Source organism: Marinobacter sp. (assembly GCF_044799475.1).
In the GTDB taxonomy this organism is placed as follows: Bacteria; Pseudomonadota; Gammaproteobacteria; order Pseudomonadales; family Oleiphilaceae; genus Marinobacter.
The window spans coordinates 4,021,429-4,135,407 of record NZ_CP085217.1 but is presented as its reverse complement, the minus strand read 5'-3'; the positions used below and the strand labels follow the sequence as shown (position 1 = coordinate 4,135,407).

The window sequence follows — 113,979 nt, the reverse complement described above, 5'->3', positions numbered from 1 at the left end:
GCATCTGGGCACGGCCCACCGCAAATGCGGGCATCAGGACGATACCGCCGCGGGCTGCGGTTCTGGTTATGATTTCCGTCAGTTCCCCGTCAGGGTCGCTGGCCTCATGGAGACGGTCCCCGTAGGTGGACTCACACACGAGTACATCGGCTTTCTGGATAGGCTCGGGCGGCCGCATGATGACGTCGTTCTGGCGCCCCACATCTCCCGAGAACACCACGGTACGGTCGCTACCTTTATGGCGCACATGCACGCAGGAGGATCCAAGGATGTGCCCTGCCGGGGTGAAGGTGACTCCGAAGCCTTTTACCGGCTCGATGGCCTCATGGTAATGCACGGACTCAAACTGCCTGAGGGCCTCATGGGCGTCTTTCTCCGTGAACAGTGGCTCCGGATGGTCGTGTCGTGAGAAACCTTTTCGAAAAGCGTACCTGGCGTCTTCCTCCTGAAGATAGCCGGCGTCCGGCAATAGCACGCGGCAGAGCTCGTGGGTGGCTTTGCTGCAGTAAATCTTTCCCTTAAAGCCGTTTTTAACCAGGGCTGGAAGGTACCCGCTGTGGTCGATATGGGCGTGGGTCAGCACCACTGCATTGATGGTTTCCGGCTCTACGGGGAAGGGCGCCCAGTTGCGCCGGCGAAGGTTCTTCACACCCTGGTACATGCCGCAGTCTACCAGCAGCCGACTGCCGGCATCGGACAGCAAATGCCTGGATCCGGTTACTGTTCCCACACCACCCAGAAAACGTAGTTTCATTGGTATATCTGCCCCGTTGAGCCTGTCTGTACATGGTCAACTATGGTCATTCAGGTCGCTCGCTGCCTTGATTCAGGACAGGTTTTTGATGGATTGTCCGGGCCTGACGTGGGTCAAAGTCGCTCTCATCGAACTCCCGTACACTTTTGGTGATAGACGGCAAGCGCTCAAGGAGCGGACCCCATGACAAGCCCTACCCCAAATAAAGATACCCTCGATGAGCAGGCAAACCTGCACCCGGATTTTGCTGACTGGCGACGAGGTTACGGGGTTATCAGCCATAACCCGGAGATCCAGCAACAGGTGCTGATGCTGGCAGACAGGCTGGTAGAGCAGGGCTGCCAGCCGGATCGGGCCAGGGTATTCCAGCAGCTTTGTGCCCTGGATCGACTGGCCAGTGCGGGTATGTGGCTGGTGGTTCACATGACCTATGCCAACCGGGTCAGCCCCGCCGGGGGACACCTGTCGGCCCGGGATTTCAAGGCTCACCCGGAGGGCCATACCGGTGGGGCGCTGAATATGGTTCCCGCTTATGCTGCCTATCTGGCACTTAATAACCTGACCGGAACGACTCGAAGCTGGCTGATGGGTCAGGGACACTGTGTGGCTGCCATTGAGGCCCTGAACGTGTTGACGGGCAATCTCCACCCGGAACAGAAAGCCCGCTACCGGAACGACGCGGAAGGCCTGACCAACCTGGTTTCAGATTTCTACAGCTACCGCCAGAGCCCGGATGGCGGCACAGCCGCACCGCTGGGAAGCCACGTAAACCCCCACACTGCCGGTGGCATTATCGAGGGTGGTTACCTGGGGTTTGCAGAACTGCAGTATGCCCACATGCCCCTCCCCGGAGAATCCCTGGTTGCCTTCCTGTCTGATGGTGCCGCAGAGGAGCAGCGTGGGGGCGACTGGGTACCCCGCTGGTGGCGGGCCGAGGATTGTGGCCTTGTTATGCCTGTCATGATTGCTAACGGTCGTCGCATTGAACAGCGCACGGAGCTGGGCACCCGGGAAGGCCTGGAGAGGTTTGCCGAGCGGCTGTCTGCCCAGGGTTTTCAGCCCAGGCGCTTCGATGGCTGCGATCCTGCAGCCTTTGTCTGCATGCTATACGAGATGGAGCAGGCGCTCGGGGAGCAGGGCCGGCGGGCCAGTCGGGGTGAGCTGACCTACCCGGCCAGGATTCCCTACGGGATTGCAGAGTCGATCAAGGGTTTTGGCTTTTATGGCGCCGGCAGCAACGCTGCCCATAACCTGCCATTGCCCGGCACACCCCGCACGAATTCCCACTCCCGGGAGCTTTTTAACCAGCATGCAGACAGAATCTGGGTGCCGCCAGACGATCTGGCCCGCTCCATCCGGCTGCTCTGTCAGCACTCGCAACAAAAGCGCCCGCTGGAGCGGGACCACCCCCTGGCCCAGCGTCACCCTCCTGCTCCTGTTATTCCGGAGGTGGCGCTGGCCACGGACACCTGCTCCCCGATGTTGGCGGTGGACCGTTTCTTTCAGGGGCTGGTGGCGTCCAACCCCGGGCTTCGCCCCAGGGTAGGAAATCCCGATGAGCTTGACAGCAACCGGCTCAGCGGGGTGCTTGAAATGCTGCGTCACCGGGTTACGGATCCGGAAAACAGCTCGGAGTCTGTGCATGGCCAGGTAATTACGGCGCTGAACGAGGAAGCCGTTGTGTCAGCCTGCCTGGCAAACAAGGCAGGCCTGAACCTGGTTGCCAGCTACGAGGCCTTTTGCGGAAAAATGCTCGGCGCCATTCGTCAGGAGCTCATATTTGCCCGGCACCAGAAGGAGGTCGGCCGCCCGCCGCAATGGCTGGGATTTCCGGTCATTGCCACTTCCCATACCTGGGAAAACGGCAAGAACGAGCAGTCCCACCAGGACACGACCTTCTGCGAGAGCCTGCTGGGGGAGATGAATGACGTCAGCCGGGTGCTTTTCACCGCAGACTACAACAGTGCCCTGGCGGTGCTGCCCAGTGTGTTTGAGGAACGGGGAAGGCTGAGTTGCATGGTGATTCCCAAAAGAGACAGGCCCTGCGTTTTTAACCACTCCGAGGCAGAAGCTCTGGCGAAGACCGGCGCCATTGTGGTGGATGAAGATGGATCTCCGGGGGAGCCCCTGCTGCTGATCGCCAGTGGCGCCTATCAGTTGTCGGAGCTGCTCCGGGCCTGTGAACGGCTGCGGGAAACCGCCATGCCCTTCCGCCTGGTCTACCTTCAGGAACCCGGGCGTTTCCGGCAGCCCCGCGACGCCATGGAAGCCGCTTCCTGCCTGTCGGAACTCGAGCAGGAGCGGCTGCTGCCCCGGCGCCTCCACAACCGGGTTGCCCTGACCCATATGCGCCCGGAAGTATTCCGGGGACACCTGGCGCCCCTGTTTCCCACTCCGGTCAGGACTCGCGTGATGGGTTATGGTAATCGGGGAGGCACGCTGAATGAAGCCGGTATGCTGTTTGCCAATCAGAGCTCCTGGGCCCATGCTCTGGTGGCCTGCGCGCAGGTGATGGACCGGCCGCCGGGAGAATGGTTGTCCAGTGGTGAACTGGCGGCCATTGAAGAGCGGGGCTCGCCCTTGCTGATTACCCGGAAGCTGCGCTAACCGGCCACAGGCGCCGGCGGACCCATGTTTCGATCTCCAGTATTATCAGTACGAGTACTCCTGCTACACAGGCGAAGGCCAGCATTTCCCAGGAAAGAGCCCTGGTTTCAAAGGTGTCGTTGAACCAGGGCAGGTAGGTAAACAGCAGTTGCAGAACAGCTACCGTCGCCACTGCCACCAGCACCACTGGCGTCCCCAGCACCCCACGAAGAGTGATGGACGGGGTGTCCAGATAACGCACGGCAAACAGGTAAAACACCTCCATAGCTACCAGGGTGTTCACGGCAAGAGTGCGGGCTGTGCTCTGATCGCCGTGGTGGTGCATCGCCCAGAACCAGGCGCCGAATATGCCTGTCAGAAACAGCAGCGATACAAAGACCACCCGCCAGACCAGGAAACCCTGCAATAGCGCCTCATCCCGGTCTCTCGGTGGTTTTTTCATGACATCCGGTTCCGCTGGTTCGAAGGCCAGAGTCATGGCCAATACAACGGAGCTGACCATGTTGACCCAGAGAATCTGCAGTGCCGAAATGGGCAAAGTCAGTCCCAGCAGCAGAGCCGTTATCAGGCTGATCGACTCCCCACCATTAATGGGCAACATAAACGCAATGCCCTTTTTCAGGTTTGTGTAGACCGTGCGCCCTTCCCGGACCGCAGCAGCGATGCTGGCAAAATTATCATCCAGCAATACTACCGATGAGGCCTCCCGTGCGGCTTCTGACCCCTTGACGCCCATGGCGATACCAACGTCAGCCCGCTTAAGGGCGGGTGCATCGTTGACGCCGTCTCCGGTCATGGCGACTACCCCATGCCCTGCCTGCAGCGCCTCCACCAGCCTCAGCTTGTGTTCCGGGCTGGTGCGGGCGAAAACATCCACTTCAGTTGCCAGATGCTGCAACTCTTGCGCACTGAGCCCATCGAGTTCCTTTCCCGTTAATACGCGTTCGCTGTTCTGAAGCCCCAGCTTGTGGGCAATTGCTCCCGCTGTCAGGGCGTGATCCCCGGTAATCATTTTTACCCGGATACCCGCCGCATGGCAGTCGGATATAGCTCGGATAGCTTCCTGCCTGGGCGGATCCATGAGCCCCACAAGGCCAAGCAGTTCAACGCCTGTATTCAGGTCCTCCACGGCCAGGTCCGTGGTGCCACGAGGGAGCGGCTTGCGGGCCAGTGCCAGCACCCTCAGGCCCTCTGATGCCAGTTCGGAAATGACCTGGTCCCACGAGGCTCTGTCCAGGGAAACGGTTTCTCCATTTTCCATCACCTCAGCCTTGCACATATCCAGTATGCGCTCCGGAGCACCCTTGACGTAGGCCACACTGTGGCCATGGTGATCGTGGTTGAGAGTGGCCATGAAGCGGCTCTGGGTGTCGAAGGGGATTTCATCTTTCCGGGGCCATTCGTCAGCACTGGCCTGGATGTCAAACGCCGCCTTGTGGGCAAACACCTTCAGGGCCGCCTCCATCGGGTCTCCCTGAACGTGAGGCTGCTCATCCTGCCAGCTCAGATCGGCATCGTTGCAGAGGGCCGCGGCCCGGGCCAGCTCCTCCAGTGCGCCGGTAAGCTCCGCGGGCTGGTTGGCGTGACGCAGCATGCCTTCCAGTTGATAGCCTTCGCCCGTCACTTTCAGTCGCTGCCGAGCCTGCACGACGGTGGTTACCATCATTTCGTTTCGGGTCAGAGTGCCGGTCTTGTCGGAGCAGATCACCGACACCGCACCCAGAGACTCAATGACCGGCATTCGCCGGACCACAGCCTGGCGACGCGCCATCTGGCGAACGCCTATCGCGAGGGTAATGGTCAGTATTGCGGGCAACCCCTCGGGTATTGCCGCAACTGTCAGGCCCACCACCGCCATGAACAGTTCCCGGAAGGGCAGGGCACTGAAGATCAGTCCGCCGAAAAATATGGCGACGCTGGCGATAATCACAGTGATGGACAACATCCTGGCAAAACGGTCCATCTGTTCCAGCAATGGAGTCTTCAGCGAGGTTGTCCTGGCCAGCAAGCCAGAAATACGACCAATCTCCGTCGCGGCTCCGGTACGAACCACTATTCCGCGGCCGGTGCCTGTGGACACCATGGTGCCCGAAAACGCCATGCCTATCTGGTCACCCAGCGCGGCCTTCCTGCCAACCGGCTCCGGGGACTTCTCCACGGCCTCGGACTCACCCGTGAGGATGGCCTCCTCAATCTTCAGGTTATGGCATTTCTCCAGCCGGATATCGGCTGGCACACGGTCACCTGACTCCAGCAACACCGTGTCTCCAGGCACCAGATCTGCAGCGTCCACCTGGTGCTGGCCATCCTCACGGATCACCCGGGCCTTCGGAGCCAGCATATGGCGGATGGCGGACAGCGCCTGTTCGGCCTTGCCTTCCTGGATGAAGCCCACCAGCGTCTGGATAATCACGACTGCGAGGATAACTCCGGCGTCGATCCAATGCCCCAGGGCTCCCGTGATGGCAGCGGCCGCCAGCAGAATATATATCAGGAAGTTATGGAGCTGGCGACCGAGCCTGGCCAGGGGGCTTTTTGGTTTCGCTTCCGGCAGGCAGTTAGGGCCATGCCGGGCAAGCCGTAAGGCGGCGCCTGCTTCGCTCAGGGGGGCGGTTGCTTCCAGCAGTTGTCTGGCCTGCAAGGCATCCATGGTATGCCACGGCTTTTCCGTGGCTTGCGCGGGTAATGACTCGATGGGCGTTGCATCCGCCATGTTCTTCTCCGTCATCACGGCTATGGATTCAGGTATTAAACGGCAACTCGGCTACTGCGCTGTGGTTGTCAGTTACCTCGTTTGTTCAGATACATCCTGGCGTCAGCCGTTCTCACCAGTTGCCCGGCGGATTCGCCGTCTTCCGGATACAGGGCCGCGCCGATGCTGCATGACACATGAAACGTCTCGCCTCCGAGGACAAAGGGTAATGCCATCATTTCACGGATCCTGGCGACCGCCGTACCGAGCGATGCGTGATCGCAGATGTCAGCAAGAAGTACTGTAAACTCATCGCCACCCATGCGGGCTACTGTATCCGTCTCCCTCGTGCACCCTTCCAGTCGGTGTGCCATCTCTGTCAGCAGCTGGTCCCCAGCCTCATGGCCCCGGGCGTCGTTGATCTTTTTGAAATCGTTCAGATCCAGATACAGCAGCGCTAACCCGCCCTCAGCCCGGCTTGCTGCTCTCAACGCTGTTTCCAGCCGGTCGTAGAACAGGGAGCGATTGGTCAGGCCGGTGAGGGGGTCATGGTGCGCCATGAAGCGGAGGTTTTCTTCCGCACGCTTGCGCTCGACCGCTGTTGCAACCTGGGTGGCCACGAACTGCAGCAACTCCTGATCTGTCTGTTGATAGCGCGCGCCTTCTGAATGGCTTTCAATAACCAGTGCGCCCAGGACCGCATCCTTTGATATCAGGGGAACGCCAAGCCAGTTTGCTGGCCCGGGTGGTGTCGGGAGGTTCAGAGGATTGACTCCCAGGCCTGGATGTTCCGGATGACGGGAGGCCCGCACGGCCTGCCCTGACTGAATGACATCCGCGAGCACCGTTCCGGCCTGCATGGGGCCTTCTACCCAGCCGCTGGGCTCGTCGTCGGACCAGTCCGGAGCGCTGATCAGCCCCCTGGCCTTATCCTGAAAGGCCAGGTACAGCTTGTCCTGCGGAAAGATTTCGCCAATCACCTGGCGTACACCATCACAGAGCGCACGAAGAGAGTCCGCCCGGTGAGCCGCCTCGGATACACGGTAGAGTGCGTCCCGGGTCTGATTTGCCCGCCGCAGGGCCGTCACATCGCGGGCTACCGCGATCCGTAACCGGTCGTCCTCCGACCAGCGGGCGGACCACAGAATGTGCACCACGCTGCCATCTTTATGCAGGTAACGGTTTTCAAAATCCGTGTGGGGCTGGCCGCTTATCACCCGACTTGCGGCTGCAAGGGTGCGGTCCAGGTCACCAGGGTGGATGTAATTCAGCATCGGTGTGCCTGTCATCTCGCTGGCGGTATATCCAAGCATCTGCTCACAGGCTTCGCTGATAAAGACGATTGTCCCATGTTCATCCACTACAAATACTGGATCCAGCAGAAGGTTGACCAGCTTGGGGTAAAGGGCTTCGAGTTCTGCGGGCATCGTTTTGGTCATGCGCTCCCTGGAATTGGAACTGGAACTGTTCGCCAGCATAATCTGGAATGGGTTTGACTGGTAGTCGGGCATCAGCTTGTTACCCCGCCGCTTTCCCCCGACAATAAGTCACCACATTGTCCGCTGTAAGCTTCTCTTGCGGATAACGACCAAAATCACAGGGACACAGGATCATGAGCAGCCCCACACCCAGTACCATTCGTGTTGGCCATCGTTACCGCGCCAACCGCCTGGACGGCTCCTACGACGCCATTGTTATTGGCTCCGGCATCGGTGGGCTTACCACCGCAGCCTGTATGAGCAAGCTGGGGAAAAAAGTTGTGGTGTTCGAGCAGCATTACACAGCTGGCGGATTTACCCACAGTTACGACCGCAACGGCTACGAATGGGACGTGGGGGTGCACTACATAGGTGATGTAGGAGCGGATCATACCCTGACGAAGCGCCTTTTCGATCACATTACTGATGGTCAATTGAAGTGGGCGCCCATGGACAGCCATTTTGACCGCATTTTTATTGGTGATCACCATGTGGACCTGGTGGCCGGCCCCGACGCATTCAAGGCGGAACTGAAGAAGGCTTTTCCCGGCGAGGAGCAGGCTATCGATACCTACCTGAATTATCTGAAACAGGTGGCCAAAGCCATGCCAGGGCTTGTGCTTGGCAAAGTACTGCCTGATCTGGTGGCTGGTCCTTTGCGCAGGCTGGTAAACCGCACTGCGCCTTCGTTTCTGAACAGGCCCACTCGTGACGTGCTGGAAGGCCTGACCTCTGATCAGGAACTGATAGCCGTGCTCACAGGACAGTGGGGCGACAATGGCCTGCCGCCGGCGGAATCCAGTTTTATCATCCATGCCCTGATTGCCCGCCACTATCTCTATGGCGGCTACTATCCCATCGGCGGCGCCTCGGAAATGGCCAAAAACATCATCCCGGTCATCCAGCAGAGCGGGGGCGAGGTGTTCACCTACGCTGACGTGAAGGAAATCCTGGTCGAAAAGGGCAGAGCGGTTGGCGTGCGTATGGCTGACGGTGAGGAAGTGCGCGCCCCCCTGGTTATCAGCAACGCCGGCGTGTTCAACACTTTTGGCAGGCTGCTGCCGGAAAATGCGCCACACCGGGACTATTACCAGGAAAAGCTGAAAACCGTCGAGCGCTCCATGGCCAGCAACTGCCTGTACATCGGCCTGAAGGACACCGCCGAGAACCTGAATCTGCCGAAAACGAACTACTGGATCTACCCCGGGGTTAATTATGAAAAGCAGGTCAGTGACTTCATGGCGGCGCCAGATGAAACTGACATTCCCCTGACCTACATATCCTTCCCCTCCGCCAAGGACCCGAGCTTTACCGAGCGCTATCCCGGCCGCGCCACCATCGAGATTGTCGCCCCCGGACCATACGAGTGGTACGAAGACTGGGCCGACAAAACCTGGGGCAAGCGCGGCGAAGAGTACGAAGCAAAGAAGGAAGCCTACGCCCAGCGTCTGCTGGCCAGGCTGTACGAGAAGTTTCCACATCTTGAGGGCAGGGTGGACTACTACGAACTGTCCACGCCACTGTCCACCGACTATTTCTGCCGTTACAGCAAGGGCGAGATCTACGGCCTGAACCACACTCCGAGCCGTTTCGAGCAGGACTGGCTGAAGCCGAAAACCCGCATTCCCGGCCTGTATCTGACCGGTCAGGATGTGATGACCTGCGGCGTAGCCGGGGCCATGATTGGCGGGTTACTGGCGACTGTCGCCGTCAGTGGTCTTCGGGGGCTACCGTTGGCGAAGAGGATGTTTGTGGGATGACATGAGCCTGGCCGGAATTCTCTGTCGGACTTCCATGTCTGATGTAGCCTTGATTTATGTTAGGTACGCGCTCAATATCTTTAATGTCTCTTCAATGGGGGCTCCAGTGCAGCATGCCAACCGCCGGAATAGAGACTATTCGCCGCGGCCAGCTGAACGACGCCACACTGATGGTGATCAAGAAAGAAGGCTTTCAGGCCGATCTAGCTGCTTCTGGCTTCGTGCCGCCCTCAGTGAGAGTCGCATCGAGTCGGGAGAGGCGGTCACGCTGTGCGCGTGCTATCTCGATCAAACACTTTCGGCTTACAGGATGGCTTCATAATGACAGTGCCCGTTTATCAGTCCTTCATCGGCGGCGAGTACCAGGCCAGCGGCAGCGGCGAGACCTTCGATGTGGTCAACCCGGCGACCGGCAAGGTCATCTATCGGGTTGAGCAGGCGGATCAGGCGCTGGTGGATCGCGCCGTAACCTCGTCCCGGAAAGCTTTTTCCCAGTGGTCAGCCATGACCGGGATGGAGCGTGGCCGGGTTCTGCAAAGGGCTGTTGCCATGCTGCGGGACCGCAATGATGAACTGGCCGCCATTGAAGTGGCGGACACGGGCAAGCCTTTTCAGGAAGCCTCCACGGTGGATGTGTTCACCGGCGCCGACGCGCTCGAGTTCTTCGCTGGCGAAGCCGGCGGAATCGAGGGCAATAGTCAGAGCCTGGGAGAAGACTTCTATTACACCCGCCGGGAGCCGCTGGGCGTTTGCGCAGGTATCGGTGCCTGGAATTATCCGTTGCAGATCGCCTGTTGGAAATCCGGCCCTGCGCTGGCCTGTGGCAACAGCATGGTGTTCAAACCCTCCGAAGAGACGCCTCTGGGCGCGCTGAAGCTGGCGGAAATCTTCGTTGCCGCTGGCGTACCTGCCGGGGTCTTCAACGTTGTGCAGGGAGATTATCGTGTGGGCCAGATGCTTACCGCCCACCCGGATATCAACAAGGTTTCCTTCACCGGGGAAGCGGGTACCGGTCGCGTGATCATGGGCGATGCGGCAAAGACACTCAAAAGTGTAACCCTTGAGCTGGGGGGCAAGTCACCATTGATTGTGTTTGACGATGCCGACCTGGAAAACGCGGTTTCAGCGGCCATGCTGGGTAATTTCTACACTCAGGGAGAGGTGTGCACCAATGGCACGCGGGTATTCGTGCATGAAAGCCTGCATGACCGTTTTGTCGAGCGGGTGATCGAGCGTCTGAAAGCCAATCTGGTGATTGGTGACCCTGCCGATCCCAGAACCAACTTTGGAGCCCTGGTTTCCCGCCAGCACATGGAGAAGGTGTTGCACTACATAGATCTGGGTAAAAAAGAGGGAGCAACACTCGCACTGGGCGGGGAGCGCGTTTATCCGCAGAACTTTGAAGAGGGCTTCTTCGTCGAGCCCACAGTGTTCACTGACTGCCGCGATGACATGACCATTGTACAGGAAGAGATTTTTGGCCCGGTGATGTCGGTGTTGCGCTTCCGCGACGAAGAGGAGGTAGTTCGCCGCGCCAACGCGAGTATTTATGGCCTGGCGGCGGGTGTATTTACCCTTGATATCAAACGCGCCCACAGGGTGATCCACCGCCTGCAAAATGGAATCTGCTGGATCAACAGCTTCGGCGCATCGCCAGCAGAGATGCCCGTTGGAGGTTACAAGCTCTCAGGGCTGGGGCGGGAGAACGGCCGGGCTGCCATTGAGCATTACACCCAGCTCAAATCTGTTTACGTAGGCATGACCGACCTGGAATCGCCATTTTAGTGGCATCTCTGATCCCCCCGCATACCACCGGCCAATGAAATTTGCGCCCTCCATCATGATCGCGGGAAAATGCGCGACCCCATTCTGGGTGGCGAGCTCTTTCTCCCATCCGATGCGGCAGTCCGGGAGCACCGCGACTGGCAGAATAGCCAGTGCCAGAAAGACCAGTCAAGCCAGGAAGCAACGACCATTCAGTCAAGAAAACAAAGAGGAACTTTCATGAAAAAGACGACAAGTGCAATCTTCGCCCTCATGTGCAGCAGCGCTGTTTTTGCTAACCAGGCCAACCCTGAGTGCAAGACCGTCCGGTTTGCCGATGTTGGCTGGACCGACATCACAGCAACCACGGCCCTGACATCGGAAGTTCTCAAAGGCATGGGCTATGAGCCGACCACCCAGGTTCTTTCCGTTCCGGTTACCTATCGTAGCCTGGCCAATGATGATCTGGATGTGTTTCTGGGTAACTGGATGCCCACCATGGCGGCTGACATCAAGCTCTATCGTGAAGCGGGTACTGTGGACACTGTCCGCGCCAATCTGACCGGCGCCAAGTACACCCTCGCGGTGCCCCAGTATGTGTATGACGCGGGCGTGACCAGTTTCGCTGATATCGCGAAAAACGCTGGCAAGTTCGATGAGCGCATTTACGGCATTGAGCCTGGCAACGACGGCAACCGTCTGATCCAGAGCATGATTGAGCAGGATGCCTTTGGCCTGGCAGACTTCCGGGTAGTGGAGTCCAGCGAAGCTGGAATGCTTTCTCAGGTTCGCCGTGCAGTCAAGCGCGACAACTGGGTCGTATTTCTGGGCTGGGAACCCCACCCCATGAACAGCAATTTTGACCTTGCCTACCTTGAAGGCGGTGACGACTATTTCGGGCCGGATTTTGGCGGGGCCACGGTCTACACCAACACCCGCGCCGGCTATGTAGAGCAGTGCCCGAACGTTGGACAGTTGCTGAAAAACCTCGAATTCAGCCTGCAGATGGAAAACGAGGTCATGGCGCTTATCCTCAATGAGGATATGAAGCCCGAGGCCGCAGCCCGGCAGTGGCTCAAGAACAACCCTGGCACTCTGGACAAGTGGCTGGAGGACGTTCAGACGATGGACGGCAAGCCGGCGCTGGAAGCCGTGAAGTCAGCCCTTTAACAGGCCTTTCAATTTCCATGCTTCGTGGTTCGCCGGTTACATCTGGCGGCTGAAGGAACTCCCCATGAACTGGATTACCGAAGAAAAACTCCCGGTGGGACGGTGGATCGAGAACGGCTTCGACTGGCTGATCGACAACGGCGAACCAGTTTTTGATGCCATATCCGAAAGCCTCTCCACTCTGATCCACGGGTTGACCAATTCACTGATCTGGATACCACCCTGGGTTCTGATTCTTGCCCTGGCATGCCTGTCTTTCTGGAGACACCGGAACTGGGGAATTGTTGCCTACACGGTGGCGGCGTTTCTGCTCATCTGGAACATGGGTTACTGGGAAGCCACCATGGCCACCCTCTCCCTGGTACTCTATGCGACGGTTCTGTGTGTGCTGATCGGGGTGCCGGTGGGAATTTATGTGGCTCACAAGCCCTGGCTTTACCGGGGTGTTCAGCCGGTGCTGGATCTGATGCAAACGATTCCACCTTTCGTTTACCTGATTCCAGCACTGACCATGTTCGGGCTGGGAGTGGTTCCAGGCGTCATTTCAACGGTGATCTTCGCCATTGCTGCTCCGGTCCGGCTGACCTATCTCGGGATTACCGGGGTCCCTACTGAGCTGATTGAAGCTGGTAAGGCCTTTGGCTGTACCCGTCATCAGTTGCTTGTTCGGGTGGAACTGCCCGCCGCCATGGGCTCGATTGGTGCAGGGATTACGCAGTGCATCATGCTTTCGCTTTCAATGGTGGTGATCGCAGCGCTTGTTGGTGCCAGCGGCCTGGGCGTCCCGGTAGTCAGGGCGCTGAACACAGTGGATATCGCCATGGGCTTCGAGGCCGGGCTGGCAATCGTTCTCCTGGCCATCTGGCTCGACCGCTTTTTCAAACATCGTCAGCAGGCGGGGTCACCGGGATGATTGAATTCGACAATGTAAGCGTAGTCTTCGGTAAAAAGCCTGAACAGGCGCTGCCCCTGATGGCCGAAGGCAAGGGACGGGAGGCCATACGCGAAGAAACCGGCCTTGTGGTGGGTGTTCACGGCGCCAGTTTGAAGGTGGGCAAGGGGGAGATCTGCGTGCTGATGGGCCTTTCCGGCTCTGGCAAATCCACCCTCCTGCGCTGTATCAACGGTCTCAACCCGATTACCGATGGAGCTGTGCGTATTGAACATGAGGGAGAGTCCGTGGACTTCGCCCGGGCGTCGGATCAGGTCCAGCGTGACATTCGTCGGCGGCGCATATCCATGGTATTCCAGAGCTTTGCACTGATGCCCTGGCTCACGGTTGAGCAAAACGTTGGCTTCGGCCTCGAGCTGCAGGGTCTGCCCAAAAACGAGCGCCGGGAGAAGGTAACTAAACAGCTGGAACTGGTAGGCCTGGATCAGTGGAAAGACCGCCTGCCGGACGAGCTTTCCGGCGGCATGCGTCAGCGTGTCGGCCTCGCACGGGCGCTGGCAACCGAGTCAGATATCCTGCTGATGGACGAGCCTTTCTCTGCCCTTGATCCCCTGATCCGTCAGCAACTACAGGAGGAACTGCTGGAGCTTCAGGAGCGCCTGCAGAAGACCATCGTCTTTGTCAGTCACGACCTGGACGAGGCGCTCAAGCTTGGCACCAATATCGCAATCATGAAGAACGGCGAAATCGTCCAGCACGGAAAGCCTGAGCAGATCATCCTCCACCCGGCCAACGATTACGTGAAAAACTTTGTGGCTCACACCAACCCTCTCAATGTTCTCAAGGTCAAATCCCTGATGCGTCCGGTCTCGGACATGCGTCAGGACGACGAAGGAAATCGCTGCATCAGTCAGCGTTACGACTACTGGCTGATCACTCATGATGAGATTGAGCAGACCCGCGTGCGTTTCGGTGAAGAATGCTTTGAAACGCAGCCATGGGCTCCGGGTCAGTCCATCGAGAACCTCGAGAAGAAGCCAGTACGCCTCTCACCGCGCACGCTGATGCGGGACGCGGTGGAGATCTGCTATGTCACCGGTCACAGTCCTTTGATTGAGGAAAATGGCGTGATCAGTGGCGCCTTGGGGGAACGGGAGATTTATCACGCCCTGCTCAGCAAGCATCTGGGCGAGGATTGATCGGGGAGCGGGCCGGTCCGAACACTTTCGGGCCACCAGAATTGCTCCATGACCTGCTTCACTCACATGGAGCGATGGCCTGGTGCCGAAGGTAGCCAGAAGGACGTAAATTCCGACGAAAGCACCGCATTGGGATAGCGCGGAACCAGTCCAGGCGGGGTTGAAATCCGCACTGTAGGTCACAAAGCTCACTAGAGAGCCTGAAGGCATCTGCCAGGGCCTGACACAGGCACATTCTAATCCTTTCCAGAACAGCAGGAGGCATCATGACGAAGCTACCTCTGAGCCTTGCCATCGCATCCGTTTTCATAGCTGCACCGGTTCTTGCCGAAGAGGGGCCCTATCTCCACCCCGATGATTCCTGGATATCGCTGAACGGTACGGTAGTCTCCGTCAGCGAAAAGAGTTTTACCCTCGATTATGGCCACAATACCGTCAAGGTGCAGATGGACGGCTGGGAGTGGTTTCAGGCGTCCCGCGAAGCTCTTCACGGCGCCCGGGTCACCGTCTATGGCGAAATAGATGCTGACGCTTTCAAGAAGTCGACCATTGAGGCGAGCAGTCTCTATGTCGAGAGCATGGGCACCTACTTTTACCAGGCCACTGTCGCTGGTGAAAAGGGCCTCGAAGCAATCGATCTGGCGCCTCGAACGCCGGTCGCTGTTGGTGACACAGTGGTGACCGGCACGGTCACAAGCGTCGACAACCGCGAGTTCACCATCAACAGGGGGGCCAGCAAGATCACTGTGGACACCAGCCAGATGCTCTACAACCCGCTGGATGACCAGGGTTTCCAGCAGATTGATGAGGGTGAGCAAGTAACCGTGACTGGTGAGATGGCCGGTGACGTGTTCGAAACCCGTGAACTGGTACCCGACAGCATCGTTGTGCTGAAAGACGATCCGTCCTGAGCAGATCTCTCTGGCGTGCCAGGTGGCCTTTGGGGCATCGATGCTCTTGCCGCCGTCCACCGAAACTCCACATTGAAGGACCAGGAAAATCAGGGAAGAACTCATGGAAACTGTCTGGTGGTGGAGCAGTTGGGGGTTTGGGCTTGAAGGTCAGGATCTTAACGTCTGGCGCATGGCCCTGAGAGCCTGTCTGGTTTATGTTGTCGGCATCATTCTGGTCCGGCTCGGCGGCAAGCGCTTCGTTGGGAAGTTTTCGGCATTCGACATAATCATGGCCATCATGATTGGTTCGATTCTCAGCCGCTCAATAGTTACTGACGACCATTTTTTTTCCCACCTCTCCGCAGCCTTTGTACTGACGTTGCTGCATTACATATTCGCGCGCGTGGCATTCCGGTTTGACTGGTTTGGGACCCTGGTGAAGGGTAAGACTCACGTTCTGGTGCGGGATGGGCAGATTCAGTGGCCGGCGATGAAGCAGGCTTACATCAGTGAGAGCGATCTGATGAGTGTTCTTAGGGAGGCATCCGGCGAGGAAGACCTGGGACAGGTCAGGCGATTATGCCTTGAGCGGAGCGGCAATGTCAGCGTTGTCCTCCGGGCCGGAGACTGACGGGCCTGGATTCTTATCGGCACAGGCAAACCGGCACTGATGGAAAACTGGAGCGTTTCCGGTTTACTGTGAGTCTATAAAGTCACCACCAGAATCGGAAAAACCATGCCTGACTACCCTGACTATTCTCTGCTGGAACTGGCCTCGGTTCGGGAGGGCGACTCTGTCGGCACCACCCTCGCCAACAGTGTTGCTTACGCGCAGAAAGCCGAGAAGCTGGGGTTCAAACGCTTCTGGCTGGCAGAACACCATAACATGGAGGGTATCAGCAGCTCGGCCACTTCCGTGCTGATCGGCCATATCGCGGGGAAGACCGAATCCATGCGGGTTGGCTCCGGCGGCGTGATGCTGCCCAACCATCCGCCGCTGGTGATCGCTGAACAGTTTGGCACCCTGGAGAGCCTGTATCCGGGCCGCATTGATCTTGGTCTGGGGCGGGCCCCGGGGACCGATCCGGTGACAGCCAGGGCACTCAGACGGGAAGCCCTGGGGCCGGAGCAGTTCCCGGAGGATGTTGCGCGCCTTCAGAGCCTGCTGGGTCCGCTACAACCAGGGCAGCAGGTGAAGGCGATTCCCGGCGCCGGCACCAATGTGCCTGTCTGGTTGCTCGGCTCCAGTCTCTACAGCGCACAGCTGGCGGCCATGTACGGCCTGCCATATGCCTTTGCCGGACATTTCGCCCCGCGCCTCTACCGGGAGGCCATTCGTGTTTACCGAAGCCAGTTCCGGCCTTCACAGCAGCTTGAGCGCCCCCATGCGATGCTGGCGCTGCCTGCGGTCCCCGCGGACTCCCTGGAGGAGGCGCGCCTTCTGGCCACCACCAGCTACCAGCGCATCCTGGCCCTGTTCCGCGGTCAGCCACTGTGGATGAAACCTCCGGTGGCGACCATGGATGGCCTCTGGCATGCGGGTGAGGAGGCCGGTGTAAAGGATTTTCTCGCGCTGCAGGTCATGGGGGCTGCCGAGGACATCCGTCGACAGCTGGAGCCGATTCTTGCTGGCGTCGAGGTGGAGGAACTGATGTTTACCGTGGATATTTATGACCCGGAAAAGCGGCGCCGCGCTTTGGATATATTAATGGGAACCCGCTGAGCCTTCACTAACGATGAAACCAAAACCTTTTGCATCGCTGAATCATTTCCCCTTGTCATTTGCCATCTCGAACTCCCTGGTTGAACGAAAAAAGTGACTGTTCCCAGTTTTTTTAATTATCGCTCAAGCATGTGTCGGTACCGGGCAAGCACCTGTTCATCGGAGCCGGGGTATTCCGGCGCGAGTTCCCTGAGTTTGTCTGCCAGCAGGCGGGCGATAATGGCGCGGGCTTTTGGCTTGCTGTCACCGGGGATGATCAGCCAGGGAGCCTCCGGGATGTGGGTGGCGGCGATGGCTTCTTCGGTGTAACCAAGCAACTCTGCTCGCCGCTCCCACGCTTCGATATCGGCGGGGTCGAACTTCCACTGCTTGTGGGGCTTGTCGAGACGTTTGAGAAGCCTGCGTCGGTGCTCCTTCTCCGACAGGTTGAGCCAGAACTTGAAAACAGTGGTGCCTTCCTGTGCCAGGTGCTTTTCGAAGGAGCGTATCGCCGCATATCGGGCGTCCCAGTCGTAATGGTCTGGCCGCCACACCGGCCAGGCACGTTCAGCAATCACCGCTTCGTGATGACTGCGGCTGAAGGCCGTGACTTCGCCGAACCCCGGCAGCAGGGGAACCACCCGCCAGAGAAAATCATGGCGTTTTTCGGCGCCGTCGGGCCGGGAAAAGGACCAGGCATGGAAACCGGCGGGATCCATGTAAGCGGACAGGGTGCGGATCAGGCTGTCCTTGCCACTGGCATCCATGCCGTGAACGATGACTAGCACCGCCTTCTGGCGGTTGGCCCAGAGTCGTCGGTGGTATTCACCGGTATCTTTCAGACTCGTCTCCAGATCCGGTAGCGACTTCGCATCGGCCACCTGCGCGGGATAGTCCGCGAGATGAGTTGTGCCTGGCTGGTAGAACCAGTGTTCGATCGGGAAGTCGGGCGAAGCATCAGTCATCAGGTTGTCCTTTTTGGCCAGTTTTCCGGGTGCCAGGTTTTAGTGTAGCTTGCGGCAGGGCCTTCTATATTCGGGCAGTTAAGGAATCCGAAAGTTTATGCCCAGATCAGACCCGCCAAAACCAATGGACGGGCGCTATCAGCGAGGCCGGCATCCGCGCCCGGGACCGTCAGGTACTGTCGGAACTGCTGGGTTGGGGCATACCGGTTGCCACTGTGATTGGAGGCGGCTACGACAATGACCGCGCTGCCCTGGCGCGCCGGCACGCCATCGTCATCGAGGAAGCAAGCCGCCTCTGGCTGGAGCGGAGTCGCGGTAGCAGTTAGGATAGGCGCCAGGCAAGCCTGGGTAGTCACCCGTTCCGTCGCCATGGAGTCATAATGTTCCGTATTCACGTTGAGCGCACACTGGACAAGGACATTGACACCGTCTTTGAGGCCATTACCGATCACGCCCATTACGATCGTTTCCCGGGTGTGGATACCTCTTTGCTGATAGAGCAGGGGAACCAGGAGCCAAACGGCACCGGAGCCCTGCGGATAATTGGCGCCGGCCCGATGAAACTGACCGAGCGTATCACCCGGTACGAGAGCCCAACCGTGATGCATTACCGCATCGAAAAATCCAGCCCCTTCCCGATCGCGCATGACCGGGGCGAGATTCTGCTGAAGGCGCAGGACACCAGGACCCATGTCACATGGATCTCTGAAGGCCACATCAGGATTCCACTGATCGGCAGGGTGCTGGACAAGGTTGTTGAGAAGCGGTTTTCAAAAGCCTTTTCGTCTCTGCTGAAGGCCATAGAACGCGTGTAGCACCTAAACCCGGGATGCTGGGCCGGCCACCGCCGCTAGCGGGCCCGGGCCCTTCGTGCCGCCGCCGTCGGGCTCGAATCCCAGCTGGACCAGGAATAGAGGCCAAGGGCAGTCCAGATGATCACGAAGCTGGCAAGCTGAATCGCGCTCAGAGGCTCGTTGAAAACCCACAGGGCAAGAAAGAACTGCAGGGTGGGGTTGATGTACATCAGGAACCCCAGCGTGGACAGCCGCAGGCGCCGCGCTGCCCCGGCGAAGGCGAGCAGGGGCAGCGCGGTGACAATGCCGCTGGACATGAGCAGGAACGTGGTCCGGTTGTTCTCCCCGAAATGGGAGGCCTCAAGTGAGCTGAGCCAGGTCAGTACCAGAAGGCCCAAAGGCAGCAGAAGCAGGGTTTCCACAAACAGCCCGGAAAGGCCGTCCAGCTCCACCTGTTTGCGGAACAGACCATAGGTACCAAAACTGCCCGCCAGCACCAGGCTGATCCAGGGCAGGGTACCTACCAGAAACAGCTGGATCAGAATGCCCACCGCAGCCAGTCCCACGGCCACCGCCTGCAACCGCACCATGCGCTCCCCGAGTACGAGCATGCCCAGAGCCACATTCACCAGTGGTGTCAGGAAATAACCCAGGCTGGCCTGCAGCACGCGATGGGTTTCAACCGCGTAAATGTACAGCCCCCAGTTGATGCCAATCAGCACCGCGCAGGCCAGCACCCGCCCCAGTTTTCTGGGCTGAGCAAGTGCATTGCGGATCAATGGCCAGCGCCGTAGCAGGGTGACCACCACTGCCAGGAAAATACTGGACCAGATAATGCGGTGAATCAGCACTTCGTACGAGGGCACGCCCTCGAACAGGGCAAAGAACAGCGGAAAGCAGCCCCACATGGAGTAGGCGCTGAGACCGAAGATGGCGCCTTTTGTGGCTTCCGGTGTGGTGGTGCTCATTGGGGGCTCGCGGGCAAAAGACACAATCTAGCACAGGCGCAGGGAATGCGCTGAAACTGAGGTAAGGAAGGAGTTTTTCTGGATGAAGGAGTTGTAGAGGCTTGTTCACGATACCCACAGCCGTCAGTCTGTAGCAATTGGACACCACAGCAGAGAGCCGGAACATGAACAGCGAAGAGTTAAACTACGTACTGGAGATGGGCGGCGAGGAAAGGTACGACTACTTCCTGAGTCAGGTCATCGAAACCAGGGAAATCTGGATACTGGTCAATGCCGAGAACCGGTTTCTCAAGATAGTTTCCGGTGATGGTGATGTGGAGTATGTGCCGGTCTGGCCCGGCGCGGATTTCGCGGCCGAGTATGCAAAAGGATCTGGTGATCTGTCGCCCAAAGCCGTTCCCTTGCCTGATTTTTTCCGCAAGTGGGTCCCGGGTCTGTCGAAAGATGGTCTGGAGGTCGGGGTACTCCCGGGTTCCGATCAGACCGTCTGGATAACGGAACCGGAAGAACTCAAGAGGGACCTTCAGGACGAGCTGTCAGCTTTCTGAGGCAGTTTGTGAGGTGGGAGCAGGGGCTGGTCGATGGCCAGCCCCCTGTTAAGACTGCTGTTACTCCGGAATCCGAACCTGGTCTTCTTCAAACAGGATTCGGTCCTCGGTTGCCGGCGTGTCGCTGATGTCCGGCACGTTGGCAGCGGTCAGCGCAGGAGCGCCCTCGCCGCGAGGGATAGTGCGAACCACCTGGCTCGGTGGCAGATCACTGCCGTTGCTCAGGCGGTCATAGACCAGGTCCAGAGCCTGGAACAGGTAGTGATGGAGGGGAATATAACGCTCGTTGAACCCTGGCAGTCCATTGAGAACGTCCAGATGATGGGCGTTGAGCACTTCGTAGTAACGCAGTTCGCTGCTCCCCCCTTCAACCCGCTGATTGAGGCCGAAATAGGGCCGCGAGGTGTGGTTGATGGGAAGGATGGCATCGGCCCGGCCTGTTACAAAAACTGTGGGCCTGCCGTGCAGGTCACCGCTGGCTCTTATCTCAGCGACTCCCGCAGCGATTCTGGCGGCTTTTTCGGCGGCGTCAGCGTCCAGAGCTTCGCCGGTAACAGCATCAGTTCCCTGGGCCAGCGACCGTAAGCAAAGCAGGGCATCCAGGCCATAATCCTTCACGCCACTGGATGGCGATATGCTCAGCTTGAGGTCGGTGGGAACACCCTGTCCGGCGTTATCAAAAATCAGGTTCACGCCGCCGGTGGGCGGGATGCCATTGCTGGTGGAGAACAGAGCTTCTTCCGCACTGGCGGCAAGCGGGACCACTTCGCCACTGGTAGCATCGCTGGCGGCCATGCTGATGCCACAGATGCGGTCTTCAACACCAAAGGAGCCATAAGCATTGACGTAGGTCATGCTGATGCTCTGGGCAACGGCCAGTCCGAAGTGGGTCGGAGCAATCAGGTTCTGTTCCGGCTGAATGCCAAATTCTTCGTTAAGGATCCGCTGGGCATAGGCAGCGCGGGCATCAAGATCGGCTCCGTTGACCAGACCCTTTTGTGCCAGTGCAGCGCAGGCATTTTCGTTTACCGTCTGATCGTTGAAGATGTCGTTGAAGGCCAGGATGCCCCGTACGTCTGGCGCCCGGTTGGCACAACCCTGATACACCGCGAGCGCCGTGGTGTAATCCAGCAGGCTTCGACTGTGCTCGGTGATGACGGGGCCTTCGCCCTGGCGGATGGTGAAACTGGTATCGACCTTCGGGTTCACATTCGGCTCTGATACTGCGACGCCATCAATCAGACCGTTTGAGTCCAGCTCTGCAGCCCGTACCGAGGCGCCTCCACCATTGGACACGCTGGATGCGATAACCAGTGTGTTGCCTGGGGTGATTGGAGTTGCCCGCCCGCCTTTGCCCTTTTTCTTGCCAAACTGCTTGTTAAGAACATAAAAGCCGAATTCGATGGACTGCAGAACATGGGTGTCCCAATCGGCTTCCGGGTTGACCTTTGAATGAGCATGTTTAAAGGCGAACCGGTCCGGGTACTGGCCGGTGAACGCGGCCCGCTCCACCTCTGTCAGATCAGCCCGGAACTGTACCGGTGCGTCAGGCTCACCGGTGAGGCGGCCATCAATCAGTTGAGCGGCATTGGTCTCAAGATTGTGGGAGCCGGTTCCGGTCCCCTTGTCGGTGTATACCACGGCGCAGCCTTTTTTCAGACCCCATTCTCCGGCAGTGCCGATGGCGCCGTAGATGCCCCGGGAGCCTGATGAAGGCGCGGTGACCATGCAGGCGTTTTCCGGGTTGAAAGAATCTGGCACCTGCACCATCACGGTCACTGGCACGTCATTTGATCCGACCTTCACGAACGCAAGGTACTCTTCGCCGGGAATCAGGCCTTCCGTATTCGAAGCCGAAGCGCCTACCTGGGGCCCGAATAGCAGCCCATAACCGCCGCCCGCACCGGTGGGCACGAGTGCACGGTAATTATTGTAAATGGCGAGCGTGCGAAGTTCTTCCGCAGTGGGGTTGAGAGCGTCTGCAAAAGTGGGCGCCGCTCCAGCCAGCCCGCTGGCGCCGAGGCCGCCGGTGAGCAGATCGTTGGTGTCGCTGTATCTCGTTTGCTGGATTTCGCCCGATACAGCTGGGGGCAGCCTGGAGTCGTTATTGCAGGCGGTCAGGGTGAGAGCTAAAAGTGCCCCCGCGGGGATTGCGAAACAAGGTCGAATCGTCATTCTGCGTTCCTTCTGCTTATTGTTGTGGTTTGGTCCAGGCTCCGCTGGCCGCAGAGATTCGGGCATAACAGTGCCTGTCTGTGTTACCAATGCGCTTCCTGTGCCAACTTTAATAAAGTTGTGAAATCAGTGGCTTGCGGCGGCTGTGCGGAATTCGCACAAAAATCTGTCCTGAGAACTGGACATCGTTGAGCGGGCCAGAGTGCGTCGTAGCCGCTGGCGACAGCGAAAAGGGTGGAGTGTCCGGAATCCAGGTCGTACTGTCCGTTTTTAAGGACATCACGTGCGCATTTCCCGGAATCTGACCCCCGGGCCGTGTTTCCCAGTTAACGAATCCGGGGAAATGACAGGCAGCGTCAATTCCGTATTGGTCCGGATGTCCGCTAGACTTGGTATCTGATCGTTAACCTATTGAAGAACAGGCAGCGTCCAATGTCCGAAGAAGATCCCCTGAAGGCCCTGTCCGACATGGCCAGTGAGGCCCATGCTCGCATTCAGGCTGCTCATGAGCATATTAACCCGGTGGTGGGAGTGCGCCGTGGCATGCGCGATGTGGGTATTCCCGCGGATGCCATGACCGTCGACTGCCTGCGCACCCGCCGGCGCATCATGCTGATTCTGCATGATGAGCAGCCAGGGGTTTTGCTGTACCAGTTTGTAACCCTTGATGATGAGGTGGGTAATGAGTTCCGGGAGGTGAGCCTGTCCGATGTCAGTGTGCAGACGCTCTTTGACTGGATGGAGGAGTACTTTGGCGGTCCCGGATTACACTGACTGCTACCGGGGAATGCTGGCGCAGGTCAGGCGTTGCTGCCCGGGCCCTTGACCATAACCACCGGGACAAAGAGATGGATCAATGACCAACAGGGTAGATATTTATTACTGCACAGGCTGTCGCTGGCTGCTTCGCTCCGCCTGGATGGCCCAGGAGCTGTTGACCACTTTTGAGGCTGAGCTGGATTCGCTGGCTCTTCATCCGGGAGGTGGAGGGATATTCGAAGTCTGGGTCAATGACAACCGCGTCTGGTCCCGGAAAGAGGATGGGGGCTTTCCGGAGATCAAAGTCCTCAAGCAGAGGGTGCGTGATGAGATCGACCCGGATCGATCCCTTGGCCATTCCGACCGCTGAACAAAGCAAAAGGTTATACTCGATGCTTTACATCAAATGGAGTGCGTTATTTTGAATTTTTCAGCCCCGATTGTTGCTGCTGCCATGGTTTTTCTCGCCGGGTGCCAGACTTCCAGTTATATGTCTTCCGCAGCTACTGATGGGAACGGGGTGACCTGCAATGAAATATACCAGGCTTTCGATGCCTACCAGAGGGATCGTCAGTCAGCCCAGGCTCTCACCGAGCTCAGTCAGCTGGTCAGTCCGACAGCCGGCTCTATCGCCTCCAGTGGCGTCAGCTCCGCCGAGCGCTATTACGACCAGGCCAAAGCGACTGCCAACGTGGCGCTGGCCGTGCGCAATTGCGCCCCGATTCAGTAGTCCAGGCTCGTCCTCACTCGTCCTCACTGAAGGATGCGGCTTTTGGCATTGATACCATTACGACGCCCCAGAAAATTGCCTTTTCGACGCCAGATGACCCGGGCGTCGGTGGCGCTGATCCACCGGCAAAATCAGGCGGGTGGTGCGGAGCTGCTTTTCATTCAGCGGGCACATCGGGATGGTGATCCCTGGTCCGGGGATATGGCCTTTCCCGGCGGTCGGCTTCAGGCGGAGGACAGGGGGCCTTTTGCAGCAGCAATACGGGAAACCCTGGAAGAAACCGGGCTGGATCTGTCGGTTTATGGCCGCTTTGAGCGCCGGCTCTCGGATCTTATCACCCGTCACCATAATCGCTGGCGCCCGATGGTGGTCACGCCCTACGTATTCGAATGGTCCGGGCCAGACAATTTCACCCAGAATCATGAAGTGCAAACCGTCGTGTGGATTCCACTTGCGCACCTCGGAGCCCCGGAAAACCAGTCTGTTCGCCCCTGGCCGACCCGGTTTGGCACGCTTCGCATGGCCTGCTGCAGGTATCAGGGACACTGTATCTGGGGGCTCAGCTATCAGATGCTGCAGGAGTACCTGAAACACCGCTCCGCGATATCGAAACCTTAGCCGGCTGCCGATGCCGGCTCACGGTCAACGGCCAGAATGACAAATGCATTGAGGCGTGCCGCGGAGGCTGGCAAAGTTCACTGAAATTCCACAACTCAATCAATAGGATAGCCCGGTGACGGATCTTGTAGACTACAGACTGGATAACGGCATTGCGACGATTACCATCACCAACGGCAAGGCGAATGCGCTAAGCCACGAGGTGTTCGAGATGCTGAATCAGGCGCTTGATCGCGCCGAGCAGGACAGGGCCGTGGTGATCCTGACCGGGCAGCCCGGCATCTTTTCGGGTGGTTTCGATCTGAAGGAAATGCAGAAGGGCCCGAAGGAGGCCGCTGCCCTTGTAAAGATTGGCTCGACGCTGACCCGTCGTCTGGCGGCTTTCCCGCTGCCGGTGATTGGTGCCTGCAGTGGTCACGCCATTGCCAAGGGGGCGTTCGTTCTCCTGTCGGTGGACCACCGCATCGGCGTTGCAGGCCCATTCAAGCTGGGCCTGAATGAGGTGGCGATTGGAATGACCATGCACCATGCCGGCATTGAGATCGCGCGGCATCGCCTGGCGCCGGCGCATTTCTACCGCTCAGTGATCAATGCTGAAATCTTCAGCCCCGAGGGCGCCGTGCAGGCCGGGTTTCTGGATGAGGTGGTAGCCCCTGAGCAGCTCCTGGCACGGGCGAACGAGGTGGCACAGAACTTCCAGAAACTGAACATGCAGGCTCACAAGCAGACCAAGCGCAAAGCAAAAGCCGAGTATCTGGCGCTGCTGGATCGCTGTATCGAGCAGGACGCGGAGCATCTCGGGCTGAATTAACCAGCCAGGGCCGGGGGATGGTGACCGGCCTCTGCTTCTCTCCGGGCGTGCGCTTTTCGCCCCATCCCAGGTCTGACAGCTCTGTGCAAAAAACTGGATTGCTTCCCCCGGCGTATCCTTTCGCTTATGAAATGGCTGGAGGATTTCTGCGTTGCAAACACTTTACTGGTTTACCCGGGACCTCCGGCTACACGACAATGCTCCCCTGCTGGCGGTTTCTCTGGCAGAGCCTTATGGCGCTGGAGCGAAACCTGAGAGCCTTGGGGCAGCGACTTCACATTGCCTTTGGCGAACCCGAAGAAGTGATTCCACAGCTGGTTCAGAATTACCGGATCGACCGGGTTTTACGTTCCCGCCTGCCGGATACTTTTTCCCAGTTCCGCAAACTGGTGGAAGGAAAAGAAGAACCTCACGCCGGTCCATTACGGATTCGCGCTCTGACCGCACTGCCTCCTTCTCCGGGATTTCCGGCCCGCAACGCACTGGACGATCCCGATGCCTATTCCAGACTGTCGCCCTGGCTGGCGAATGGATCGCTGTCCGCCTCCGAGGTTGCGGACGCCATTGCTGAGTATGAAAGACGACACGTAAAGAACCAATCCACCTACTGGCTTTGGTTCGAGTTGCTGTGGCGGGAGTATTTCCACTGGCACGCACTCAGGCATGGCGCCGATCTGTTCCACCGGGATGGGGTGCGGCGCAAAAAAAGGCCGGGTGGATTACGACGCTGCCAGCGATTATGGCAACTGGCAGTACCTGGCAGGTGTAGGCGCCGACCCAGGGGGACTTCGTCAGTTCAATCTGGAGAGGCAGGCGGAGCAGTTCGACGCGGACGGCGAATTCGTCAAGCGCTGGCACGGAGACGCATCCCAACCCGTCGGCCTGCACCTGGTGGATGCCGCTGACTGGCCAGTTGGGCCGGTCTGATAGGCCGAGTTTCCGGTATGCGGGTTTTTGCTTTTATGCTTCTGCGTTTATGCAAAATGCCGACATCGGGACTATGCTCATTTGGTTAACAGGAGAAATTATGCAAGGGCTCGCAGGTTCGTAATGACCGGCAATCGGGTTATCTGCTCCAGACGTATGGGCGTCTGATGAGCCTGGAGTGAGGAAAAGACAAGGCGACCAGCAAGTCCCGTTTTTACATTGGATTCGTCTCTGGGCCCCGGCAACAGCCAGGCACCAGAGATCCAGGAGGACACAGCAATGAGACCACAGCAGTCAGAAGCTCCCGCACTGGAGGACAGCCGCCAGGCGCTTCGCAATTCCTATCTCGCCGACGAATACAAGGTTATGCGCGAGATGATTGATGGCGCGAAGCTGTCGCAAGCCGAGCGCGATGCGATTTCTGCCCGCGCGGCCGACCTGGTTCGCAGCGTCCGAAAGAATGCAAAGCCAACCATCATGGAAAAGTTTCTTGCTCAGTATGGTCTCACCACCAGAGAGGGTGTGGCACTCATGTGTCTGGCTGAAGCCCTGTTACGGGTGCCGGACAACATCACTATTCATGCGCTGATCGAAGACAAGATCACCTCGGGTAGCTGGGGGTCCCATGTGGGGAAAGCCTCTTCGTCTCTGATCAATACCGCGACTATTGCCCTGTTGATGACCAGCAACCTGCTCAAGGATTCCGAACGCCACAGCGTCGGGGATACGCTGCGCAAGCTCGTGAAGCGCATGGGCGAGCCGGTGATCCGGACGGTGGCCGGCCAGGCCATGAAAGAGATGGGGCGGCAGTTTGTCCTCGGGCGCGACATCGAAGAAGCCCAGGAAGCCGGCAAGGAATTCATGGAGAAGGGCTATACCTATTCCTATGACATGCTGGGGGAGGCCGCACGCACGGATCACGATGCCCAGCGGTATTACGAGTCCTATTCCGCCGCCATCGACAGCATCGCCAAACACTGCAAGGGCGATGTTCGCACGAATCCAGGCATTTCGGTCAAGCTGTCGGCTCTGCTGGCCCGGTACGAGTACGGCAACAAAGAGCGGGTGATGAATGAGCTTGTGCCCCGGGCAAAGCGCCTGGTTAAAAAAGCCGCCGACGCCAACATGGGCTTCAATATTGATGCGGAAGAACAGGACCGGCTGGATCTCTCGCTGGACGTGATCGAAGCCCTTCTGTCCGACCCCGAGCTGGCCGGCTGGGATGGCTTCGGCGTTGTGGTCCAGGCCTATGGCAAGCGCGCGCCCCATGCGCTGGACTGGCTCTATGGCCTGGCTGAGAAGCTGGACCGGCGCATCATGGTGCGGCTGGTGAAGGGCGCCTACTGGGACGCTGAAATAAAGCGTGCGCAGGTGATGGGCCTGAGCAACTTCCCGGTATTCACCCGCAAGGCCTGCAGTGATGTGTCCTTCATGTCCTGCGCCACCAAACTGCTGAACATGACGGACCGCATCTACCCGCAGTTTGCGACCCACAATGCGCATTCCGTGTCGGGTGTGGTTGAGCTGGCGAAGGCGAACGGGATCGACAACTATGAATTCCAGCGCCTCCATGGCATGGGTGAGTCGCTCCACAGTGAGGCACTGAAGCAGAGCGGCGTTCCCTGTCGCATCTACGCCCCCGTCGGCCCTCACAAGGACCTGTTGGCGTATCTGGTGCGGCGTCTGCTGGAGAACGGTGCCAACAGCTCTTTTGTAAACCAGATTGTCGACACGAGCATCACGCCGGAGGAAATTGCGAAGGACCCGATCGACTCGGTCCGGGCGATGGGCGAAAACATTTCCAGCAAGGCCATAGTCCATCCGAAGAAGCTGTTTGGAGAGGAACGCCGGAATTCGAAGGGCTGGGACATCACCGACCCGGTGACGGTGGCAGAGATAGAAAAGGGTCGGGGCGCTTTTCGCGACCACCGCTGGAAAGGGGGCCCGGTTATCGCCGGAAAGGTGGCGGGTACGGAAGTTCAGGTTGTGCGTAACCCTGCCAATCCGGATGACACGGTGGGCCACGTCACCCAGTCATCCGAGGCTGATATTGATACCGCGATCAGGGCCGCAGAAGAAGGCTTCAAAAGCTGGTCCGCCAGGTCTGCGGAAGAGCGGGCCGAGTGTGTGCGCAAAGTAGGGGACCTCTACGAGGAGCACGCCTATGAGCTGTTTGCATTGACTACCCGTGAAGCCGGCAAATCCCTTCTGGATGCCATTGCGGAGATCCGGGAAGCGGTGGATTTCGCCCAGTATTACGCCAACGAAGGTGTGCGCAATAAGGATAGCGGTGAGGCCCGGGGAATAATCTGCTGCATATCCCCCTGGAACTTCCCACTGGCGATCTTTACCGGCCAGATTCTCGCCAACCTGGCGGCCGGCAACGTTGTGCTCGCCAAGCCGGCGGAGCAGACTTCGCTGCTGGCCACCCGGGCTACGGAACTGATGCACGAAGCGGGTATTCCCAAAGAAGCCATTCAGCTGCTTCCTGGCACGGGTGCCACCGTTGGTGGTGCTCTGACCTCGGACCCCCGGCTTGCCGGTGTCTGTTTTACCGGTTCAACCCCGACTTCAAAGCGAATCGACGCGGCCATGGCCGAGAACATGGCGCCCGATGCCGTGATGGTGGCGGAAACCGGTGGCCTGAACGCAATGATCGTGGATTCGACGGCCCTGCCGGAGCAGGTAGTCAGGGACGTGCTGGCGTCTTCATTCCAGAGTGCGGGCCAGCGCTGTTCGGCCCTGCGTATGCTATACGTCCAGAAGGACATTGCTGAGCACCTGCTTGATATGCTCTATGGCGCCATGGACGAACTGGGCATTGGCGACCCCTGGGAGCTTTCCACCGATGTGGGCCCGGTAATCGATGAGACAGCCAGAAAGAAAATCGCAGACCACTGCGAAAAGTTTGAGAGCAAGGGTCGCCTGTTGAAGAAGATCCAGGTCCCGGAGAAGGGCACCTATGTTTCTCCAGCGGTGATCAGGCTCAACGGCATCGAGGAGATGGAGGAAGAAATCTTTGGTCCGATACTTCATGTGGCAACCTTCGAGGCCAAAAACCTCGACAAGGTGGTCGACGACATCAACGCCAGAGGCTATGGCCTGACATTCGGCCTCCACAGCCGTGTGGACCGCCGTGTAGACCGGATTACACGACGTATCAAAGTGGGTAACGCCTATGTTAACCGTAACCAGATCGGCGCCATTGTGGGCTCTCAGCCGTTCGGCGGTGAGGGTCTTTCCGGCACCGGCCCCAAAGCCGGCGGACCCCAGTATGTCCGTCGCTTCCTGAAGGGCGAGACAGTGGAACGTACCCTGGATCCCGGCGGCAAAAAAGTCGACGCCAAAAAACTGGAAGGCCTGATTGGCAAACTGAAGGATGCCAAATGGCAGCCACCCGGGGAGCGGATTGACGCGATGACGCCGATCTTCGGCGAGGTTCCTGCCCCGCTGGACAATCACGTCGAGCATCTGCCCGGACCCACCGGGGAACAGAATGTTCTCTCCAACCATGCCCGCGGTCTGGTGCTGTGCCTTGGGCCGGACAAGGAAACAGCGCTGGAGCAGGCGGCCACCGCACTTTCCCAGGGAAACAGGGTGGTGGTAATTGCTCCGGGAGTTGAGGACACGGCGAAGCGGGCAGCTGACGCTGGTCTGCCGATCGTGGCCATGGAAGGGGAGTTGCAGCCGGACGCGCTGATTAAAGCCAAAGGGTTCGATGCGGTCACAAGCTGTGCCGGGCGATCCCTTCTTGGTGAATACCGTATGGCGCTGGCGAAGCGTGAGGGGCCGCTGATCCCACTGATCACCGAGCACAGGCTCGACCAGCGGTATGTGATCGAACGTCACCTCTGTGTGGATACGACAGCTGCTGGCGGTAATGCCAGCCTGATTGCCGCATCAGAGTAAAGGTTGTCATTCACTGCCAACAAAAAGCCGGAGCTGAATGGATCAGCTCCGGCTTTCCTCTGGAATAAGAGCAGGTTGTGCCGGGTGGATGTTATAGTTCCGGTGTGACTCCAAAATCCCTGATCCTGACATTCTTACGCGCCATTGCCTGGACTCTCGCCGGGCTTGTTCTGCTGGTATTTGCGGTGGTTCTCCTGTTCCGTTTCGTGAACCCGCCTACCTCCACCTTTATGATTGGCCACCTTATATCGGGCTCTGAGCAGGAACTGCGGCATGAATGGGTGAGTCTGCCGGAAATTTCAAGCTGGATGCCTCTGGCTGTCGTGGCGAGTGAAGATCAGCGGTTTCTTCAGCACCACGGTGTGGATTTTGATGCCATAGGCAAGGCGGTTACGGAGTACAGGGCAGGTGGGGGCTTGCGGGGCGCCAGCACCATCACCCAGCAGACAGCAAAAAACCTGTTTCTCTGGAGCGGTCGCAGTTTTGTGCGCAAAGCGCTGGAGGCGGGGCTCGCCCTGGGTGTGGATGCGCTCTGGCCCAAGCGGCGGATTATGGAGGTGTACCTTAATGTCGCCGAGTTTGGCCCGGGCATTTACGGTGTTGAAGCCGCCAGCCAGAACTTTTTCGGCATTTCAGCCAGCCAGCTGTCCCGGACCCAGGCGGCCCGGCTTGCAGCGGTGTTGCCCAATCCCAAAGCCTACAGTGCTGCAAGCCCTTCGCCCTATGTATGGGAGCGGGTTGCCTGGATTGAACAGCAGATGAGGCAGCTTTTTGGCTCTCGTCAGCTGCAGGGTCTGTACGATTAGAACAAGGGACGAGTGCGAGGCAGTAACAACAGGCCCTCACTCCACCTCAAATTTCAACACCCCGATCATCTGGCCGTGTTCGGTGAGCAACTGCACCTCCCACTCGCCCGCGGCATCTTCAGGGAACGCAAGCTTGTGGGTCCAGGAGCGGTAACCCTCTTCACGGCCACCCTCAATTGCCAGAGGTATCCGGTCAATCACTTCACCCTCCTGCAGCCACACGTAATAGATGGTTTCCCGCAGGCCAAGGGGCGCCCGGATAGCGGCATAGGCGTAAAGTCCTTCACTGTGAAGATCCTCCGCCGACACGGTCTCCACCCTGTTACCCGGGAGTTTTTCCGCACTGTAGATCTGAGTGGTAATAGCGCTTTTTTCCAGCCAGAGTCCTGCCGGTGGCACCCAGTACCGGCCCCACCAGACAATGGCTAGAAGCAACGGGAGCGCGACTGTTGCTGCCATCCAGTGGGACCTCTGCCATTCTGGATGCGACTTAATGAAGCCCGGCAGAGTCAGCACACTCACGGTCGCAACCGCAATGATGGCGGCGTAGTAGCTCTCACCAGTGGTCATTTCAAAGATAATAGGCAGCGACGTCAGGGTCAGCGCGAACACGGCCAGGCCGTGATACATCATAAGCAGCCACTTGCGCCGGGCGAGTGTGCCCAGGTAGAAGGGATCGATAATGGACAGCAGGCCCGCGATTGCCAGCAGCCCGGTGAAAACCGCCTGCCCGCTGTTCCAGGTGGTAGTGAAATAGAAGAACGGAAGAACAAAAAAGAAGGACTCCTGATGCACCCATTGAACGGCCAGGCGGCCCACTACGGGCGGCACCTCGCGATGAGTAAGGCGGGTGAACAGTTTGCTGAGAACGTTTTCCAGCAACAGCCAGATCCAGCCTGCCAGCACCGCTATGACGATCCATTTGGCGAGACCTGCCTGGCGGTCCACCAGAATAAAGCTGGCGGCGCCACTGGCAAATGCCAGAACCGGCAGCCAGGGTTCAAGCTTTGGTAGCAGACGCTGGATTATCGGGGGAAAGGAAAAAACAGGGAATGACATGGACTATCTGACCGGCATTGGAGTACAACAAATACCAGTGGCCACTGCGCGGAGTGAATGAAAACTCCGGGACCGATACTGGGCCCACTGTTATCGGAATGGGAAAGCTCAAGCTGGGATCAGTGTACTCCTGGAAGCAGGCCATAACACGGATTATTGTGGACGTCAGCGGCAGGCTGATCAGCAGAACAGCTTCCATCAGATGCACCAACAGGAAGAAGGTACACCTATGAACCAGTATGTCAGCGCCGATGAAATCCGGGCTCAGTTCTCCTCGGCCATGTCGGCGATGTACCAGAGCGAAGTCCCGCAGTACGGCTCCCTGCTGGAGCTGGTGGAAGCTGTCAATCGTGAGACTCTGGAGGAGAACCCGGACCTCCGGCGGCAGATGGAAGCCGCCGGTGAGATTGAGCGGCTGAATGTGGAGCGACACGGTGCCATCCGCGTCGGCACGCCTGATGAACTGGCCATGCTGCGCCGGCTTTTTGCGGTCATGGGTATGTATCCGGTTGGCTACTATGATCTCTCCGAAGCGGGAGTGCCGGTACACTCCACCGCCTTCCGTCCCACTGACGAAGCGGCCCTCCGTCGCAATCCCTTTCGCGTATTTACCTCGCTGCTGCGGCTGGAACTGATTGAGAGTGAAGCGCTGAGAGCCAGAGCGAGTGAGATTCTGGAAAAGCGCGACATTTTTACCCAGGCAGCCCGGCAGCTGGTAGAGCGGAGCGAGGCTCAGGGAGGGCTTACATCCGGACAGGCTGAGCAGTTCGTACAGGAAGCCCTGGAGACCTTCCGCTGGCATCACGATGCCACCGTGGACATAGAGACCTATGAGGCGCTCTGCGGTGAGCACCGGCTGATCGCCGATGTGGTCTGCTTCCGTGGGCCCCATATCAACCATTTGACACCGCGGACCCTGAATATTGATGAGGTGCAGCGTCGCATGCCGGATTACGGCATGAATCCCAAGGCCGTCATCGAGGGTCCTCCCCACCGGCAGTGCCCCATTCTTTTGCGCCAGACCAGCTTCAAGGCACTGGAAGAGCCGATCCGGTTCGCGAACAGCCACGAGGGAACCCATACGGCGCGTTTTGGTGAGATCGAACAGCGGGGTGTGGCACTGACCCCGCAGGGCCGCCGCCTCTATGACCAGCTGCTGGGCAGGGCGCGTGAGCAGAGTCAGGGCCTGGAAGGCGCTGCGCACCAGGAAGTGTTGGCCAGGGTGTTTGCTGACTTCCCGGACAGCCATGAGGAGCTGCGCAGCCAGGGCCTGGCTTATTTCCGCTACGAAGCGGTGAACCAGGACAATGGGGGGAGCAGCCCCGACGACCTGGAGGCTCTGCTGGATGAGGGAAGAATCCTTGCCAGGCCTATCATCTATGAGGACTTCCTGCCAGTAAGTGCTGCCGGGATTTTTCAGTCCAACCTTGGGGAAAGCAGCCAGGAACAGTTCGCGGCCAGCGGCAACAGAGACGCTTTCGAGCAGGCCCTTGGCAGTTCTGTCACTGACGAATTCGAGCTTTACGAAGGTATCCAGACAGCATCGAAGAAACAGGCGCTGGCGGGTTTTGCCTGATTCCGCTATTCGTCGCCGGCGCGGTTCAGCTGCGCTACTTCGATTGTGCAGCCTCGTATAGGAGTAATCATAGCGTTGGACTTTTTATCGCGGTGGTGCTCAAATCCGGCCGAATGAAGCTGCTGTAAGCGGGGCAGGGGATCCATCAGGAAATCTGGCAGTGATGCCATCAGGTGTGTTTGGGAGCGTTGATAAATGCCAAGAGCCAGTGAAATAAAAAAGAGTTCAGCCATAGAGTACGAGGGCAGGGTCTACCTCGTCAGGGACATCGAGCGTTCCGTGCCACAGGGCAGGGCCGGTGGCAGCCTTTACCGGATGCGTATGTACGATGTGGTCACCAATGCCAAAATGGATGAGACCTTCAAGGACTCAGACATGCTGAGCCTGGCAGATCTGACCCGCCGGCCCGTCACCTTCTCCTACTCCGATGGTGAAGAATGCGTGTTCATGGATACCGAGGACTACACGCCATACAGCCTGAATCGTGAGGCGATTGCTGACGAGTTGCTGTTCATTGGCGATGACACCCAAGGTCTTCAGGTGATACTTGTCAGTGACGAGCCTGTGGCGGTGGATCTGCCGCCCGCAGTGGATCTGGACATTGTGGACACGGCGCCTTCGGTCAAGGGCGGGTCCGCGACCGCCAGAACCAAGCCGGCTACGCTCAGCACGGGCCTGGTGGTTCAGGTGCCGGAGCATATTTCCACCGGTGACCGAATCCGGGTGAACGTTGATGAGCGTCGGTTTCTGGGCCGCGCCTGAGTTCTGCTGCTACGACTGCCACCCTTAACCGCCACGGGTTTCACCCCATCTTTCTCCTGTGGCCTTTATATCAAGTAAAGGAGAGAAAGCATGTATCTGCATCGACTGGCGGGAATCCTGATCATGGCTGGCGCCGTAGCACTCCCGGGGTGCGCCACGCAGGAGCGCACAGGGACGGTTGTGGGCACCACAACAGGGGCGGCGGCTGGCGCCCTGATCGATGATGAGGCGGGGGCTTTGATTGGTGCTCTGGCGGGCGGCCTTATTGGCCGGGAAGTCGGAGAGGAACTGGACCAGCGCGATCGCCGGAAAATGGGGCAGGCGCTGGAGAACAATCCAACCGGTCGAACCACCACCTGGCAAAACCCGGACACTGGCAGAAGTTTTAATTTCACACCCACCCAGACCTATACCGGTGGCGAGCGGCCATGCCGGGAATTCAGGATGAATGTGGAAGGCCAGCAGGAAGATCTCACCGGCCTTGCCTGTCGCCGGCCGGACGGCACCTGGGAAGTGGAAGAACAGCCTTCCTGACCTCTGTCTCTCGGGTTTGTTTATTTGCTGTTGCGTGAAGCCGTGGACCCGTGAAGGGTTTCTGCTGGAGGAGAGGTCCCGATGAGGGAAACCCTGAACCTGCGCCATCTCTACTATTTCTGGGTCATCAGTCAGGAGGGATCGATTGCCCGTGCCAGCGAGGTGCTCGACCTGGCGCCCCAGACCCTGAGCGGTCAACTCGCCACTCTGGAACAGTCGGTAGGCGGCAGCCTGTTTCGCCGGGAGCGCCGGGCCCTCGTGCTGACAGACCTGGGACAACTGGTTCTCGGATATGCGAGCGAGATTTTCGCCCTCACCGGCGAATTGTCCGATGTTCTGAAGCTCGCTCCCAGCGATCGGCCCCTTGCGCTCGCGGCGGGGGTGTCCGCGTCAATTCACAAGCTGATTGCCTACCGCCTGTTGCAACCGGCACTGGGTCTTGGCCGGCGGGTGAACCTGCAGTGCCGGACTGGGCGGACAGAGGAGCTATTGTTCAATCTCAAGAGGAAAGAGCTGGACGTAGTGCTGACCGACCGGATGCCGGGGCTGGAGGCCAGTGATTCCTTTGCTGTCCATCCCCTCGGCGGTTCCACGATCAGCCTGTTTGCCGCACCGGCGCTGGCCGACCGGCTGCAGCCGGACTTTCCCCGGTCGTTGAACCACGAACCACTGCTGGCCAACGCCACCGACTCCCCCTACTTCAGTGAGCTGATGAACTGGATGGCCCTGCGGGGTGTTCGCATGAATCTTGTAGCCCAGGTGGACGACAGTGCCCTGATCAAGGTATTCGGCCGGGAGGGATTCGGGGTGTTCGCCGCCCCTACCGTAATTACCGATGAGGTCTGCCGGCAATATGAAGTGAACCATATCGCCGCAATTTCCGAGGTTACCGAGCAGCTTTATGCAGTAACCCGCAGCCGAAACCCGACCCATGAGGCCGTAAAGGCCATCTGTGAAGCCGCTCCCCAGTTCATTGGAACTCCAGAGGCATCGAAAAAACCGACCAATACGGACGAATAAAGCTTCTTTTATCGATTAGTGAGCTGGGAGATGATGACGGCGCGTCAAAGACAATCCTTGCAGGAGAGCGCCATGAAAACGATTCACAAATTTCGTATCGAGTCTGGCAGAGAGCCGACAACACTGACGCTTCGTGAGGGGTATCGGGTGGTCAGATGTGAGTACATCCTGTCCGACAAATCGGTTTACATGTGGGTGGAGCAGCCCCTGGGTGTCACCGTTCCCAGCGTGGAGCAGCATTTCAGGGTAGCCTTGTCAGGCGAGCCGGTACCCGATGATTTCAGCTACGTAGGTACAGCGCTGGATCCATTTGGTCCTGAAGCCTGGCATCTGTTCCAGCTACCGGAGGCCACTACCAGGGCAAAAGCTGCGCTTGGTCACGTGGCAATCAGAACCCGAGCGAGCGGTGACGGCCGCCAGCCGATCGCAATGTCGTGATTGCGCCAGGGCCCGTTTCGGGCCCTTTTTATCTGGTTGTTAATCAGGGAATCCTGGGCATTAGCGCGCAGCATACCGGTCGTGAAGAATACTGACCCGCTGGACATAGGCTCTCGTTTCAGCATAAGGCGGCACGCCACCGTGGCGGCCAACAGCGCCCGGCCCTGCGTTGTAGGCTGCGGTCGCCAGCGTGATGTCCCCGTTAAAGTGCCTGAGCATGCGGGCGAGATAGTTTACGCCTCCGCGGATATTTTCTGCCGCGTCCATCGCATTCTGCACGCCCAGTTCCGCTGCTGTTCCCGGCATCAGCTGCATCAGGCCCTGGGCGCCTTTGGGAGATAGCGCGCGGGCTTTGAAAGCGGATTCTGCATGGATGACCGCACGTACTAGAGCCGGGTCGACCCTGAATTCATTTGCGGCGGTGATTACCTCTTCCCGGTAAGGCTTGAGAAAGAGAGGCGTAGTACGCCAGTCGACGCTGGAATCCGGGTCGCATGCGTAACACTGAAAGCGGATCACATCGAAGTCTGCAGCAGGGGGCTTGACGCTGCTGTAGGAGACAACCCCCCTGTCATCGGTATAGCGGAAGACTACTTCGTCCTTGCTGGAAGCCCTTTGCGGCGCTCCCCCTTTTACATTCGTGAATTCGACTGTTCCATCCGGATGCACCACGCGCTTGATGCTGTCACCCAGTAACGGGGCAGGCAGGCACAGCAGGAGGGCCGCAAGCCAGGATGTGATGATCTTCTGTTTACCGCTTGTCATTGCCTAACCTTTCGGAAAAACAGGCAGCCGACGGACAGCCGCTGGCCGGAAACTCATGTCCTGGATTATACGACCTTGTGTGGCTGAAGAAACTGCAGGTATTGTCGGAGAAGTGTTATTTTTGGTGCAATTGGGAACGGCTACACAAATTGCACGGCGACTGTATCCTCCCGGCTCTGACATCTGCAGCCTTTCCGGCGCCTCAAAGGGTCAGGCGGGGGCCTACCCTGGTTTTACAGGCATTGAATGCGGCCCCTGGCGAGGGCTACCCGCCCTTGTCGCTCCAGCTCTTTCAGCAGGCGGCTGATTACCTCCCGGGCCGTGCCCAGTTCTACCGCAAGCTCCTGGTGGGTAATTCTGATCGGACTCTGTTTCGCCCTGGTACCGAGCCATTCTTCCAGGCGTTCATCCATCCGGCGAAACGCCACCTCTTGCACCAGCAGCATGAGATCATCGAGCCGGCGGCCGTAGGAGGTCATAATGCCGGCCCGGAACTCGGCCGATACTGCCATCATCTGATCAAAAAGCTGCCGCGGCACCATGATGGCCTCGGTAGGCTGTTCAACCACTGCCTCAGCACGATAGCCATGACCGGACATCAGGCAGCCAATGGATAGAGTGCAGATTTCGCTGGCACCCATGCGATACAGCACAATACCGTGACCAGACGCCCCGGTCATCTGCACCTTGACGGAGCCGCTTACCACCAGAGGTAGTCCCGGACAGTGATCGCCCGGGCGGAAGATGGTCTTGCCAGCCGGCAATGAGAGTACCCTCAGTATGGTCTCGGCCTCCTGCTTTATCGGGGCCGGCAAGACATCAAGAATGGGATGTTTCATCATCATGTCTTTTCCATCCATTTTTTTGTATCTCCTGTGTGACTTAGTCACTGATTGCCTTGCTGCTGGTCCCTAAAGTAAAAGGCGCATTTACGCTACCGGTGAAGGAGAATCCGCCATGAGTCTTAATGTAGGAACAGCCGACCGAATCATCCGCGCCATTGTGGGCCTGGTGCTTATCGCTCTCGTTTTTATCGGTCCACAGAGTGCCTGGGGCTGGATAGGCATTATTCCACTGGCCACCGCAGTGGCAGGCCGATGCCCGGCTTATTCACTGCTTGGCATTAGAACCTGCAAAGAAAAGCCCGCCCGATAATCAATGAGGTTTTGCCATGACTAAGTCATTAACTCGAATTATGACAGCGGGTCTTTAGCTTCCGAGACAGTCAGGTATGGCGGACGGGGCATAAGCAGTTGTTCCGCCGGCCAACATCGGAACCTGGTGCGGCCAGGGAATATATCCTATTGGAACGATCCTGTTCTCTGCTTGATTTGCGACAATAAACCTGAGGTTTCGGCAGGAAAAATCCGACGCGAGTTGGCAGACCTGTTTTCAGTTATCCCATAACCTGGGTGACCCGGCCAAGGCTCCGATATCTGCAGTCAGATTCAGGCGCAGCTGGAGCCTGGCGACGAAACTTGCTGTGGCGATGCTACTGGTGCTGACTTTCCAGATGGTTGCAGCTTATGCGACTGAGCACCCATTGGTCGCCATATCTGTCTGGGTTCTGAGTCTTGTCGTCGGTGCTGGGTTTATCTTCTGGCTGACCGGACCCCTTCGCGAAACTCTGGCGAGAGCCCGGTCAATTATTGACGACCCGGTAGCGGAAAAGATTTTTACCGGACGGCTTGATGATATCGGCAGCATTGAGCTTGCCCTGACTCAGCAGGCGGCAGAACTGGATGCGGTTGTGAAGCGTTTTGCGAGGTATCTGCCAATGCGAGCGATATGCTTGAGCAGGTGAAGCTTGCTGATGATCGGGTTACCCAGGGCCAGAGCTTGACTACGGACACCCGGGAAAGCATGGAATCCCTCTCAGAGGAACTGGACGAAGCCGCCACAGCAGTCAGCCGGCTGGCTGAAGCCAGTCAGGGCGTTGCGGCCGCGCTGCAGGTAATCGGCGCGATTACCGAGCAGACGAATCTGCTCGCGCTGAATGCCTCGATTGAGGCCGCCCGGGCAGGAGAGGCGGGCAGAGGCTTTGCCGTGGTGGCGGATGAAGTCCGCAGTCTTGCGCATCGCACCAAAGGCACTACGGAACAGATCGAAACGACGCTGAGCGAATTTGAGAAGACGGTAGAAAAGGCAACCACTGCCATGAAGCAGTGCGGCGGATACGCGAGCACAACGGCTGAAAATGCGATCAGCTCCGATGCGACGCTGACCGAGCTTGTCGGATTTATCGAGCACATATCCGAAGCTTGTGGGGGGGACGTCCGCTGCCGCCCAGCAACAGCATCATGCCTCGAAGGAGATATCCGAAAAGATTGTTAACATCAATGAGCTTGGAGAGGACGCCATGAAGATGGTGAGGGAGGCCCAGACCTCCATAACGACTCTGAAAGATCAGATCGGACAGGTGTCTGGTCTGGTTCAGGGCTTGCGCAAAAGAAATCTGCGCTGAACTGAATGGGAGCCTCCTCTTCAGCAAATCAGAGGGTAAACCGGGAAACGAGCACCTGGAGTTCGCTGCCCAGCCTGGCCAATTCCGCGCTGGAACTGGCGGTCTGGTTTGCAGAGGCTGCGGACTGATCTGTGGTATCCCGGATACTGGTAATGCTGTGGCTGATTTCTTCAGCCACGGACGATTGCTGCTCTGAGGCGGTAGCGATCTGGCTGTTGTACTGGGTTATCTCGTTCACGCCCTGAGCAATGCGTGCAATGACGGAGCCCGTGTTTGTGGCGTGTTCTACTGTGCCCGAAGCCATTGTGACGCTGGATTCCATCGCGGCTACGGACTTGCCAGCACTGTTTTGCAGGTTGATCACCAGAGTTTCAATCTCCTGAGCGGAGGCCTGGGTACGCTGCGCCAGCGACCGCACTTCATCTGCCACGACTGCGAAGCCGCGGCCCTGTTCGCCCGCCCGGGCTGCTTCAATCGCAGCGTTCAGGGCCAGCAGGTTGGTCTGCTCAGCAACCGCTTTGATAACGTCAAGTACCGTACCTATGTTTCCGGTTTCGGCCTGCAGTTCCCGTATTTTTTCCATTGTGCCGCTTACTTCCCGGGAAAGGTCACTGATCTGGGCCAAGGTATGTTTAACAGCCTGATCGCCCTCAGTTGCCTGTTCGGTTGCGCTTCGTGCCACCTCGAAAGCCTGCTCCGCGCTGCGAGCGATCTCAGCCACGGTTGATGTCATTTCGTTCATGGCCGCTGCGACCTGATCTGTTTCCTGTTTTTGCTGATTAATGCCGGCGCTGGTCTGGTCGGTCACGGTGGACAACTCTTCGGCCGATGAGGCGATATTGGCCGCGCCTGTCTCTATTCTCTGGACCAGTTCCCGCAACGACGTAACCATGGCGCCCAGTGCCGCCATGAGTCTGCCGATTTCGTCAGTGCGGCTGGTATCCACGGTCACAGCGAGGTTGCCTGACGCAACTTTGGACGCCACATCAACGGCCTGATTAAGGGGAACAGTTATGGACCGGGTAATAAACCAGGCCAGAAAGATACCGATAAGCACGGCCATGCCTGTTGCACTGAATATTAAAATACCGGCCTGCTCACTGTCCGCGCCCATTTTCCGGACCTGATCAGCCCGCAGTTCGTTCGCGGAATCAATCACCTGGCTGGCGGTGACAACCATGGATGCCGACAGTTCATTGCCTGACCGGGTTAGTATTACCACTCTCTCAAATGCGGCCAGATAGTCCGCCAGAGCTGCATTTATTTCCTCTTTCGTCTCTGAATCCAGGGTGGAAGACTGAATGGGGCCGTTCACACGTTTGGCATCTCCCCGAAACTCCTCAACGCTTTCCTGATCCTGTTCAAGTAGAAATTTGCGCTCGGAGCGACGCATATCCTCAAACGTAGCGGTCGCAAAGAAAAGTGAACTGTGGGCTTTCAGGGCAGAACCGAATACCCGGGAACTGACTTCCAGCTCGACCAGCGCCTGCTCACGCTGGTCAATGTTTGCTTCTACCTTGCCCAGTAGCGACTGATATTCTTTTACGCCGGTCTGAATTCCCTTCAGTGCTTCAATATCAGCTTCTTCTTCCAGAAGTGGCCCAAGTTTTCCGGTAACCGCGAGTACCTGGTCGCCTTTCGCCTGGGACTGCGAGACATGAATGCTCTTGCCGGAGAGAAGAAAGTCTTTTTCGTCTACCCGGGCTTCCGTCAGGCCCGTGTTCACCTGACCCAGCATGGCCACAATATCCGAACGCTTGCCGTATGAATCAAGCGATTGCTTGCCCACTCCGCCTACCAGCACGGTAAGCCCCAGCAGCACAACGAATGCCGAGATCAGTTTTGTCCGGATAGTCAGGTTGCCGACAATGCCTGCGAGATTCATTCGAGCCCTCAATGCTGTAGAACAGTCTTTCAGAAGCGGTGGTAATGGATCAGGTAGCGCACGGACAGAAACGTAAGCAGATTCCACCCTTGCGAAGATACGCGATGCGGTTGGTAAACCGGGTTCCCAGAGTTTTTGATTAGGAGGGTTTTGGTGTTCCGGTTCCAGTTTTTTTGAGTAACTTTTTTTTACCGGCGTTACTGCCTGACAGGCACCCATGGTAATTTTTAAGCATAAAGCAGGGGGTTAGTGCGGGCCGCCCCATTCAGGCTCGCGAAGACGGGCAAACGGATTGCCGTCTGAATTTAAAAGTGCCTAAACGCAATGAACCCCGGAAAACCGGGGTTCATTAGCAATCTGAGGCAGCCGAAGCTGCCTTTGTGTGTCTCTGTTATTTAAACAGGGACAACATTTTCCGCCTGGGGGCCTTTCTGCCCTTCGGTAACGGTGAACTCGACCTGCTGGCCTTCAGCCAGAGTCTTGAAACCGCCGCCCTGAATAGAGCTGTAGTGAACAAAAACGTCCGGGCCGCTCTCACGAGTAATAAAGCCAAAGCCTTTTGCTTCGTTGAAGAACTTGACAGTACCGGTAGTAGTAGACATATAAACTTATCCTGGATTAAACATCAGATGTGCCGCCATTCCATCAGAGTGATGGTTGATCAGCTATGCGCGGAAAAAAAATGAGGAATCAAAACCAGGACGGTGCACTTACCAGTAACAACTGAGGAACGTCTTATTCTGAAATTCTTTGCCAGATCTTTTCTACCCGTGCACTTTAACACAAAAGAGGCTTTTGCCAAGGACTGTTTCATAAGTAAAAACCTCTGGGCTTGAAAATCCGCTACCGAGACCAAGGTTCAGGATAGAGGCCGGCAACCGGAGTACACAGGAAAGGTTACCGTCTGAGCCGCATCTGGCGCCCGAAACCGGGGAACGCCAGATTTGATATTTCGAGCGGAAAGCGAAGGGAGTTTGATTCTGAGGATATTGACTCTCAACACCCACAAGGGCCTTAGTCATTTCAATCGTCGGTTTCTCCTGCCCCAACTCCGGGATGCTGTGCGCGAGGTATCAGCTGATATCGTGTTCCTGCAGGAAGTCCTGGGGGCCCACGAACTGCTTGCTCTGCGCCATGCGGAAAGCTGGCCCGAAACGTCCCATTATGAGTTTCTGGCGGACTCGGTCTGGCCCCATCATGCCTATGGGAGGAATGCGGTCTATCCCATGGGGCACCACGGCAATGCCCTGATGTCCCGGTATGCCATTAGCGGGTACGAGAATATCGACGTCTCCGTCGACACGGCGGAGAAGCGGGGTGTGTTGCATTGCCGGATTGACCATCCCGACGGCGAAGACACGGTTCTGCATGGCTGCTGTGTTCATCTGGGGCTGCGTGAAAATCATCGGCAGCGGCAACTCGCCATGCTCTGCGATCTGGTGGGATCCATTCCGGAGAGCGAGCCAATAATTGTCGCGGGTGACTTCAACGACTGGCGGGGCAGGGCCCATGAGATAATGAAGAAATGCGGACTCATCGACGTTTTCGCTGCTGAGTATGGCGCTCCTCCCAAAACCTTCCCGGCGGGTTTTCCGCTGCTGCGCCTCGACCGTATCTATGTAAGGGGAGTCAGCGAGCACCGCCCGGTAAAACTGCCGAACAGGCCCTGGTCACGCCTGTCGGATCATGCACCGCTGGCCGTGGACATTGTGCTGTGAGCAGGGAAATGGTGACAGGAAATACCATCTCGTTGATGACAAATGGCGATGAATTTTTCGTCCGTGCCCTGGAGATGGTGCGAGCCGCGCGTCAGGAAGTACTGATTGAAACGTTCATGGTGAGAGATGATTCGCTCGGCCGGGAACTCCAGGAAGCACTGATTGCCGCAGCCAAGCGGGGCGTCTGGATTTCGGTGCTGGCAGATGGGTATGGCACTCATTTCCTGCCAGAGGGCTTCATCCATGAAGTGGAAAGAGTTGGGATTCACTTTAGTCTTTACCATCCCCAGCCCAGATGGCTGCGTGTAAGAGCCAATATTTTCAAACGGCTTCATCGCAAGATTCTCTTGGTGGATGGTCATACCGCTTTTATCGGCGGGATCAATTACGAGTCCAACCACCTGTCCCGATTTGGCGCTGAGTGCAAGCAGGATTATGCCGCGGAACTGACCGGGCCAATAGTCGATGAGATTCACCGGTTTGCCCGAAGGGCGATCCAGGAACAGTCCGAAGGACAGCTCCGGTTTGTCGATCTGGTGAAAGACACCGCTGAAAAAGCCGGCCGGCAGAATGCAGCGATGCGTTTTGTGACCAGGGATAACAGGAAACATCGCAACAGCATTGAGAACGAATATCTGGCAAGAATCACCGCAGCCGAGCATCGCATTGTCATTGCCAACTGTTATTTCTTTCCCGGCTACCGTCTGCTCCGTGCGCTGCGTAACGCAGCGCGCCGGGGAGTCGAAGTGACGATTCTGACCCAGGGGCGGCCGGACTCCTACCTGGCGAGAGCTGCCGGTTCTCTGCTTTATGACTTTCTGGTGGAGTCCGACATCCAGGTGTTTGAGTACTGGGAACGACGGCTTCACACCAAGATAGCTGCGTTCGACGATGAATGGGCCACCATCGGATCAAGTAACCTCGACCCGCTGAGTCTGTCCCTGAACCTGGAGGCCAATGTTTTTGTACAGGACAGTGACTTCAACTCCCAGGTTCAGAACGCCATCGGGGAACTCATATACGGCAGCGAAGTGGTGCTGGTCAATGAGTCCTGGTGGAAGCGGCGGACTCTGCTGAAGGGCTTTATCAGTTTCCTGGTTTACCATTTTCTGCGTCACCTCCCGGGCTTTACCGCCTGGGTGCCAAAACTGGAAAGGAGGAGCTGGAGCTTTCGCTCAAGGCCCCATTCCAGGCCCTCCGAACCAGACGAGGGCTCCCCCCATGGATAGCGGGCGACCAAAGCCAGCGAAGCTCAGACTATGGGGAAGGCGAATTCTGACAGCTGCCTTTCTGCTGCTGGTAGCCTGGCTGCTGGTCACCCATGCCCGCAGAACCGACTGGGACGCGGTATGGACGGCACTTGCCGGATATGACCTGGCTCAGATCATGATTGCCTGTGTTCTGGCAGCGGGCTCCTATATGGCCTATGCGTCCTATGATCTTTTTGGACGCTACTATGTCGGCCATGGAATCACGGCCTCCAGAACCATGTCCATCGCGTTCATCTGTTGCGCTTTTACGCTGAATCTGGGAGCGCTGATCGGAAGCATTGGCTTCCGCTACAAGCTCTACAGCCAGAGGGGAGTAAGAAAGGGCGACGTTGCCCACATCGTCGGCATGAGCATCACCACCAACTGGCTTGGTTATGGCCTGTTGGCGGGGCTGGTGTTTCTCAGCGGCAGCTTCAGGTTTCCGACAGGCTGGATTGCCAGCGATGCTCTGACGAATCTTCTCGGGGTTGCGCTGGTGGCCGTGGTGGTCGCCTACTGGCTGCTCTGCATATTTGCAAAAAAGCGTTCCTGGGACATCCGGGGCCAGGTCATCACACTGCCGTCCATAAGGATAGCATTGCTCCAGATAACCGCTTCCGCGGCACACTGGCTTTTCATGGGTGGCGTGATTTTTGTCTTTCTGTATGGGCAGGTGGGCTATTTCTCACTTCTGGGGGTTCTTCTGCTGAGCAGCATCGCAGGCATCATTGCCCATGTACCTGGCGCCCTGGGCGTGCTGGAAGCGGTTTTCCTCGCACTTTTAGCCGATACCGTCGCCCCGGCGCAGCTGCTGGCGGCCCTGATAGCCTATCGCGCTGTATTTTACCTTCTGCCTCTCTTGGTAGCAGTTGTTGCCTATGTGCTGAATGAGGTATCAGTGAAACGGACAAAGTCCAGCCGTTAAAGGGGCGCCGGCCATGAGCCCGGGGCTCCCGGCGCGGGCGGGCAGGCTACTGCCGGGGATGGAGGGCTAGAAGGGTGATCATGACAGGACGGTTTTCAGGCCCATTCCGGAAACGCCCACAGGAGGCCGCGGGTGACGGCGGCGACTCCCGCATCAGCCTGGAACGGGTTGGTCGCAGTCGCATTGACGACATGGCCGCCAGCACTCGCAAGGTGCCCTGGTCGCTCACCATGCTGCAGTTGCTCTGGACGGCTGGCCCAGTGACGTTTCTCGCCATGCAGGGCGGCTCCTGGCTTGGCTATGGCGAACCGGTTTCAACGGATACCTACCTGTTCTTTGCCTTTTATGTAGTGCTGGCGGCGCTCATCGGGCTTGTTGCCCGGGTTGTCGCAGATGCCGTTCGGGGCAGGAGAAGGGCCCGGGCCCGGGCGAACCTCACCCGCACCCTGGACATGGTGCCAGACCTGATCTTCGCGGTCCGCGACCTCAATCTGGCCGCGATGCCCTGGGAACAACGGCATTGGGAAGCTGCCAATATTCTCCTGGGAAAGCTGGATCTGGGCTCCAGAAGTGTTGCCATGGCAGTGGAGGATCTCACAGGTGAGAGGCTCCTTGCAGAAACGGTAGAGCGTATAGAAATCTACCGGCGCGCCGGCATGCGAAGCCGAATACAGGACTGGGTGGATCACAGCGCACCTGACCGGGAGGCTGCCCTGGCAAGGCTCAGGGAGAAGCCGGGCGTGGATCCACGGATTCTGGAGCAGCGTCTGTGGGGGATTGCACCCTCCCAGGAAGCGGGGATCCCCCGAAGCCGGAATTTCATTGGCCAGATCTTCGAAGCAGCGCACCATGACGACCTTTCCCTGATGTCCCTGGAAAATGTCGAGGATCTTCTGCTGCTGACCTTTGAACTGCTCAGCGGGCGCGAGTTTACACGGCTGGTCCTCGACTACGAGGGTGACTGGATGCTGGCCCGTGCGCTTGACGAGGTGCAGCGGTGCCAGAGTGAATATCGTCAGGTCAGGGCCACCGTTCATCAGCGGCTGCACGACCTCTTGTCCCTGCTGATCGAGAGCGGTTTGGCAGGCCAGGAGACACGCGTTGTCTACCTGGATATCACCTCCAGCCTGGAACAGATTAACGGCATCCTGGGCGCTGCTTCCTCGAGGCTCCTGGTTCGGGGAAAGGACAGGGTGCACGGCAGCCTGAAGAAGGAAACCCTGCAAAGATCTCTGCGTTACGCGCGAATGGCCCGGCGGGCCATTGAGCGGTTACAGGAGCGGCATCGCCGACAGGAGCGCGCTCTTGCACGCTGGGAGCGCTTGCGACGTAAACTCTCGCCCACAACTGCGAGAGACGGCTCCCGCAGTTCAAGACAGGGTCTGCTGATTCGTGAACGTAGCATTTTTCTGGAAGATGAACAGAAATTGAAATTGGCAGAGGCCTTCAGCCGTTATGTCGACGAGATGGAGATCAGCAAGGGCAGTGAGGGTATTCTGCAGCGGAACGCGCCACTGACAGCGGCGAGAGCGAAACGGCTGGGGATACATCTGGCGCTGGTGCTCGACGAGCTGATTGGCCTGAAAAATCCCAGTGTCCAGCGGGCCATCGACAGCAGCAATGGCATGTTCCCCGAGGGTCTGGAAACAGGGTACAGCGCTGATGCAAAAGCAGGCCTGGGCGCAGCTGCGGTGAAGGAAATAAACGAAGACCTGGCACCGGCGGCGGAGCTTCTGGCCCTGCGGCTGACCCGGCTTTATCACCTGCCTCTGACATCGGGCATGGTTGAGTTTCTCAGTGAGACGTACGGCGCGGATCGCGAGCGACTCGAATATCTCAGCGCCTCAGCTCGGCGGGCGGAAGCACTGGGACAGTTTGAGGCTGATCGGGACGAGCGACCCATCGCCGAGATTTACAGACGCTGGCATGAGCCCTTGCAGCAGACAGAGAAGATGCTCATGCGTCTGACAAGATAGGAAGGAACTCCACAAAGGGAGCTGACATGACAGAAAACAGGCGAGATGCGCGATCCCGTTCCGAAAACAAGCAACGTCTGGCAGAGACACTGGAAGCCGACGTTCGGACCCTGGCGGTTGATATCGGGGAGCGCAACATGCTGAGAGAAGGGGCTCTTGAAGATGCCGCAGAGTGGATCGAAAAGCGTTTCGAGAAGGTTGGCCTGACCCCAATCCGCGTTCCTTATGAGCTCTCCCTGCCGGGGCTCAAAGGTCGCAAGGCCTGGAATCTGGTGGCTGAGGTCACCGGGGAGGAAAGTTCTGCCGGGATTGTGGTCATCGGAGCCCACTACGACTCGGTTCCAGGCTCTCCCGGGGCCAATGACAACGCTTCCTCAGTGGCTGCGCTGCTGGCGCTGGCTGAGTGGTTCGGGCCCCGCCCCCAGAAGCGCACACTCCGTTTTGTCGCCTTCACCAATGAAGAGCCTCCCTTTTATTTCACCCCGAGCATGGGCAGCCATGCCTACGCCCGGCAGTGCAGGGAAAAGAATGAGTCCATCAGGGCCATGATAAGCATGGATGGTATTGGCTATTACAGTGATGAGCCCGACAGTCAGCATTATCCGGTTTCCGCGCTGAAGTGGCTCTATCCGGACCGCGCAGACTTCATCGGGTTTGTCACCCGCCCCAGGGATTTCCTGCTAATGCGGAAAGCTCTCAAGGCTTTTCGCAAGGCTGACACATTACTGGCAAGGGGCGTCGCTCTGCCGCCCAGAGTGCCGGGCGTGGCCTGGTCGGACCACTGGTCTTTCTGGGAGTCCGGCTACCCGGCACTGATGGTCACCGATACGCTGCTGTTTCGGGATCCCCTTTATCACCGGCCAGGGGATAACCCGGAAAGGCTGGACTATCACCGGATGGCACAGGTTGTTGTGGGGCTGAGGGCGGTGCTGAAAAGGTTGGCAGAATGATCGATCAGACATGAAAAAAGGCAGCCGAAGCTGCCTTTCTTTTGTATGCCGTCTGTTATTTAAACAGCGACAACATTTTCCGCCTGGGGGCCTTTCTGGCCCTGGGTCACGGTGAAGTCAACCTGCTGGCCTTCAGCCAGAGTCTTGAAACCGCCGCCCTGAATAGCGCTGTAGTGGACGAAAACGTCCGGCCCGCTTTCGCGAGTGATAAAGCCAAAGCCTTTTGCTTCGTTGAAGAACTTAACTGTACCAGTAGTGGTAGACATAATATTTATCCTGAGATTAATCATTTAATTTGCCGCCATTCCATCAGAGTGATGGCTGATCGGCTGTGTGCGGAAAAAAACGTGCGGGATCAAAAACAGGACGTACACTACCAGTTACAACAGAGAAGCGTCTTATTCGTGAAATGCTTTGCCAAATCTTTCCTACCCACGCACTTTAACCTTAACTCCTGTTTTTGCCAAGTGTATTCTGATAGGTAAAAACCGGGGCGGGAGCGCCCGAAGCCCCGACCAGCCAGGGATGACTATTCTGCCTGGCTCTGGCTGCCGCCGTCTTCGCCCTTGCTCCACTGCCTTGTCTGTCTGGCCATTTCCATCAATCTCTGCTGCACCCGATAGTTCACCGTGCCCTCCGGGAAGCGATTTTTTTCATCCCTTTCGCCCGAAGTCTGACCAGTCATTATGGCCAGCCCCTCGTCGATGGTGCTGAAAGGGTAGATGCCGAATTTCCCGTCCCGGACCGCTTCGATGACTTCCTCGCGCAGCATCAGGTGCTTCACATTTGAGGCGGGAATCAGCACTCCCTGCTCGCCGGTCAGTTTTTTTTCCCTGCAGGTGGCAAAGAAGCCCTCGATTTTCTCGTTCACACCGCCAATGGCCTGCACCTCGCCGTACTGATTGGCGGAGCCGGTCACCGCCAGGGACTGCTGCAGGGGTACATCTGCGAGCGCCGAGAGAAGAGCAAAGAGCTCTGCGGCGGTGGCGGAGTCACCTTCGATGCCACCATAGGTCTGTTCAAATACGAGGCTGGCGCCCAGCATCAGCGGAAAATCCGGAGCATAATGGGCTCCCAGATAGCCGGAGAGGGTCATCACCGCCTTGGAATAGATGCGACCAGCAAGTTTTGCCTCGCGCTGGATGTCCTTGACCTCACCCTTGCCCAGGCGCACACGGGCGGTGACCCTGCAGGGATGGCCAAAACTCATCTGGCCTGCATCGGATGTGGCCAGACTGTTGATCTGGCCAACTCTCTGGCCTTCCGTGTCAATCAGCAGGGTGCCACGCCGGATTTCTTCCCGGATTTTTTCCGGGACCCGGCCTGCCCGATACTTGCGCGCATCCACCGATTTCTGGACGTCTTCCCTCTGGATGACATCCTGATGACGTTCCTGCGCCCAGAAATCGGCTTCCCGGAGCAGGTCTGTGATGCTCTCTGTATGAATGGAAAGCCGCTCTGCGTCTTCAGCTTCTCTTGCGCCCTGTTCTATTACTCGTGCCGTGGCTCCCCGGTCCAGCGGCATGAGTCCCTTTTTCCGGGCGATGGTGGCGATCGTCCGGGCGTAGAGTTCCTGACTGTCCTCATCCCGGGGCATGGTGTCCTCGAAGTCGGCGGCTACCTTGAACAACTGGCCGAACTCCGGATCAAGCCGGTTCAGCAATTGATAGATCCGGCGTGATCCCAGCAGGACGACCTTCACATCCAGATCTATCGCTTCCGGCTCCAGTGACACCGTGCTGATCATGAGCAGTTCCCGGCCTGGAGGCTCAACCTTCAGGCTTTCGGAAAACAGGGCGCGCTTGAGGCCTTCCCAGGCAAGGGGCTGGGTCAGGAGATGGCGCGCCTCAACCACCAGATAGCCACCGTTGGCGCGATGGAGGGCTCCGCCCTTGATCAGGGTGAAGTCGGTGAACAGGGTGCCCATGCGTGAGGTATGTTCGATGCTGCCAAACAGGTTCTGGTAGCGGGGGTGATCCTCGAAGACAATGGGCGCGCCTTCAGCTTTGCTGTTGTCTACGAGGACATTGACCCGGTAGCGGTCCAGGGGGCGCTCCTCCTGCTGCATGAGGCCTGGCGGCATGTGCTGTTTTTTGCTGTCTTCGTTCTCCACAAAGTCTTTGACGTTGTCGATCACATCAGCGCGGACGGCATCGAAGTAGTCCAGTACTTTGCCGTGATCTTCCCAGGCCTTGCGGAGGTCCTCCATGAGGTTGTCGACGGTGATCCGGGTGAACTCCCGGTCCAGCTCCCGGATCTTTCGCTGGCTCTGGCGCTGCCAGTGGGGAACCTGGTACAGGATCTTTTCAAGGTCGCTCTCCAGTTCGGAAATTCTTTCCTGGACTTTGTCCCGTTCTTTCTCTGGCAACTCGTTGAATTCTTCCCTGGGCATGATTTCCCCATCTTCCCTGACAGGGGCAAAAGCCATGCCCTGTGCTGTGCGAACCAGTGCCAGCCCTTCTTTTTGGGCCTTGTTCTTGAGCTCTTCAAGGGGTTGGCCCTGCTCCTCCTGCAGCTTGTCTTCCAGCTCCTTGCGTCTTGCGCGATAGTCTTCGCTCTCGAAGGTCGCAGGAAGCGCCGCTTCCAGATCCTCAACCAGCCGTTTCATGTCATCCTGGAGTTTTACCCCCTTGCCGGCGGGCAGTGTCAGCGCCGCAGGTTTGCGGCCGTCAATGAAGTTGTTGAGGTAAACCGCATCCGGAGGAGTTGCTTCATCGGTTGCTTTGTCACGAAGGCGACGGCCGATAAGGGCCCTACGGCCTGTGCCGCGCTCGCCAAGGACGTACAGATTGTAACCGCCGCGACGGATTCCAATACCGAATCGGATGGCTTCGGTGGCCCGTTCCTGGCCCACCACATCTTCAACATCGTCAAGTTCGTCGGTCGTTTTGAAGGAGAATTTTCCGGTATCACAGCGGCTGTAGAGGTCTTCGGGCTTCAGGCTTCTGGCTTCGGACATCCTGTCTCTCCCTTTCGGTTCATCTCTGATTGGCACTTATGGGTGATGGGTATCTCCTGAAGGCATGCGGTTGAAATCCGTTGTATCAAGGTCCATTGCATATGTGTGCTGTATAAATTTTCGTCAATGCCGTTCACGCCAGGGTGGATCTCCGGACGGGACTGGATCCTTTGACAACCCGGAAACAGAGCAGAATCAGTCATTACCAGGGAGGAGGCAGGACATGAACAGACTCAGGGACAAAATTGCGATCGTGACTGGCGGCGCCGTCGGCATTGGTCGCGCTACGGCGCAACGAATGGCCGAAGAGGGTGCGACAGTGGTAATTGCCGATATCCAGGATGACGAGGGCAGGGTGCTTGCCGAGAGCATCAATAACGAGGGCGGTCAGGCGACCTACTGGCACTGCAATGTTGGCGACGAGCGCGCGGTCGTTGGCACTGTCCAGGGGGTAGTGGATGAATTCGGTCGGCTGGACGTACTGGTCAACAATGCCGGAATATCAGGCGCGAACAGGCCCAGCCACGAGCTTACGGAAGATGAGTGGGATGAGGTGCAGATAGTGAACGTCAAAGGCGTGTTTTTCTGCACCAAGGCTGCCATACCTCATATGCGGGCCAGCGGCGGCGGAAGCATCATCAACCTGTCATCCATTTACGGGCTGGTCGGAGCCCCTGACATTCCGGCGTATCACGCATCCAAGGGGGCGGTCCACCTGATGACCAAGACGGATGCACTGACCTATGCCTCTGACAGGATACGGGTGAATTCTGTGCATCCTGGGTTCATCTGGACTCCGCTGGTTGAAAAGTTCCTGGAGGATCAGGGCGATGTGGCTGAAGGCAGACGATCGCTGGATTCTCTTCATCCCCTGGGACACGTGGGGGAGCCCGATGACGTCGCCTGGGGGATTGTCTATCTCGCCTCGGACGAAGCCGGATTTGTAACAGGAACCGAGCTGGTTATTGACGGCGGTTACACCGCTCGCTGAAGATGAAGCATCGCAAACGGAAAACGCGGAAAAGCCAGGAGGGCAGGGGTTATGGATGAAAAATCAAGCGACAGAATTTTGACCCACACTGGATGTGTCGCGGCCTTCTGCGCCTGCCTTCTGGCGGGCAGCATGGCCGTCAGCGCAGCAGAGGGCCTGTATTCGGCTGACGACCTTCTGGCTGCCGGTGTCTACGACACCGAGGGAGAGCAGATAGGCGACGTCGATGATCTCCTGCTCGGCCCGGCCATGTCAGTGCATTCCCTGATCATAAGAACCGGCGCTGTGCTTGGCATGGGCGGTCGCCGGCTCGTTGCAGAGCGGGGCACTTTTACGGTAAAGGTTAACGCAGAGAGGACAAAGTTCGACGACGTTGAATATCAGGTTCAGCTCGGTATTTCCCGCGAAATGCTGAAAAATCTTCCTGAATACAATGAAGGCTGGTGGGACCAGACCAGGCAGGGTCTGAGCGAAGCCTGGGAGCAGACCCGGAAGACCACGAGGAACGCCTGGGAGAGCACTGTGGAGGCTACTTCCTCCGCCTGGCGCAGTCTTCAGAAGAAAGCTGACGAAATAAGAGAACAACAGAACTAGATGCGTAAGCCCACTTCAGGGAGGAAGGTTTATGGAACTACCCCCATTCGAGGAGCTCAGGAAACTTGCAGAGCGTGATCCCCAGGGCTTTGAAAGGCTCCGGGCAGAGCTGATCGAGGACTGCATAAGCAGCTGCCCCCCGGGTCGCCAGAGGCGTCTGCGGGGTCTCCAGTTCGTGATTGACAGCCGCCGGCGACTGGCCAGTAACCCGATGCATGCCCTCGTCCAGATTCAGTCGATGATGCACGAAGCCCTGGACCGCCTGAGGCGGGCGCTGAACGGGCAATTGGTGCGCGAATCGGCGTCATGCAAGGTAATCCGGTCTGGCTGGGGTGGCCGGCGTATAAAAGAGATAAAGTGGGACTGAGTTTCGACCATTCCTGGTTGGCAGGTTTGTGAATATACTCTGGGCCAAAGCAGTTACTTCCGGAGATTTCTGATGACGCAATCGTCCCAGCTCAGCTGTGCGCTGGGCAGAATAGATAAGGCGAACCTGGCTGATCCTAACCTCGAGCAGGTGACTGGCGAGCCTCTGCCGAAAGAATATGCCTATAGCCAGCACATGACCCGGTGGCTGTTCCAGTTGGAGCCAGAACCCTCTGAACGCATGCAGATTGCCTGCCGGGCACAGCATATTGAACGCTGGAAAATGCCCAGGAAGGAGTTTCCGGAGGGACGCAAGTCCTACTACGAATGGCGTCAGGCCTGCGGCCGGTTTCACGGAAAGCGGGCTGCGGAAATCATGACGGAGTGCGGCTACCCTGAGGAGGAGCGCTTACGGGTCGAAACCATTCTTACCAAGCGTGAACTGAGCCGGGATCCAGACACCCAACTGCTGGAAGATGTTGCCTGCATGGTGTTTCTGGAGCGGTATTTCGCCGAGTTTTATGAGCAGAATGCCGACTACGACCGGGAGAAGTGGCTGCGTATCGTTCGCCGGACCTGGGGGAAAATGTCAGACAGGGGCCATGAAGCCGCTCTTGCCCTGGCGGGAAGCATGCCGGACCACCTGCAGGTTCTGCTCGGCGAAGCACTGGAGCCTGCTGCCGAATAAGCATCCCGCGCTCGTGGCGCCCTCCGGGATTTTTTGACCCCATTGCCTTGAGATTGGCGGCGCCGGACAGCAATGTACAGGAAGGAGTCAACGGATAATCCGGGAAGGAGGCATGAACCATGAGCAAACCACTGAAAGGAAAGTCGGTCGCATTTCTGGCAACTCACGGGGTAGAACAGATTGAACTGACGAGGCCCTGGGAGGACCTGCTGGAAGCTGGAGCTCATCTGCATCTTGTCTCGCTGCAAAGTGGTGAGATCGATGGCTACAACCATCTGGATCGGGCTGACAGTTTTGCAGTGGACATTACAGTGGATGATGCAGAGGCCGAGCATTATGACGCATTGGTTCTGCCTGGTGGCGTAGCCAACCCCGACGCCCTTCGGATGAATGAGAAGGCTGTTGCCTTCGTCAGGGATTTTTTCGCTCAGGACAAGCCGGTAGCCGCAATCTGCCATGCTCCCTGGACTGTCATTGAGGCCGGCGAAGTGCGGGACCGGACATTGACCTCTTACCCCAGTGTTAAAACCGATATTGTGAATGCCGGAGGGCACTGGGTGGATGAGGCAGTTCACCTGGACCGGGGGCTGATCACAAGCCGCCGCCCGGATGATCTTGATGCCTTCTGTGGAAAGATTATCGAGGTTCTGTCGGGATCTGAAGAGTTCTGAATGATTAAAATGTAAAATCAATACCTGTTATCTTGACAGTGTTTTGTGGAATGTTATGGTTTGTACATAGGTTACGGAAGACAGGGAAAGGACTGAAGCAGGGATGATGCCTTTGCTGGAGAGCAGCGGCCGAGCATGGAAATGGAACAAAGCTCAGGGAACTTTATTAGTTGTGAATAAGGGGCTGTTACCCGGGGGTAACAGCCCCTTTTTTTGTACTGCGGAAATCCGCCGCCAATGTTTTGGGGCCTCCAGTTTCCACCTGCGCCCACCACACCCGCATAAATGCGAATACCGGTTGTTCCGTAGCTTGCTTAGAATGGTCCGCTTATTCATCCCGGGATGATTCATGCTATCTGCTCCCCGTTCAGTTCTGGCCTATGTGGCTCTTCTGCTAGCGGTGCTGGCATTCCTGCCTGGTGCCGCCTATGGGGGTGCGCTAGTGGTGAGCCTGGTGATCCTGCTGGGATGGAAGGACATGCGTTACGTTCCCCGCGGCGTTTTTATTGTGGCCTGCATTGCACTGGGTTATGCCCTGATTATGGACAGGGCCCTGATTGGGGATGCCGTTGCCAATGTTTCGCGCCTTGCCGGACTCATTCTTTCCGTAATGCTGCTTTCTTCCGTGCTCGGCCGGACCAGAGACCTTCAGCGCATCTCGGTCAGCCTGTTTGGAGGCCGGCCTCTGGGGCGGTATTTGAGCCTTGCATTTGGCACTGCACTTGTCTCGGTGCCCCTGAATTTCGGATCAGTTGCGGTGATCGGCAGCCTCGTGGGCGAGCGTGTCCGTGAGAGGGGTGATTCTCCGGCCACCCGAAATGCCACTCGTGCAGTGCTGCGCGGTTTCGGAACTGCACCCACGTTTTCTCCTCTTTCGATTTCCGTGGTGCTCACATTGACGCTACTTCCGGGGCTGCGAAGTTCTGAGCTGCTCGCGGTGGCCATCCCATTTGGTGCGCTGATGCTGCTTCTCGGGCTCATCTGGCGGGAGCCCGAAGCCCTGAATCAGGAGGCTGCCCGCAAACAGCCGGCGGCCATCGCCAGCTGGTTACGTTTCGGTGGGCTCATTCTGGCGATATGCGCGGGAGTCTTCATCCTCAGTCATGGGTACGGTATCAGCTATGCCCACGCCGTAACCCTGAGCTGTCTCACGGCGGTTATCGGCGCCCGCCTCCTGTCCTGGTGCCGGGGGCAGCATCCTCCGTTCGTGAACATGGACAAAGTCAGCAACGAACTGGCCATTGTTGGTGGCTCCGCTTTTATAGGAGCGATAATTGCCGGCGTGGTCCTGGGCCAGATCCACGGCGAAGCAGGGCTGCCTGGCTGGAGTTGGCCGGTGTTTGCAGCCCTGGTGCCTTCGACCTTCTTTCTGGCAGGCCTGGTGGGCGTCAATCCCATTGTCATAGGTACGCTTATCGGGGGAATCCTGGGGTCAGTCTGGCCGGGACAGGCGCTCCTGGGACTGGGCGTTGCCATGGTTACAGGCTGGGGAATCACCGCGTTTGGTACCCCTTTCGCCGCCAATGCTTTGATCATGGAACGGCTCACCGGCTATCGTGCCAGAGACGCATCCTTCCGCTGGAGTTTCAGGCTGTCCCTTCTCGGGCTGACGATGGCTGGTGTGCTGGCGGCTGCCCTGACGTTCCTGCTGCTCTGAGCCGGCTGGCCCGGGCCTGACGACGGGTTCAGCACGTCTGCGGTAGCAGGGCATGCTATAAACAGATAAAAGGGAACCTTTGTGCGAAGGTATCCGTCAGACACTTAGTGTGTCGGGGTAAGACCCTGCTTTGCGAAACAGAGATCAGTAAGAGGTTGTCCATGATTAAAATGGTGCTCCTTGGCCTGTTGGTAGGGTTATGCGGGGCGGGCCAGCCAGTGTTTGGCGGGGGCAATCCCGAGGTGCCGGAGTTCGGTTTTATTGACATGCCCCCTTATGGCTATCCCGGCGGTGAGGGGGAAGCTCTGGGACATCTGGCCGACATTTCAAATACCGTTCTGGAAGCCATGGGTCAGCCAGTCAAATGGCGACACCTGCCCGCCCCCAGGGTTTATCAGCAGGTGCGCACCGGACACACAGAGCTCACCCTTGGGCCCCGTGATCTGAGCTTTATCCGCGACCACGCCCTCCAGAGCAGGGAACCAGCAGTGGTGATGAAGCTCAGCGCTTATCGCCTTCCGGATACACCTCCGATCACTTCACTTCACGATTTCGCAGGAAAGCATGTGGCACTGCTTCAGGGCTATTCCTATGGCGACCTGGTGCCGTTTTTCGAGGATAACGCCCATGACATCCGGGTAGAATACGCCCGGACCCACCTTTCAGGCCTCCAGATGACTCTGTACGGACGGGTGGACTACCTTGTCGACTACACGCTGCCGGCAGGATATGTGATTGACAGGGAGAAGATCCCGGCTCTGGTCAGTGACCCTCTGCTGGAAGTTCCCATTCATCTCTTTGTTTCGAAATCATGGCCCCATGCCGAGGACTTCATGCAGGCCTGGGACGCGCATTTTGCAGCCCTGAAGGCGGCGGGCGAACTGCCTGTGGAGATTGATCCCCGCCATTTGAACAGGTGACCCCTGCTGGAGCCTTACCCCCGGGTTTCGAAAAATGTCTCCGTTTTGTGATTAGATGATAATGGAGAAAGTCCAGAGGCTAATTCGCATCACCGGGAGGCACCCATGATCAGTGAAACAGATATCAAACACCTCGGCCGCTGCATTGAGTTGGCCAGAACGGCACTGGAAGTGGGCGATGAGCCCTTTGGCTCAGTGCTGGTAGACGAAGCCGGTGCAGTCAGAGCAGAAGATCACAACCATGTGATATCCGGTGACGGCACCCGCCACCCGGAGTTCGAACTGGCCCGCTGGGCTGCCGCCAACATGACGCCGGATGAGCGGGCTGCCGCTACCGTGTACACCTCGGGGGAACACTGTCCCATGTGCGCGGCGGCCCATGGCTGGGTTGGCCTGGGCCGGATTGTTTATGCAAGTTCATCCGGGCAGCTGATGGGCTGGCTGGAAGAAATGGGAGTGTCGGCTCCGCGCGTCGCGCCGCTTTCCATCAATGAGGTGGTGCCGGGATTGCCGGTCGAGGGACCCATGCCAGATCTCTCTGAAGCCGTCCGGGATCTGCATCGCCGGTTTCACCAGCAGAAGTGAGGTCAGGAGATTGCCAGAGCCAGGACAGCCTCAGGGCATCCTGGCACTAAATGGCTTTTATCCAGTCCACGATGAGCGTGAAGTCTCCCTCCCGCCGGTCCGCGATCAGAAACCCGACTTCTTCGATACTGGTGAGATCAATCGGTGGGCCATCGAGTTTCCTGCCGCGGAAAACGGGCCTGAGTGCTTTAAAGGGGATTTCGGTTTCCATCCATTCGTCAGGTTTTGTAGAGAATGATGCGGCGTAGGCGATACGGGATCCCTGGTGTCGGGCGTCGGTATAGAGCCGGATCTGATAGGTTCTTCCATCGCCTTTGACCCGTATTGCGAGTGCTTTCGCGTCACTGAGGTCGTAGGTCTTACCTTTCGCTCTTACCGATGAGAAGCCGCCATTATTCTCAAGGGACAGCGTTCCCAGGAAGTGAAGTTTGCCATCCCGAAGCTCCGGGCCGCCGGTGGATCGTCCGCCCATAACTTCGTCGTTTATGGCCCGCCATTCCGGTTCGTGCTTGCCGGAAAACTGCATTAGCGTTCGGCCGTCACTGTACTGGTTTTTCATGGGCAAATGCTCTGCTCTGGAGGTTACTTTCAGGTCCCGTTTCTCATCCCTCTCATTTATATGGAGGCTTTACGGTGTGCGTCCCTTGTGCGATCACCGCTAACTCAGCACGGAACCGCCAGTAGCCCTGAGAACTGGTTAAAGTTTCTGGCTCCTGTTCTCACATTTGTGTGCGCCAGGTCGAGCGTGTTGTGTTCCTTTGGGTTTAAATGTCCTTTGCATGTCTGAATGCAGTTTTCTCTGAATTATCTGGACCTTGGAAACGCCAGAACATTCGGAATTGCCAGCCAAAGGAAGGGTGAATAACAACGTGAATTATCCCAATGCCTACAAGAACGATGAGCGTGACATCCAGTTTCTGTTATGGGAGCAGTTTGACCTGGAATCGGAGATCCTGCCGGCTTGTGGCATCGACAGATCCGAGGTTAATGCGATTCTTACCAGTGCCGGAAAGTTTGCCCGGGAAAAGCTGGGGGTCCATTACCAGTCAGCCGATCGGGAGGGCTGTCGGCTGAAGGCCAATAACCGGGTAGTCCTTCCGGAGAGCTTCCCCGGCCTCTGGCAGGACTATCGGGAATCCGGCTGGAACGAGCTGATGCTCAATGAAGAGGACGACGACGGTCACATTCCTTTCGTTGTGGTCCATGCCATCCTTGAAATGTTCTGCGGTGCCAACCCGTCTTTCATGATGTACATGGGTTTCGGCGTCCCCGTGGCGCGGCTGATCGAGCTCTTTGGTTCTCCCTGGCTCAACCGGATCTTTCACCGTCGATTGCTCACCTCGGAATGGTCCGCCTGTTTCTGTGTTACCGAGCCTCAGGCCGGCAGCGACGTAGGGGCTGTTCGCACGCGGGCAACGCGGCAGGATGACGGAACCTACCTGGTGGAGGGAGAAAAGATATTCATCACAGCGGGCATGCATGACCTGTCGGAGAACATGGTCTATCTGGTTATTGCCAGAACACCGGACGCACCCCCGGGAACCACTGGGCTTTCCTGCTTTCTGGTGCCGCGCTTCACCATTGATGAAGCCGGCGAAATAACCGGTGACAATCATGTGACCTGCACCCGCCTGGAGGACAAGATGGGCCTCAGGGCCTGCGCCACTGCCGCTTTGAGTTTTGGCCATACCGGCCCCTGCGTGGGCTACCTTCTGGGCGAAAGGGAAAATGCCGGGCTGCGTCAACTGCTGTCGCTGATGAATCTGGCCCGGATATCCACTGGCATCTTTGGACTGTCAATGGCCTCCAGCGCCTACCTGAACGCAGCCCACTATGCTTCAACCCGTTTGCAGGGGACCGAGCTGCGCCAGTCCTTCAACCCGAAGGCGCAGAAAGTAGCCATCATCAATCACCTGGATGTCCGGCGCATGCTTCTTGAAATGAAGTCGCGGGTGGAAGGCTGCCGTGCGCTGGTGACCAAACTGTCTTACCACTATTCCTGTGCGCGCTTGATGGAAGCCGGGCGACTGCCCGACGATTCCGAGGCGCTGAGACGCCACGAGGGCCTGGCCAATCTGCTGACCCCGGTGGTCAAGGCCTACGTTTCGGATCAGGCCTGGCGGATCTCGGAAATCGCCATTCAGGTATACGGCGGCCATGGCTATATCCGCGATTATCCGCTGGAACAGTACGCCAGAGACTGCAAGATTCTGTCGATCTGGGAGGGCACCAACTTCATCCAGTCAGCAGATCTTCTGCGGGACAAGCTCGCCATGGGCCGCGACTCCAAACTGTTCAGGCTCTACCTTGATGATATCGGTGGCTTTCTGGCTGAAGTGCCTGATGCGTTTGCCGCCGAGCGGGACGCGCTCGCCCGGGCCCTTGATGCCCTGACCACGACTCACGCCATGTTTGGTGGCTGGGTCCGGGAGCGGGACATGGACCTGGTGTTTGCAACTTCCACCCGCTTTCTGGAGATGATGGCAGAGACTACGCTTGCCTGGCTTTTACTGGAAGGCGCGGTAATTGCCCAGGCGCGGCTGGAGGGTCAGCCGGGAGCATCAGACCAGGCCTTCTACCGGGGCAAGGTGGTTTCCATGCGGTATTTTTTCCGGAACATCCTTCCCGGTGTGTCTGCAAAGGCGACGATTCTCTCGGCCCGGGACGAATCCGTTCGGGAGGCAGACGCCTCAGTATTCCTGTACGACGAGGCGGAGTGACCATGAAGCCCATTTCCGACACTGCGTTCTGCTGCTGTGGCATCCGCATGGATGACGCCAGCAGTTCAGCTTCCGTGGGGCAGGACGTTCTGGCTCACCGACTCATGGATGCCAGAGGCCTGGCCATCTATCAGGGCTTCGAGCAGGAGCGCCGGGCTGCAGAAAACATTGTGGCGCGACACCGGATTATCGATGGCTATCTTTGCTCGCGGCTGGCCAGCTCGCCCGGTGTACTCATCGTTTCCATCGGCTCGGGTTTTGAAACCCGTGCCTTTCGCCTGCCCGGGCGCTGGGTTGAGGTTGACGAGCCGCAGGTGATTGCCCACAAGAATGAACGTCTGCCCGTGTCGGAATGTCCCCATGAGCTTGAGCGCATAGCCATCGACTTTTCTGAGGAGACACTGACGGAGCGGCTTTCTTCAGTAGCAACCGACGAGCCCGTTATTGTCCTGGTGGAGGGGGTCTTCCTCTATCTGGGTTCAGAGCAGATAAGTGACATGCTCGCACAGCTGAAGGCGCTGTTTCCCAGGCACACGCTGGTGGGAGACCTGGTATCCGCAGGGTTTGTGCGCAGATACAGCCAGAGTTTCGATGACAGGATCCGGCAACTGGGCGCCTCGTACCAGGTGGAAGATGAGCCGCTTCGTCCATTTCAGCAGAGCGGCTACCGCATCGCATCATCCACCTCGGTGGTTGCAGGTGCCGCCGGTTTCCGGGGTAGCCGGATCACCCCGTGGATTCTCCGAGTGCTACAGCCGACACTTGTAAACGGTTATCAGGTGCACGTCCTGGAGCACACCTGAAGCCGACGATCAGGGCCTGGGTGCCCTGATCTCCGGCAGGCCTGCCAGCAGACTCAGAGGGGGAGCCATAACCACCGCCATGGCTACCTTCCAGATCAGAAGGGTCTGGACATCCATGGGAAAGTCGAACCCGTTAGTCAGCACCACAACAGCAATGGGGCCGGCGGTACACAGGCTGATTGCCGCAAGCAGTAATGCCCTCAGCAGTCGATTGTCTGGAAGCCATCCCAGGCCCCGGAGACGCTCCGGCTCGACCCTGGGTATTCTCCCGCTGCCCGCCGCCCGGCGGGTCAATGTCGCCACGATCAGAGTGTTGATAAGGGGCATGGTGAAGGTGGTGGCTATGGTGTCTTCACCCACACTGGCCGGCCCCCACAGGACAATGGCATCGCTTCCGGAGAAAATCAGCCATGCGAGCCCCCAGGCAACCAGGATGTTGACCACCAGGGGAGCCAGCAGCAGATCAGTCGCAATGAAATGCCGCTGATCCAGCGTCAATGTGTTGTCCATTTCAGATCTCCCCACGAGCGGAAGCCTGCCTCAGGCAGCCTGGGTCATCAGCTTGTTGTCCAGTTCCCGCAGAGTAGTGAACTCATCGAACTGAAGGGCTTCGGGGTCGTCCATGGAGGGGTAGATCTGCTCACAGATCATGATCAGCTCGACCACGGTCATGGAGTCCACACCCAGCTCCACCATGGGCTCGTCCGGGCTCACTACATCCTTGTTCAGAAGCATTGCAACTTCGCTGAGAAGCTGGTCCAGGCTCGGTGTTGTTTCAGTGCTCATATCTCTTTCTCCGTTGGTTCATCAGGGTTTGCACGCTAAACAGACCACCTGTGCATACGCGCCAGGTAGTCGAAACTCAGCATGAGGACAGCCAGACGTGTGGCCTCCTCATGGTTTGTACCGCCAAAACAGGGCACCAGCCGGCGGGTTCGCCAGGGGTCGAGCTGGAAGAACTGAAGTGTTGGGCTGTCACCGTGGCCGATCCGCTGGAAAGCGTCATACAGATTGAACGGACCGGGATCCCTCAGGGAAAACCCGGACCAGATCGGGACTCGGCATGGAACCTGGGTCGATAGCTGGCTCAGAAGAGACTTATCGTTGGCCAGAAGCTGCCGGTGCAGTCGGTTGAGCCAGGGGAACAGAATCAGTTTGCCATGTCGGCTCGCAAAGCAACTGAGTCTTGATGCCAGATTCACCAGCCCCTCCAGGTGCCATGTCAGACATTCGGCGCTGGCCTGCTTTTTCGGGTTCGATGGCTCTGACCTGGCAGGCACCACCCCTGGCCGACAGAGGTGTGAAATCGCACGAAAAGAGCCTGCGCCGGGAGTATCAGTTGGCACGGGCTCGAAAAGCTCCTTCCCCAGGTCGGATAGCCAGAGGGTCTGGTCTGCCTTCTGCAGCGCACTCAGATAAGTCAGCTCCCAGCGAAAATCCTCGGGCTGGCCCCATTCCCAGGTCAGGCCGGGGATTGCGTTGAAAGCCTCGGAAGCCGAAGCCGGGCCGCCGGGCTCAAGGGGGAGCACAGGTTCCATGGCAGATGGGCCTTCCGTCACCCCCACGGGGGAGGTGTCCTCCAGGGCTCTCACTTCCAGCTCCAGCCGGTTCCTGTGCCATCGGACTCTGAGGCTGGAGGCGGGAGGCAGCCGTCTGATCCCCCGATAGAGCGTCTGCGACAGCTGGCCATATCCCTGTGCTGTCCAGAAGGCGAGGGCGTGAGGGTCGAGACGCTGGAATTCACCACAGCTGAGCAGCAGATTCAGATCCGTGGCAAATGCAATGGCGTCGCCCATTTCGGCGTAATACAGCGGCGAAATGCCTGCCACGTCGTGGATGGCGTTCAGCTCATCAAGGCCGGTCTGCCAGGCAGCAGAGAAAACGCCGTCGACGTGAAGGGGAGTGCTGGTGCCGAATCGCCGGACCAGAATGTCCGTTTTCAGGGGATATACCTGTTGCAACGACCGGGCCTTTTCATCGATGAGCTGTACCGTGTAGCCGGTAGTCACCTGGCCCTCTGTCGATGCCGGCTCGGAATCGGGACAGAGGGTCACGAGTCCCAGATGAGCAGAGGTGCTGGCGGGGACCGCCCGCACGCACCGGGCATCGGCGAAGGCATTGGTGCGACAGCGCAACTGCTCGCCAACAGAAGGGGAAGCGGGCGACGTAACCCATCCGATGAACTGTTGTGCGTGGGCCCTCATGCCTGTTTCCTGCCGGGGCAGTGAGCCGCCTCTGGGGCAGACTCGATACTGGCATGAATCCAGGGCACGAGATCCCGCAGTGCATGACGCACGATGCTGAAATGATCGGCCCCCTCGACGATGGCCGTGCTTCGCCTGAGTTCGGGATGCAGGTGCCACCGGTCTATGGTTTCGATCAGCCCAGGCTCAGTGACATCATCCTCCCGGCCGATACGCAGAAAGACAGGTACCCTTATCCGGGAAAACGTATTTTCATAATCGAAGGTGAAGCAGGACGCCGCCGCCCGGTAGCTGAATCCCAGGGTTCTGCCCTGGACAGCGGCCATTTTTGCATCACCGGGAAAACGGATGACCTCCAGCCCCTGAAGAGGCGGAAAGTGCTCGCTCAGGCGGATGCGGCCATATCGGATTCGCGGAAGCTGTGGCCGTTTTTCAGTTGGTGCTTTCCGCCGTGTTCCGGGATTTCGCAGGTAGCGGAGCCGGAAGAAACTGTGGCTGCCTGGCATATCGAAACGGGAAGCCTCGGGCAGGGGCTGCAGTGCCGGGGCCAGCATGATCAGACCTGCCAGGTCACTGTCACCATATTTTTTCAGGTAGCGCAGAATCACCGCCGCCCCGCCGGAATGACCCGAAAGAAAAAGAGGCAGGGTGGGGTGCCGGCTTCGGACAGCCGCTATCAGATCATTCAGGTCATCTTCGAATTGCCCGATGTAGTCCAGGTCGCCGGGCTTTCCCTCGGATTGTCCGTTACCCCGGGCATCCTGGAAGTAGGGTTTTACGCCTTCTTTCGCGAGCGCGCGGCAGTAACTCATATAGGCCAGGCTGCTGAAAGAGTTGGCATGCAGATGGATCAAGACCGCCTGCGGCCGCTCCGCCACCTGGGTACGGACCGCAAGCTGACAGCCATCCCTCATGGCAAAGCGCTCGATCTGGTTGGCCGGCCTGGTTGTCACGGGGCGGACTCAGCAATATGAGCCGTGCGGTCGGCGTCGGCACCTGCTTTTTCCAGTTCTGCCGGGCTGATCTCCCAGTAGAAGTAAAAGTTGGGAATGCCCCGGTACTGGGCATTAACACACAGCATGTAATCCCGGACGCCCGGGTAGTAATCGTCGCCTTCTGCGTAAACTACCTCCCGGGTGCCTTTGAACCAGGGCTGGAAGGGTAATTCCTGAACTCTGGGTGGTGTAATGTCACTGCGCCGGAAATGGGCTCCGCTCACTGCCCGGAGTAGCCCGATACGACCGCCACCCCCCAGCCCCAGAAGCATCAGCGGTTGCCTCGCGACTTCGGCGGTGTAATGCAGCAGTTCGCAGGGCTGCTTCAGGCTCATGTAATGGTGGTGCCCGGTTTCAATGCTGGGAAGCCACTCCAGCTCGGTCGACGACTGGGCGCAGGCGGGCCTGATGGCCTCGGCCAGTTTCTTTGACCAGCGGGCGGATACCTCAAAGGAGACAAGTTTGCCGGGGGATTCTGCGTGCTGTGTTGCGATGTCCCCCACCAGTTTTCTGAGTACGGTGGCCGAGGAAGTCAGCTCCGAGGAAACCGCGTAGATCTCACAGCGGTCTATTACGATGTCGTCTGGCTGCAGGGCCGCCTGATCGACCTTTCGCAGCCAGCAACGGCCAATGCCCGGTTTGGTTTCCAGGCCCTCCTGACCCTCAAGGTTGCCGATTCCGATGGCGTTGAGGCCAATCTGGATATGGGTTCCCGGTGCTTCCACAAACAGCACAAGGGCTTCGTTCACACTGTCATCACGCCAGAACTCCTGAACCGCTGTATAGAGCCCGAGGCAGGCCTGGGACAGAATCCGTGCCGGTACGCCCTCAAGTGATGAAAGTAGCCCATGAATGGCATCCGTCATGAAGGGTGCGGTCAGGAAGGACAGCTCCGATGAACTTGTCACGTAAATCATGTCTGGCCGGGCTATGGTTCGGGCCGTATGCTCCAGGAAGCCGGTGATACGCTCCGGGGCTTCGTTTTCCAGAATCTCCAGGTCACTGACAGTTATTGTTTTTTTCATCGTGCTTCGCCTCTTTGATGGGCTGTTTTTTTGATGATGCCCTGCTGGGCCAGAAAACTTTCAGGCTCGTGAAAACCCTGTGGCTCCCCGGTTGGGGACCAGTAACTCAGGCTGATGCTGTTGTCGCCCTGCTCGTCCACGTAGCGGATGCAGAAACGGTCAACGACGCTCAATACCTTTTTCTCCTGTGCCAGCGCATTGATGAGCAGGGGCTGGGGATCAAGGCACAGGAAGACGTCCGGCCCCAACAGGCGCGCCGGCAGGGGCAGGGTTGTTGGTGAGCCCAGACGCATCAGGATCAGATCTACTGGCAGATCCGAGCGGTCGATCTCCTTTAAAAGGGCATCGAGAAAACCGTAATGGGTGGAGGGGAGCGTATAGACCGGATGCGTGGAATTGGTGAAGCCGGCTTCCCAGATGAAATCCGATTCCGAATGCAGCGGGAACACCATGTTCCTTGCTTCGGTGGCCACCTGACGTCCCAGGGGCCTGCTCAGGGTCCCCTCAAAGTGCCAGTCCGGAGTGGGGAGCGATGTCATATCACCTCCTTCAGGGGCCAGCCCTCAAGCGGCGCTTCCAGCCTGAGCGCAGCCGCCGGTGGCACTGTAATGCGGGCGAGGGCGTAGTAGCCGCTGAAGGCGAGGGAGCAGACCAGTACACCGGTATCCGAGTTGGCCGTCTGCAGCTTTTCCCGGGACAGAATCAACGACAACCAGGGGTCGGAGCCAAAGCAGTGCCCCCACTGGGAGTGACGGTCCGGCAGGCGGGTGAAGGTGCCGAGGGTTCTGTCAAAAAGCGGTTGTGTGGCTTCGGGAAAGAAAGGCAATGCTGCGAGACGAGTCTTTTCGGCGGTCAGACGGCGGCGAATGGCCATGGCAAAGTCGGCCACCGGGTTGGCGCTGTTGAAGGCGCAGACATCCACTGCCTGCTCCGGCCCTTCGCCCAGCTCCAGCAAAAGCGTGCCTATGCCAAACCCGGAATGGCCCCAATTGGAATTGTGTTTCCAGTATTCATAATCGTAGATGTTTACATCGACGATACTGATCAGGACCCGTCGCGTGCCTCCCAGTTGCTCAAGGTAGCGGAGAATATAGCCCCAGCCAGCGCATTCGTAACCGTTCAGGAATGTAGCAGGTGGCAGGGCATCATGCTTTTCACAGCGCTTGACCAGGCGCGCCCAGTCAAGATGCCCGCGGGTAAACGTGTTGGTGAGCATCGTGCTGGTGACAAAGTGCAGCTCGGGCTGCACCTCCAGTTGTCCGGTCAGTTTTTCTGCCTGGGTGGAGATTGTCCGGGCAAGGTCCTCTTCCATTGCCCCTGGTTCTCCCGCCGGCGGATAGATGTAGCGCTTGAGAGGCTGGTAAAGGGCCCCCTGCAGGGTGATCGGTGTCATGATCTCCGCGCCTTGTGCTTGCTGTAGAGTTCGAGGAAACAGCGGTAGGAGCTTCCCTCCATTTTGCTGAAGGCCAGCAGATCCCGCTCGTCCCCGGCCTGTTCGACGCATCCGCTGACAACCAGTTTCAGCAGCAGTTCGTTGGCGAGATATTTGGTTGCGAGTACATCGTCGACTGATTCACGGGTAAAAGACTTTCTGGCGCAGATGGTATCGGCTGCCTGCACAACGCACTGCACGAGTGAACGGTCTGTTTCGTCAATCAGCAGTCGACCCTCTGTTTCCAGCCATGTCAGATGCGCCATCAGAGCCCGGACAAAGCGGGGGCGGGCGAAAGTCAGGGCCTTGTTAACCACGGCAAGACCGCCCTGCTTGAGAATGTCCTCAGGAAAAACGGGCACTTCTCCCTGCACATTGCCGAGCTGCAGATGACCTTCCAGAAACGGTTGCCCGACAGGTGCCCGGTCCAGAGTGGCCACACGGGCAGGGTCCAGAAGGAACGTCAGGGGCAGAAAGCCCCGCTGCGGTCTGGCAACGACCAGCAGGAATTCTGCCCGGTGGGCTTCAATGGCCCAGAGTTTGTTGACCCTGACATACAGTTGTCCGCCATCTTCCCGCAGAGATGTCTGCCAGTCACTGATACCAGGCCCTCCGGCATCGGTCATCAGGTAGCTGCCAACGAATCCCCGGGATAGCCAGTCCGCCACCAGAGCCTGCTGGGATGGGTTCCCACAGACATCAATCAGGGTGTAGGCGAATTCCTGCATCAGATTGTGGAAAGCCGGTTTCAGCCCCTGTCCGGTTGCCTGTTCAATGATCCGTTCTATCCGGTCTTCCCGGCCAAACGCCGCCGGGGTCTCAGTGGCAGACTGGGGATGGCTGGCGATGTTGAAAGGGGTGAGCGGATCCTCGATCAGCATTTTCGAATCTGCCAGCCGTAAAACCCCGGCTGTCACGAGCTGGCGAGCTGCGGGCGGCAGGTCGGCAAGACGTTCCAGAGGTGTGAGAACCGGCGTTGCAAGAGAACGAAGTCCGGCCCTGACAAATTCAGGCTTCATGTACGATGTACTCCCTGGCCTTGGCAAGCCCCAGGAAATCAACCGGGGAATAGGTCCGGTTGTAGGCGCCACACATGGGATAAAGGGCAATGTCGCCAATGGCTGGCAGAGCCGCCTGGCCGTCTACCTGACCAATGACGTCGTCCTTGTTACAGCTGCTTCCCACCAGAGTGGTGCGGATGTCCTGCTGTTTTTTGTCGCCCGACGTGGGCCAGAATTGCGGTGAAAATGGACGGCTGAAAGGGGATTCGGTCTGGGCCAGCAGGAAATTCTGGGCAATCCCTCCGTCACACACGGCGTAGCGCTGTTGACCAAGGGTCTTGACCGAGACAACACGGGTCAGAAAGCAGCCCGCGGTGGCGAATATGGCCCGGCCAGCTTCATGGAGGAGTTGGTAACGTGCCTGCATGGGTATGAGGCGCTCCCGGTAGCCCTCAAAATCAAAATCTTCGGTCTGCCACGACGGGCCAAAGCCACCACCCAGGTTGAGAATGGTAAGGGCATAGCCGAGGCGTTCTTCCACGCGCTGGGCAAGACCCTCCATGGCCGACACGGTGGCAATGGCGCGTTTCTGGAAGCTGTAGGACCCCTGAAAGCAATGCAGTCCTGCCACTGGAATCTCCAGTTCCCGCAGGGCGTCAATGGCGGAGCACAGGCCCTGCCAGTCCATGCCGAAGTGCCCGACTTTCTGTCGGGGCTCAAGCTCAAGCAGGGCACTGGGGTGGACTCTGAGCATCACCGGCTTCAGTCTTTCCCGGTAGGGAGCAAGCAGCGCCACCTGTTCGGGGTGATCAACAACCAGCTGCGCTTTTGCACCCACGGCTTTGCGAACCATGGCAGCTGTCAGGCCAGGGCTGTTGACGAAACTGTAGTGTCCCTTCGCCATGGTCAGAATGCTCAGTTCACTTTCCGAGGCTGCCTCGAATCCGTCCTTTCCGCTGCTGATCAGGGTCAGAAGATCGATACAGTGGTTGGCCTTGACGGAAATGATCAGGTCAGTGCCAATCGCCTCTCTGAGCGACTGATAATTCCGCTCGACCAGCTCTGGCACATACACAAAGCAGGGGGTCTGGAACATCTCCGGGTCTTTTTCCAGTAATGTTTTAACGCTCTCGATGGACACTTGTTCAAGCCTCTGTTCTTTTAATTGCGGTCTGGTGCCGGAATTTACTGGCCTGATGCCAGCTGCTTCTGAAGCGCTTTTTTGTCGATCTTGCCATTGGTGGTGTAGGGCAGCTGATCGATGAATTCGATCCTGCGGGGGGTGTAGTCCCGGGCCAGGCGCTGTGTCAGCCAGCGGCCGAATTCCCGTCTGTCTCCGCTTTCCGTCAGCTTGACGAAAAGGCATGCTGTTTCATTGCCAAAAGGGTCTTCGCTGGCCACCGCAACGGCCAGTTCAACCTGATCATTGGACTGCACCAGCGCTTCGATCTCAGAGGGGTAGAGGCAGAAGCCGCCCTGCTTTATGAGCTCCTTTTCCCGCCCTGCAAAGAAGAAATAGCCCTCCTCATCACGCCGGAACAGATCTCCGGTGCAAAGCCAGTTGTCATCCCGGTAGTCGCCGGCGACGATCTCAGCGCCGCCCCTCGCTGCATTCCTGTAGCCCTGCATGACGGAGCTTCCCCGAACGAAAAGCGTTCCCACTTCACCATCATTTACTTCAACAAACGTTGTGTTACCGGTGTCATCCAAAGCCTCCCTGAACACTTTCGCATCCAGCCCCGGCATGGGAATTCCTACCGACCCGGGCTTGCGGTCGATATCCTCCGGTGGAAGGTAAAGTGCCCGCTTGGATTCGGTAAGGCCATACATTGGACAGATCAGTGCATGGGGTAGCCGCCGCCTGAGTTCCAAAATGCTTCTTACTGGCAGGTGGCCCCCGGTGTTGGTGATGCACCTGAGTGTCGGGAAACATGTGTCGGGCGACAGGGAAAGCCCCTTGAGCAGGAGAGTGGCCACCAGCGGCACGGCCGGGACCACCGTAACTTCATGCTTTTCGATGGCATTGATCAGCTTCACGGGATGGAACATCTCGTTGTAGAGCACGAGATCGCAATTGCAATACAGAGTCAGCAGCAGCTGATAAAGGCCGTAATCAAAGGACAGGGGTGAGAGACACAGAATGCGATCTGTCGGTGCCATTTTCAGGTAAAAGGCGATCGAGCGGAGCGCTGAAATCACGTTGGCATGGGAAAGCATTATGCCTTTGGGCCGGCCGGTGCTTCCCGAGGTATAGATGATCAGTGCCAGATCGCAGCCGGTAACGACGCGCCGGGAACGGGTGACAAACAGGGCGCGCTCGGGCGCGTAGGATGCCAGAGCGTCCAGCATGCGTGACTCGGGACAGTACAGCAGGCGGGCATTGCAGTCCCTGGCGAGTTCATTCAGGCCTTCCGGCGGCAGGGGCGCTTTCACCGGGACTATGGTGGCGCCCAGGTGCCATAACGCAACGAAAGCCGCCGCTGTTTCGACCGTATTGGATGAACTGAGAAGAACGCGGGTTCCAACCTCGATCCTGGCCATTTGCAGCCTGGTCAGATGCTCTGTGACTCGCTCCCCGAAAGTGCGAGCACCAAGCCGCGTGGTCTGTGCGGACTCGGCTATGGATCCTGTCCAGTTTCCGTTCCGGATATGTGCGAAAAACTCGCCAAGAGAATGCATGGTCTTTACGTCCCTGTCCGGCTGACAACCCGCGGCAACAAAAGTTAACAATTGGTCAGGATGCTATCAGGCGTGTTCCGGGACTCAAGGAACTGTGTCCCGGAATGTGACAGGTATATCCATTCTCATGGTCTGATTGGTATGTCTGAACACAAACCGGCCGGCTGATGCCGGCCTATGTCTTCGAGATGCGGAAACTGTCCTGAGGGATTAGAACTCCAGGCAGATCTTGCCAAAGTGCCGCCCAGCCTCCTCATGCCGGAAGGCATCGGCAATGTCATCAAGGGGGAATGACCGGTCCAGGACCGGGCGCAGCCCACCAGCTTCAATGCCCCGGATCATGTCTGTCTGGTGTTCTCGGCTGCCGACGATGATGCCCTGCAACCGGCCCTGTTTTGCCATTAATTTTGCAGTTGGTATTTCACCTGACTGACCGGTGAGAATACCTATGAGTGCGATATGGCCGCCAATGCGCAGGGCGTTGATGGACTGGGGCAGGGTGCCGGGGCCGCCCACCTCAATTACATGGTCCACGCCCCGGTCTCCGGTCAGGGCCCTGACGCGTTTGCCCCATTCAGGTTCTTCCCTGTAGTTGATGGTGTGCTCGGCGCCCAGTTCACGGAGACGTTCCATCTTTTCATTGGATGAAGAAGTTGAGATGACACGGGCTCCCATCATCCTGGCAAACTGCAGAGCGAAGATGGACACACCGCCGGTGCCCAGGGTCAAAACCGTGTCGCCTGCTTTAATCCCGCCGTTTACCACCAGCGCCCGCCAGGCCGTGAGACCCGCTGTGGTCAGAGTAGCTGCTTCGGCGTGGCTGTAACCCTCCGGGGCATGGGTAAACCAGTTGGCGGGGCGGATGACTTCTTCCCGTGCATATCCGTCCATGCCGTCGCCTGGGGTGGTGCTGAAATCATCAATCGCGGCCGAACCCTTCAGCCAGGTGGGAAAGAAGGTGGAGACGACGCGGTCACCTGGCTGGAATTCCCTGACGCCTTCCCCGACGGCTTCCACTGTGCCGGCGCCATCGGACATCGGAATTCGGCCACCCTCTGTGGGGATCATTCCGGTCACCACGGCGTAATCATGGAAATTGAGTGAGCTGGCATGGAGACGGACATGGACTTCTCCGGGACCGGGTTTTTCCGGCGCGGGTCTGTCCCGTACTGAGAGGCTGTCCAGGCTTGCGGGGCTTTCCACTGTGACGACTTTCATTCGATGTCCCTCCTGCTGACAATCATGGCTTCTGCTCCGAATTTATTCCCGGTGCGGGCTTAAAGAGCAAAAATGAAGTTTTACGTTTGCACAGGGCCGCTGAGGATTCAACAACCGGAGATAGCCGGTTCAGCAGGAATGTGCGCGAGCAAAGGTCTACAATGCCCGCTGTTTCATGATCTTCCGAGGTTGTCCGCTGTGCTTCTGGCTTATTTCAATGCACTGCTCCCGGTTATTTTCTGTGCTGGCCTCGGGCTGGCGCTGGCCAGGAATTCCACGTTGCTCGACTCGCCGTCTCTCTCCCGGCTGGTCACGACGATCGGCCTGCCGGCTCTTATCCTCAGCGCGCTGCTTGGCATGGAAACGCCGGTTTGGGCGGTCTCGGAAACCCTGATGGCAATCCTTGGGGTGCTGGCAATATCCGCGGTAGTGGGGGCAATTGGCCTCAAACTGGCCGGGCTGGAAGTCCGGGGCTATCTGTCGATGCTGGTGAATCCTAACACCGGTAATCTGGGTATCCCCCTGGTGTTCTCGCTGCTGGGGGAGGAGGCGCTCATCCATGCGGTGGTCATTTCCACCACTGTTCAGATCAGCCACTTCACTCTTGGGGTCTGGCTGTTGTCCGGGGCTTTTTCCCTGAAGACCATTCTCTCCAATGTGTCCATTGTTACCCTTGTCATCGGTCTGGCCTGGGTCGCCACCGATCTCCACACACCGGCAGCTCTGGTGCGCACCGTGGATCTGCTGGCAGGGATGACCATACCCGTAATGCTGCTGCTTCTGGGCAGGTCACTTGCCACCATTAACCTCCATGAGCTGGGGCGCATCCGGGTAATAGCCGGGCTCTCCATTGGCAGGGTGATTCTTGGCCTGGGGGCGGCTCTTGCCGTGGTCATGCTTCTGCCGCTGGAGCCCATCGTGGCGAAAACCCTGCTGATACAGGCTTCCATGCCGGTTGCAGTGATCAGCTACCTGCTTGCCAGCCATTACGGCGGCCCGAAGGACGATGTGGCGGCGGTGATTCTGCTGAGCATGCCAGTCTCCCTGCTGGCTGTGTTCGGCATTTTGCAGTTTTTTTGACCGGCTAACGGGAAGTGCTCAGCACCAGCCCCGGGTAAGCACTGCCTCCTCTATGCGTTTGAGGGCGTTTATCCAGGCACCCAGCCGCACGGATTTGAGCTCGTGCTCTTTTGCCATTGCGGCGGCGGCCTCGTAACCGTTAATCAGGCGCCTGCAGCGTTCGCTTTCTATGGTTTCACGGTCCCAGAATTGATCCGCGATTCCCTGGGTCCGCTCCATCTGGCACAGGTGAACACTGCCTGCGTTGGCGAGGACATCCGGCACGACAGTAATACCCCGCTTGATAAGTATCTCTTCCGCCTCAAGGGTGGTGGGGGCGTTAGCCCCTTCAACCACCATTTTTGCCTTTATTTCCCCGGCATTTTGTTCGGTGATGACGCCCTGAAGGGCTGCTGGCACGAGGACGTCGCACTCACAGCCGAACAGCCCGTCATTATCTATGGCCGTGGTTCCCGGAAAGTCGGCCAGGCTTCCGGTCTTTTCCCGGTGCTCCAGCAGTTCGTTTATGTCAATGCCGGCCTCTGCGTAAACGCCACTGTCAACTTCCCTGACCGCAATCACGCGGCAGCCCGCTTCCTGGAATGACTTTGCGGCCACAGAGCCAACCTGACCAAAGCCCTGGATGGCCACGGTTGCCCCTTCGATTTCAAAGCCGATGTCCTTCGCTGCGGCTGCAAAGGTGTCAAACACGCCGCGGCCAGTTGCCTCGTAGCCGCCGAGGGTGCCACCGAGTATGGGAGGCTTGTCGTTGATTGCTGCTGGTGTGTGGCGGCCGGTTATCTGCTCGTATTCATCCAGCATCCAGGCCATGGCCTGCATGTCCGTGCCTACATCCGCGCCGGGCACGTCAAAGTCCGGTCCGGACGGACGCAGGTGCCGGATGTAGGCGCGGCAGAGCTGCTCGAATTCGCGCTTGCTCAGTTTTTGCGGGTCTGCGGCAATGCCCCCCTTGCCACCGCCCGCGGGAATCATGCCGGCAGCGTGCTTGACGGACATCACGAGGGCGAGCGCCTTGCACTCGTCCAGATCCAGCTCGGGGGAGACGCGGGTGCCGTCGCGGGTGGGGCCTAACGCGTCGTTATGGTGTACCCGGTAGGCATCGAAGATGCGGCAGCTGCCATCGTCCATCTTCAGGGGAATGCGGAAGCTCACAACGCGGCCCGGCGCGGATAGCAGCTCGATTACGCTGGAGTTGATATTGCCCAGCTCTGCGGCCTGACGCATGAGGCGGGTGCTCTGCTCCAGGAAGTCGTACATGTATTGTCCTCCTGCTGTGAGTTTTGAACCTGTATTCCTGATACTGCGTGATCAGATATTCAGGTGCAAATTCGGCATGGCAGACAAAAAATCTCCGCCAGCCGGCCCCAGCAGGAAGATTTCACCTACTCTTCGATCTCGCAGTTCTTCTGTTTCAGGGCATTATTGACCCAGCTCCGGTCACTTTTTCCGGCCTGGATAAGCTCCAGCTCCCTGATTTCGGCCGCCTGTTTTTCCCTTGCTGCTTTCAGTATTTCCTCGGCCTGTTCCTGGGGCACGCACAGCACACCATCCTCGTCGCCGATGACCAGATCTCCAGGCATAACCACCATGCCATCGATGGAAACCGGAACATTGATCTCCCCCGGCCCATCCTTATAGGGTCCGCGGTGCGTCAGACCAGCGGCATAAACGGGCAGGCCGAGTTTGCGGATTTCGTCCAGGTCCCGTATCGCTCCGTCGATAACAATGCCGGCCACACCGAGTTTTACAGCATGATGTGCCATGAGCTCACCCATCATCGAGTTGGTGAGATCTCCTCCGGCATCAACCACGATGACATCCCCCGGCTGGGCCATATCCAGCGCCTTGTGAAACATCAGGTTGTCGCCAGGCCGGGTTTTCACTGTTATGGCAGGTCCCGACAGTCTTTTTGCTCCCGCGTGGTATGGGCGCACACGGGATCCAGCGGAGGTCATTCGTGCCATCGAGTCGCTCACATTGGCTACTGGCACCTGATCGAATGCCTTTACCAGCTCTTTGGAGACAACACTTTTACGTTTCAGGATGCGGAACCCTAATGTCATGGTCATTACCTTGTTAACTAGGCGCCGTGGCGCAGGTTCTCGAAAAAGGCCAATACATTCGCCTTATTGGCCGTTCAGGGCGGCCAGTACTTTGTTCACCACTTCGAGGCCGGTTCGCCGCAAGCCAGCCTCTGTCGAGGCCCCAATGTGCGGGGTTGCTATAAAGCCTGGGTGCTGAAGAAGTGGGTGATCCGGAGATGGCGGTTCCTGCTCGAAAACATCAGACGCCGCGCCTGCCAACTGGCCCGAGGTGAGGGCATTGACCAGCGCGGTTTCATCCACTACGCCCCCGCGGGCACAGTTGATAAGAAAAGAATTGGCCGGCATCGCTGATAGCTGGTCGGCTCCAATCATGCCCCGGGTCTCATCGCTCAGTCCGACGTGGAGGAACAGCAGTCGACTGTTGCGCACCAGAGCATCCACGGTCTGGGCGCGAGCAATTTCAGGCGGCCAGGCAGTCTCCGGTACGAAGGGGTCGTAAGCCATCACTGGGGCACCGAAGCCGGTCTGCAGGCGCTGAGCCACAGCCCTTCCAATGGCGCCAAAACCAATGATGCCGGGGGGCAGTTCTGCCATTTCAAACCCGATGCGCTTTTGTCCCGCCAAGGGCGTGCCCGCCCGGAGAGCTTCGGTGTGGCCTGACAGGTTGCGCGCAAGGGACATGGCCATTGCGACTGCCAGATCGGCAACTGAGGCAGCATTCACTCCAGGGGTGGATAACACCGGAATACCACGACGGGCAGCCTCCTCGATATCGATCGTGTCTGTTCCGGCGCCATGCTTGCCGATCACCTTCAGTTTTCTGGCAGCTGCAATGTCGGTGCCACTAATCTGATTGTTCCGGACAATAATCGCGTCGGCTTCCTCCACCCAGCGATTCATCGCGTTTTCCTCGGGCGTTATCAGTCGTACACAGGCTCGGAGCGCGGAGAGCGCATCTTCGTGGATGGGTTCCACTACGCAGACGGTGGGGCGGGCGCCTGTATTCGGGTGGATCATTTTCGATTCTCCTTCGCGGGTGAAGTGGCCAGGGAACAGAGCCGGATTGCTTTTAGAGCCCGCCAGCTATCACCGACTGCGCGGTTTTTCCATGTTTTTTCAGGCGGGGCCATCACCGATCCGCCCGCTTTTTGCTCTTTGTTGTGCATAAAAAACGCTCAAATTAAGTACAAAAACAGTACAAAAACAGGTTTTTTAAAGCAAGTCATATTTTGATAAAAATGCATTCCCTGCTAGTAAATTAGTATTATTTGTTTATTCAAGTGATTGATTAAAAACATTTATTGATTGATGTGGCATATAGGCGATATGCGCTTAGTTCATTTTGATCTTGACATAATTTGCTCAATGACAAAGGATCAATGTATCCAAAGTTGGGATTAAGTATTTTCTGGATCTTTGGAAAATTCACAGTTGGAGAAAGCCTGATGAAAACAAGAAAGTTGATTGCCCTGATTGCAGCGGGATTGATGTCGGTAGGTGCTGGTTCGGCAGCTGCCGAGTATCCCGAGCGCCCGATCACAATGATCGTGGCCTACGGCGCCGGCGGCGGAACCGATGTAGCTGCCCGTACCCTGGCGCCATACATCGAAGAGCACCTTGGACAGTCCATTACCGTCTTCAACCGGCCGGGAGCTGGTGGCGAGATAGGTTTCACGGCACTCGCGCAGGCGGAGGCTGATGGCTACACAATCGGCTTTATCAATATTCCCAACCTGCTTGCCATTCCGATCCAGCGTAAGACCCGTTACGCCATGGAAGATGTGGATGCGGTAGGTCAGATTGTTTACGACGCAGGTGCGCTCAGCGTGCGCTCGGATAGCGACATAGAGTCTCTGGAGGAGCTGGTCAAGGAGGCGAAAGCAAATCCGGGATCCATCACATATGGCACCACTGGGGTTGGGGGTGATGATCACCTGGCTGTGCTTTCCTTTGAGCGGAAAGCGGGGATCAAGCTTCGGCACATTCCGTTCTCAGGCACTGCCGAGCTGCGGGCAGCGACCCTCGGTGGTCATATCACCATGGCGAGCATGAATGTGGGTGAGGCGGTAGACGACTGGGAAGAAGGCAACCTGCGCATCCTGGGGCAGATGTCGAAGGAACGCTGGAACAGGCTCTCTGAGGTGCCGACTTTCAAAGAGCAGGGCTACGACGTGGTGATGGGCTCCCACAGGGGAATTGGTGCTCCGGCAGGTATGCCCCCCGAGCGGTTCGCAAAGCTGAGCGAAGCCGTCAGAAAGGCTGTCGCCAATCCGGAATTCCAGAAGAAATCGAAAGAGCAGGGGCTTCCGCTGTCTTACATGGGTCCGGTGGAGTTCGAGGAGCAACTTGAAACTCTGAATCAGGAGCTTCAGGAACTCTGGGACGCTCAGCCCTGGGTTCAGTCCAAGTAAGCTGAATGTAAACGAAAACGGCGGGGTGCATGGTTTATTACGGCTCCAGCACCCCGTTTTCCTTTTCGATGATCTGGATTTCAACTATGCCTAAACCTCTGGTTGAACTGGTGGCAGCGCTGATCGTGATCGCACTGTCTGTTGCTGGTTTTCTTGAAGCGCAGGAATACTCGGGGCCTTCGGGCTATCTGCCAAAAGGGGTGACCGCCCTGGCTATTCTGCTTTCGGCCATATGGGCGCTGCAGAGTGTTATGGCACTGCGTAAAGGTGAGGGGGCGGCTTCCCCCGAAAAAACCATCAACTGGCCAAAGTTTGCTTTTTTCACGGGACTATCCCTGGCTTATGTAATCATCATTCCGCTGATTGGCTTTTTCACCTCCACCCTCCTATTCGTGCCTTCGGTCATGCTGGCTCTGGGGTATCGGAACAAGTCCATTCTGGTGGCAGCTCCCGTGATCTTTGTTGTGGTTCTCTATCTGCTGTTTGGCGTGATCTTGCAGGTTCAATTGCCAGATGAACTCCTGCTCCAGCTTGGTGGTGCAAACTGATGGACATATTCAGCAACATTCTCGCAGCTCTTCCCCTGCTTTTTACTCTGCCCGTCATTCTTGCGATGGTCGGTGGTACAGCAGTGGGCATCATGGTTGGCGCGCTTCCAGGCCTGTCAGCGACCATGGGCATTGCCGTACTCATCCCTCTGACTTTCACCATGGATCCTCTGGTGGCACTTGGGATGGTTGCAGGGATATATAATGGCGCCATGTATGGCGGGTCCATTCCTGCGATCCTTCTACGCATTCCTGGCACACCGGCAGGGATTGCAACTGTGTTCGATGGGTATCCGATGGCACAGAAGGGGCAGGGCCCCCTGGCTCTCAGGATTTCACTCGCCTCTTCCTCCATTGGCAGCGGCGTAAGCGCAATCGCGCTGCTGTTGCTGGCGCCTCCTCTGGCAGCAATCGCACTCAAGTTCAGCCCTGCTGATTATTTCTGGTTGGCGCTCTTCGGGATGACGGCTATCGCTGTGCTTTTGAGCAATAACCCGGCAAAAGGACTGCTCAGCACCTGTCTTGGACTGGTCGTGGGCCTGGTAGGTATCGATGCAATGACCGGAGCCGAAAGGTTTGCATTTGATGAGCCGGAGCTCATGAGTGGCATCAATATCATCGTGTTGCTGACGGGGCTCTTTGCAATTCCGCCAGCCATTGATCTGGCCGTTAAAGCCTTTTTCACCGAGACTGACGCAAAGCTCGATAAAACCGCGGTCAAATTCCGTTGGAGCTCTCTGATTCCCGTCTGGATCAAGTCATCGGTGCTTGGGGTCGTGATAGGAATCATTCCGGCCCTTGGGGGGAACGTTGCAGCTGTTCTTGCCTGGAACGAGCAGCGCCGCTCGGATCCGGACAATGACCAATACGGCAAAGGCGAGCCGAAAGGCGTCGCCGCTCCAGAGTGCGCCAACAACGCGGATACCGCCGCGACACTGATTCCTGCGTTGACTCTCGGCATACCGGGGAGTGCTGTGGCAGCGGTAATCCTGGGTGCACTCCTGGTCCACGGCCTGCGTCCCGGCCCTCAGTTGTTCCGGGATGATCCCCAGATCGTCTTTGGCTTCATGCTGGCCATGTTCTTTACTGCCATTCTGATGTTTATCATCGGCCGATTTGGCGCTCGTGCTTTCATCCACGTGCTCAAAGTGCCCCCGGCAGTCCTGGCGCCAATGATTATTGCAATGACCGTGGTCGGCATTTACTCAATACACAACAGCATGTTTGAGGTCTGGCTCATGTTATTCTTCGGGGTGCTGGGTTATGCCATGGAAAAGATGAACATTCCGACGGCACCCGCTGTCCTTGCGGTCATTCTGGGCCCCATGGCGGAAGAATCCCTTCGTCGGGCACTTCTGATTTCCGGCGATGATTTCAGCTATCTGGTGCAGAGCTGGATTTCCTGGATAATGATCGCAATGATTGCGGTGACCCTGATAGTGCCTCTCTGGAAGAAATTCAAAAAACCGCCGGCTGCGACCTGAGCACCAAATGTCAGGATTGTCGGAAACCGCCGGCAATTCTAACGTTTGCCTGGCGCAGCCTGGAGTTGCGCCCTCGATATTCCGGGTTGAGATGTCATGAAAATTGGAGAACGCGTATACCAGACGCTTAGGCGTCAGCTCATGGTGAACCACTACGAACCCGGGACGCATCTGCGCGAGGAAACGGTCGCCGCAGAATTGGGAGCAAGTCGTACGCCTATACGTGGTGCTTTTCAGCGTCTTATTGCGGAGGGACTGTTAACCCAGGCCGAAACGCGTGGTGCGATTGTCACTGGGTGGCGCAAGTCTGATACCGAAGACATATTCAGGCTGCGTATCCTTCTCGAGGGCGAGGCCGCGGCCATGGCGGCCCGGAACATCACCGCCCAGCAGCTTGACGAGATAATTGTCGCCAATGAAGCCATGCGAGAGGCCATTGCAGGGAAAAAGAGCGACCGGATTGAAAGGATCTCCCAGGCCAACAAGCTGTTTCATGAAGGTCTGCTCGATGCCGCTGGCCAGAGCTACTTGCGCATGTTTGGTCGCACTCTTCTGCATCTGCCTATGGTCAGTGGCTTCTTTATTTACACCCCCGAAGAAATGGAAGAGAGTGTTCACCAACACCAGGAAATCATCGAGGCCTTGCAGGCTCGCAATGAGGACTGGGCGAAGTCCGCCATGGGTGTGCACCTGAACAGGGCTCTTGAGCGGTTTCGCCGGTCCCGGTGAAAAACAGCTACGTTTTCGCACGTTGCCACATCCATCGCTGTCGTGTTTCCCCGACCACTGAGTTGGGAGGGGGGACGTTCTTTCAAGAGCCTTTTGTTTCCTGGCAGCCCGACCATGATACTGTTTGAAACCTTTTTACATACACTCGAAATAACCCTTCCAGTCTTCGCCATGGTGTTCATCGGTCTGGGATTAAGACGCCTGGGCTGGATTGATACTGCATTCATCAATACCGCTTCTGCCCTGGTATTCAGAGCCACATTACCGACCCTCGTTTTTCTGAGCATTGTCCGGGCTGACCTGAGTGCAACTCTGAATCCTGGCTTACTTGGTTTTTTTGCCCTCGCAACACTGGCAGGTTTTGTTTTCTGCTGGCTCTGGGCGGCATGGCGGGTGCCCTATGACCATCGAGGGGTGTTCGTGCAGGGAGCCTTTCGTGGTAACTGCAGCATTGTCGGCCTTGCTCTGGCAGAGAGCCTGTACGGTGATTTTGGACTTTCGGCAGGAGGGTTGCTTATCGGGGTCGTCATCGTCCTGTATAACGCTCTTTCAGTCATTGTCCTTGCGTCTTACCAGCCGGGCGAAAAAGCCGGCTGGTGGATGATTCTCAAAGATATCCTGCGCAATCCACTTATTATTTCCGTTTTTCTGGCCATTCCCTTTGCATGGGGGGAGATAGGCCTGCCGGGATGGGTCATGACAAGTGCAGACTATTTTGCCTCGTTGACTCTGCCCCTGGCTCTGCTATGCATTGGTGGCACGCTGTCACTTGGGGGAGTTCAGGCTGGTAGAAAGACAGCTCTGAGTGCCAGCATGATGAAAATGGTCGTGTTGCCGGCACTCTGCACCGCCGGTGCAATGCTGGCAGGTTTTGAGGGAAGAGAGCTGGGGCTGCTGTTCCTGTTCTTTGCATGTCCTACGGCTGCTGCGAGCTTCGTCATGGCCAAAGCACTTGGAGGCAATGCGAGGCTGGCAGCCAATATCATTGCCCTGACTACACTGATGGCAAGCATAACCGTTACTTTGGGCGTGTTCGCGCTCAGGACGGCAGGATTAATCTAGGGAGCTGATCATGTTCGCAGGAAGAAGACCCAAAAACCTCGGTATCCGGGATGGTCGCCTGGCAGCCTGTCCGGCGAAGCCAAACTGTGTCTGCAGTCAGTCGGATTCCCGCCAGCACCGTATCGAACCCCTGAGGTACAGCGGGTCACCGGAGCGGGCCATGGCCAGGTTGCAGGAGATGGTCGAGCGTATGCCCCGGACCTCACTGATTGACGAAGTGGAGGGCTACCTTTACTTCCAGTGTGCGTCGAAGCTGCTCGGATTCGTTGATGATCTGGAGTTTTACTGCCAGCCAGAGGAAAACTGCATCCATGTGCGGTCAGCGTCAAGGCTGGGCTATTCCGACATGGGCGTAAACAGAAAGCGGGTGGAAGCTATCAGGGAGGAGTTTGAGAAAGAGGTCTGATCTGTAGCGAAAAGCGGTACTGAATCAAAAATCGGTATGCATGTTACCGAGCGCGTACGTTTGTACATTTTGCTCCCTCGGTCCCGGGGATGGAACATCCAGGCGTTGAATGCTACAACTTATATAAAGCGAAAGGCTGATGTGCTGTCCGGAATGACTGACCTTTCGGCCCGGGTCCTGAAAGATGGGAGTCGCAGGGTGATATAAATGGGCTGTTGCTGCGTAGGTCGGGGGAGAGATCAGAAATTAAAAGTAACCGGGCAGGTTTTTTAAGATTATAAGCCCGTGTGAGCGAGCATATTCATTCACCAGAACCTGGAGGAAAGACTATGTCCAGCCCAGAGCACAAGCAGAAAATCTGGAATCTGATCCGGGGAATCCGGACCGGGATGCTGACCACCCTGCATGGCAAAGAGCTGCGGTCGCGGCCCATGTATCTCGTGCAGGATAAATACGACGGCACTCTCTGGTTTTTCACCGACCTTCATGCCGAAAAGGTCTTTGAAGTGGAGGAAGACAACGACGTCTGTGTTGCCTTCGCCGATCCCCACGAAGATATTTATGTATCGATGACCGGAACAGGCTGTGTCACCCGGGATAAGAAGCTGATTGACAGGTTCTGGAATCCCTTTGTGGCGGACTGGTTTCCCGAGGGCAAGGATTCGGAAAACGTTGGGCTGCTGGAGATTCATATTGACAAGGGTGAGCACTGGAACACTGACACCAGCAAGATGGTGATGTTTTACAAGATGGCCCGGGACAGGAACGAGATGCCCATGCTCGGAGAGCACGAAAAGTTCGGAACCTCGGACTAGTGTCTTCGGAGTAGCGGCTCCGGTAAATCCGGGCTCAGCAGTGCTGGGTCCGGATTACCTTCAGCTCGGCGGGGAGCGCATTGCGCTTGTCATCCGGGATGGAGTCGGTAATGAACAGATCAATCCCTGAGAACGGCGCCACTTTTATCGAGGCAGCTCTCTCCCATTTGCTTTGATCTGCCACCAGTATCCGTTGTCTTGAATTTGCCAGAATCGCCCGGCTTATTTCGGACTCCCGCTCATCGAAATCCATCAGCCCATCGGTCGTGTCCAGACTTCCCGTGCCGATTACCCCAAAATCCACCCGGAAATCATTGAAAAATTCGACCGTGTGATGGCCAACGAGATCCAGGTCGTTATGGCGCAGGCTCCCCCGGGACACCAGTACCTCAATGCCTGGGTTGCCGCTCAGGGCAGAGACCACGCTCAGATTGTTGGTTAGTACTTTCAGACTGCTGTGGGCAGAAAGTTCCCGGGCCACAAATTCCACACTGCTCCCCACGCCCAGATAAACCGAGGCATCTTCGGGGATGTAACCTGCCAGCGCCGCCGCCATGGCCTGTTTGGCGAACTGGTTCAGCCCCCGGCGAGAGGTAACCGATACATTGGACATGGAAAGAGGCAGGCTCACACCGCCGTAACGCCGTCTCAGTAGCCCCAGCTCACAGAGGCGGTTGATGTCCTTGCGAATGGTCTGTGATGTTACCTGGAACTGGCGGGCGACGTTTTCCACCTCAACGTGGTTCTCGCGTCGCACCCGCTGGAGAATCAGATTCTGTCGCTCAGTAAGTTTCATTTTAGGGGTTCAGTCCGGCCTGACCGGTTCTGGTGGGGTGATACTGGCGAGCCACTGGTCAGCCAGTTCGACAAATCCTGATCCGCAACGGCCTTCTGTCACATGAGCGGGTCGAGATTCCAGGTACTCGAGGTGAGGCTGGATGTTGGCAACTCCTACGCTCTGGGGGAAGAAGGCAAACATGCTTTCATCGTTGGGTGCGTCACCAATGAAAACGGACCGGGCCTTCAGTTCCTCGGCCGAGAGGTTAAAAAGCTCGGCGGCCATGCGCCGGGTCATGGCACATTTGTCGAAAGTGCCCTGGGCGACATTGATATGAATAGAGCTTTTTTTTACCCGGAAACCGTGATCGAGAAGTGCCTGCATGATCCGGTGGACCTGACTTTCCGGAAGCCGGCAGTCCTGGTTATAGTCGATTGCAACATCCACCAGACGGAAATGGTGATCCTTCGCAAGAGTGATGTTCAGATCAGGATCCAGCGAACCTATGGCTTTGATGATAGCGAGCCGGTCCGCCTGATGACTTTCATGATCCACCCAGTACCGGCAATCTACGGAACCGTTTGCGCTGCGTGAAAAGTAGAAACTGCCGCCCTCGCCAATAACCGCCCGCACCGGCCAGGTCCTGATGATCTGGTCGCACCAGCCTGCACAGCCGCCAGTTACCGGGACAATGACAATGCCAGCATCCGCCAGACGCCACAGGGCGCTGTAGGTTTCGGGGCGTAGCTGGCCGTCGGTGGTGAGCGTGTCATCCACATCCGTGAAGAGAAATCGGGCATTCTGAAAATCAAAGTCGTGCATTGGTTTGCTCGTTGGCGTCACGGTTACAGTACCTTCTTGCGGAGCATGCCTGTCAGGGCCTCACCCATCAGGACCAGCGCAATGATGGCCAGCAATATGGTAGCCACCGTCTGCCAGGCGAAGGTGTCGATGGAGCCCTGGAGAAGAACGCCAATACCTCCTGCGCCAACCAGGCCGAGCACGGTGGATTCACGGATGTTGATATCCCAGCGCAGGATGACGATGGCAAAGAACGCGGGCATGACCTGGGGCACAATGCCAAACAGCACAACTTTCATGCGGGAGGCCCCTGTTGCTTCCATGGCTTCCACTGGTCGCCGGTCAATTTCCTCGATGGCCTCGCCCATGAGTTTTCCGATAAACCCCACGGAGCGGAACATCACCGCCAGTATGCCCGCCAGCACTCCGGGGCCGAAGATGGCCACAAACAGTAGCGCCCAGATAATGGTATTGACTGACCGGCTGGATACCAGGATGAAGCGGCCAATCCAGAGTGTCAGTCGATTGGGCGTGGTGTTCTGGGCCGCAATGTAGGATACGGGCAGGGCGATGAAGATGGTGAGCATGGTGGATAGTGTGGCTATGTGGATGGTTTCCAGCATGGCATTCAGGATCGCGGGCCAGGCAGCGAGTTCGGGTGGCCACATCCGCCCGCCCAGATTCTGGATCTGGGTGGGTGCATCCCATACCCAGGGCCAGAAAATATCAATGTCCCTCACGGCCCAGACTGCGGCAAAAAGAGTGATGAAGTAGATCGCGAACCGGATCCAGCGCTCCTTCCTGCTGTACCGGGTCCAGGCGCGGGTGGTCAAATCAGTTGTCTGCTCTACCATATTTTTTTCCTCACCCATCCGCTGATCCCTTCACTGACAAGAATTACGCCGACGATGAGAATCAGAATTGCAAAGGCGAAGTCGTAGTCGTAGCGCCCGAATGCATTCATCAGGGTTGAGCCGATACCGCCAGCCCCGACAATGCCCACCACGGCCGAAGCCCTCAGATTGCTGTCCAGCTGGTACATTGAAAGGCCTATCTGGCGTGGCAGGATCTGGGGAAAGACGGCGTATATCAGGGTCTTGAAAAACCCTGCGCCAACCGACCGCACGGCTTCCATCTGGCCCCAGTCGATCTCCTCAACTTTTTCAGCAAGCAGCTTGGCGACAAACCCGATGGAATAGAGTGTCAGGGTCAGGATGCCGGCAAGCGGGCCAAATCCAACTGCAGCCACGAACAGAATGGCGACGATCACCGGGTGAAAGCTGCGGGAGAGAATGATAATGCTGCGGCCCAGAATGTATAACGGCATGGGCGCAAGATTTTTTGCTGCCATCAGGGCTATGGGTATGGACAGAAAGACCCCCAGAAGGGTGGCCAGAAAGGCTATCTGAAAACTCTCCTTGAAGCCGGTCCACATCAACCCGCCACGCTCAAAGCTCGGAGGAAAAGCCCCGCCAAATATGCGTCCGGCCCTGGGCAGGCCTTCGGCGATGCGCTCCCAGTTGAATGGCAGAGTGTTGAATGTCCAAAAGAGATAAATAGCGACTGCAAGCAACAGGCCGTATCTGAGCCATGGACTGGCGATGAAGGGTGGTTTTTTCCATTTCTGGCCAGTCAGCGGGCCGGGGTTCTGTCCTGCCTCGCTCATGTCGCACGGGCCTCCGAGGTCTGCTGTTCTTCACTTTCCGTTTCATCAGGGGCCTCTATGCCCCCATAAATCGCGTCCAGCGCATCCTGATTGAACTCATCAGGGACGCCATCAAAAATCATCTGGCCGTTGCGCAGTCCGACAATGCGATCGGTGTAGGTTCTGGCCTGGGATACGTTGTGAATGTTGATCAGCACCGGAAGGGACAGTTCGCTGGCGAGGCTCTGCAGCAGCACCATGATCTGTTCCGAGGTTCTGGGATCCAGGGACGCCGTTGGCTCATCGGCAAGCAGAATTTCCGGCTCCTGCATCAAAGCCCGGACAACACCTACGCGCTGACGCTCGCCGCCGGAGAGTTCGTCTGCCCGCTTGTTGGCATAATGAGCAATGCCGACACGGTCCATAAGGTGGAATGCACGATCTATGTCCGTCTGCGGAAATTTTCTGGTAAGAGCCTGGTAAAGGGAAACATAACCAAGACGGCCGGCCAGTACATTTTCCATCACCGTCAGCCGGTCGATCAGATTGAAACCCTGGAAAACCATACCGATTTTTCGACGGGCCCGGCGCAGGCCGGCACCCCGAAGACTGACCAGTTCCCGGCCGTTAAGTTTGATGGAGCCGGAAGTAGGCTCTACCAGCCGGTTTATGCACCGCAGCATGGTGCTTTTGCCAGCACCGGAAGCCCCCACGATGGCAACCACACTGTTGCCTTCCACGGCCAGATCCAGACCTTTCAGTACCGACTCGTCGTTGCCGTAACGTTTAACGAGGTTGGAAATCTCAAGCATAGAAGTCTTGCACCTGAAGAAATGGACGGAATGCTTCCCGGTGCAAACATGGCAGATCGCACCGGGAAGAGAGCGGCGTTACTTCAGATTGTCCGGCGTATACTGCACACCGTTGGCAGACTGAATGGCCCGGATAACTTTCCAGTGCTCTTTGTAATTGATGGGGATAAAGGATTCCACGCCTTCGAACTCTTCGCCCAGTTCCGTCCCGGCGAATTTGAAGGAGTAGAAGGCTTCCTTGATCTTTTCGACCAGGTCGGGGTGCAGGTTGTAGGCGTAGTTATAGGACGTAGTCGGGAAACGATCCGATTCCCAGACAATCCGCACATCTTCTTCGTCGTAAAGGTCACGAGCCGCCATACGTTCAACCACCTCAGAGGCCACGGGTGCGGCGTCGTAGTCGCCGGCGACAACACCGAGCATGGACTGGTCATGGCTGCCGGAGTAAATCACCTCGTAGTCTTCACCCGGCACTACCCCCAATTCAGGGAAAAGTGCTCTCGGTGCCTGGTTTCCGGAGTTGGACGTTGGGGATGTGTGAGCGACACGCTTGCCTTTCAGGTCTGCCACTTCGGTGATGTCTGAATCCGCCTGGGTATAGACCTGCAGCGTATAGCCAAACTGCCCCTCATCGGACCCCATCAGAGCAAACGGCACTGCGCCGGCGAGGTTGACCGCAAACGGTGTTGGGCCCGTAGAGAAGCCCGCAACATGGAGGCGGCCGCTACGCATGGCTTCCACCTGGGCCGCGTTGGACTGAACCGCGAAAAAGCGAACGTCCCGGCCAGTGACTTCTTCCATGTGGTCGATAAAGGGCTGCCAGATATCTGAGTAGATGGCAGGGTCTTCTACCGGGGTATAGGCAAAAATAAGGGTGTCCGGATTGAGCCACTCCGACTTGTCGTCTGGGCGGTCAGCAACCAGATCTCCGTTTTCATCGCAGTACATGGGGTCCAGTGCGCCTCTTTCGCAGTCAGCCAGCGCAGTGCTGGCCATACCGAAGGTCAGGACTGGCAGCAATGACGCTGCTGCCCATAGCCGTGCGGGGCTCCCGGGTATTTTTCTGGCGGGTTTCATTGGCATCTTTCCTTTTTTTGTAGGTTGTCAGGGCAGTGGATTCCGACTGCCAGCAAACACCGGTACCGCGACTGGCGGACCACCCCGGTTTCCGGATTCAGCTCTTCCTTTATAGTTCAATTGAACCATGATGACACCCTCAAATGAAATTTCTGGATGACTGTGGACACAACCGCCTGTTGATGAGCGGAAGCCGGGTGTATGTTTTACTGAAAGGGGAGGCATACATGACGGAGGGGAATCGGTGAAGACGCCAGCTGTTAACGTTGAATTCGTGCGGGTGCTGGCCAACAGGGATGTTCTGGCGCTGTCCTTTGGCGCCATGATCGGCTGGGGCTGGATAGTGATGACAGGTAACTGGATTCAGTCTGCCGGCAGCCTGGGGGCGATTACGGCTTTTGTGGTGGGAGGCGCTGCCATCGTGCTGGTGGGCCTGACCTATGCTGAACTGGCGGCTGCCATGCCCAAGGTGGGCGGAGAACATGTATACAGCTACCGGGCTCTGGGGCATTTCCCGTCTTTTATCTGCACCTGGAGCATCGTGCTGGGTTACATGAGCGTGGTCTCCTTTGAGGCTGTGGCTCTGCCCACGGTGGTGGAACATCTCTTTCCCGATTATGCCGTTGGCCATTTGTGGACAGTGGCGGGCTGGGAGGTGAAGGCCACCTGGGTGGCGGTGGGTGTGGCAGGCTCCGTAGCCATGATGTGGATAAACCTCATCGGCGTGCGCACGGCCGCGCTGGTGCAGAAGACGGTGACACTTCTGATTCTGGTGGTGGGCGCCATGTTCATCACCGGCTCACTGTTTACCGGTGAAACTGAAACCATGAAGCCGCTGTTCAATGTGGAGAGGGGGGTGGTCGGCGGCATCATGACCGTGATGATCATGGTGCCCTTCATGTTTGTCGGTTTTGATGTGATTCCCCAGGCCGCAGAAGAAATCGACCTGCCTTTCCGGGAGATTGGCCGGGTATTGATGTTTTCAGTGATTCTCGCTGTTTTCTGGTATGCCCTTATTATTCTCGGGACGGCGCTGATGCTGAATCCCGCCGCTCTTGAGGCCAGCACCCTGGCGGTTCCGGACGCCATGCAGGGAGTGTTTCAGTCCCCCTGGGCCGGCAAGCTGATGGTGTTTGCCGGTATCGCCGGCATCATCACCAGCTGGAATGCCTTTTATGTGGGTGGCTCCCGTGCCATTTATGCGCTCGCCAGGGCCGGGATGCTGCCCGCCTTCCTGGCGAAGCTGCATCCCAGGTACCGCACGCCGGTCAACGCCATATTGCTCAAGGGTGTCGTATCCAGCGTCGCACCCTTTTTCGGCCGTCCGGCCCTGGTGTGGCTGGTCAACGCCGGAGGCCTTGGCATTGTGATCGCCTATGTGTTCGTGGCCCTGTCTTTTCTGGCACTTCGGCGTCAGGAGCCGGAGCTGGAGCGGCCTTTCCGGGTCAGCCAGGGAGGCGTGGTGGGGATCGTGGCTCTGTTGTTCTCATTGGGCATGATCGGCCTCTACATGCCTGGAAGCCCATCGGCGCTGATGTCTGTGGAGTGGTTGTTTTTCGGGGCCTGGATGGGTTTGGGGCTGGTCATGTATGCCTGGTCCCGTAACCGGTATGGTACCGGCCATGCCGACACCGAGGTGAAGCGAGAACTGCAGGGAGAAGCGGAAGAGCCCGGCTAGCTGTGCCGGACTTTACTTCCTGTCCTTCATTGCATCCTTCAGACCTGCAAACGGATTGAAAGTCGCAGCTTCCCGCTTGGCGTCAGAACCGCCGCCGTAGCTGATGTAGGACTCGAACTTGTTGTGTTCTTCGTCGTGACAGTAAAGGCACAGCAGCTCCCAGTTGCTGCCATCGGGGGGGTTGTAATCGTGGTCATGGTTAACATGGTGCACGGTGAGTTCGCTCAGGTTCGAGCGGGTGAATTCCCTGGCACAACGGCCGCAGATCCAGGGATAAAGTTTGAGGGCTTTCTCCCGGTAGCCTTTTTCGCGTTTGGCGATATATTCGCGCTGTTCCTGCAGTAGCCGGTCCAGTTTGCCCGTATTACCCTGTTCTCTGGCCATGGTTCACCTTTTAGTGATGATGCAGCGACCTGTGCGCTCTGATGAAATCCCCGCCGTCGACGCTCCGGGCAGTTCTGGTACGATCATATCAGCGTTCGGCACGGAAACGCATGGGTTCCGTCAGACGATCATTTCCGCCGAAGCCGGAGAAATGCAGTGCTCTGTTTCAGCTATGGTTCAAACATGTCCAGCGCGCGAATCCGCTCCAGAGTCCCCTCGGCGGAGTTCGTGGCAGTGGCAGCCCTTGAAGCTCATCGCCTGGTGTTCCACAAGCTGAGCCGGAGAGACGGTTCGGCAAAGTGCGATGCGCTATTTACCTGCGACCCGGATGATCAGGTTCTGGGAGTGGTATACGAAATCGCTGACCGGGAAAAGCCCATCCTTGATCGTGCCGAAGGCCTGGGCTGGGGGTACGAGCAGAAGCTGGTTGATGTTGAGACCCGGGACGGGAAATCGCTCAGGGTCCAGATGTACTACGCCACAGATATCCACCCATCGGTTCGACCTTTTTGCTGGTACAGCCAGCATGTCCTGAATGGTGCCCGGGAGCATGGGCTGCCTGGTTACTATATTAAGGCAATTGAGGCAGTTCCCGCTGACGAAGACCCGAAAAAGCGCCGCCATGAGCGTGAACTTGCCATCTATGCAGAGAAGACCCGCTAAAAACCTGATGTCTTCCCGCCCCCAACCTCAGACAACAGGCAGAAGCGTGCGGTTGCCTGCCCCTGGCAGCGTTTTCATGGCATGGCCTCGGGCTGAGTCCAGCCCATACTCCTGCGTCTTGACGCTGCTGATAAAGCGCCATTCCGCCCGGGCTTCCTCCCGGGTGAACTCCACAATCATGTATCCACGCTGGTTGATGTTGAGATACTTCAGGTCATCGACAAGCAGCTCCAGTGCCTGTTCCGCTGCGGGTACCTGTGCATCTGGCAACTGAAGGTACTGCTCAAGGCCTGGAGAGGTGACGCCGGCGGTAGCGAATTCCACTCCAGCAATCTCGCCACTCATGGTCTTCAGATCGTTTGCCCACGCATTGTGTGTATCTCCTGCCAGCACCACCAGGTTCCGGTTCAGCTTTCTGGCGGTTTCCAGCAGAACTTCCCGCTCGACGAAATAGCCATCCCAGGCATCCAGGTTGTAGGGAAGAACCGTGGTTATCCGTGCAATCTCGGCTTCGGTGAGCGAAGGATCGCCCTGAAGATAGCGGGCCTTGAGCATTGCCAGTTCCTGGAACATGGGCAAAAGCACACTGGGGTCCGGGTTGATGAAGTTTGCGAGCATTTCCGCTGGCAGCATCATCCGGCCCATCAGTACCTGTTGGCCGAGAACATCCCAGGTTGTGTTGGACTGGGCCGACTGGGCCAGGGCTGTCTGGATCCAGCCCAGCTGTTCGGCCCCCAGCATGGTGCGGTTGGGGTCCGTCAGGTCAGCCTGGAAGCGCTGGGCATCAATGCCGGTCTGGGTCAGATAGTTGGCGTAATCCAGTTGCTGGTCCCGCCCTATGATGCGTGTATCCAGCATGTGAAGAGAGACCAGATCGCCAAATCGGAATGTCCGGTAAATGGTCTCACGGTCATCGCTGGAGGCGGGTCGGATCGGTAGCCATTCAAACCATGCCTGGAGAGCATTCAGCTTGCGCTCGCCAAAATCACCTTCTCCGGCATTATGGTTTTCGGCGCCATTCTCCCAGGCGTCATTGGCCACCTCATGGTCGTCCCACACAACTATGAACGGAGCCCTTGCATGCAGCGCCTGCAGGCTGACATCACTCCGGTAAACCGCGTAGCGCCTGCGATAGTCTGCGAGGGTAATCAGCTCCACATTATTGTCAGCGGGGAGGGTTCGCCCGAGTTCCTCTGCGTCCTCGGTGCCAAAACCGTCGTTATCGTATTCGTAGATGTAATCCCCCAGATGCACCACGGCATCCAGGTGGTCCTCCGCGGCTGCTTCTGCATAGGCATGGAAGTGGCCGGCGGGATAGTTGGCGCAGGAGAGAACAGCAAGCCTGACGTTGCTGACACTGCCCTCCGGCAACGTCCGGGTCCTGCCGGTGGCGGAAATCCTGTTGCCCGCACGGAAGCGGTAGTAGTAGGTCTGACCCGGACTCAGATTGCGGACATCCACCTTGACCGTGTAGTCATGGGCCTGTGTGGACCTGATGGAGCCGGTATGGGTGAGATTGGCGAAATCTGCATCGGTGGCGACTTCCCATCTGGTCACTACCGGTATTTCAGGAGTGCTGTCCGGCCTCACCCGTGTCCACAGAATAACCGCATCCTGCAAGGGGTCGCCACTGGCCACACCATGAGTAAAGCTGACTGGCCGGCCGTTCTCATTGTCGTCGGTGGGGAAGGGGCAGCCAGCCAGGCCGGTTGAAATAGCTACGGCGCCAACGCTGAGTGCCGATGCCCTGAGAAAGTCACGCCGGGAGAATTTTTTCATTATTGTTCCTGCCTGTGCGGGGAATTGCCTGGGTTCAATTCTGTCGGCTTTCTGTAACAGCCATGTGACGGAGTGTATCCGTCGAGGACGGCAACTCACCTGGCTATCTGCGACAGAAAAACTGGCAAATTGCGTCAGAACCGCCGGATCTTAACCCCGCCGTCACATGCATCCGGCAGAAGAGAAACGGATGAAGAGCAGGAACCAGCGGGACCTGCTAATGTAACCCTGTGGCCACCGGCCACGGATTTCATTCTGATCAAGGGAGATACAAGACAATGACACTCCAACTGGAACTTGCACCACTGATAAGCCTTGGTGCCGGCATCGCCATACTGGTGTTCCCCCGGTTACTGAACTACATCGTTGCGGGTTATCTGATCGTTCTGGGGGCTCTTGGCCTGTTTGGTCACGGCATCTAGAGCTTTAAAGCGGGGTCTGCTGGCAGAAAAGAAACATATGTTATGTTCCTTTTTTCCGGGTGGTGCTAGCCTGAAGTATGGAGTAACAGTTACCCCGAAAAAGGAAGCGACATGAAACTGTCACTGGACGTCAGCCCGAACCAGTATGAGTGCCTCAAATCCGCAGCAGAGCTGGAAGGAAAAACCCTGAGTTCCTATGTACTGGAGCGGGCACTCGCAGCGACAGTTGCGAACCCGTCGCAGGATGGCGATACGGCGGCCGAAGCCCTGTTTAGCCACGGAAGGGAAAGATTTGACACTGGCGGCCGCTCCAGCCAATCCGTTGAAGAGATCTTTAACGACACCATGGGCCAGGCCGGAAGCTGATCACTCGCGGTTTTCGGCAGGATCAGGCGACTTGTGCCAGGGCAGGCCATGTCGTGCGCTACGTTCAAGTTCGGCGATCACCTGCGCCCCCAGAAGCAGGATCATGGCGGCAATCTCGAGACTGATCAGTAATACTATGATGGTTGCCAGTGAGCCATAGACAGCACCCACCAGGGATATGTTGAGAAAGTAATACATCAGCAGAAACCGGGTACCCTCCCAGAGAATGGCAGCCACCAGACCTCCCGCCAATGCCCGCCTGGGGGCTATCCGCACGGTGGGCAGAACCTTGTATATGGCACTGAAAAGAAGGAAGACACTGAAGAAACTGAAAACGTGGAGAATGAACGCCGGGTCTTCATAAACCGTGCCGGCAATGGCCGACACCACCGTCAGGGCCAGCAGGCCGATTCCCAGCACCAGAATGAACGCGTAGGGCAGGATGGCAGACACCCAGAAGCTGCGGTGGGGGCTGCCCGGCTGATGGAAGATTATGGCGATGGAATCCTCCAGCATCCGGAAGGCAAATGAGCTGAAAAACAGCAGAACCGGGATGCCCACAATGCTTATGAGATCCCGCGATTCCATGAACGCCCGCACTGCATCAAGCACCAGGCTGGCATGGGACGGCGCCAGGTGCCGGGCCTGAACGGTCATGACTTCCATCAGTCGGGTTTCATCCACTATCTGGGTTAGCAGGGCGCCCAGTATCGCGAGCATGGGGACCGCAGAGAGGAGTATGTTGTAGCCAACCCCTCCTGCCAGCAATATGCCGTGATTGCGCAAGAAATTGCTGACAACACGACGGGAAAACCGGGAAAAGTGTCGAATGCCCACTTTGACGTCATGACCTTTCTGGGTTTCGTCTGTCATGATCTGATCGGCAGCTCTGGATGTGAATGTAAACGTTCAATGGCCTGAAACTACCTGATTCGGCGCTTGCGTGCCAAGAGGCGGAGAGTGAACGGGTTTCAGCACCTTTGCGCAAAACTGTATCTCTCAGCCCGGATTGGGTAGGCTCAGTAAAACACGTTTTCCGGACAAGGGAGCTGGCTTGAGTAGAAAAAAGAAACCCCTGATCGGCGTAACCGGGCCAGACCGAGGCGGACGTGCCGCCTGGTGGGCAACCCGATGGCTCCTTAGAAAAGCAGGCGCCCGGGTCTGCTGGATCACCCCCTCCCGTCAGCGCTGGGTCGACGACCTTGATGGGTTGGTTATTGGTGGCGGTGCCGATGTGGCGCCGAAACTCTACGGTCAGGAGCGTATGGAAGAGGTGTTCGAGGCGGCCCGGGAGCGCCAGACTCTCAAGCGCAAACTGGTTATTCTCCTGCTTTTTCCCCTGATATATCTGGTTCGCTTGTTGCTGAGTGGCCACACGACCGCCAAAGAGGATTCGGCGCGGGATGATCTGGAGCTCGGCCTCATTCATAAGGGGCTGGACGGGGGCATACCCATGCTGGGTATCTGCCGGGGAGCACAGCTGATCAATGTGGCTCTGGGTGGATCGCTCCACCAGGCGCTGACCGATTTCTATACCGAAACTCCGCAAATACGGAGTGTGCTCCCACGCAAGGAAGTGGAGCTGGAGCCTGACAGCCGGTTAGTGAAGATTCTTGAATGCAATCCCTGTCGCGTCAATGCTCTTCACAGCCAGGCCATCAATGAGCCGGGCGAAGGGTTGAGAATAGTTGCCCGGGAAGCTACGGGGGTGACCCAGGCGGTGGAACACCGGGACCGTCCTTTCATTATTGGCGTTCAATGGCATCCTGAATTCATGCCTCAGAGCGAAGGCCAGTTTGGCCTTTTCATTGCCCTCACCCAGGCTGCAACCGACAAGCAGCAGGAACGACTGAGCGAGGCCGTAAGCAGCAGCTAGACGGCGCGAGGCAACTGACGATGACGGATATCAAAACTTCCCGGTTTGGCCTGCTTCTGATCGGCGATGAGCTGCTCAATGGCCGGAAGCAGGATGCCCACCTGCCAGCGATGATTCCCCGCTTCGCGGAGCGGGGGCTGGAGCTTTCCTGGACGAAAACTATCGGCGATGATCCGGATCTGATTACCCGAACCCTGGTCCAGACCCTGGGCAGCGGGGATGTTGTTTTCAGTTTCGGAGGCATAGGTGCCACGCCCGATGACCTCACCCGGCAGTGCGCTGCTGCTGCCTTCGGCCTGCCCATTGCCCTGCACCCCGAGGCTGAAGCGGAAATCCGCGGGCAACTTGGTGAGAGGCTGAATGACCACCACCTGCGCATGGGGGAATTCCCGGCTGGCAGCGATATCATTCCGAACCCCATCAATCGGATTCCGGGGTTTTCCGTCCGCAACCATCACTTTGTGCCCGGCTTTCCGAAAATGGCCTGGCCCATGGTGGAGTGGGTGCTGGATCACGACTACGCCCATCTTCAGGCTCCCGGCCGCGAGGTGAGCCAGACCCTGCTTCTGACGGATACCTCCGAAGGCCCGCTCATTCCCCTCATGGAAATCCTCCTGAAAGAATATCCTGACCTGCGCCTTGCCTGTCTTCCCGACGCCGGAGGCGAGCAGGAGGTTGAGTTGACGCTCAGAGGTGCCCCCGGACGTGTTGTTCAGGGCATGGACCGGCTGCGCGAGCTGCTGGCGGCCCTCCAGACGGGACACTAGGGTTTTATCTCCGCGTAACGGCGCGCTAGACTGGTTTGAGGAGTGAATTCAATGTTCATCCACTGCCAACGGAGGTAGTCATGGCTACGAGAGGACCAGCGCAGTACATAGACACCGAAGCGAACGAGGCCATCTCCGGACTCGATTTTCCTGCCAGCAGGGAAAAACTGCTCGAGCAGGCCCGGGCCCATCGTATGGATCCCCGGATCATTGAGACTCTTGAGAATCTTCCCGAAGGCACCTTTTTTCATGCCGATGAGATCCTGAAAGACCCCGGCGATAGATGAATCGTCCCGGGAGAATGCTTTTCCTCCAGCCCCGAGCGCCCGACCTCTGTGTCGGGCGCTGCTTTTTATCTGCATAAAACCGCCCACCCCTTGGAAAATCGCCAAAGAGACATAAGGAATATTCAGAGAGCGTTTATCGAGAGGGATCCCATGCCGAGAAAAAAGATCAGACTCGAGCACCAGGTTGAGTATCTGTCCATACTCGACGAGAAGGGCAAGCTCGACAAAGAACTGGCACCGGACATTGACAACGATGCGCTGAAGAAAATGCATCGAGCCATGCTGCTGAGCCGGCGCTTTGATGAATATCTTCTGAAATGGCAGCGGGAGGGGCGGATTGGAACTTTCGCGCCCGTGAAAGGCCAGGAGGCCAGCCAGATTGGCTCCATAGCAGCCATCGAAAGTGACGACTGGATGGTCCCCAGTTTCCGTGAGACGGCGGCGGCCATCTGGCGGGGAACTCCCCTGAGTGGCCTGGTTCTGTACAACGCTGGCTACAACGAAGGGGGGCGCATTCCCGATGACCAGAACGACCTGCCCATCTCCATTCCGGTCGCCTCCCAGCTCAGCCACGCAGTTGGCATCGCCTACGCAATGAAATACCGGAAAGAGAAAAATCTGGCCCTGACCTACTTTGGCGACGGCGCCACCTCTGAGGGCGACTTCCATGAAGCCCTGAATTTTGCAGAGGTCTTCAACACCCCGACCATTTTCGTCTGCCAGAACAACCAGTGGGCCATTTCCGTGCCCCGGGACCTTCAGACGCCCTCGAAAACCCTGGCGCAGAAAGCCCTGGCCTACGGCATGCCGGGGATCCAGGTGGATGGCAACGACCTTTTTGCGGTCTATGCGGCTACCCGGGAAGCGGCTGAGCGGGCCCGCAAGGGAGATGGCCCGACGCTGATCGAATGCGTGACCTATCGACTTTCCGTCCATACCACCGCTGACGATCCGAACAAGTACCGCTCAGAAGAAGAGGTGGAAGAGTGGGAAAAACGCGACCCCATCACCCGCCTGCAGCGGTATATGAAGAGCAAAAAGCTGCTAACCGACAAGGACATCAAAAAGCTCGACGAAGAAGTCACCGAAGAAGCCCGAGCTTCCTGGGATGAAGCCGAGAAAGAGATGAAGAAGCTGGGCGACCCGATCGATATGTTTGATCACCTTTACGCCGAGCGCCCGCCTTACCTTGAAGAGCAGCGCGACGCCATGAAGCAGTATCTGGAGGATCGCCGTGGCTAAGATGAACATGGCAGAGGCCATTAACATGGCCCTGAAGCAGGAAATGGGAAACGACGACAATGTGTTTCTGCTGGGTCAGGACATAGGCGTCGATGGCGGCGTTTTCCGGATCACCGACGGCCTTCTGGATGAATTCGGAGAAGAGCGGGTGATGGACACCCCGCTGGCAGAATCAGCCATCGTTGGCATGTCAATCGGGATGGCAGTGAACGGTTTGAAACCTGTGTGTGAGCTGCAGTTCTCCGGTTTCAGCTATTTCGCTTTCCACCAGATGGAAGGCCATGCCGCCCGGCTGCGGTGGCGGTCCCAGGGGCGTTATAACGTGCCCATGGTCTGTCGCATGCCCTATGGGGGTGGGGTCCATGCGCTTGAGCATCATTCAGAGAGCCGCGAGATCTACTATGCCCACACCCCTGGCCTGAAGATGGTCATTCCCTCCGGGCCGCGCAATGCCCGGGCTCTGCTGATCAGCGCCATCCGCGATCCGGACCCGGTCATCTTCTTTGAAGGCAAGGCGCTTTACCGGGCCTTTCGGGAAGAGGTGCCGGAGGACGAGGAAACCCTTCCCATTGGTGAATCACAAGTCGCGCGGGAGGGCGATGATCTGACCCTGATCACCTATGGTGCGATGACCCACCGTTCCCTGGAGGCTGCAGAGAAGCTGGCCGAGGACGACGGCGTTGAAACGGAGGTCATCGACCTGCTCAGCATTTCCCCCCTCGATGACAAAAAGCTGAGTGAGTCGGTGCGCAAGACAGGCCGGGTGCTGATCGTGCATGAGGCTCACCGCAGCTTCGGTCCTGGTGCTGAAATTATTGCGCGAATCAACGAGAAGTCTTTTTTCTATCTGGAAGCGCCTGTCCAGCGCGTGACCGGCTACGACGTTATCACCCCCTATTTTGCCCGCGAACAGGATTACATTCCCGACGTAGACAGGATCATCGATGGTGCAAGGCGGGCACTGAGCGACTGAGGAGCAACCTTCAATGGCAAAGGAATACACCCTGAAAGACCCCGGGGAGGGGCTCAGTGAGGTAGAAATCGTCGAGATTCATGTATCAGAAGGAGATCGCATCGAGGATGGCGATCCGCTGGTCAGCGTAGAAACGGACAAAGCGATCAACGAAATCCCCGCGCCCTTCAGTGGAACCATTGAGTCCGTAGACGTAAAGAAAGGAGACGTCGTAAAAGTTGGCGAGGTCCTGGTCACCTACAGTGACTCTGACAGTGACTCCGAAGGCGGAAAAGAATCGGAAAAGGAAGAGAAAAAGGAAAAGGAAAAGGACAAGGACAAGGACAAGGACAAGGACAAGGATAAAGAAAAGGGCAAAGAAAAGAACAAGTCCGAAGAGCCGGAAAAAGAAAAAGAGAAGAGACAGAAAAAAGAGAAACAGGACAGCGAAGAGAAAAAAGAAAAAGGAAAGGCGGACCGCAGCCGTCCAGTGCCGGCCGCACCTGCCACCCGCAAGCTGGCACGGGAACTTGAGGTGGACCTCCATGATGTGGAACCCACCGGCCCCCATGACCGGGTGACGGAAGAGGATGTTCGTGCCTTTGCCGAAGAGAAACCCGAGAAGGAAGGCACCAGGGCGACGGAGGCGCCCGAAGTGCCCGAGCTGCCTGATTTCAGCCAATGGGGCGAGATTGAGCGGCAGCCGCTGCGGTCAGTGCGGCGCGCCACAGCAAGACAGATGAGCCTTTCCTGGTCCCAGATCCCCCATGTCATGCATCAGGGTGTGGCCGATGTCACCGAACTGGAGAAGTTTCGCCGCCGCCACAAGGATGAGGTGGAAAAGCAGGGGGGGAAGCTTACTCTGACCGTTCTCGTGCTCAAAGCAGTTGTCGCAGCGCTTAAGCAGTTCCCCCGGTTCAACGCGAGCCTGGATGTGGAGAACGGAGAAATCATCCTGAAACACCATTACCACCTTGGCCTGGCAGTCGCCACCGATCGTGGCTTGCTGGTGCCGGTGATCAGGGATGCAGACCGTAAAGGTGTCATGGAGCTTGCCGTGGAAACCGTCCAGATTGCGGACAAAGCCCGGGAGGGCGAGCTGAAAAAAGAAGAGATGGAAGGGGGGACCTTCACCATCACCAACCCTGGCCCAATTGGCGCCACCAGCTTCACGCCCATTATCCATTACCCCCAGGCAGCAATTCTGGGCATGTGCAGCACACGCCTTGAGCCGGTGGCCATCGGGGACCTGGACGATTACAAGGTAGAGGCGCGTCTCCAGCTGCCCCTTTGCCTGGAGTACGACCACCGGATCAATGATGGGGCAGATGCCGCCCATTTTGTGAAAACCATCATCGACATTCTGCAGGATCCCGAATCCTTCCTGCTGGCGGTCTAGAGGGGCTTATGACAACAGAAACGGATGTTCTGGTTATTGGTGCTGGCCCCGGCGGCTACGCAGCGGCCTTCCGGGCGGCGGACCTGGGTCTCAAGGTGACCCTGGTGAGCGAGGAAGAAACCCTGGGAGGCGTGTGTCTGCTCCGGGGCTGCATTCCCTCGAAAACCCTTCTGCAGCTGACTGAACTGATTCACGAAAGCCGTGAGGCAAAGGCAAAGGGGATTGACTTTGGCAAGCCCGAGGTGGATATCAAGGGACTTCGGGAATGGAAGAATCAGGTTATAGATACACTCACCAAAGGCCTGGACGGATTGTGCAAGACCCGTGGCGTAAATCTGGTGTTCGGCCGGGCCAGATTCCGCAGTTCCAGTGAAGTCGATGTCGAGACCGGGGAAGAGAACCAGACCCTGAGTTTCGGGCATGCCATTATTGCCACTGGATCCCGCCCTGTGGCTATACGGGGTATCGACTTCGCCGAGAGCAGGCGGATACTGGATTCCACGGGCGCCCTTGAGCTGCCAGAGATTCCCAAACGGCTGCTGGTAGTTGGCGGCGGCTATGTGGGACTTGAAATGGGCACTGTCTATGCCGCTCTTGGCACTGAGGTCAGCCTGGTGGAAATGACCGATCGCCTCATGGGGAACGTCGACCGGGATCTTCTCAAGCCGCTCCAGAAAAGGCTTGAGAAGGAATTCAAAGCCATCCATCTGAATACCCGGGTAGAGGAGCTTGAGGAAAGCGACGGGAATGTAAAGGCAACTCTGGAGGGGGAGGAATCCGGCACGCAGACCTATGATTACGTGCTGGTAGCCATCAGCCGCAAACCCAATACGGATGACCTTGGCCTGAAGCACACCGATGTCGAGCTGGATGACGATGGCTTCATACAGGTAGATGAGCAGCGTCATACTGCAGATAAAGCCATTTACGCCATTGGTGACTGTGCTGGCGGCATGCTGCTCGCCCATGAGGCTATGGCGGAAGGCCGTGTTGCGGCTGAGGTCATTGCTGGCGAGGCCTCGGCCTTTGATGCGCGGGCGGTCCCCGCAGTTGTCTATACCGACCCGCAGATCGCGTGGTGCGGCCTGACAGAGCAGCAGGCAGAAGAGCAGGGCGTGGACGTGGAGATTGCCCACTTCCCCTGGAAGGCCTCGGGACGTGCGCTTTCGATGGGTTCAGAAGATGGCCTGACCAAACTCATACTGGCCGCGGATACCCAGCGCATCCTTGGGGTTGGCATAGTGGGCCGCCAGGCGGAGACGCTGATTGCCGAAGGAGTACTCGCGGTGGAAATGGGCGCTGTGGCAGAGGACCTGGCTCTGAGCGTTCACCCCCACCCCACCCTGAGTGAAACCCTGGGTGAGGCAGCGCAGGCCTTTCTTGGTGGCGCGGTTCATCTTCCTGGTTCCGACAGTCGGCGCAAAGGCGGTAAGTAAGGCGGCAAAATGGGGCAAGGGAACTCGCCAAACAGCGAATTGTCACAGAGTTACATACAGAGGTACATAGTGCCCCACCGATGAGCGAGAACAGGGAATTTGACCAACAATACCCCCAGCACTATTGCCAGAAGCCTTCCCGATACTGTCCCGACGCGTTACTGGCATGCCCTGGATGACGGGCGTATCCAGTGCGATCTCTGTCCCCGACACTGCAGACTCAAAGAAGGCCAGCAGGGTCTGTGTTTTGTGCGGGCCCGCCAGAATGACCAGGTGGTGCTGACGACCTGGGGACGTTCTTCAGGCTTCTGCGTGGATCCGGTAGAGAAAAAACCTCTCAACCACTTCCTGCCGGGCACCCCTGTCCTGTCCTTTGGCACGGCAGGCTGTAACCTGGCCTGCAAGTTCTGCCAGAACTGGGAAATGAGCAAGTCCCGACAGATGGATTCGCTGGCGGACCAGGCCCTGCCCGAAGACATCGCCGATGCGGCAGAGCGAGCCGGCTGCCGGAGTGTTGCCTTTACCTACAATGATCCGATCATTTTCCTGGAATACGCAGTGGATGTGGCCAGGGTATGCCGGGATCGTGGCATCAGGACAGTGGCGGTCACCGCAGGCTATATCAGCGAGGAAGCGCGACCGGATTTCTTCCCTTACTTTGATGCAGTCAATGTGGATCTGAAGGCATTTACTGAGCGCTTTTATCGCAATATCTGTGGCGGAGAACTGGCCAATGTACTCGACACCCTGCGCTACATCCGTCATGAAACAGACTGCTGGCTGGAGATAACGACCCTGTTAATCCCGGGGGAAAACGACAGCCCGGAAGAGGTGGAGGAGCTCAGCCGCTGGATCCTCACCGAACTCGGGCCGGACGTCCCCCTGCATTTCTCCGCCTTTCATCCGGACTGGAAGATGCCCGATGTGCCCGCCACGCCTGCTGAAACCCTGCAACGGTCCCGGCATATCGCTCTGCGGGTCGGCCTGCGGCATGTGTATACTGGCAACGTCCATGATGCTGAAGGCGCAAGCACCTGGTGCAGCGGCTGTGGAGAGCTGCTGATCGAGCGTGACTGGTATCAGCTCGGGGACTGGAATCTGGATGCCCGGGGCTGCTGTGCAAACTGCGGCACGGCCTTGCCCGGAGTGTTTGAAACCAGGCCCGGAACCTGGGGCAGGCGGCGGCGCCCCATTGCCATCAGTGCGGTCTGAACCGCTCCTGGCGAAAGAATATGACCCCGACATCCGAAAATACCCCGGAGGGCAGGCATGGATTTTGGCGAGAATTTCGAAACTGTCCGGATTAAGACATCCGGCGCCGTCATCAACGTTGTGCACGGCGGTCAGGGCAGCCGGCCCCTGCTCCTGCTTCACGGCTATCCCCAGACTCATGTCATGTGGCACCGGGTCATACCGTTTCTGAGTGAATATTTCCATGTCATCTGCCCCGACCTTCGCGGTTATGGTGACAGTGAAAAGCCTCCCTCGGCACCTGATCACAGCACCTATTCAAAGCGCGCCATGGCTGCCGATATGGCGGAGGTGATGACGGAACTGGGCCATGAGCAGTTTCTGGTTGCTGGCCACGACCGGGGTGCACGGGTGGTCCACAGGATGGCGCTGGATTATCCCGACAGGGTCAGTCGGGCCTGTGTCATGGATATAGCCCCCACGCTTCACATGTTCCGCCACACGGATCAGCAGTTTGCCACTGGCTACTATCACTGGTTTTTTCTCATTCAGCCGGGTGGGCTGCCGGAGCGGATGATCGGTGCCGATCCTGGCTATTATCTGACCGAGAAACTGAAACGGTGGAGCGGGCCGGGAGCGCAGTTTGAACCGGAGGCTGTGGCGGAGTACGTCCGGTGCTTCAGCGACCCGGCGGCGATTCATGCTTCCTGCGAGGATTACCGGGCTGCCGCCACTATTGATCTGCAGCATGACAAGCAGGACCGCCACCGTAAAATCCAGTGTCCGCTGTTAGTGCTTTGGGGAAAGCGCGGCTTTGTCCACCGCACCTATGACCTTCTTGATGTATGGGAAAACTATGCCGAAAAACCGGAAGGTCGACCTTTCGACTGCGGGCATTTTCTTCCGGAGGAGGCTCCCGAGCCAGTTGCCCGGGAACTGCTGGGTTTTTTCATATAGCGTGAGAGCCGTTTAACCCCTGCTGGAAGTCAGGACCCTTCCTTGAGGCGGTTGAACTGGGCGACCACCTGATCCATCACTTCAGGGTCGTATTCCCGCAGACCACTGACGACAATTTTCTTGGCAACAAATCCCACCGGTTGCCCTCCGGAAGTCACCCGGTATTCGAGCAGGGCATTGCCCCGTTTTCCAGCAACTTCCATGTCGGCATTGTGCATGTCAAGGCTGGGAGAGGGGATGTCCACACGCTCCAGCGACAGGCTCATGCTCTCGTAGATCACCATGGGGCGATCGGGGTTGAACATGACGCCTTTGCGTTCCAGGAGTGGCTTGAAGGTGTGGGGGAAGTTCTTGCCGGAGGCCGCCACGTAGCAGCGGCTGAAATTTTCGATGACTGTTACGTCCGACGTGTGTTCACCGCCTCGGCTTACCTCGAGGTAGAGCTTGCCTCCGGTATCGAACACCCGGATGGTTCCGTCTTCCTCCTCCCGGAATTCCAGATCCACGTTGCCTCCAAGCAGATTGCGGAATCGGAATGTCATCTCCTGGGAGAGCCCGTATTGCCCAAGCACCAGAGCGAAAAGCAGATCCCCCGGGACGCAGAAACGCCGGTCATCAGGGTTGTGGATGGGGTTGTAGTCCCCCGCAATCTCCCTGGCAAACTGGCTCGCCTGTGCAGGGCTTATTCGTATTAGCCCATTCTGGATGGTGTGGAATCGGTCAAGAAACATGTTTTGCCTTTCTGCATGTCGGAGGTTGAAGGTGGATGGTGGCCTGAAATCTTCTTTTGGGCAAATGGCAATAAGTCGAAGCAGAGGGTTCCATGCCAGCGGGCCGGGATGAATCCCTCTCCATTCTGGAACAGGATGTGGAAATCCAGGCCAAAAGATGACAGGTCTGATTGTAGGATTCCTTTCTGGCACCTACCTTTCATGCAGGAGCATGAAAAAAGGAGGACGATCCAATGAAGAAGACATTGAAAGGGCAGTGCAGGGACGCCGATCAGACCCGGGATACCCGCGAAGAGCTGGTCGCCGCGGGAATCCCTCAGGACCGTGTGTTCGTTGACGAAGTGGATCAGGTGATTTCGGTCGAAATCACCGGGGAAGAGGAGGCAGAGGTCATGCAGATCTTTGGGCGCCACGACGTGGAGCCTCTCTAAATCCTTTAATTACCTCTACAGGTAGCAGAAACGCCGTCCCGGACCGGCAGGCACCTGAACCACGGGGCTTTTCACAGGCCGGGGAAGGAGTGTTACTCAAGATAGAGCATGTAGCGGTTCATATGCTCGTCACGATCGATAATGGGACCCGGGTCCTCAATGCGAAGATAGTAAGTGCCTGCTTCAAGGCTCTGCTCAATCCGGAACTGTTCCCGCGGCGCGTTGTCCTCGACCGTTGTGATTACCTCGCCACTGGCGTTCATCAGGGTCGCTGTGGGCTCTATGCCTTGCAGTTCTGTGGGGTTAATGCGCTCGCTATGGATTGTTACCGACTCGAAGGAGTCCAGGCTGAATGTGTACCAGTCTGGCCCTGCCTTGGGAGGTGTAAAGGGGCCATTTTCTCCCGGGTCCAGCTCAATATAGCGTTCGGGTGGGAATCCACCCGAGGCGGCACAGGCCGTAAATGCCACAGTCGCGCTCAGGACCAGTAAACCGGTTTTGATCGATGTAATAGTCATGATGGTGCTCCTCCTTGTTCAACTTCGCTCAACTCGGTTCAACTCGGCTCAACAGGATCATGCGTGTATCCAGAATCTCAGGTTTTCGACCAGAGTTAAAGCGCAACAGCATCCCTGTTCAGTTATTTATCTCGCCCCGCCGGCTGTGTTCCAGGATCGCGTCTATATCTTCCTCAAGATAGGAGGGGTCAAAACCGGCAATCTCTTTCAGTCCTTCAATGTCGTGTACTTCGATACCGCCATTGGACACGCCGACCTGTCCTGTCTCCTTCAGTTCCTGGAATGTGCGGCTCACATGAACGGCGCTGAGGCCGAGAGCATCCGCGATAAGTGCCTGGGTGAGGGGCAGCTTCAGTTCATTGGCGACGGCCGGATTGGTCTTGCCCAGACGCTTGCACATTTCCACCAGAAAATGGGCCAGTTTTTCCTTCGCCGAGCGCCGCCCCAGATTGACAAGGCGCTCCAGCAGGATGGCCTGGTCCCGGGCTGTGATCATGAAAAAGATGCTGCATAGCAGGATGGATTTCGAAAAAACCTCTGTAAGGCGCATCTTGGGAAACGCGCAAAGCTCCGCGTCGGTCAGTACCATCAGGCCGGCCACCCGCTTTTGAAAAGCAAATTCGCGAAGCCCAATGATGTCGCCGGGGACATAGATATCCAGTACCTGGCGGGTGCCGTTTTCCATGTTCCGATAGGATACGGCCCAGCCCCGGCTTACCGTATAGAAGAACTCTGAGGGAGCACCCTGCTCCCATAGCACAGTATTTTTGGGAGAGCTCTCCGGGCTCCTCTCGAGCGAGGCCAGCAGGTCCCTGTCACTCTGGGTCAGCTCTGCATAGTGCTCAAAGTGCCTGATAATACAGCTTGTTCCCATGTGGTTGCTCCCTGTTGACCGGATTGGTTCAGTTAATATTCAGATAATTTACCTGCCTGGTTAAAATAAAACTCCTCTTGTTGCGGAGGATAAGATGATTTTATGGAATAAAAATGCGTGTTTGTTGCATGTTTTACTATCAGAAGCCCGTGGTTCCCCCCGGCTTTGAGAGTATGTGCCATGTTTTTAACGCTAACACGGCGTCGTGATCATGGGCGAACCAGAAAAAAGCCGCGCCGGAAGTCTCTCGAGGCGCGGCAGCATAGTCAGGCGTCTCGGGTTCTGTGGAGGATCACTATGCGAAGTGGTGACAGGAAACGAGAGGAGGTTGTTTTGTGCTTTACCGTTCCCAGAGTAACAGTAAGTAACAGAACAAGCGGAGGTGCTTCATGTCTGAACAGGTACATCTGGCCTTTATCATTCTTGCCCCAGGTGGCGCATCCACCAATGCCCGCAGCGACAACGGCTTCACCCTGACGTTGGCAACGGTGGACACCATCGAAGCTGCTGTGCAGCTCACCCGGAATCTCACTGGTCAGGGAGTTACCAATATCGAACTTAGCGCCGGCTTTGGCGATGACGGGCTGGCGGAAATTCGCAAGGTGGCCGGTACCGGAGTCCGGGTTGGCCGAGTCCGCTACGAGCCCTGAACCACCTATTGGTGCAGGGCGAAGGCGTCTGCCAGACTTTTCTCGAAGTCAGCAATGGCTACCGGACGTCCAAAAAAGTAGCCCTGGAAGCGCTCGCAGCCCATGGCTTCGAGCATTGCCTTCTGGCCGGCTTCCTCCACGCCTTCCGCAATGACTGAAAGGTTCATTGCAGTACCCAGCGCGGTAATCATTCTTGCAATGGCTTCGCTGTTGTCGCTTTCCAGCAGGTCCCTGACAAAGCTCTGATCAATTTTCAACTCATCCAGAGGGAGCCGCTTCAGGTAGCTGAGTGATGAATAGCCCGTGCCAAAGTCGTCCAGGGAAAAGCGCACCCCCATGTCCCGGAGGCGCTGCATTTTCAGGGTCATGCCTTCAATGTCGGCCGCCAGAATGCTTTCGGTAACTTCCAGCTTCAGCCGAGCCGGATTCGCACCCGACCTGGTGAGAGCCCCTTGGACCTGCTCCACAAAATCAGGCAGAAGGAATTGCTTTGAGCTTACATTCACGGACAATCTGAGCTGATTCAGGGGCGGTGGTGCTTTCTGCCATTCCGCCAGCTGCCGACAGGCCTCCTCCAGAACCCAGGCACCAATGGGCACAATCATGCCATTCTCTTCCGCAAGGGGAATGAATTTCCCGGGCGGAACCATGCCATGGCCGGCTCGGTACCACCGGATCAGCGCTTCTGCGCCAAAGGGCATGCCGCGGGAGTCGATCTGCACCTGGTAGTGGAGTGAGAACTGCTTTTCCCGGAGGGCACGCTTGAGGCTGTTTTCGAGCTCTGCCCGTGCCATGGCGGCATCCTGCATCTCCTGAGAGAAAAACCGGATCCTGTCTTTGCCCTGCTCCTTGGCTCTGTACATGGCCATGTCAGCCTGGGTGATCAGCTCTTCCAGAGTATTGCCATGGTCGTGGAAAACAGTTACCCCAATGCTCTGGGTGCCGGTGTATTCGAAATCATCCAGCAGGTAAGGCTGCTCCAGTTCTCCGCGTATTTTTTCGCAAACCCTTTCTATGTTGCCAACCGCTACCTCCGCAGTACCGTTAAAGCCGTTCAGAACAAGCACAAACTCGTCCGCACTCGTTCTGGCAACCGTATCGCCCTCCCGCAGACTGGCCCTGAGGCGTTCCGCCACTTCTCTGAGCAGCAGATCCCCTTTGTTGTGTCCCGCCAGTTCATTGAGGTATTTGAAGTCATCAAGATCGATGACCACCAGAGCCCCGTAGTTGTGGTTTCTGTTGCTGATCGCCCGGGCCTGGTCCAGGCGGTCCTGCAGCAGCCGGCGATTGGGCAGGCCGGTCAGCGGATCGTAGAATCCCAGCCTTTTAATTTCTTCTTCGGCTTCCCTACGGCCCGTCAGGTCACGGACCACGCCAATGAAAAATGCTCTTCCGTTGAGGGAGGTTTCGGACACTCTCATTTCCATGGAAAACTCGGAGCCGTCCTTTTTCAGCCCGGCCAGCTCCATGGTTTTTCCCGCGATGGTGCTTTTCCCCGTCTCGACACGGTCTATCAATGCCTGCGCATAAACCCCCCGGTGAGCTTCGGGAAGAAGTTTTCCGGCGCTCCGGCCTATGATTTCCTCCGCCTCATAACCGAACATGGATTCCGCTGAGGGGTTGAAGGTGTCAATTTTCCCGGTCTCATCAAGGGTGATGATGGCATCGGCAACGTTGTTGATAATCGCCTGGGTATGGTTTGCCTGCTCCTCCAGGGCGACGGCCGCCAGATGGCGCTCGGTGACGTCGTGAAGATAGCCATGCCAGAGTGTACTTCCGTCCGGGAGCCTCTCTGGCACCGAATTGGATTCAACCCAGATAGTCGTTCCGTTTTCCCTGGTCACCCTCAGATCCATGAACCAGTGGCTCAGGTTATCCCGGGATTTGATAACCTCGCTGACAAACGCTACCTGTTCTTCGGGGGCGATTCGTTTCAGAAGGGGTGCGGCATTTCTGGCAAGAGTCTCTGCGGATATGTTGAACATCTCCTCCAGCCGCCTGCTGACATAGGGAAAGCTGTAGCGGCCATCCCGGTGTTCCCGGAACTGGAATACGGCACCTGGGATCTGGCTGGTGAACTTGTCCAGGCTGTGGTTGAGCTTTTTCCTCGATTCGATGGCAATCCTGTGCGCCATAACAGCCTGAAAAAGCCGGCAGGCGGCTGTGGCGTCTTCTACCACACTTTCCCGCCAGTCATGTTTCCGGGTAACAAAATCAAGCCCCAGAAAGCCGTAGACCTTGCTGTCCGAATAAAACGGCAGCGCTAGCAGTGAACATACGCCCTGTTCTGCAAGAATCCGCCGGTCCGGCATTGCATCCCTGGGAAGGTCCTCCAGGGCCTCAATCCGGGCTGGCTGGCCGGCCTGGATAGTTTCACTCAACCAGGGAACCGACTCCGCAGGCAGGGAGGTCCCGCCCTCCCTGAAGGGCGGGACCTCTGGCATGTGCCACTCGTGAGTTCTGAGCCAGGTCCGTATCTGGCTGTCGAAGCGGAACAGGTAGCCCCGCTCTGCACCCAGGCCCTCGGCCAGGGTTGCGAGAGCTGAATGGATGTTTTCGTCAAGTGTCGCCGGCCCAGTGCGGGTCAGAATGGATGCGATATCCGCAAACAGGCTGGAGCCAGTTTTGAGACGCGGGTTTTCTTTAGTCATGGAGGTCCTTGCGCGGGAGCCTGAATTCGTCACCCTTTATCACTGAAGAGTAGACCATTTGAGCAGTGTCTACGATCAGCGCCAGGTTACTCTTTTTTTGCAGTGCGTGCAGTTATTTGGCCTTCGTCCGTGGACCAAAACCGCCGTCAAATTTGAGCCTGCGCATTCCTTCATTGAATTTCAGGATGGTGTCAGCGCAGTCTGGCGTCTGCTTGTGACATACCAGGTGAAGAGTGTAACTGTCGATGGGCTGCCCGGTCTGAAGAATTACCCTCTCCCGCTCCTCTTCACTGAACTTCCTTTCAAGCAGATACCTGGCAACACGGGGGTTGATTATGGCGACGTCGGTTCGCCCTGCCAGCAGCATCCGGAGATTGGATTCGTCGTTTGGGGCCGTGATGGTAGTCAGCTGGTCTTTCATCTGTTCGATCTCCACCGGGAGGTTGTAGCCATTGACCACTCCGATCCGGCGGGATCTGAGGTCGTCGATGCTACTCCATTCCACAGGGTCGGAGCGACGCTCGGCAAAAAGGTCCAGGGTCCTGACAAGCTCTTCTGAGTAATACCAGGGAGTTGAGAGCTCTGGAGACCAGCTCCAGCCATAGGAAATCGCGCCCTCCGTATTCACCAGGTGCCGGACCCGGTTCCATGGCATCACGGTGACCGTGGTGGAGATGCCCACGTGGTTAAACGCTTCCTGAACGGTCCCGGTGACCAGACCCTGACCATCGCCTTCCGGGTAAATGAACGGCGGCCAAATGCCGGTAAGCAGTTTAAGAGGTTCCTCCGCAGCGCTGGGTGCGGCGGAAAAAAGGGCAAGGACTAGAATCAGCATGCAGGCAGGATAATGCTGGCCAGCCATCAGGGATCTCCGTTGCCTTCCCGGACAGAATTGAAAACGCCGGACTATGAGAAAGATAGTAAAGTTTACGGGAAAAGCAGCCACAAGGTCCGGAAAGACAGATTTTACGAAATCCTGAACAAACCATTGATCAGGCAGACGGAGCAGAAATTGTCCATTAGCAGGGCCAGATTGGCCCGATCTGCAGAGGCTTTTTGTTAACTGGTCCTCATTTGTTCAGTGATGCAGTTGTTAGGTTGATTGTGCAGTCCTTATACAAATACAACAAAAGGAACGCACAACATGACGAAACCATCCCTGAAAAAAGGGCAGATGCTGCCTGAACCCAGTAATCTCCTGAAGGCTTCGATAGCTCTCATGCTGGCAATGTCGATCACCGGCTGTAGCGGGGCCGGCAGCCTCCTGAGCAATCCCCGCGTATCAGACGCTGACAATGACCAGGTGGTCACGATCGGCGACTCCATCTTCGCCCTTTCCGGTGAGTTACAGGATTTCCTGGAGGAAGAGGCGGGGCAGACTTTCCGTCGCTACACCCTTTCCGGGGCCGAGCTAAGTGGCGGTATTATAGCTACATCCGTAGTTGAACAGTACGCTGAGGCGCGGTCCGAAAACCCCGACATTGACACAATCCTGATGGATGGGGGTGGCAATGACATCCTCATCCCGGCGATTGCGTTCGATCCCTACAACTGCAAGACCCAGTGGTATCAGTTCGGCCGGCTCAGTTCCAGATGCAGGAATTTTATTGATGACATCTACGTAGATGCAGTGAATCTGCTCAATGATATGCATGCCGATGGCGTGGATAACGTCGTGTATCTTGGCTATTACTACACAAAAAATGGCCTTCTCTGGCTCGACAGCATGGAAGAGGCTGTCGATTATGGGGACTACAGGCTGTCTCAGGCCTGCAGCTTCTCCGCCGTGGCATGCCAGTTCGTTGACCCCCGGTCAACCATCAGGGACAGGGATATCATCATTGATGGTATCCACCCCAATACAACAGGTTCCAGGAAATTGGCCAATCTGGTGTGGCCGAAGCTTCAGCCACTGCTGTAACGGATCAGGGCAGGCGTCGGGACTGCCGCCTGCCTTCCCTTTAACTTCCTCTCATACAGTCGAATACCATGAAACCATTAACTTTTGGTGCAGCAACCCTGTTCCTCGGCATGGCAGCGATACTCGCCTTCTGGGCAGCGGAAAACCAGCCGCTGCAGGGGGGAGAGCAGGTCATATCGGACCAAGAACCCCTGACCTCTTCACAGGCCACTCCGGTTCCCGAAGGGCCGCCGTACTCGGGCTCTCCGGAAAGCCTTTTCACCCAGAAACTGGCCATTGAGCTTCTGGAAACCTGGGGCGAAACAATCCATAGCAAGCGCACCCAGGCAAAAATGCTGGCCGTGCAGCGTAAAATTGTCAGCCGATACCCCTCGCAGGGAGAGGCGCTCTTCAGACAGGCGGTGACCATCGCGTTTCCGGACTATGCCGAGGAGATTTTTAATACTCTGGCCCTGGTGGTCAGATACGAAGAATGGCTGGAGGCCAACCATCTGACCCTCACCGATCTTTCGCCCCTTGAACGGGACGGTGCCCTCTGGCAGAAGCGCCGGGACCTCTTTGGTGACGACGCGGGTGTAATCTGGGCTGATGAGAAACAGATGTGGGCCAGGAAGCAGAAGCAGGTTCAGGATGTCATTCAGAAGCTGGACCAGGCCAGGCACAGTTCCCTCAGCGAATCCCTTTATCAGTTCCGCACCGCACTGGAAGAAACCTATGGCGCAGGTCTGGGCCAGATGGGGGTGGATAACGGCACCATCGCCCAGGTCTATTTTGGCTTTGAATCTGTGCAAGGCAGGCTGAGAGAGATGTCTCCCGGGCAGCGGCAGAAAAGCGTGAACGAGGTCAGGAAGCAGCTGGGTTACAGCGATGAGCAGATCGACCGCCTTGAGGTCCGGGATCAGCGCAGAGAAGAGCGCTGGGCAAATGGTTATTCCTACATGGAAAAACGCCAGAGCCTGGAAGGATCGCTGACCGGCCCGGAGCTGGAGTCAGCGCTCAGCGAGCTACGCGAGCAACACTTCAACCATGAGGCCAGGACCATTGCCCTCGAGGAAGAAAACGGCTTTTTCCGCTATGAGCGCCCCCGCCTGTATGGCCGGAATTAGCGGCTTTTTCCCACAAGAGAGGGAATCCGGCTGAGCCCATACACGCCAAATGCCGCAGCCAGGCCAGGAAGAAGCTTGAAGATGTCATCGTTGAACGGTGATACATGCCACGCCACCACCGTGCCAAAGCCGGCAATCATCATGGTCACCGCAGTACGGGTGGAAAAAGGCAGATGGAATATCCGCAATAGCAGAACCGAGCCCAGGCTCGCTGCCAGTGCCGACCAGGCGATCAGTACCAGCCCAAACACGCCTTCCGGGGCATAGAGAGCTATAGTCAGTGCCAGCACCGCGACGGAGATGGTGGCAACCTTCGAGGCGATGTAGGAGTTTTTCCAGCGTGGCTGGACATCCTGGGTAACCGAGCCGGAACACACGATGACCTGGGAGTCTGCGGTGGACATGGTCGCCGCGAACAGGCCAGCGAGGGAGATGCCCACGAAAAATGCGGGAAGCATTTCAAGGGTAATCAGGGGCAGGGCGAGTTCCGTGGGATCGGTTATTCCCTGGGCGATCTGTCTGTCAGGCAGGTTGGGCAGAATGGCCCGACTGTATAGTCCGACTCCCACTGAGGCGGCAAAAAAGGGCACGAACCAGATGAAGTACCAGCGTCTCGCCTTTTTAATGGCCTTCACTGACTCGATAGCCATGAAGCGGACCATAATCTGGGGCTGACCCATGGAGCCAAACCCGCCTGACATCATCCCCAGGAGGTAGAAAAGCAGTCCGAATTCCAGATTGGCAGGAAACAGTGAGACCAGCCCGGGATCCTGTTCCTGCAGATTCTCGAACAGGGCCGAGGGGCCACCTATGGTGAGCCATGCCATGACCAGTATCATAACCATGGATATAATCATCACCAGACTCTGGGCGGCATCAGTCCAGATGGTGGCGCGAATGCCGCCGGCGAAGGAGTACAGAATCACGATGAACATGGCGATGGTAATACCCACCCACATATCCCACCCAAACATGGCAACCAGGGCCAGGCTGCCGGCCTTGAATTGCCCGGCCGCGTAAACGCCCAGAAAGACGAATGTAATGATGCCGCCCAGGGCAATAAGCACCCGGTCGTCCCTGCCGTGGTGGTGTCCGATCAGACCGGCGAGGGTTTTTGCCTTGATGCGTCCGGACTGCTCCCGGACCCGGGGATGAACAAAAAGCCAGGCCGTCAGATCGCCCAGTATCCAGCCTATCGCCATCCAGATGGATTCGATGCCGACACGGTAGGAGAATGCGATCATGCCAATGAACATGAAGCCGCTGTTGTTGGTTGCAACAGCCGACAGTGCAGACAGCCAGGGCTTTACCTGACGGCTGGCCACAAGGTAATCACCGGTAGTGCGGCGCTTGCGGACCCACGAAAAAGCGCCGGCGAGGGTAATCAGGATAAGCAGTATACTGAATGACCAGATGGCCGGTTCCATAAAGAATCCTTCTGACAGGTTCTCAGCGCACGGGATCGGCAACAGGCTGTGCTTTTCTGCTTTGTGAGCGACAGAGCAGGCGCTGCAGCCTGTCGTGGCGTTGTTGCAAAGCCCGCTGACAGAGCACAGTTGCTTTTACTGTAGCAATTGGAAACGGCTCTGTCCCGCCGTGGGAAATGATCGAAAGATACAGAGCCCTTACCTTTTCCTGGTGGAAGGGGGTGGCTGACTGTGCCCGTTTCGCTGCTTTTTCAGCCAGAGGATGATAGCTGCAGGCAGATGGACCACACCAAAGGAGGTCAGGAATACCCATGCGCCCGCCAGACCCCCGGTCTCTATATACACCTGACTCATGGCCCAGCCGAAGCCCGCACCAACCAGTAGCAGCATGATCCGGGCGGCCCAAAGCTGGGCGGTACTGGCGATCTGGAAGCCGAGGCGATAATGGACCCAGGCGGCGAGAGCCAAGGCCAGAACGACAGCCATTATCATCCTGGCTGGCCTCCTGCCCTGGTCTCATTTGCGGGGTTTTCCTCTGCGTGCTCTGCTTCAAAATCCGTATTCCGGGGGTCAATCTCTGCAAGCCCCAGGGCGGCCTCGGGCGTTGTGGTAATAAAGTGTTCCTGCTGATTCACCGGGGGATGTTTGCGCCTGGGTCCGAATACCATAAACAGAACGAGGCCGCCCAGAATGAGAGCGTTGCTGACGAAAAGCCCCCGGGGGCCGATGAGTTCCATGAAAAGGGCGCTCAGAGGGGCGCCTGCGCAGCTCCCGATGCCGTAGCTCAGAAGAAGCGCGGTGCTCGTGGCGGTGATCTGATGGGTTTC

General features: G+C 57.6%; 113 protein-coding genes and 1 pseudogene (2 of these 114 cut by a window edge). 69 read left to right on the top strand and 45 right to left on the bottom strand.

All coding sequences use genetic code 11. From position 1 onward, the window contains the following. Positions 1-754: the 5' portion of an MBL fold metallo-hydrolase gene (locus LG327_RS18990; RefSeq protein ID WP_404364404.1), read on the bottom strand. It extends 608 nt beyond the left edge of the window; 754 of the gene's 1,362 nt are visible here — the first part of the coding sequence; the start codon lies at positions 752-754; the stop codon falls past the left edge of the window. Positions 755-937: 183 nt separating this feature from the next. On the opposite strand from LG327_RS18990, the gene LG327_RS18985 reads away from it, so the two are divergent. After that, entirely contained in the window at positions 938-3,361 is a 2,424-nt protein-coding gene (locus tag LG327_RS18985) for a xylulose 5-phosphate 3-epimerase (protein ID WP_404364402.1), read from the top strand. On the opposite strand, the gene LG327_RS18980 is transcribed toward LG327_RS18985, so the two are convergent. Beyond that, positions 3,342-6,074, bottom strand: coding sequence for a cation-translocating P-type ATPase (locus LG327_RS18980; RefSeq protein WP_404364400.1), 2,733 nt, complete (start codon positions 6,072-6,074; stop codon positions 3,342-3,344). The genes LG327_RS18985 and LG327_RS18980 overlap by 20 nt on opposite strands. A gap of 68 nt (positions 6,075-6,142) precedes the next feature. Next, positions 6,143-7,492 carry a diguanylate cyclase domain-containing protein gene (locus LG327_RS18975; RefSeq protein ID WP_404364398.1) on the bottom strand — a complete coding sequence of 450 codons (1,350 nt, stop codon included), beginning with the start codon at positions 7,490-7,492 and terminating at the stop codon, positions 6,143-6,145. A gap of 173 nt (positions 7,493-7,665) precedes the next feature. Between LG327_RS18975 and LG327_RS18970 the strand changes: the two genes are divergently transcribed. The 8 genes from LG327_RS18970 (at position 7,666) to LG327_RS18935 (ending at position 16,932) form a co-directional block, all read left to right on the top strand. After that, the gene (locus LG327_RS18970) at positions 7,666-9,291 is read left to right on the top strand and encodes a phytoene desaturase family protein (protein ID WP_404364396.1); all 1,626 of its coding nucleotides are present in this window, start codon (positions 7,666-7,668) and stop codon (positions 9,289-9,291) included. A 321-nt stretch (positions 9,292-9,612) separates the two neighbouring features. Then, positions 9,613-11,076: a betaine-aldehyde dehydrogenase gene (betB, locus tag LG327_RS18965; RefSeq protein WP_404364394.1), complete on the top strand. Its 1,464-nt coding sequence runs from the start codon at positions 9,613-9,615 to the stop codon at positions 11,074-11,076. Between the two features lie 219 nt (positions 11,077-11,295). Continuing rightward, positions 11,296-12,225 carry a choline ABC transporter substrate-binding protein gene (locus LG327_RS18960; RefSeq protein ID WP_404364392.1) on the top strand — a complete coding sequence of 310 codons (930 nt, stop codon included), beginning with the start codon at positions 11,296-11,298 and terminating at the stop codon, positions 12,223-12,225. Between the two features lie 64 nt (positions 12,226-12,289). Beyond that, a complete protein-coding gene (choW, locus tag LG327_RS18955; RefSeq protein ID WP_404364390.1) occupies positions 12,290-13,138 on the top strand; it encodes a choline ABC transporter permease subunit in 849 nt (282 codons plus the stop codon). Next, entirely contained in the window at positions 13,135-14,316 is a 1,182-nt protein-coding gene (gene choV / locus LG327_RS18950; RefSeq protein WP_404364388.1) for a choline ABC transporter ATP-binding protein, read from the top strand. The genes choW and choV overlap by 4 nt, the downstream gene beginning before the upstream one ends. Positions 14,317-14,582: 266 nt before the next feature. Then, entirely contained in the window at positions 14,583-15,227 is a 645-nt protein-coding gene (locus LG327_RS18945) for a hypothetical protein (RefSeq protein WP_404364387.1), read from the top strand. 103 nt (positions 15,228-15,330) lie between these two features. After that, complete coding sequence (locus LG327_RS18940; RefSeq protein ID WP_404364385.1) at positions 15,331-15,840, top strand: DUF421 domain-containing protein; 510 nt, start codon at positions 15,331-15,333, stop codon at positions 15,838-15,840. A 105-nt stretch (positions 15,841-15,945) separates the two neighbouring features. Continuing rightward, positions 15,946-16,932, top strand: a complete 987-nt coding sequence (locus LG327_RS18935) for an LLM class flavin-dependent oxidoreductase (protein ID WP_404364383.1) — start codon at positions 15,946-15,948, stop codon at positions 16,930-16,932. Between the two features lie 116 nt (positions 16,933-17,048). Here the strand turns inward: LG327_RS18935 and LG327_RS18930 are convergent, their stop codons facing one another. Beyond that, positions 17,049-17,876: a polyphosphate kinase 2 family protein gene (locus LG327_RS18930; RefSeq protein WP_404364381.1), complete on the bottom strand. Its 828-nt coding sequence runs from the start codon at positions 17,874-17,876 to the stop codon at positions 17,049-17,051. 29 nt (positions 17,877-17,905) lie between these two features. On the opposite strand from LG327_RS18930, the gene LG327_RS18925 reads away from it, so the two are divergent. After that, positions 17,906-18,202, top strand: coding sequence for a hypothetical protein (locus tag LG327_RS18925; protein ID WP_404364379.1), 297 nt, complete (start codon positions 17,906-17,908; stop codon positions 18,200-18,202). Between the two features lie 54 nt (positions 18,203-18,256). After that, positions 18,257-18,691, top strand: a complete 435-nt coding sequence (locus LG327_RS18920; protein WP_404364377.1) for an SRPBCC family protein — start codon at positions 18,257-18,259, stop codon at positions 18,689-18,691. Positions 18,692-18,726: 35 nt separating this feature from the next. Here LG327_RS18920 and rarD read toward each other — a convergent pair whose 3' ends face one another. Beyond that, positions 18,727-19,638 carry an EamA family transporter RarD gene (gene rarD, locus LG327_RS18915; protein WP_404364375.1) on the bottom strand — a complete coding sequence of 304 codons (912 nt, stop codon included), beginning with the start codon at positions 19,636-19,638 and terminating at the stop codon, positions 18,727-18,729. A gap of 164 nt (positions 19,639-19,802) precedes the next feature. Between rarD and LG327_RS18910 the strand changes: the two genes are divergently transcribed. After that, the gene (locus LG327_RS18910; RefSeq protein WP_404364373.1) at positions 19,803-20,186 is read left to right on the top strand and encodes a DUF2750 domain-containing protein; all 384 of its coding nucleotides are present in this window, start codon (positions 19,803-19,805) and stop codon (positions 20,184-20,186) included. A 60-nt stretch (positions 20,187-20,246) separates the two neighbouring features. On the opposite strand, the gene LG327_RS18905 is transcribed toward LG327_RS18910, so the two are convergent. Further along, positions 20,247-22,361, bottom strand: coding sequence for a 3-hydroxybutyrate oligomer hydrolase family protein (locus tag LG327_RS18905; protein ID WP_404364371.1), 2,115 nt, complete (start codon positions 22,359-22,361; stop codon positions 20,247-20,249). 432 nt (positions 22,362-22,793) lie between these two features. Here LG327_RS18905 and LG327_RS18900 point away from each other — a divergent pair, with 432 nt between their 5' ends. The 9 genes and pseudogenes from LG327_RS18900 to mtgA all read left to right on the top strand — a co-directional run bounded on the left by LG327_RS18900 (position 22,794) and on the right by mtgA (position 30,921). Beyond that, complete coding sequence (locus LG327_RS18900; protein WP_404364369.1) at positions 22,794-23,135, top strand: hypothetical protein; 342 nt, start codon at positions 22,794-22,796, stop codon at positions 23,133-23,135. A gap of 82 nt (positions 23,136-23,217) precedes the next feature. Continuing rightward, positions 23,218-23,490, top strand: coding sequence for a SelT/SelW/SelH family protein (locus tag LG327_RS18895; protein WP_404364367.1), 273 nt, complete (start codon positions 23,218-23,220; stop codon positions 23,488-23,490). A gap of 150 nt (positions 23,491-23,640) precedes the next feature. Next, the gene (locus LG327_RS18890; protein ID WP_404364365.1) at positions 23,641-23,850 is read left to right on the top strand and encodes a hypothetical protein; all 210 of its coding nucleotides are present in this window, start codon (positions 23,641-23,643) and stop codon (positions 23,848-23,850) included. A 42-nt stretch (positions 23,851-23,892) separates the two neighbouring features. Next, a complete protein-coding gene (locus tag LG327_RS18885; RefSeq protein WP_404364363.1) occupies positions 23,893-24,468 on the top strand; it encodes an NUDIX hydrolase in 576 nt (191 codons plus the stop codon). 115 nt (positions 24,469-24,583) lie between these two features. Beyond that, positions 24,584-25,279 (top strand): crotonase/enoyl-CoA hydratase family protein, encoded by a 696-nt coding sequence (locus tag LG327_RS18880; RefSeq protein WP_404364361.1) that lies wholly within the window; start codon positions 24,584-24,586, stop codon positions 25,277-25,279. Between the two features lie 17 nt (positions 25,280-25,296). Continuing rightward, a pseudogene (locus LG327_RS18875) lies at positions 25,297-25,587 on the top strand (hypothetical protein); the annotation flags it as partial. A 355-nt stretch (positions 25,588-25,942) separates the two neighbouring features. Next, the gene (locus LG327_RS18870) at positions 25,943-26,206 is read left to right on the top strand and encodes an FAD-binding domain-containing protein (RefSeq protein ID WP_404364359.1); all 264 of its coding nucleotides are present in this window, start codon (positions 25,943-25,945) and stop codon (positions 26,204-26,206) included. A gap of 279 nt (positions 26,207-26,485) precedes the next feature. Next, positions 26,486-30,115, top strand: coding sequence for a bifunctional proline dehydrogenase/L-glutamate gamma-semialdehyde dehydrogenase PutA (gene putA, locus LG327_RS18865; RefSeq protein WP_404364357.1), 3,630 nt, complete (start codon positions 26,486-26,488; stop codon positions 30,113-30,115). A 104-nt stretch (positions 30,116-30,219) separates the two neighbouring features. Continuing rightward, positions 30,220-30,921, top strand: coding sequence for a monofunctional biosynthetic peptidoglycan transglycosylase (mtgA, locus tag LG327_RS18860; RefSeq protein ID WP_404364355.1), 702 nt, complete (start codon positions 30,220-30,222; stop codon positions 30,919-30,921). Positions 30,922-30,957: 36 nt separating this feature from the next. On the opposite strand, the gene LG327_RS18855 is transcribed toward mtgA, so the two are convergent. Beyond that, complete coding sequence (locus LG327_RS18855) at positions 30,958-31,980, bottom strand: DUF5924 family protein (protein ID WP_404364353.1); 1,023 nt, start codon at positions 31,978-31,980, stop codon at positions 30,958-30,960. A gap of 229 nt (positions 31,981-32,209) precedes the next feature. Here LG327_RS18855 and LG327_RS18850 point away from each other — a divergent pair, with 229 nt between their 5' ends. From LG327_RS18850 to LG327_RS18830, 5 genes are all read left to right on the top strand, one after another. Next, positions 32,210-33,556, top strand: coding sequence for a VOC family protein (locus LG327_RS18850; RefSeq protein WP_404364351.1), 1,347 nt, complete (start codon positions 32,210-32,212; stop codon positions 33,554-33,556). A gap of 195 nt (positions 33,557-33,751) precedes the next feature. After that, complete coding sequence (gene yeiP, locus LG327_RS18845; protein WP_404364349.1) at positions 33,752-34,318, top strand: elongation factor P-like protein YeiP; 567 nt, start codon at positions 33,752-33,754, stop codon at positions 34,316-34,318. A 90-nt stretch (positions 34,319-34,408) separates the two neighbouring features. Continuing rightward, positions 34,409-34,852, top strand: a complete 444-nt coding sequence (locus LG327_RS18840; RefSeq protein WP_404364347.1) for a glycine zipper domain-containing protein — start codon at positions 34,409-34,411, stop codon at positions 34,850-34,852. 81 nt (positions 34,853-34,933) lie between these two features. After that, positions 34,934-35,872: a LysR family transcriptional regulator gene (locus LG327_RS18835; protein ID WP_404364345.1), complete on the top strand. Its 939-nt coding sequence runs from the start codon at positions 34,934-34,936 to the stop codon at positions 35,870-35,872. Between the two features lie 72 nt (positions 35,873-35,944). Beyond that, complete coding sequence (locus LG327_RS18830) at positions 35,945-36,310, top strand: hypothetical protein (RefSeq protein WP_404364343.1); 366 nt, start codon at positions 35,945-35,947, stop codon at positions 36,308-36,310. Positions 36,311-36,370: 60 nt separating this feature from the next. Here the strand turns inward: LG327_RS18830 and LG327_RS18825 are convergent, their stop codons facing one another. Together LG327_RS18825 and LG327_RS18820 are read right to left on the bottom strand one after the other, a co-directional pair. Continuing rightward, on the bottom strand, positions 36,371-37,075 hold the full coding sequence (locus LG327_RS18825) for a lytic transglycosylase domain-containing protein (protein ID WP_404364341.1): 705 nt from the start codon (positions 37,073-37,075) through the stop codon (positions 36,371-36,373). A 233-nt stretch (positions 37,076-37,308) separates the two neighbouring features. Further along, positions 37,309-37,935 (bottom strand): Crp/Fnr family transcriptional regulator, encoded by a 627-nt coding sequence (locus LG327_RS18820; RefSeq protein ID WP_404364339.1) that lies wholly within the window; start codon positions 37,933-37,935, stop codon positions 37,309-37,311. 97 nt (positions 37,936-38,032) lie between these two features. Here LG327_RS18820 and LG327_RS18815 point away from each other — a divergent pair, with 97 nt between their 5' ends. From LG327_RS18815 to LG327_RS18805, 3 genes are all read left to right on the top strand, one after another. Then, a complete protein-coding gene (locus LG327_RS18815; protein ID WP_404364337.1) occupies positions 38,033-38,230 on the top strand; it encodes a DUF2892 domain-containing protein in 198 nt (65 codons plus the stop codon). Positions 38,231-38,558: 328 nt separating this feature from the next. Then, positions 38,559-38,879, top strand: a complete 321-nt coding sequence (locus LG327_RS18810; RefSeq protein ID WP_404364335.1) for a hypothetical protein — start codon at positions 38,559-38,561, stop codon at positions 38,877-38,879. Then, entirely contained in the window at positions 38,864-39,409 is a 546-nt protein-coding gene (locus LG327_RS18805; RefSeq protein ID WP_404364333.1) for a methyl-accepting chemotaxis protein, read from the top strand. The genes LG327_RS18810 and LG327_RS18805 overlap by 16 nt, the downstream gene beginning before the upstream one ends. A 158-nt stretch (positions 39,410-39,567) precedes the next feature. Here the strand turns inward: LG327_RS18805 and LG327_RS18800 are convergent, their stop codons facing one another. Together LG327_RS18800 and LG327_RS18795 are read right to left on the bottom strand one after the other, a co-directional pair. After that, positions 39,568-41,424 (bottom strand): methyl-accepting chemotaxis protein, encoded by a 1,857-nt coding sequence (locus tag LG327_RS18800; protein ID WP_404364331.1) that lies wholly within the window; start codon positions 41,422-41,424, stop codon positions 39,568-39,570. Positions 41,425-41,819: 395 nt separating this feature from the next. Next, the gene (locus LG327_RS18795; protein ID WP_404364329.1) at positions 41,820-42,026 is read right to left on the bottom strand and encodes a cold-shock protein; all 207 of its coding nucleotides are present in this window, start codon (positions 42,024-42,026) and stop codon (positions 41,820-41,822) included. Between the two features lie 378 nt (positions 42,027-42,404). Here LG327_RS18795 and LG327_RS18790 point away from each other — a divergent pair, with 378 nt between their 5' ends. The 5 genes from LG327_RS18790 (at position 42,405) to LG327_RS18770 (ending at position 48,243) form a co-directional block, all read left to right on the top strand. Beyond that, positions 42,405-43,142 (top strand): endonuclease/exonuclease/phosphatase family protein, encoded by a 738-nt coding sequence (locus LG327_RS18790; protein ID WP_404369548.1) that lies wholly within the window; start codon positions 42,405-42,407, stop codon positions 43,140-43,142. A gap of 35 nt (positions 43,143-43,177) precedes the next feature. Next, positions 43,178-44,371: a cardiolipin synthase ClsB gene (clsB, locus tag LG327_RS18785; protein ID WP_404364327.1), complete on the top strand. Its 1,194-nt coding sequence runs from the start codon at positions 43,178-43,180 to the stop codon at positions 44,369-44,371. Next, positions 44,364-45,317, top strand: coding sequence for a YbhN family protein (locus LG327_RS18780; protein WP_404364325.1), 954 nt, complete (start codon positions 44,364-44,366; stop codon positions 45,315-45,317). Before clsB ends, LG327_RS18780 begins: the two co-directional genes overlap by 8 nt. An 80-nt stretch (positions 45,318-45,397) precedes the next feature. Then, on the top strand, positions 45,398-47,293 hold the full coding sequence (locus LG327_RS18775; RefSeq protein WP_404364323.1) for a hypothetical protein: 1,896 nt from the start codon (positions 45,398-45,400) through the stop codon (positions 47,291-47,293). Positions 47,294-47,319: 26 nt separating this feature from the next. Further along, positions 47,320-48,243: a M28 family peptidase gene (locus tag LG327_RS18770; RefSeq protein WP_404364321.1), complete on the top strand. Its 924-nt coding sequence runs from the start codon at positions 47,320-47,322 to the stop codon at positions 48,241-48,243. A gap of 59 nt (positions 48,244-48,302) precedes the next feature. On the opposite strand, the gene LG327_RS18765 is transcribed toward LG327_RS18770, so the two are convergent. Continuing rightward, a complete protein-coding gene (locus LG327_RS18765; protein ID WP_404364319.1) occupies positions 48,303-48,509 on the bottom strand; it encodes a cold-shock protein in 207 nt (68 codons plus the stop codon). 263 nt (positions 48,510-48,772) lie between these two features. Next, complete coding sequence (locus LG327_RS18760; protein ID WP_404364317.1) at positions 48,773-51,202, bottom strand: Lon protease family protein; 2,430 nt, start codon at positions 51,200-51,202, stop codon at positions 48,773-48,775. 223 nt (positions 51,203-51,425) lie between these two features. Here LG327_RS18760 and LG327_RS18755 point away from each other — a divergent pair, with 223 nt between their 5' ends. The 8 genes from LG327_RS18755 (at position 51,426) to LG327_RS18720 (ending at position 57,674) form a co-directional block, all read left to right on the top strand. Then, the gene (locus LG327_RS18755) at positions 51,426-52,193 is read left to right on the top strand and encodes an SDR family NAD(P)-dependent oxidoreductase (RefSeq protein WP_404364315.1); all 768 of its coding nucleotides are present in this window, start codon (positions 51,426-51,428) and stop codon (positions 52,191-52,193) included. Between the two features lie 51 nt (positions 52,194-52,244). Further along, positions 52,245-52,787, top strand: a complete 543-nt coding sequence (locus LG327_RS18750) for a PRC-barrel domain-containing protein (protein ID WP_404364313.1) — start codon at positions 52,245-52,247, stop codon at positions 52,785-52,787. A 31-nt stretch (positions 52,788-52,818) separates the two neighbouring features. Then, the gene (locus LG327_RS18745) at positions 52,819-53,154 is read left to right on the top strand and encodes a DUF3135 domain-containing protein (protein WP_404364311.1); all 336 of its coding nucleotides are present in this window, start codon (positions 52,819-52,821) and stop codon (positions 53,152-53,154) included. 72 nt (positions 53,155-53,226) lie between these two features. After that, complete coding sequence (locus tag LG327_RS18740) at positions 53,227-53,841, top strand: DUF4202 domain-containing protein (protein WP_404364310.1); 615 nt, start codon at positions 53,227-53,229, stop codon at positions 53,839-53,841. 119 nt (positions 53,842-53,960) lie between these two features. Next, positions 53,961-54,512 carry a type 1 glutamine amidotransferase domain-containing protein gene (locus LG327_RS18735; protein ID WP_404364309.1) on the top strand — a complete coding sequence of 184 codons (552 nt, stop codon included), beginning with the start codon at positions 53,961-53,963 and terminating at the stop codon, positions 54,510-54,512. 349 nt (positions 54,513-54,861) lie between these two features. Beyond that, positions 54,862-56,169, top strand: coding sequence for a hypothetical protein (locus LG327_RS18730; protein WP_404364308.1), 1,308 nt, complete (start codon positions 54,862-54,864; stop codon positions 56,167-56,169). Positions 56,170-56,330: 161 nt separating this feature from the next. Continuing rightward, on the top strand, positions 56,331-57,089 hold the full coding sequence (locus LG327_RS18725) for a substrate-binding periplasmic protein (RefSeq protein ID WP_404364307.1): 759 nt from the start codon (positions 56,331-56,333) through the stop codon (positions 57,087-57,089). A gap of 105 nt (positions 57,090-57,194) precedes the next feature. Then, positions 57,195-57,674: a nucleoside deaminase gene (locus LG327_RS18720; RefSeq protein WP_404364306.1), complete on the top strand. Its 480-nt coding sequence runs from the start codon at positions 57,195-57,197 to the stop codon at positions 57,672-57,674. 46 nt (positions 57,675-57,720) lie between these two features. Here the strand turns inward: LG327_RS18720 and LG327_RS18715 are convergent, their stop codons facing one another. Continuing rightward, positions 57,721-58,233 carry a CIA30 family protein gene (locus tag LG327_RS18715; RefSeq protein ID WP_404364304.1) on the bottom strand — a complete coding sequence of 171 codons (513 nt, stop codon included), beginning with the start codon at positions 58,231-58,233 and terminating at the stop codon, positions 57,721-57,723. Between the two features lie 310 nt (positions 58,234-58,543). On the opposite strand from LG327_RS18715, the gene LG327_RS18710 reads away from it, so the two are divergent. Both LG327_RS18710 and LG327_RS18705 read left to right on the top strand, forming a co-directional pair. Beyond that, positions 58,544-60,394 carry an acyl-CoA dehydrogenase gene (locus LG327_RS18710; RefSeq protein ID WP_404364303.1) on the top strand — a complete coding sequence of 617 codons (1,851 nt, stop codon included), beginning with the start codon at positions 58,544-58,546 and terminating at the stop codon, positions 60,392-60,394. Positions 60,395-60,396: 2 nt separating this feature from the next. Continuing rightward, a complete protein-coding gene (locus tag LG327_RS18705; RefSeq protein ID WP_404364302.1) occupies positions 60,397-61,197 on the top strand; it encodes a class I SAM-dependent methyltransferase in 801 nt (266 codons plus the stop codon). 9 nt (positions 61,198-61,206) lie between these two features. Here LG327_RS18705 and LG327_RS18700 read toward each other — a convergent pair whose 3' ends face one another. The 11 genes from LG327_RS18700 to LG327_RS18650 all read right to left on the bottom strand — a co-directional run bounded on the left by LG327_RS18700 (position 61,207) and on the right by LG327_RS18650 (position 71,751). Beyond that, complete coding sequence (locus LG327_RS18700; protein WP_404364301.1) at positions 61,207-61,707, bottom strand: hypothetical protein; 501 nt, start codon at positions 61,705-61,707, stop codon at positions 61,207-61,209. 30 nt (positions 61,708-61,737) lie between these two features. After that, entirely contained in the window at positions 61,738-61,983 is a 246-nt protein-coding gene (locus LG327_RS18695; protein WP_404364300.1) for an acyl carrier protein, read from the bottom strand. A gap of 35 nt (positions 61,984-62,018) precedes the next feature. Beyond that, on the bottom strand, positions 62,019-63,401 hold the full coding sequence (locus tag LG327_RS18690) for a hypothetical protein (RefSeq protein ID WP_404364299.1): 1,383 nt from the start codon (positions 63,399-63,401) through the stop codon (positions 62,019-62,021). Further along, positions 63,398-64,354, bottom strand: coding sequence for an alpha/beta fold hydrolase (locus LG327_RS18685; protein ID WP_404364297.1), 957 nt, complete (start codon positions 64,352-64,354; stop codon positions 63,398-63,400). Before LG327_RS18685 ends, LG327_RS18690 begins: the two co-directional genes overlap by 4 nt. Continuing rightward, positions 64,351-65,421, bottom strand: a complete 1,071-nt coding sequence (locus tag LG327_RS18680; RefSeq protein ID WP_404364296.1) for a hypothetical protein — start codon at positions 65,419-65,421, stop codon at positions 64,351-64,353. Before LG327_RS18680 ends, LG327_RS18685 begins: the two co-directional genes overlap by 4 nt. Continuing rightward, the gene (locus tag LG327_RS18675; protein WP_404364295.1) at positions 65,418-65,960 is read right to left on the bottom strand and encodes a hypothetical protein; all 543 of its coding nucleotides are present in this window, start codon (positions 65,958-65,960) and stop codon (positions 65,418-65,420) included. The genes LG327_RS18680 and LG327_RS18675 overlap by 4 nt, the downstream gene beginning before the upstream one ends. Continuing rightward, entirely contained in the window at positions 65,957-66,814 is an 858-nt protein-coding gene (locus tag LG327_RS18670; RefSeq protein ID WP_404364294.1) for a hypothetical protein, read from the bottom strand. The genes LG327_RS18675 and LG327_RS18670 overlap by 4 nt, the downstream gene beginning before the upstream one ends. Further along, positions 66,811-67,872: a hypothetical protein gene (locus tag LG327_RS18665; RefSeq protein ID WP_404364293.1), complete on the bottom strand. Its 1,062-nt coding sequence runs from the start codon at positions 67,870-67,872 to the stop codon at positions 66,811-66,813. The genes LG327_RS18670 and LG327_RS18665 overlap by 4 nt, the downstream gene beginning before the upstream one ends. After that, positions 67,862-68,995 carry a hypothetical protein gene (locus tag LG327_RS18660; RefSeq protein WP_404364292.1) on the bottom strand — a complete coding sequence of 378 codons (1,134 nt, stop codon included), beginning with the start codon at positions 68,993-68,995 and terminating at the stop codon, positions 67,862-67,864. The genes LG327_RS18665 and LG327_RS18660 overlap by 11 nt, the downstream gene beginning before the upstream one ends. Positions 68,996-69,039: 44 nt before the next feature. Further along, the gene (locus tag LG327_RS18655) at positions 69,040-70,395 is read right to left on the bottom strand and encodes a class I adenylate-forming enzyme family protein (protein WP_404364291.1); all 1,356 of its coding nucleotides are present in this window, start codon (positions 70,393-70,395) and stop codon (positions 69,040-69,042) included. A 348-nt stretch (positions 70,396-70,743) separates the two neighbouring features. Continuing rightward, the gene (locus tag LG327_RS18650; RefSeq protein ID WP_404364290.1) at positions 70,744-71,751 is read right to left on the bottom strand and encodes an NAD(P)-dependent alcohol dehydrogenase; all 1,008 of its coding nucleotides are present in this window, start codon (positions 71,749-71,751) and stop codon (positions 70,744-70,746) included. 198 nt (positions 71,752-71,949) lie between these two features. Between LG327_RS18650 and LG327_RS18645 the strand changes: the two genes are divergently transcribed. Continuing rightward, positions 71,950-72,831 carry an AEC family transporter gene (locus tag LG327_RS18645; RefSeq protein ID WP_404364289.1) on the top strand — a complete coding sequence of 294 codons (882 nt, stop codon included), beginning with the start codon at positions 71,950-71,952 and terminating at the stop codon, positions 72,829-72,831. A gap of 18 nt (positions 72,832-72,849) precedes the next feature. Here the strand turns inward: LG327_RS18645 and LG327_RS18640 are convergent, their stop codons facing one another. From LG327_RS18640 to LG327_RS18630, 3 genes are all read right to left on the bottom strand, one after another. After that, positions 72,850-74,088 (bottom strand): Glu/Leu/Phe/Val dehydrogenase, encoded by a 1,239-nt coding sequence (locus LG327_RS18640; RefSeq protein ID WP_404364288.1) that lies wholly within the window; start codon positions 74,086-74,088, stop codon positions 72,850-72,852. A 125-nt stretch (positions 74,089-74,213) separates the two neighbouring features. Then, a complete protein-coding gene (locus LG327_RS18635) occupies positions 74,214-74,894 on the bottom strand; it encodes an RraA family protein (RefSeq protein WP_404364286.1) in 681 nt (226 codons plus the stop codon). A gap of 63 nt (positions 74,895-74,957) precedes the next feature. Further along, positions 74,958-75,893: a hydroxyacid dehydrogenase gene (locus tag LG327_RS18630; RefSeq protein WP_404364285.1), complete on the bottom strand. Its 936-nt coding sequence runs from the start codon at positions 75,891-75,893 to the stop codon at positions 74,958-74,960. Between the two features lie 428 nt (positions 75,894-76,321). Between LG327_RS18630 and LG327_RS18625 the strand changes: the two genes are divergently transcribed. The 7 genes from LG327_RS18625 to LG327_RS18595 all read left to right on the top strand — a co-directional run bounded on the left by LG327_RS18625 (position 76,322) and on the right by LG327_RS18595 (position 82,331). Beyond that, a complete protein-coding gene (locus LG327_RS18625; RefSeq protein WP_404364283.1) occupies positions 76,322-77,287 on the top strand; it encodes a Bug family tripartite tricarboxylate transporter substrate binding protein in 966 nt (321 codons plus the stop codon). 86 nt (positions 77,288-77,373) lie between these two features. Next, complete coding sequence (locus LG327_RS18620) at positions 77,374-77,835, top strand: tripartite tricarboxylate transporter TctB family protein (protein WP_404364282.1); 462 nt, start codon at positions 77,374-77,376, stop codon at positions 77,833-77,835. Then, the gene (locus LG327_RS18615; RefSeq protein ID WP_404364281.1) at positions 77,835-79,319 is read left to right on the top strand and encodes a tripartite tricarboxylate transporter permease; all 1,485 of its coding nucleotides are present in this window, start codon (positions 77,835-77,837) and stop codon (positions 79,317-79,319) included. The genes LG327_RS18620 and LG327_RS18615 overlap by 1 nt, the downstream gene beginning before the upstream one ends. 96 nt (positions 79,320-79,415) lie before the next feature. Then, the gene (locus LG327_RS18610) at positions 79,416-80,048 is read left to right on the top strand and encodes a GntR family transcriptional regulator (protein WP_404364280.1); all 633 of its coding nucleotides are present in this window, start codon (positions 79,416-79,418) and stop codon (positions 80,046-80,048) included. Between the two features lie 114 nt (positions 80,049-80,162). Beyond that, entirely contained in the window at positions 80,163-81,110 is a 948-nt protein-coding gene (locus tag LG327_RS18605; protein WP_404364278.1) for an AEC family transporter, read from the top strand. A 10-nt stretch (positions 81,111-81,120) separates the two neighbouring features. Further along, entirely contained in the window at positions 81,121-81,516 is a 396-nt protein-coding gene (locus LG327_RS18600; RefSeq protein WP_404364276.1) for a DUF1499 domain-containing protein, read from the top strand. Between the two features lie 329 nt (positions 81,517-81,845). Further along, positions 81,846-82,331: a pyridoxamine 5'-phosphate oxidase family protein gene (locus LG327_RS18595; protein WP_404364274.1), complete on the top strand. Its 486-nt coding sequence runs from the start codon at positions 81,846-81,848 to the stop codon at positions 82,329-82,331. Positions 82,332-82,365: 34 nt separating this feature from the next. On the opposite strand, the gene LG327_RS18590 is transcribed toward LG327_RS18595, so the two are convergent. The 6 genes from LG327_RS18590 to phnD all read right to left on the bottom strand — a co-directional run bounded on the left by LG327_RS18590 (position 82,366) and on the right by phnD (position 87,444). Further along, the gene (locus LG327_RS18590) at positions 82,366-83,127 is read right to left on the bottom strand and encodes a DeoR/GlpR family DNA-binding transcription regulator (RefSeq protein ID WP_404364272.1); all 762 of its coding nucleotides are present in this window, start codon (positions 83,125-83,127) and stop codon (positions 82,366-82,368) included. Positions 83,128-83,136: 9 nt separating this feature from the next. Further along, complete coding sequence (locus tag LG327_RS18585; RefSeq protein ID WP_404364270.1) at positions 83,137-83,931, bottom strand: HAD-IIB family hydrolase; 795 nt, start codon at positions 83,929-83,931, stop codon at positions 83,137-83,139. Between the two features lie 23 nt (positions 83,932-83,954). After that, positions 83,955-84,764, bottom strand: coding sequence for a phosphonate ABC transporter, permease protein PhnE (phnE, locus tag LG327_RS18580; protein ID WP_404364269.1), 810 nt, complete (start codon positions 84,762-84,764; stop codon positions 83,955-83,957). Continuing rightward, positions 84,758-85,576 (bottom strand): phosphonate ABC transporter, permease protein PhnE, encoded by an 819-nt coding sequence (gene phnE, locus LG327_RS18575; protein ID WP_404364267.1) that lies wholly within the window; start codon positions 85,574-85,576, stop codon positions 84,758-84,760. Before phnE (LG327_RS18575) ends, phnE (LG327_RS18580) begins: the two co-directional genes overlap by 7 nt. After that, positions 85,573-86,367 (bottom strand): phosphonate ABC transporter ATP-binding protein, encoded by a 795-nt coding sequence (gene phnC / locus LG327_RS18570; RefSeq protein WP_404364265.1) that lies wholly within the window; start codon positions 86,365-86,367, stop codon positions 85,573-85,575. Before phnC ends, phnE (LG327_RS18575) begins: the two co-directional genes overlap by 4 nt. Positions 86,368-86,445: 78 nt before the next feature. Then, positions 86,446-87,444, bottom strand: a complete 999-nt coding sequence (gene phnD / locus LG327_RS18565) for a phosphate/phosphite/phosphonate ABC transporter substrate-binding protein (RefSeq protein WP_404364263.1) — start codon at positions 87,442-87,444, stop codon at positions 86,446-86,448. A 244-nt stretch (positions 87,445-87,688) separates the two neighbouring features. On the opposite strand from phnD, the gene LG327_RS18560 reads away from it, so the two are divergent. Then, the gene (locus LG327_RS18560) at positions 87,689-89,122 is read left to right on the top strand and encodes an APC family permease (RefSeq protein ID WP_404364261.1); all 1,434 of its coding nucleotides are present in this window, start codon (positions 87,689-87,691) and stop codon (positions 89,120-89,122) included. Between the two features lie 12 nt (positions 89,123-89,134). Here LG327_RS18560 and LG327_RS18555 read toward each other — a convergent pair whose 3' ends face one another. Beyond that, a complete protein-coding gene (locus LG327_RS18555; protein ID WP_404364260.1) occupies positions 89,135-89,506 on the bottom strand; it encodes a YajD family HNH nuclease in 372 nt (123 codons plus the stop codon). Between the two features lie 183 nt (positions 89,507-89,689). Between LG327_RS18555 and LG327_RS18550 the strand changes: the two genes are divergently transcribed. After that, positions 89,690-90,169 (top strand): gamma-glutamylcyclotransferase, encoded by a 480-nt coding sequence (locus LG327_RS18550; RefSeq protein ID WP_404364259.1) that lies wholly within the window; start codon positions 89,690-89,692, stop codon positions 90,167-90,169. 27 nt (positions 90,170-90,196) lie between these two features. On the opposite strand, the gene LG327_RS18545 is transcribed toward LG327_RS18550, so the two are convergent. Further along, a complete protein-coding gene (locus tag LG327_RS18545) occupies positions 90,197-91,948 on the bottom strand; it encodes an alkaline phosphatase D family protein (protein WP_404364257.1) in 1,752 nt (583 codons plus the stop codon). 278 nt (positions 91,949-92,226) lie between these two features. Between LG327_RS18545 and LG327_RS18540 the strand changes: the two genes are divergently transcribed. Then, complete coding sequence (locus LG327_RS18540; RefSeq protein ID WP_404364255.1) at positions 92,227-92,370, top strand: DUF3096 domain-containing protein; 144 nt, start codon at positions 92,227-92,229, stop codon at positions 92,368-92,370. 111 nt (positions 92,371-92,481) lie between these two features. After that, the gene (locus LG327_RS18535; protein ID WP_404364253.1) at positions 92,482-92,736 is read left to right on the top strand and encodes a DUF1778 domain-containing protein; all 255 of its coding nucleotides are present in this window, start codon (positions 92,482-92,484) and stop codon (positions 92,734-92,736) included. On the opposite strand, the gene LG327_RS18530 is transcribed toward LG327_RS18535, so the two are convergent. Next, positions 92,737-93,609: a YihY/virulence factor BrkB family protein gene (locus tag LG327_RS18530; RefSeq protein ID WP_404364252.1), complete on the bottom strand. Its 873-nt coding sequence runs from the start codon at positions 93,607-93,609 to the stop codon at positions 92,737-92,739. 181 nt (positions 93,610-93,790) lie between these two features. Between LG327_RS18530 and LG327_RS18525 the strand changes: the two genes are divergently transcribed. The 9 genes from LG327_RS18525 (at position 93,791) to LG327_RS18485 (ending at position 102,843) form a co-directional block, all read left to right on the top strand. Beyond that, positions 93,791-94,612 carry a gamma-glutamyl-gamma-aminobutyrate hydrolase family protein gene (locus LG327_RS18525; protein ID WP_404364250.1) on the top strand — a complete coding sequence of 274 codons (822 nt, stop codon included), beginning with the start codon at positions 93,791-93,793 and terminating at the stop codon, positions 94,610-94,612. Positions 94,613-94,632: 20 nt separating this feature from the next. After that, positions 94,633-95,379 (top strand): competence/damage-inducible protein A, encoded by a 747-nt coding sequence (locus LG327_RS18520; RefSeq protein ID WP_404364248.1) that lies wholly within the window; start codon positions 94,633-94,635, stop codon positions 95,377-95,379. A gap of 80 nt (positions 95,380-95,459) precedes the next feature. Continuing rightward, entirely contained in the window at positions 95,460-95,666 is a 207-nt protein-coding gene (locus LG327_RS18515) for a DUF2795 domain-containing protein (RefSeq protein WP_404364246.1), read from the top strand. A gap of 150 nt (positions 95,667-95,816) precedes the next feature. Then, entirely contained in the window at positions 95,817-96,908 is a 1,092-nt protein-coding gene (gene pdhA / locus LG327_RS18510; protein WP_404364244.1) for a pyruvate dehydrogenase (acetyl-transferring) E1 component subunit alpha, read from the top strand. After that, entirely contained in the window at positions 96,901-97,881 is a 981-nt protein-coding gene (locus LG327_RS18505; RefSeq protein WP_404364243.1) for an alpha-ketoacid dehydrogenase subunit beta, read from the top strand. The genes pdhA and LG327_RS18505 overlap by 8 nt, the downstream gene beginning before the upstream one ends. A 13-nt stretch (positions 97,882-97,894) precedes the next feature. Next, complete coding sequence (locus tag LG327_RS18500; protein ID WP_404364241.1) at positions 97,895-99,259, top strand: dihydrolipoamide acetyltransferase family protein; 1,365 nt, start codon at positions 97,895-97,897, stop codon at positions 99,257-99,259. 8 nt (positions 99,260-99,267) lie between these two features. Beyond that, the gene (gene lpdA, locus LG327_RS18495; protein ID WP_404364240.1) at positions 99,268-100,695 is read left to right on the top strand and encodes a dihydrolipoyl dehydrogenase; all 1,428 of its coding nucleotides are present in this window, start codon (positions 99,268-99,270) and stop codon (positions 100,693-100,695) included. Between the two features lie 99 nt (positions 100,696-100,794). Next, positions 100,795-101,907: an AmmeMemoRadiSam system radical SAM enzyme gene (gene amrS, locus LG327_RS18490; RefSeq protein WP_404364238.1), complete on the top strand. Its 1,113-nt coding sequence runs from the start codon at positions 100,795-100,797 to the stop codon at positions 101,905-101,907. Positions 101,908-101,964: 57 nt separating this feature from the next. After that, complete coding sequence (locus LG327_RS18485) at positions 101,965-102,843, top strand: alpha/beta fold hydrolase (RefSeq protein WP_404364236.1); 879 nt, start codon at positions 101,965-101,967, stop codon at positions 102,841-102,843. A 29-nt stretch (positions 102,844-102,872) separates the two neighbouring features. Here the strand turns inward: LG327_RS18485 and LG327_RS18480 are convergent, their stop codons facing one another. After that, on the bottom strand, positions 102,873-103,574 hold the full coding sequence (locus LG327_RS18480; RefSeq protein WP_404364234.1) for a DUF3581 family protein: 702 nt from the start codon (positions 103,572-103,574) through the stop codon (positions 102,873-102,875). A gap of 233 nt (positions 103,575-103,807) precedes the next feature. Here LG327_RS18480 and LG327_RS18475 point away from each other — a divergent pair, with 233 nt between their 5' ends. Continuing rightward, positions 103,808-104,005, top strand: a complete 198-nt coding sequence (locus LG327_RS18475) for a hypothetical protein (protein WP_404364232.1) — start codon at positions 103,808-103,810, stop codon at positions 104,003-104,005. A gap of 92 nt (positions 104,006-104,097) precedes the next feature. Here the strand turns inward: LG327_RS18475 and LG327_RS18470 are convergent, their stop codons facing one another. Both LG327_RS18470 and LG327_RS18465 read right to left on the bottom strand, forming a co-directional pair. Further along, positions 104,098-104,523 carry a hypothetical protein gene (locus LG327_RS18470; RefSeq protein ID WP_404364230.1) on the bottom strand — a complete coding sequence of 142 codons (426 nt, stop codon included), beginning with the start codon at positions 104,521-104,523 and terminating at the stop codon, positions 104,098-104,100. 118 nt (positions 104,524-104,641) lie between these two features. Beyond that, positions 104,642-105,397, bottom strand: a complete 756-nt coding sequence (locus LG327_RS18465; RefSeq protein WP_404364229.1) for a Crp/Fnr family transcriptional regulator — start codon at positions 105,395-105,397, stop codon at positions 104,642-104,644. Positions 105,398-105,786: 389 nt separating this feature from the next. Between LG327_RS18465 and LG327_RS18460 the strand changes: the two genes are divergently transcribed. Continuing rightward, a complete protein-coding gene (locus tag LG327_RS18460; RefSeq protein WP_404364227.1) occupies positions 105,787-106,047 on the top strand; it encodes a DUF6506 family protein in 261 nt (86 codons plus the stop codon). A gap of 5 nt (positions 106,048-106,052) precedes the next feature. Here the strand turns inward: LG327_RS18460 and LG327_RS18455 are convergent, their stop codons facing one another. Next, the gene (locus LG327_RS18455; RefSeq protein WP_404364225.1) at positions 106,053-108,698 is read right to left on the bottom strand and encodes an EAL domain-containing protein; all 2,646 of its coding nucleotides are present in this window, start codon (positions 108,696-108,698) and stop codon (positions 106,053-106,055) included. Between the two features lie 112 nt (positions 108,699-108,810). Then, entirely contained in the window at positions 108,811-109,560 is a 750-nt protein-coding gene (locus tag LG327_RS18450) for a substrate-binding periplasmic protein (protein ID WP_404364223.1), read from the bottom strand. 282 nt (positions 109,561-109,842) lie between these two features. Between LG327_RS18450 and LG327_RS18445 the strand changes: the two genes are divergently transcribed. Continuing rightward, positions 109,843-110,619 (top strand): SGNH/GDSL hydrolase family protein, encoded by a 777-nt coding sequence (locus tag LG327_RS18445; protein ID WP_404364222.1) that lies wholly within the window; start codon positions 109,843-109,845, stop codon positions 110,617-110,619. A 68-nt stretch (positions 110,620-110,687) separates the two neighbouring features. After that, complete coding sequence (locus tag LG327_RS18440; protein WP_404364220.1) at positions 110,688-111,725, top strand: hypothetical protein; 1,038 nt, start codon at positions 110,688-110,690, stop codon at positions 111,723-111,725. On the opposite strand, the gene LG327_RS18435 is transcribed toward LG327_RS18440, so the two are convergent. The 3 genes from LG327_RS18435 to LG327_RS18425 all read right to left on the bottom strand — a co-directional run. Beyond that, the gene (locus LG327_RS18435; RefSeq protein WP_404364219.1) at positions 111,722-113,152 is read right to left on the bottom strand and encodes a sodium/proline symporter; all 1,431 of its coding nucleotides are present in this window, start codon (positions 113,150-113,152) and stop codon (positions 111,722-111,724) included. The two genes, LG327_RS18440 and LG327_RS18435, sit on opposite strands and share 4 nt — an antisense overlap. A gap of 198 nt (positions 113,153-113,350) precedes the next feature. Next, positions 113,351-113,644 (bottom strand): hypothetical protein, encoded by a 294-nt coding sequence (locus LG327_RS18430; protein WP_404364217.1) that lies wholly within the window; start codon positions 113,642-113,644, stop codon positions 113,351-113,353. Beyond that, a protein-coding gene (locus tag LG327_RS18425; RefSeq protein WP_404364215.1) for an MFS transporter crosses the window boundary here: on the bottom strand, positions 113,641-113,979 show its 3' portion. The gene runs 951 nt beyond the window's last position; only the last 339 of its 1,290 coding nucleotides appear in the window; its start codon lies off the right edge, out of view — the gene reads right to left on this strand; it ends in the stop codon at positions 113,641-113,643. The genes LG327_RS18430 and LG327_RS18425 overlap by 4 nt, the downstream gene beginning before the upstream one ends.

Coding starts and splice junctions, on each gene's coding strand:
- LG327_RS18920 (WP_404364377.1), top strand. CDS start 18,257: ATGTTCCGTATTCACGTTGAGCGCACACTGGACAAGGACATTGACACC.
- LG327_RS18655 (WP_404364291.1), bottom strand. CDS start 70,395: ATGGCCAGGATCGAGGTTGGAACCCGCGTTCTTCTCAGTTCATCCAAT.
- LG327_RS18650 (WP_404364290.1), bottom strand. CDS start 71,751: ATGAAAGTCGTCACAGTGGAAAGCCCCGCAAGCCTGGACAGCCTCTCA.
- LG327_RS18900 (WP_404364369.1), top strand. CDS start 22,794: ATGTCCGAAGAAGATCCCCTGAAGGCCCTGTCCGACATGGCCAGTGAG.
- phnE (WP_404364269.1), bottom strand. CDS start 84,764: ATGGTAGAGCAGACAACTGATTTGACCACCCGCGCCTGGACCCGGTAC.
- LG327_RS18520 (WP_404364248.1), top strand. CDS start 94,633: ATGACGGATATCAAAACTTCCCGGTTTGGCCTGCTTCTGATCGGCGAT.
- LG327_RS18515 (WP_404364246.1), top strand. CDS start 95,460: ATGGCTACGAGAGGACCAGCGCAGTACATAGACACCGAAGCGAACGAG.
- LG327_RS18445 (WP_404364222.1), top strand. CDS start 109,843: ATGACGAAACCATCCCTGAAAAAAGGGCAGATGCTGCCTGAACCCAGT.
- LG327_RS18940 (WP_404364385.1), top strand. CDS start 15,331: ATGGAAACTGTCTGGTGGTGGAGCAGTTGGGGGTTTGGGCTTGAAGGT.
- LG327_RS18625 (WP_404364283.1), top strand. CDS start 76,322: ATGAAAACAAGAAAGTTGATTGCCCTGATTGCAGCGGGATTGATGTCG.
- LG327_RS18970 (WP_404364396.1), top strand. CDS start 7,666: ATGAGCAGCCCCACACCCAGTACCATTCGTGTTGGCCATCGTTACCGC.
- betB (WP_404364394.1), top strand. CDS start 9,613: ATGACAGTGCCCGTTTATCAGTCCTTCATCGGCGGCGAGTACCAGGCC.
- LG327_RS18935 (WP_404364383.1), top strand. CDS start 15,946: ATGCCTGACTACCCTGACTATTCTCTGCTGGAACTGGCCTCGGTTCGG.
- LG327_RS18480 (WP_404364234.1), bottom strand. CDS start 103,574: ATGTTTCTTGACCGATTCCACACCATCCAGAATGGGCTAATACGAATA.
- LG327_RS18605 (WP_404364278.1), top strand. CDS start 80,163: ATGATACTGTTTGAAACCTTTTTACATACACTCGAAATAACCCTTCCA.
- yeiP (WP_404364349.1), top strand. CDS start 33,752: ATGCCAAGAGCCAGTGAAATAAAAAAGAGTTCAGCCATAGAGTACGAG.
- LG327_RS18440 (WP_404364220.1), top strand. CDS start 110,688: ATGAAACCATTAACTTTTGGTGCAGCAACCCTGTTCCTCGGCATGGCA.
- LG327_RS18695 (WP_404364300.1), bottom strand. CDS start 61,983: ATGAGCACTGAAACAACACCGAGCCTGGACCAGCTTCTCAGCGAAGTT.
- LG327_RS18540 (WP_404364255.1), top strand. CDS start 92,227: ATGACACTCCAACTGGAACTTGCACCACTGATAAGCCTTGGTGCCGGC.
- LG327_RS18960 (WP_404364392.1), top strand. CDS start 11,296: ATGAAAAAGACGACAAGTGCAATCTTCGCCCTCATGTGCAGCAGCGCT.
- LG327_RS18475 (WP_404364232.1), top strand. CDS start 103,808: ATGAAGAAGACATTGAAAGGGCAGTGCAGGGACGCCGATCAGACCCGG.
- LG327_RS18815 (WP_404364337.1), top strand. CDS start 38,033: ATGAGTCTTAATGTAGGAACAGCCGACCGAATCATCCGCGCCATTGTG.
- LG327_RS18455 (WP_404364225.1), bottom strand. CDS start 108,698: ATGACTAAAGAAAACCCGCGTCTCAAAACTGGCTCCAGCCTGTTTGCG.
- LG327_RS18555 (WP_404364260.1), bottom strand. CDS start 89,506: ATGGCCAGAGAACAGGGTAATACGGGCAAACTGGACCGGCTACTGCAG.
- LG327_RS18460 (WP_404364227.1), top strand. CDS start 105,787: ATGTCTGAACAGGTACATCTGGCCTTTATCATTCTTGCCCCAGGTGGC.
- LG327_RS18975 (WP_404364398.1), bottom strand. CDS start 7,492: ATGACCAAAACGATGCCCGCAGAACTCGAAGCCCTTTACCCCAAGCTG.
- LG327_RS18755 (WP_404364315.1), top strand. CDS start 51,426: ATGAACAGACTCAGGGACAAAATTGCGATCGTGACTGGCGGCGCCGTC.
- LG327_RS18670 (WP_404364294.1), bottom strand. CDS start 66,814: ATGACACCGATCACCCTGCAGGGGGCCCTTTACCAGCCTCTCAAGCGC.
- LG327_RS18850 (WP_404364351.1), top strand. CDS start 32,210: ATGAACCAGTATGTCAGCGCCGATGAAATCCGGGCTCAGTTCTCCTCG.
- LG327_RS18910 (WP_404364373.1), top strand. CDS start 19,803: ATGAACAGCGAAGAGTTAAACTACGTACTGGAGATGGGCGGCGAGGAA.
- LG327_RS18780 (WP_404364325.1), top strand. CDS start 44,364: ATGGATAGCGGGCGACCAAAGCCAGCGAAGCTCAGACTATGGGGAAGG.
- LG327_RS18530 (WP_404364252.1), bottom strand. CDS start 93,609: ATGACAGACGAAACCCAGAAAGGTCATGACGTCAAAGTGGGCATTCGA.
- LG327_RS18705 (WP_404364302.1), top strand. CDS start 60,397: ATGAAGCCCATTTCCGACACTGCGTTCTGCTGCTGTGGCATCCGCATG.
- LG327_RS18805 (WP_404364333.1), top strand. CDS start 38,864: ATGCTTGAGCAGGTGAAGCTTGCTGATGATCGGGTTACCCAGGGCCAG.
- phnC (WP_404364265.1), bottom strand. CDS start 86,367: ATGCTTGAGATTTCCAACCTCGTTAAACGTTACGGCAACGACGAGTCG.
- LG327_RS18800 (WP_404364331.1), bottom strand. CDS start 41,424: ATGAATCTCGCAGGCATTGTCGGCAACCTGACTATCCGGACAAAACTG.
- LG327_RS18630 (WP_404364285.1), bottom strand. CDS start 75,893: ATGATCCACCCGAATACAGGCGCCCGCCCCACCGTCTGCGTAGTGGAA.
- phnE (WP_404364267.1), bottom strand. CDS start 85,576: ATGAGCGAGGCAGGACAGAACCCCGGCCCGCTGACTGGCCAGAAATGG.
- LG327_RS18770 (WP_404364321.1), top strand. CDS start 47,320: ATGACAGAAAACAGGCGAGATGCGCGATCCCGTTCCGAAAACAAGCAA.
- LG327_RS18550 (WP_404364259.1), top strand. CDS start 89,690: ATGTCCAGCGCGCGAATCCGCTCCAGAGTCCCCTCGGCGGAGTTCGTG.
- LG327_RS18600 (WP_404364276.1), top strand. CDS start 81,121: ATGTTCGCAGGAAGAAGACCCAAAAACCTCGGTATCCGGGATGGTCGC.
- LG327_RS18535 (WP_404364253.1), top strand. CDS start 92,482: ATGAAACTGTCACTGGACGTCAGCCCGAACCAGTATGAGTGCCTCAAA.
- LG327_RS18905 (WP_404364371.1), bottom strand. CDS start 22,361: ATGACGATTCGACCTTGTTTCGCAATCCCCGCGGGGGCACTTTTAGCT.
- LG327_RS18895 (WP_404364367.1), top strand. CDS start 23,218: ATGACCAACAGGGTAGATATTTATTACTGCACAGGCTGTCGCTGGCTG.
- LG327_RS18715 (WP_404364304.1), bottom strand. CDS start 58,233: ATGAAAAACCAGTACAGTGACGGCCGAACGCTAATGCAGTTTTCCGGC.
- LG327_RS18610 (WP_404364280.1), top strand. CDS start 79,416: ATGAAAATTGGAGAACGCGTATACCAGACGCTTAGGCGTCAGCTCATG.
- LG327_RS18945 (WP_404364387.1), top strand. CDS start 14,583: ATGACGAAGCTACCTCTGAGCCTTGCCATCGCATCCGTTTTCATAGCT.
- LG327_RS18835 (WP_404364345.1), top strand. CDS start 34,934: ATGAGGGAAACCCTGAACCTGCGCCATCTCTACTATTTCTGGGTCATC.
- phnD (WP_404364263.1), bottom strand. CDS start 87,444: ATGAAACCCGCCAGAAAAATACCCGGGAGCCCCGCACGGCTATGGGCA.
- LG327_RS18595 (WP_404364274.1), top strand. CDS start 81,846: ATGTCCAGCCCAGAGCACAAGCAGAAAATCTGGAATCTGATCCGGGGA.
- LG327_RS18500 (WP_404364241.1), top strand. CDS start 97,895: ATGGCAAAGGAATACACCCTGAAAGACCCCGGGGAGGGGCTCAGTGAG.
- pdhA (WP_404364244.1), top strand. CDS start 95,817: ATGCCGAGAAAAAAGATCAGACTCGAGCACCAGGTTGAGTATCTGTCC.
- LG327_RS18930 (WP_404364381.1), bottom strand. CDS start 17,876: ATGACTGATGCTTCGCCCGACTTCCCGATCGAACACTGGTTCTACCAG.
- LG327_RS18765 (WP_404364319.1), bottom strand. CDS start 48,509: ATGTCTACCACTACTGGTACAGTTAAGTTCTTCAACGAAGCAAAAGGC.
- LG327_RS18820 (WP_404364339.1), bottom strand. CDS start 37,935: ATGGATGGAAAAGACATGATGATGAAACATCCCATTCTTGATGTCTTG.
- LG327_RS18840 (WP_404364347.1), top strand. CDS start 34,409: ATGTATCTGCATCGACTGGCGGGAATCCTGATCATGGCTGGCGCCGTA.
- LG327_RS18870 (WP_404364359.1), top strand. CDS start 25,943: ATGGCGCCGATCTGTTCCACCGGGATGGGGTGCGGCGCAAAAAAAGGC.
- LG327_RS18635 (WP_404364286.1), bottom strand. CDS start 74,894: ATGACATTAGGGTTCCGCATCCTGAAACGTAAAAGTGTTGTCTCCAAA.
- LG327_RS18690 (WP_404364299.1), bottom strand. CDS start 63,401: ATGAGGGCCCACGCACAACAGTTCATCGGATGGGTTACGTCGCCCGCT.
- LG327_RS18855 (WP_404364353.1), bottom strand. CDS start 31,980: ATGTCATTCCCTGTTTTTTCCTTTCCCCCGATAATCCAGCGTCTGCTA.
- LG327_RS18760 (WP_404364317.1), bottom strand. CDS start 51,202: ATGTCCGAAGCCAGAAGCCTGAAGCCCGAAGACCTCTACAGCCGCTGT.
- LG327_RS18775 (WP_404364323.1), top strand. CDS start 45,398: ATGACAGGACGGTTTTCAGGCCCATTCCGGAAACGCCCACAGGAGGCC.
- LG327_RS18585 (WP_404364270.1), bottom strand. CDS start 83,931: ATGCACGACTTTGATTTTCAGAATGCCCGATTTCTCTTCACGGATGTG.
- LG327_RS18980 (WP_404364400.1), bottom strand. CDS start 6,074: ATGGCGGATGCAACGCCCATCGAGTCATTACCCGCGCAAGCCACGGAA.
- LG327_RS18745 (WP_404364311.1), top strand. CDS start 52,819: ATGGAACTACCCCCATTCGAGGAGCTCAGGAAACTTGCAGAGCGTGAT.
- LG327_RS18735 (WP_404364309.1), top strand. CDS start 53,961: ATGAGCAAACCACTGAAAGGAAAGTCGGTCGCATTTCTGGCAACTCAC.
- LG327_RS18830 (WP_404364343.1), top strand. CDS start 35,945: ATGAAAACGATTCACAAATTTCGTATCGAGTCTGGCAGAGAGCCGACA.
- LG327_RS18680 (WP_404364296.1), bottom strand. CDS start 65,421: ATGAAAAAAACAATAACTGTCAGTGACCTGGAGATTCTGGAAAACGAA.
- LG327_RS18465 (WP_404364229.1), bottom strand. CDS start 105,397: ATGGGAACAAGCTGTATTATCAGGCACTTTGAGCACTATGCAGAGCTG.
- LG327_RS18750 (WP_404364313.1), top strand. CDS start 52,245: ATGGATGAAAAATCAAGCGACAGAATTTTGACCCACACTGGATGTGTC.
- LG327_RS18435 (WP_404364219.1), bottom strand. CDS start 113,152: ATGGAACCGGCCATCTGGTCATTCAGTATACTGCTTATCCTGATTACC.
- LG327_RS18640 (WP_404364288.1), bottom strand. CDS start 74,088: ATGTACGACTTCCTGGAGCAGAGCACCCGCCTCATGCGTCAGGCCGCA.
- LG327_RS18665 (WP_404364293.1), bottom strand. CDS start 67,872: ATGAAGCCTGAATTTGTCAGGGCCGGACTTCGTTCTCTTGCAACGCCG.
- LG327_RS18590 (WP_404364272.1), bottom strand. CDS start 83,127: ATGAAACTTACTGAGCGACAGAATCTGATTCTCCAGCGGGTGCGACGC.
- rarD (WP_404364375.1), bottom strand. CDS start 19,638: ATGAGCACCACCACACCGGAAGCCACAAAAGGCGCCATCTTCGGTCTC.
- LG327_RS18730 (WP_404364308.1), top strand. CDS start 54,862: ATGCTATCTGCTCCCCGTTCAGTTCTGGCCTATGTGGCTCTTCTGCTA.
- choV (WP_404364388.1), top strand. CDS start 13,135: ATGATTGAATTCGACAATGTAAGCGTAGTCTTCGGTAAAAAGCCTGAA.
- LG327_RS18740 (WP_404364310.1), top strand. CDS start 53,227: ATGACGCAATCGTCCCAGCTCAGCTGTGCGCTGGGCAGAATAGATAAG.
- lpdA (WP_404364240.1), top strand. CDS start 99,268: ATGACAACAGAAACGGATGTTCTGGTTATTGGTGCTGGCCCCGGCGGC.
- LG327_RS18485 (WP_404364236.1), top strand. CDS start 101,965: ATGGATTTTGGCGAGAATTTCGAAACTGTCCGGATTAAGACATCCGGC.
- LG327_RS18720 (WP_404364306.1), top strand. CDS start 57,195: ATGATCAGTGAAACAGATATCAAACACCTCGGCCGCTGCATTGAGTTG.
- choW (WP_404364390.1), top strand. CDS start 12,290: ATGAACTGGATTACCGAAGAAAAACTCCCGGTGGGACGGTGGATCGAG.
- clsB (WP_404364327.1), top strand. CDS start 43,178: ATGACAAATGGCGATGAATTTTTCGTCCGTGCCCTGGAGATGGTGCGA.
- LG327_RS18620 (WP_404364282.1), top strand. CDS start 77,374: ATGCCTAAACCTCTGGTTGAACTGGTGGCAGCGCTGATCGTGATCGCA.
- LG327_RS18825 (WP_404364341.1), bottom strand. CDS start 37,075: ATGACAAGCGGTAAACAGAAGATCATCACATCCTGGCTTGCGGCCCTC.
- LG327_RS18675 (WP_404364295.1), bottom strand. CDS start 65,960: ATGACATCGCTCCCCACTCCGGACTGGCACTTTGAGGGGACCCTGAGC.
- LG327_RS18545 (WP_404364257.1), bottom strand. CDS start 91,948: ATGAAAAAATTCTCCCGGCGTGACTTTCTCAGGGCATCGGCACTCAGC.
- putA (WP_404364357.1), top strand. CDS start 26,486: ATGAGACCACAGCAGTCAGAAGCTCCCGCACTGGAGGACAGCCGCCAG.
- LG327_RS18725 (WP_404364307.1), top strand. CDS start 56,331: ATGATTAAAATGGTGCTCCTTGGCCTGTTGGTAGGGTTATGCGGGGCG.
- LG327_RS18470 (WP_404364230.1), bottom strand. CDS start 104,523: ATGACTATTACATCGATCAAAACCGGTTTACTGGTCCTGAGCGCGACT.
- LG327_RS18795 (WP_404364329.1), bottom strand. CDS start 42,026: ATGTCTACTACTACCGGTACTGTCAAGTTCTTCAACGAAGCAAAAGGC.
- LG327_RS18985 (WP_404364402.1), top strand. CDS start 938: ATGACAAGCCCTACCCCAAATAAAGATACCCTCGATGAGCAGGCAAAC.
- LG327_RS18700 (WP_404364301.1), bottom strand. CDS start 61,707: ATGGACAACACATTGACGCTGGATCAGCGGCATTTCATTGCGACTGAT.
- LG327_RS18450 (WP_404364223.1), bottom strand. CDS start 109,560: ATGGCTGGCCAGCATTATCCTGCCTGCATGCTGATTCTAGTCCTTGCC.
- LG327_RS18615 (WP_404364281.1), top strand. CDS start 77,835: ATGGACATATTCAGCAACATTCTCGCAGCTCTTCCCCTGCTTTTTACT.
- LG327_RS18430 (WP_404364217.1), bottom strand. CDS start 113,644: ATGATAATGGCTGTCGTTCTGGCCTTGGCTCTCGCCGCCTGGGTCCAT.